The following is a 114,426-nucleotide window of genomic DNA, read 5'->3' as shown; positions in this document are numbered from 1 at the left end:
CATGCGCGGCGAATCGAGCATCGACACCCGCAGCAGCGCCGACCGGCTCGGCCGCTCGAACTTCGCGTTCGCCGCGCGGGCGGAAGCGCGCGCCAGATCGTCCAGCCAGGTGCCGCCGGGAATCGCATCGGCGATGTCCTCGAAACTCACCACGTCACCTCCGCGAATCCCTTGAACATCCCGTGGATCGGACCACGCGCCCACGTCGGCTCCCACGCCTCTTCGTCGCCGGGCCGGCACAGGAACCCGTCGAGCAGGCCGCTCATCGGGCGGACCCGGTCCAGGTACATCGCGGGCTGCTCCGCGATCACACCGTTGAGCGTGAGCATCCCGTACAGTGCCTCACGCGCGGGACCGGTGAGACGTTTCAGGCTTCCCCACTCGTCCGGGATGAGCAGCACGTCGATGTCCCGCGGAACGTTCTCGGAGCGAACGGCTATCTCCCCGGAGACCCAGGCCCTGCCCGAAGGGATGAGACCACCGACGACGCCGAGGTAGCCGGACAGTGCACTGAACAGCACCTCGCGCTCGTTGCGGTGCGGGGCGTCCCACACGAACCTCTCGTAGAGATCGGACAGGTCGGCGGGGTGTCGTCCCGGAGGCAGAACGTTGTCCGGTGTCCAGTATGGGAGCGGCATCCACGTTCCTTACATCGCCGACGAAGCGCCGAAGCGGCTCAGCGAACTTATCAGCCGCCACGGAGCGCGAGGTCAGCCGCCTGAACGGGGGATGCCGTGCTCGGTGGCCCACTCGTCGGCCTCGTCCGGCCACTCGTTGCGGGTGTGCCACGCGCGCCGCGACGGCAGCGTTCCCGACGTCCGGCCTGCGCCCGTGGTCTCGTCGAGGGTGCCGATGACGTGGTTGTCGGCCGCCTCGTCGCGGGCGCTGGGCCGTGCCTGTTCGACGTCGGGAGTGCGCGGGGCGCGCCGATGGCCGCGGTGGTGAGCGGGCCCGTTCGCATGGTGGGACTGCTGACCGGTGACGTCCGCCGCGGGTGCGGCCCGGCCGGATGCGTGCGAGCCGGACGTGGCCGCGGCGTGGCCCGCCGAGCCGGGCACCGCCGCGTCGGGCTCCAGCGGTGCGAACGTCGCAGTCCCGCCCACGGAGGGGCCGGACCTCACGGCTGCCGACGTGGCCGCCTCCGACGTCGAGGCGGGAGCGTCGGTGGCGGAGCCGGCGTCGGCGTCCCGCCTGCGACGTGCGGGCCAGGTCAGCAGTGCCCCGGCCAGTGCTCCGAGTGCGAACGCGACGAGCAGCCAGAGCCAGATCTGTCCGAACAACCACAGCATGGGCGTTTCCCTCCTCGTCGTTCCGGTCGGCGTCGCTCGTGCCGGCGTCGTCGTCGGTGATCAGCGCACGTGGATCTCCACGCGCCGGTTCGCCCGGTCCGCCTCGGGGCCGTCCCCGCCGGCGACGGGCCGGGTGTCGCCGTGGCCGACGGTCGTCAGCCGGTCGCGGGGAATACCGGCCTCGGCGAGGTCGGCCGCCACGGCGTCCGCCCGCTCGCGTGACAGCGTGCGGGCCTCGTCGTCGTCGAGATTCGGGACCGGTGCGACGTGGCCCGCGACCTCGAACCGCAGCGTGGTCGGCGCCGAACGCAGGATGTCGGCCACGTGTGCGACGGCGCTTCTGCCGCCGGCGGTGAGTTCGTCGCCGTACGGGACGAACCCGATCGGTGTCCGCCGGAGAGCGCCGTCGATCGCCCGTTGTGTCCGCACGGCGGCCGGGCCGGTCTGCGCCTCCTGCACGTCGACGGCACGGACGCCCTCGACGCCGCCGACGACGGTGCCGGCCCGCTCACCGTGTCCCCGCGGAACGTTCGACACGGTGGCGTCGCGCCCGTCGATCGTCACGGCGGGCGCGCGCATCCCGGCGTCGCGTAGCGCGGTCTGTGCCTCGTCGCGCAGGTCGTGTTCGATCCGGTCGGCCGTCGCCCACGTCGCACCGAACGCCAGAAGTCCCGACACGGCGAACGCGAGCGGAATCAGCCAGAACCGCCCATTCTTCCCGGCCATGCAACGACGATAGGCGTGAACCACCCACCCCGCGAACGCAGCGACGGGAGTGACGCGTGTGAGTGGTGAGCCTCCGGGAGGGGCGTGGTCCGTCCGGCAGCGGCGTGGTCGATGTCGTCAGCCGTGAACGCGGCGTCCGGCTGCCGCTCCGCCTCGGTTCTCCGGTTGCCGCCTCGGTTCTCCCGCTTTGGTCCTCCGGCTTCGGCCCTCCCACTTCGGTCCTCCCGCCGCGGCCGACCGGACGCAGTGGACGCCGACAGCCGACGCGGGAACGCAACACGGGCCCCGCGAAGCGCAACACAGCTCCCGGAACCCGCAACACGGGCCCCGCGGAGTGCAACACGGGTCGCGGAGTGCAACACGGGTCGCGGAGGTCAGTTCTCGGAGGGGTCGATCAGAGTGGAGCGGGTGGCGGCGGAAGGCGTCGTGGCCGTGGTGGTCGTCGCAGGAGGCGGGGCCGTTGTCGTTGCGGCCGTGATCGACGCCGAGGTCGTGGCGCCGACCTGCTGGCACAGCTGCGCCGAAGCCGCCGAGTCACGCAGCGGAGCCAGGCGAGGGCGCTTCGGGGTGATTCCGTCCCCGAGCGATTCGCCGCGCAGCTGACGGCGGATCCACGGCAGCAGGTGCGCCCTGGTCCACTCGAGGTCGCTGCGGCGGAGCGTGAGCCAGTTCGGGTCGCCGTCGGTCTCCGGCCACGGTTCCCGCCAGTCCTCTGCCGTGGGCACGTCCAGCACCTCCGCGGTGCGGAGCGCGATCCGCCGGTGTGCCTCGGGCGTGAAGTGCAGTCGGTCGTCACTCCACGCGCGTATGTCGTGCAGCGTGTCCATGGACCAGAGATCGACGAGCTTGGTGTCGTGGCGGTCGGCGATCGCGCGCAGGTGCGCGTTGTAGATCGCGACCTTCCCGCGCAGCATGTTGATCACCGACATGCTCTTCGTGTCGGGTCCGGTGAAGATCAGCACCTCGATGCCGGCGGCACGGAGGGCCTCGATGCCCGCCTCGAACTCGGCGGCCTTGGCGTCGACGTCGGCACCCGGCACGATGATGTCGTTGCCGCCCGCGCACACCGTGACGAGGTCAGGCTTGGTCTCCAGAGCCACCGGCAGTTGCTCGGTCATGATCTCGGTGAGCATCTTGCCGCGGATGGCGAGATTCGCGTACGCGAAGTCGGCGGATCCGTCGGCGAGGATCTCGGCCAGTCGGTCGGCCCAGCCGCGGTACGTGCCGTCGGGTCGCTCGTCGTTCATGCCTTCGGTGAAGCTGTCGCCGATCGCGACGAAGCTGCGGTATCCGGTCACGACGTCTCCCTCCGCCCTGTGCGCGCATTCTCCCAGTTGATCAACAACCGGCCGGAGGCGCGTTCTTCCCCGAGGGACTTGCGTCGCGGGCGCCGGTCGGACCAAGAGTGTCAGTCTCCTCCTCCAGCGGCGACCTACGCAGCCGTAATGTGGACACCGGAGGGTTGGGTGTGGTGAAGCTAACGTGGACGCAGGTCGGCGATGCGAGTGCGCTGAATCAGGCAGGGTGGAGATCGTGAGTGACACGCCGCCGCACGAGCCTCAGGGCGAGGTCCCACCACGCAGTGACGCGGTGCCACGCAGTGAATCGGCACCGCGCGGGCAACAGGCCCAGGGCGGGCAACAGCCGTCGCCCAGTGAATCGAGCGAGCGTGGCGGATCGGTCGAGCGTGGTGAACCGGTACCGCGCGGCGACTCGGCGGACCGCGGTGAACCGCCGTCGGATGGCGAACCGGGCCCGCGCCGCGAGTCGTTGGCGAGCCTGCTGGGCGGGCGCAAGGGCGCGATCGATGCGAGTCTGCCGCCGGTGGCGTTCGTCGTCGGCTGGCTCGTGTCGGGCTCGTCGATCGGATGGGGCGCCGCGGCCGCGATCGCCCTGAGCGTGGCCATCGGCTGTTTCCGGCTCGCCCGTGGCGACAAGATCAGGGCGGTGCTGATCAGCCTGGCTGCCGTCGTGCTCGCGGCCCTGATCGCGCTGCGTACCGGCCGCGCGCAGGACTTCTTCCTCATTCAGCTGTTGTCCAACATGGCCAGCGCGCTCGCGTGGGCCGTGAGCATCGCGATCCGGTGGCCGTTGCTCGGCGTCGTCGTGGGCACCGTGCTGGGGCAGAAGACGCGCTGGCGGTCCGACCCGGATCTGCTGCGGGCGTACTCGCGCGCGAGCTGGGTGTGGGTCCTGGGGCAGTACACGCTGCGCATCGCCGTGTTCGGCGTGCTGTGGTGGGCAGGGGAGGTGGTCGCGCTCGGTGTTGCGCGGACGGTGCTGTCGTGGCCGCTCGTGGCGCTGACCGTCGGGGTGAGCGGTTGGGTGCTGCACAATTCGTTGCCCGCGCAGCACCCCGGTCTGCGGCATCCCGTGCCACCGGAGGCGCGCGAGCCGGAGCGGTCCGGTGCGGGCACGTCCAGTGAGGAAGAGGCCCAGGACAGCAGCGGCTCCTCGTGGGACGCGGCTTCGGGCGACGGGGTTTCGTGGAAGAGGGTCGCGAAGGGCAGTACCCCGGGGAACACCGGAGCATCGGCGGATGCCACCCAGGGTAGAGCGGCCGGTGCGATCGATTCGGGCGCGTCCCCCGATGGCACGAACGCGCGGTCCGCGCCACCGGGGCGCGACGAGTAGGTGGCCCCCGGCGAGGGGGGAGGTCCGGGGGCCGCGGGTCACCCTACTCTGTTCGGGTGAGGTACGCGTTGGCCGAACCCCCTCAACGCGGCCAGCCACGCGGCTCCCAGTACCCCGTCCTTGCTTTCCCGCACCTCACGGTCGCGCAGGCGGTCGTGGATGCGCAGGCGCACCGGGCTGCCTGCCCCGAGGACACTGCCGACGAGCACGATCGGCGTGGTCTCCTCGCTGTCTCGGGCCGCGAGCGCGATGTCGATCAGGTGGTCCGCTGCGTCGTCGGCGATGCGTGCCGCGGCGGGATCGGACTCCGCCGCGGCGCTCACGAGTGGTGCGAACCGCGCCAGCTGAACGGGCGGCTCCCCGTTGACAGCCGTGATGAGCAGGTGGAACGCGCGCGGCTCCGCGGGGTCCACCCCGGCCTCCGCCAGCACGGACCTCGTCAGCTCATCGAGTGGATCGTTCCTGGTCAGTGCGTCGAGCGTGGCCCGGACCGCTGCTCTGCCGATCCAGAATCCCGACCCTTCGTCGCCGAGTAGCCAGCCGTAACCGCCGGAGACCGACACCATCCGCCGGTCGCGGATCCGCCCCGCGATCGATCCCGTGCCGGCGACGAGGACCGTGCCGTCCGGTGCGTCCGTGGCCGAGGCGAACGCCGTCTCGGCGTCGGAGACCACGTGCGGCGTGACGTCGAAACCCGACTCCCGCCACGTGCGTTCGAACAGCGATGCGACGGCCGGGTCGGTCAGCTTGCTGGAACCGGCCATCCCGACGACGCAGTCGCCGAGTTCGGCGCGATCGAGGTCGACGGTGGCCGCGGCGACGGCCTCGGCGATGGCGGACGCGGCCTTCTCCGGCGGATGCGAGTTCGGGTTCGCACCGCCGGCCCGGCCGGTGCCCAGCACGCGCATGCCGGCGTCGACCGCGCACGCCCTCGTGCTGGTGCCGCCCGCATCCACTCCGACGACGTACATCAGCGCGTCTTCGTCACTTTGTGCAGGCCACGCGGGTTGTCGGGGTTGCCGCCCCTGGCGAGTGACAGCTGCAGGGCCAGGCGCTGCACCGGAAGGATCTCCAGGATCGGTGCCACCTCTTCCGCGGTCTCGGGGACGTCGATGCGCAGTGCGGCCGGCATCGACGACGCCGCCGAGCCGACCGCCAGTACGTCCGCACCGCGCTCGCCGACCGCGCGCAGCACGTCGCCCATCACCTCACCGCCGCGGCCGGCGCTCGCCATCCCCAGCACGGCGGTCTCCTCGTCGACGGCCGCGACCGGGCCGTGCAACAGGTCCGCACCGCTGTAGGCATGCGTCTGCAGGTAGCTCGTCTCGGCGAGCTTGAGCGACGATTCCAGCGCGGTGGCGTACGAGTAGCCGCGGGCGGCCGAGATCACCCGGCCGGCGAACCGGAACCGGTCCACCGCGCGGGCGACCTGGCCGGCCGAGTCCCGCAACGTCGCCCCGGCGCGCTCGCCGATGTCGGCGACCGCGGCACCTTGGCCGCCGCGAATGGCGTCGACCAGCAGGTACAGCGTCAGCAGTGTCGCCGTGTACGTCTTCGTGGCCGCGACCGCGTTCTCCTCGCCTGCGCCGATGTCCACGGCGAGATCCGCGGCGGAGAACAGTTGTGACGACCGTGTGTTGCTGACCGCCACCGTGCGTGCACCTGCCTCGCTCGCCGCCTGCGTCACTTCGAGCAGGTCGGGGGAGCCGCCGCTCTGGCTCACCGAGATGACGAGGACGTCGCGCAGGTCCGGGCGCGCGCCGTAGAGCGTGGTCGTCGACGGTGACACCAGTCCGACCGGGAGGCCGAGGAGCACTTCGATCAGGTACTTCGCGTAGATGGCGGCGTGGTCGCTGGAGCCGCGGGCCGCCAGCAGTGCGAACCGCGGACGGTGCCTGGCGATGTCGGCTGCGACGGTCGCGATCTCGGCGCGGTGCTCGGCGATCGTGGCGAGCATGTCGGGCTGCTGGTCGATCTCCGCGGTCATCAGCGCGCCGGGCTGCGCATCGGTCACGATGCTCCTCTCAACTCCCATTAAGGTCTAGACCAATACTAGACAGGTTGAACATGGGCCGCGAAGGGTAGTTTGGCGGGTAAGGCGTTTCGGGGCGCTGGAGTGGAGGAGTCGCCATGTTGGAGGTTTCCGGAGCGAAGGGCGGTACGGCAACCGTCGCACGAGGAGGACGGGAGCCGAAGTACTGGGCTCTCAAGCAGCATCTGCTGGATCAGCTGGATTCGCTACCCCCGGGGGCACCGATCCCCACGGAGCGTGCGCTCGCCGGCGAGTTCCACGTCTCCCGCACGACGGTCCGGCAGGCGCTGGCGGACCTGACCGCGGAGGGCAGGCTGCACCGGGTGCAGGGCAAGGGCACGTTCGCCGCCGAGCCGAAGGTGGCTCAGCGGCTGCAGCTCTCGTCCTACACCGAGGACATGCTGGCGCAGGGGCTGGAACCCTCGTCGCAGCTTCTCGAGGTGGACGAGGTGTTCGCGGAGGGTGATCTGCCGAAACTGCTCGGTATTCGCACCGGTGCGAAGGTGTTGTTGTTGCGGAGGCTGCGGCTCGCCGACGACGAGCCGATGGCACTCGAGACGACGCACCTTCCGCTCGCGCGGTTCCGCGGGCTGAAGCGGCAGATGATCGAGGGCGGTTCGCTGTACGAGGCGCTCGCCGAGCGGTACGGCGTCGAGATGGACCGGGCGGAGGAGACGATCGAGACCTCCCTCGCCGGTCCGGAGGAGGCCGAACTGCTGGGCGCCGACGTCGGCGTCCCGGTGCTGCTGCTGAACCGGCAGACGTTCGGTTCCGACGGCAAGCCGGTGGAGTTCGTGCGGTCGATCTACCGCGGTGATCGCTACAAGTTCGTCACCACCCTCACGAGGCCGTGACCCGCCGCGTTTCACCGCCGCTTTACCGTCCTATATGGACGTCGGAGAGTGTCCGCGCTCACGCGAAGAGTTCTCGCTTTTCCGAAACGACGGAACCGCCGGATGCGATGCATTCGGTAGGGGCGAGGGATGTGAGCGCGGACCAGAGGGGCTATGACCGACGACGACAAGATTCACGAGGACGGTAGGGCGCGGAGAACCGGGCAGGGGGCTGCCGAAGGCCGTGGTGCCGCGAACCACGGGGCGGCACCCGGCAGGCCCGGCGCTGCAGACGCCGGGCCGGGCGGTCGTGCGGCGGGCCACGGCGCTGCAGCAACGGGCGGCGCAACAACCGGCGCGGCGGCAACCGGCGCGGCGGCAACCGGCGGTGCGGCAACCGGCGGTGCCGCTGACCCGGCGGACGACGAGAAGGACAAGACGGGGCTGCGGCCCGCTCCGGTCATCGCGGGCGGGGTCGCGGCCACGACGGCGGCCTTCCTGTGCTCGTTCTTCGGCGTGTACGGGACGGTCATCGGCGCGGGCGCGATCAGCGTGCTGAGCACCGTCGGCAGTGAGTTGTACCTGCGTTCGCTACGCCGGTCGCGGGAAGCGGCGCGCAAGGCGAAGGCCAAGGCGGCGGCACTCGCCGAGGCGAAGACCGGTGGCAGGGCACGGGACCGGACCGCGGTTATCCGCAGGCCCACGACCATGCCGGGCGCTGCGCACGGGCAGACGGAGCCGACGACGCGCAGGATCCTGTCGAACGCCGACCAGCCCACCGACCGGCTTCCCGTCGGCGGTTTCCCGGCTCCGCAACAGGCGCGCGGTGAGGTGGACGCGGCGAAGGACACCTCGGCCGGGATGCGTGGCCTGCTCCGCAGGCGATGGCCGGTGCTGGCGGCGACGAGCGTCGTCGTGTTCGGCATCGGAATGCTGGTACTCACCGGTTTCGAACTGGCGACGGGTGGTTCGCTGAACGGTCAGGGGCGCAGCACCGTCAGCGCGATCATCGGGGACCGGGACTCGTCCGATTCCCGTGACGACGGCCGCGACGGGCGTGACGGCGGCGATGCGCCTGCGACACCGGGTGACGATGCTCCGGCCGAGCCTGCGGATCCCACCGGGGAGGCGACGCCCACCGAGGAGGCGCCGCAGCCGTCGGAGGAACAGGGCGAGCAGCCCGGCGGGGACCAGCCCACCGAGGAGCCGGAGCCGACCGACGAGCCGACGGAGGTCGAGCAGCCGACGGTCACACCCGAGCAGCCCGCCGAACCCGAGGAGGACGCCGCGACCCCGGCACCGTGACCGCCCTGCAGTGTCCGGCTTCCGAGCGCAGGACACGCGAGTGCGGAGCGCAGGACACGCGGTGCGGCCCCGCAGGGCTGCAGCAAGGTGGCGCGAGGGCTACAGCAAGGCGGCGCGGAGCGCGGCGGCGGCCGATCGCGGGTCGTCGGCGTCGGTGACGGCACGCACCACGACGGCGCGGTCGGCGCCCGCGGTCCGCACCTCCGGCATCCGCTCGGCGTCGATACCGCCGATGGCGAACCACGGCCGCGGGGTGCCGACCGTGTCGGCGACGTCCCGCACCAGGTCGAGTCCGGGAGCGCTGCGGCCCGGTTTCGTCGGCGTCGGCCAGCACGGGCCCACGCAGAAGTAGTCGACACCCGGTTCGGACGCCGCGGCACCGGCCTGGTCGAGCGAGTGCGTCGACCGGCCGATCACCACGTCATCGCCCACGACGCGGCGGGCGTGCGGCACCGGCAGGTCGTCCTGGCCGAGGTGCAGTACGTCCGCTCCCGCGGCCAGCGCGACGTCGGCGCGGTCGTTGACGGCCAGCAGTGCGCCGCGGCGGGCGCACACCTCCGCGAGCGTGCCGAGCGCGGCGAGTTCGTCGGCCGCCTCCATCGCCGGCTTCTCGCGTAGCTGGATGATGTCGACACCGCCCGCGAGCGCCGCGTCGGCGAACTCCGCGAGGTCGGGGCGCATCGGCGTGCACAGGTACAGCCGCGCGTCGGCGAGGCGCGCGCGAATCCGATCACCGCTGAGGCCGGGCATGGCATCACGGTAGCGCGCCGCGGTAGGTTGGGGGTGTCCGCACGGGAGCCCTGCCGGGCTGAGAGGGAGTACCGGGCCGCATCGGCGCCGACTCCGACCGTGGAACCTGATCCGGATCATGCCGGCGCAGGGAGCGTGAATCGTATGTCCGAACTCGCCGTCCCGGCTTCTGCCGGTGCGACCGAGGTGGCCGTCGTGGGAGGCGGTGTCGTCGGCCTTGCCGTCGCGTGGCGGGCCGTTTCCGCCGGGCACCGTGTGACGCTGTTCGATCCGGCGCCCGAACGCGCGGCCTCGCGGGTCGCGGGCGGGATGCTCGCGCCCGTCACCGAGGCATGGCCCGGTGAGGAGGACGTGCTGGCGCTCGGCGAGGAGTCGCTGCGCCGCTGGCCCGCGTTCGCCGAGGAGTTGGCCGCCTGCGGGCACGATCCCGCGCTCTCGACGTCGGGCACCGTCGTCGCCGCCTTCGACCGCACCGACGCCGAAAACCTGCACACGCTCGCCGGCTACCTGCACGAGCTGGGCCGCGAGGCGACGTACGTGCCGGCGCGGCGGCTGCGGCGGATCGAACCGGGACTGGCGGGTGCGGTCACCGGTGGGCTCGTCGTCCCCGGCGACCTCGCGGTGGACACGCGTCGCCTGCTGGCCGCGCTGCACGACGGCGCGGCGGCCCGTGGTGCGGTCTCGGTGCCGGAGGAGGTCGTCGGCGTCGAACCGGGCGTGGTGCGCACCGTGCGCGGCGAGTATCCGGCGGAGGCGATCGTCGTGGCCGCGGGCGCCTGGAGCCGGTCGCTGTTGCCGGACGTCGGCGAGCACATCCGGCCGTTGAAAGGTGAGGTCCTGCGGCTGCGTTCGCGGCGCACGACGCTGCCGCCGCCGTCCGGAACGGTCCGCGCGGTGGTCGAAGGCGAGCCGGTGTATCTCGTACCGCGTGGTCGGGGCGGTTCCGGCGACGGTGATCTCGTGGTCGGCGCGACGCAGTACGAGGCGGGATTCGACACGGCCGTCACGGCACGCGGCGTGCGGCGGCTGCTGGACGCCGCCGAGCGTGTGTTCCCCGGCGTCGCGGAGTACGAGGTCGTCGAGACCGCGGCGGGCCTGCGCGCGGGCAGCGCCGACAACCTGCCGCTGCTGGGAGAGGTCGCCGACGGGGTGTACGCCGCGACCGGCCACCACCGCGGCGGGCTGCTGCTCGCACCCGTCACGGCTGACGCCGTCGCCGCGTGGCTCTCCGGCTGCGAACCACCGCCGGGCGTCGCGGCGGCACATCCCGATCGTGTGAAGGAGCGCGTCCGATGAGCATCCAGGTCAACGGCGAGGCTCGCGAGCTGCCCGAGGACAACACGATCACGGGTGTGCTCGCGGCGCTGGACGTACCCGAACAGGGCGTCGCCGTTGCCGTCGACGGAGTCGTGGTGCGCCGCGCGGAGTGGCAGAGCACCGTCGTCGGCGACGGGGCGCAGGTGGAGATCCTCACCGCCGTCCAGGGCGGTTGAGGGGACGGAGGCTGACATGACAGGCGAAGCCGCAGGCGAGCCGACCGGCATGCTGGCGATCGGTGAGCACAAGTTCACGTCGAGGCTGGTCATCGGCACCGGCGGGGCGGCGAGCCTCGACGTGCTGGAACGCGCGCTGACCGCGTCGGGGACGGAGCTGACGACCGTCGCGATGCGCCGTGCCGATCTCGGCTCCGGTTCCGGGGTGCTGGACCTGCTGCGCAGGCTCGGCATCGCGGTGCTGCCGAACACCGCGGGTTGCCGCACCGCGGCGGAGGCGGTGCTGACGGCGCAGCTGGCCCGCGAGGCACTCGGTACGGACCTGATCAAGCTCGAGGTCCACGCCGACGACCGCACGCTGCTGCCGGACCCCATCGAGACGGTCGACGCGGCCCAGCAGCTCGCCGACGAGGGATTCACCGTTCTCGCCTACACCAATGACGACCCGGTGACCGCGTTGCGGCTGGAGGAGGCGGGCTGCGCCGCGGTGATGCCGCTCGGTTCCCCCATCGGCACCGGGCTGGGCATCCGCAACCCGCACAACATCGAACTGATCGTCGCGCGCGCAGGTGTGCCCGTGATCCTCGACGCCGGTATCGGCACGGCGTCCGACGCGACGCTCGCGATGGAACTCGGCTGCGACGCCGTGCTGCTGTCCACCGCGGTCACCCGCGCGCAGGATCCCGAACGGATGGCTGCGGCGATGCGCGCGGGCGTCACCGCGGGCAGGCTCGCGCGCGAGGCGGGCCGGATTCCGCAACGATTCTGGGCACAGGCGTCGAGTCCGCCGCGCTGACCACGCCGAGGTGCAGGGTGCGGACGACCGGCCGGAACGCTTTGCGCGACTCGTTCTCCCCGATCGAGAGTGGGGAACGTATGGTGAACGCCCACTGGTGTGCGATCGAAGGAGCGTAGGTGACCACGCCGAACGATGTCCCGCATCGGCTGTTCCTGTCCATCGGGCGGCTGTCGCGAGCACTGCGGCAGGCCGGTGCACCCGGGCCCGGCCACGGCGCGATCTCCGCGATGGCGACGCTCGACTCGCACGGTCCGCTCCGCCTCGGCGACCTCGCGCTGAAGGAGGGCGTCGCGGCGGCCACCATGTCGCGGATCGTGGCGACCCTCGTCGAGTCCGGCTTCGTGGCCCGTGAGCCCGACCCGGTCGACCGCCGAGCCTGGCTCGCCGAACTCACCGACGAGGGCAGGAACACGCTCCACGACGTCCAGTCGGTCCGGATCCGGGAGCTGTGCGCCCGCATCGACCGCCTGTCCGACGACCGCAGGGCCGCGCTCGAGGCGGCACTCCCGGCGTTGGAAGCGCTGCTGGACGAGGAGTCCGACCCCACGTAGACGCATGTCCTGCACCCGGCACCCCGTGTTGCGGATCCGCGGGCCCGTGTTGCAGATCCCGGGGACCGTGTTGCGGATTCGCGGGACCGTGTGCACTGCCGACGAAGTGCCGAATCGCGACCTAGGCTTTGTGCAGCACCCCTGAACGGGCGGTGCCCCATATCGGGAGGTCGCGTAGTTCCGCCGGATTCACCTCGTAGGGGTCTTCTTCGAGGACGGCGAAGTCGGCGAACTTGCCGGGTTCGAGGCTGCCCGCGGTGCGTTCCATGCCCAGAACGTGCGCGGCATCCACGGTGATCGCGCGGAGCGCACGGTCGACGCCGATGCGTTCGCCGGGTGCCAGTACCGTCTCGCCGTCCGCGCTGAGCCGGTTGACCGCGACCCACGCCGCGGTCAGCGGATGCATCGGGACGGGCACCAGTGAGAAGTCCGAGTGCAGCGCGAAGGTCACGCCCTCGCGCTCCAGCGAGCCGAGACGCCCGACCGCTTCGGACCGGTCCGGGCCGTATCCCTCATGGCTGTGCACGTGGCTTCGGTAGTGCACGAAGTAGCAGTTGACACTGGCCTGTGCCCCGAGTGCCTTCACTCGCCGAGCTTGATCGGGTGTGCTGATGCAGTAGTGCTCAAGGGTGAACCGGTGGTCGAATCGCGGTTTCCTGTCCTGCAACGTCGACAGCGCGTCCAGTGCGGCGTCGATGCTCTCGTCGCCGTTGGCGTGGCAGTGAATGGGGATTCCTGCTTGCCAGAAGGGCTCCATGCGTTCGTGGAGATGTTCCCAGGGGACGTCGTTGCGCACGCCATTGCTGAGGTCGAGGTAACCGGGGAAGCGAACGCGCAGCGACATGGCCGGGAACGAACCGTCGGCGAGGAACTTGACGCCGTGGAAGAACAGCGTCTCGCTGTTCCGCGCGTGCAGCTCCGCCAGGTGCCGCGCTGCCTTGTCGCCGTGCTGGTCGTGCAGCGTCATCTCGTAGGACACCAGGCCCATCCGCAGCGGTGTGGCCGGATCGTTGAACGCGGCGTCGTGAATGCGCCACTCGTGATCGGGGTCCGTCATGCCGAACAGGAGCTCCGCGGTGGTCGTGACACCCGCTCGTACGGCGAGCGCGGCCATGTCGCGCAGGCCTTGTTCTCCGGTGTCCTCGACCAGGTCGGCGGCTGAGCGTCCGATCGCGGCCTTGTGCGCGGCGAACTCGACGAACTGGCCGTTCAGCCGTCCGTCGGGGTAGCGCCCGACCCCGTGCACCGCGCTGTCTGCGGAGACCTCCGTGGTGCCCAGCGCGGCGCTGTTGGCATAGAGGTAGTGGGGCGCGTAGGAGATGATGAACACCGGCCGTTCCCCCACGACGCTGTCCAGCTCGTCACGGTGCAGGTGGCCGCCTTGAACGGCCGGGTCGAAGCCCCATGCGACGAGCGTCTTTCCCTGGGGTAAGCGGGAGTCGAGGTCGCGCAGCTCGGCCATGACGCTGTCGCGCGTCGGGTGCCCCGGATTGGTCCCGCAGGGGCCGGGCGAGTCGATCGGGCCCACGTATGGCACCCCGAGATAGCCCGACGACAGCGCGAAATGGGTGTGCGGGTCGATGAACCCCGGCATGATCACCTTGTCGCGCAGGCGGTCGTCCACTTCGTAGTCGTGGCGGTCGAGCCACGGCTTCATCGATTCGATGCTGCCGGTGGAAAGCACACGTCCGTCCATGACAGCCACTGCGGATGCGCTCGGGCGGCCCGGATCCATGGTCCGGACCTGTTTCGCCGGAAAGACCGTGATCTTGGCACTCATGCGATGCTCCGTCCTCTCTCGTGGGATGTGGACTCGGTGGCGGACAACGAGCTACGCGAGGTCTCGGGCAGCGCCCATGCGGCGAACAGCGCGAACAACGCGGCGACCGCGAGATAGTAGGCGGGAGCCAACGGGTCACCGGTGATCTCGATCAAGAAGGTCGCGATGAACGGTGCCGTTCCGCCGAACAGTGCGTAGGCGAGGTTGTACGTGAGCGCCGAGGCCGTGTATCGGACGCGCGTCGGGAACAGTTCGACGAGCAGGACCGCGGTCACGACGTTGCACGACACGGCGCCCAGTGCCAGCACCAGTTGCCCGAGGACCGCGGACGTCAGCCCCGTGTTGCCTGCCAACAGGAAAGCCGGCAGCACACCGACGACCAACAATCCCGAGGCGGTGAACATGGTCGCGCGCCTGCCGAACCGATCGGAGAAGCGCCCGACGAATGGGCACAACGCCGCCGCGAACATCAGCGCGAGCACATTGGACAGCAACGTCATCGAGGCGCTGTGCCCGGCTGTCACCTCGAGATACGTCGTCATGTATGTGGTGAACATGTAGAACGACAGCGCGGTGGTGCAGATGAACAGGCCGAGCTTCGCCATGGTGGGCCCATGCGACCGCACGGCCTCCCGTAGCGGCGCCGACGCGACCGTGTCGTTGTCGGCGACCTGCTGGAAGTCCGGCGTTTCATCGAGCTTCTGCCGGATGTAGAAGCCGCAGATGCCCAACGGGGCGGCGACGAGGAACGGGACGCGCCAGCCCCATTCGGTCATGACATCCGCGCCGAGCCAGCTACTGAAGGCGAAGGACACCGTGGCTGCGGTGCCGAACGCCGCGAACGTGCTCACGGGCAGGAAGCTGGAGTACCACGCGCGTCTGCCCCGGTTGCAGTGCTCGAGCACGAAGGCGCAGGCACCGGCGTATTCGCCGCCGGTGGAGAATCCCTGCACACAGCGGATGAGAACGAGCAAGATCGGCGCGGCGATCCCGATCGCGCTGTAGGCGGGCAGCAGTCCGAGCGCGACCGTTGATCCGGCCATGAGCAGCACAGTGATGGCCAGCGTGCGCTTGCGGCCGATGCGGTCACCCAACGCGCCGAAGTACGCGCCTCCGATGGGCCGTAGTGCGAAAGCCACGGCGAATGCGGCGAAGGTTTTGAGCAGACCGGCGGTGGAGTCACCGCTCGGGAAGAAATTGGTGGCGATTTCGGTGGCCAGGAAGCCGTAGAGCGCGAAGTCGAACCACTCGACGAAGTTTCCGATGGATGCCGCGCGGATGACCTTGCGGATCATTCTCGCGTCAGGGACGTCGTTGATTGTCATGGCACCTTCCAGGTCCGTCGCTGGTGAAAAGGCATTCGTCAGCGTTGACGCCGCACCGGGTCTCCCGGACCGGCACGGTTCCGGATCTGCCCGAGGTGTACTGCAGCGCGCCCTCGAACCACGCCTCGAACAGGTAGCAGGCGCGGTCGACGGAACGGTCCGAGCCGTCGACGGGCAGGAGTGCGGAGTGCCGCACTCGGACGCTCAACTCGCCCCGTGACGGGTCGAGCGCGTCGATCTCGAAGCGCCCCCATCCGCGGCGGCTCAAGCGATCGAGATAGTGCCGCACGATGGCGGCACCGGACAGGCCGAGTCGCGCCGACTCGTGGGCGCACCAGTGCCAGGCCGACCGTCGACCGGCGTCCCGGAACAGCTCGGCGGATTCGTCGCGGCCCAGTCGCTGTTCGACCGCGTCCAAGTTGTTCACGAGCAGGTGCTGAGGAACCAGCACCATGGGCAGTCCGTCGACCCTCCACTGCCCGGTGTCGTGGTCGACCTCGACTGGGACCGGAAGTTCAGACGCCTGATTTTGCATGCAGAAATAATACAGAGCGTCCACTGCGGGTCAAGGGTGCGAAAACGATGTGCCAGGATGGTTACGTGGGACGGCGACAGCGGACGCAAATGGAACGGGCGTACACCGAGATCAAGGCGCGCTACATGACCCTGCGCCTCGCGCCCGGTGAATGGGTCGACGACGTACAGCTCAGTCAGGAACTAGGACTCAGCCGGACCCCGGCGCGCGAAGCGCTGTTCCGACTCGCCTCCGAGGGCCTCATTCAGGCCCACCCCGGCGGCGGATTCACCGTGCGGCCCATGGACATCTCTGGCATCAGCAACTTCTTCGAAGCCAGCATCGTCACGGCGAAGGCGATCGCGCAGCTGGTCGCCAACCGGGTGACCGCCGCCGAGATCGCCGAGTTGCGCGAAGCGGACGCGCTCGTCAACGATGCGATCCAGCGCCGATCCGCGCCGGACATCGCCGAATCGAACGCGGCCCTGCACAACCTCGAAGCGCGCATCGCCCGCAACGAGTATCTCGCCGTGCTCGCCGCGCGCATCCAGGACGAGGGGCAGCGACTGGGATACCTGGCGTTCGGCGGCGCGGAGGACTGGAACTCCAGCCGGCTCGACGACCATTTCGCGCGAGTGAGCCACGATCACTCCACACTCATCGACGCGTACGAGGATCGGGATCCCGCCACCGCCGAGGTGATCGCGGTCGGCCACATCCGGCTCTTCCGCGAACGCATCCTCACCTACATCGCCTCCAGCGGCACCGACGAACTGGATCTCACCGGCGACCTGATGACCTCGGTCCGGCTCGACGCCGCCGATGCCCGAGAGACGGTTGTCGGCGACGGTACCCCGCGCGAGGTGGACGCGTAGCCGAGGCGAACTTCCACGACCCGAGCCCTTCAGTCCCGTGTTGCAGGTCCAGGAGCCCGTGTTGCGCTTTCCGGGGGCCGTGTTGCGGATCCAGGCGATCGTGTTGCGGATTCGGGAGCCCGTGTTGCGGATTCGGGAGCGCGCCGTGCCGTCGTGACCGGTCTTCCCGCCCGCCGGACGCGGTGAGCACGGTGTCGCTGTGTCGCTGTGTGCGCGGTTGTCGGGCTCAGGAATCCGGGCCGAACTCCTCCGGTGCGAGACGCCAGAAGGCCGACACGGGGCCGATCTTCGCCCCCATCGGGTACGAATGCTCGACCGCCCTGGTGACGAAGGCCTTGGCGAACCGGGCTGCGTCCACCATGGTCATGCCGCGGGCGAGTCCCGCGGTCAACGCCGACGCCATCGCGTCGCCCGCGCCGTGCGTGTGCGGGGTGTCGTGCCGCGGGCCCGGCAGCTCGACGAACTCGGACCCGTCGTAGAGCAGGTCGACGCATTCGTCGTCCTGCACCAGGTGTCCGCTCTTGACCAGTACGTACCTGGGTCCCAGCTCGTGCAGCGCGAGTGCGGCGTCACGCATCTGTGCCCTGCCGGTGACGTCCATGCCGGTCAGCAGGCGGACCTCGTCGAGGTTCGGCGTGAGTACGGTCGCGCGGGGCAACAGGCGCTCGCGCAGTGCCGTGAGGCCGCCGTCGTCGAACAGCGGGTGGCCGGTCATCGACGCTGCCACCGGGTCGACGACGAACGGCACCCGGGCGTCCCGGCCGATCCCGGCGTCGTCGCAGGCGTCGGCGACCTCGTGGATGATGTCGGCCGAGGCCAGCATGCCCGTTTTCGCGGCGTCGACACCCATGTCGGCGGCCACGGCGGCGATCTGCCCCGACACGATGCGTGCGGGGACGTCGGCCCTGTCGTGGACGCCGAGCGTGTTCTGCACCGTCACGGCCGTCACGGCGACGAGCCCGTGGACTCCGCAGGTCAGGAACGTGCGCAGGTCGGACTGCAGTCCCGCGGCCCCGCCTGAGTCGGAGCCCGCGATCGTCAGCGCGGCAGGAGGTCGGGTGGTCATCCCTCCAGTGTCGCTTGCACCTTCCGGATCAGGCCAGCGGGCGGGGGTGTGAACACAGCGTGAACGATCGGTTCTGACAGGTAATCGGCCCCGGTGCCTGCTCGTACTCTGCGAACACCATGAAGATCGCGGAGACGCTGCAGACCATCGCCTCTGTGCTGGGGTCGGATCAGGGCATGCTGGTGATGTTGGTGCTGTCGGTGCTCGCGATCGCCGCGCCGTTCGCCGACCGTCACCTGATCCGCCGCAACCGCCTGTCGTACCGGGTGCTGTACAACTCCAAGCTCGGAGTGAGCCCCGATCTGGACGACGGGGACGTCTTCGGTGAGATCCCGCCCGATGCCGACGCGGGATGCACGAGCTCGCCGACAAGATGAGCCGGATGACGAGTGCCGTCGTCCGGCTGCGCAACGCGGGGATCGAGGACATCCGCGCGGAGGACCTGAGCAGGCATCCGCTGACGCTGGAGTTCGGTGGCAGGGTCATCTGGAATGCGCGCATCTCGGATCCCAGCGTGGAGACGCATCGCCTCGCGCACAAACGGAGCCTGACGTTCCTGCCGGAAACGAAGGCCACACCCGCACGCGGCGAGGTGTCCCCGGCGAATCTCCAGGAGGTGCGGACCACGTCGCCGCAAACTGTGGCCACGCCGGCGTGACGAGGAGGCGGATTCCGCCGAACCGAAACCGGAAGTTCCACAGTGGATACGCATCGAACTGAACGAATTCTCGCTGCAGCGAAAGGAACAACTCAAGATCGCGGTGGTTCTCAGGGAACCCGGCGACACCGGTGAGCTCACCAAGGGCTTCGACGTGCAGGGGAAGCTGGACGGTGGCCGGATCGTCGACGAGAACGAACAGGCCGGTGTGACCTGGCCGCGCGCCACCGCGATGGGCGGCCTGCTGTTGGTGGGCGTGCTGCTGGCGACGTTGCTCGCCAACGCATCCAAACCGACGGCGGACCCCACGGTGGCGTGCGGTGACGGCGAGCTGGCCGTCGTAGGCTCGAGCGCGTTCACACCCGCCGTCGAGAACATCGCCGAGTCCTACGCGTCGGCGTGTCCCGGTGCGGTGATCACGACACGGCCGACCGGCAGCAATGCAGGTGTGCGCGAACTGATGAGCGACGACGTCCGGCCAGGCTCCACCGCCGCGCTGTCCGACGGACTCGCCCGCCAGGAAAGCCGGCGGTTGCAGGCGAACCCGCTCGCGGTGATCGTCTACACGCTCGTGGTCGACGAGTCCGTGGGCGTCGACGAGTTGACCACGCAGCAGGTCCGCGGCATCTACAGCGGTAGGTATCGCGACTGGGAGCAACTTCGCCCCGGCCCGTCCGTGCCGATCCGAGTCGTTGGCCGCGGCGGTGAATCCGGGTCACGGACGACGTTCGAGCAGCGCGTGCTGGGCAGATCGGGGGGGGGGCTGACCTCCGACAGCTGCGACGGGGCCGACCGCGTGGCCGAGGCCGACATCGTGCGATGCGAACGCGGCAGCGAACGCATCGTCCTCGACGAGGTGGCCAGCACCCGCGGAGCCATCGGATACGTCGACGTCCCGTCGGCCAACGACGCCCGCTCCGAGGGTCGCACCGTCAGTGTCGTCGAACTGGACGGCGCTACCCCGATCCCGGCAACATTCCGGACGGCTATCCGTTCTGGACGATCGAATACCTCTACACGAAGGGCGAAGCCGGCGGGACACCGCTGCAGTCCGGATTCCTGGAGTACCTGCGCAGCGGCACCGCGCGCGACGAGCTGCACAGTGCGGGCTACGTGCCGTGTGTGCGCAAGGACGGCAGGCTCCACCCCCTGTGTCGGTGGTGAGCCGTGCCGGTGAGCGGGCTTCGTTCACCGGCGTTTCAACCGGCGGCCCGATGACGATCACATGCGCGGTGTTCGGCACTGCCAGCCTTCGTGCCATGACGCGATCACGGCAGGTGCCCCGCTCCCTCGTTTCCGTTTCCGCCGCGTGCGCTGTGTTGTTCGGCGGTGTCGCCGCCCCTCCGGCCGCCACGGCGTCCGGCGTCGCCACCCCGTTCGGCAGCACCGCCTTCGACAGGCCTGCGAACACGGCGCAGTCCGGCACCGTGCTCGCTCCAGGCGTGACCCACCGTCCGTTCACAATGGACACGGACGCAGGTGCCGTGCGGGGTCATGTGCTGACGGTCGACCTGCGGGAAGCGCGTATCGGCCTGCTGCACCCCGGCGTGGTCGCCGAGCGCGACGAGATCCCCGACATGGCGAACGCCCAGGGCGCGATCGCGGGCGTGAACGGCGACTTCTTCAACATCAGCGACTCGCACGAGGGCATCGAGCCGACGGGATCGTCGGTCGGCCCGGCGATCGCGGCGGGCGACGCGCTGAAGGGCGCGGTTCCCGACGGTCAGCGGTTCGGTCCCGCGTTGCCTCATGGCACGTCCACTCGGGACGTGTTCGGTATGGGCGCCGACCGCAAGGCCCGGGTGTCCACGCTCGACGTGACCGGCACGGTCCGCACCTCCGACGGTGCCTTCGGTGTCGACGGCATGAATCAGTACGCGCTGCCCGAGAACGGCATCGGCGTGTACACGGCCGACTGGGGGCCGATGAGCCGGGTGCGTCCCACGTGTGGCACCGACACGAACCGGCAGGCACCCTGCAGCGACGAGACCGAGGAGGTGGTCGTCCAGGGCGGTGTCGTCGTAGCCGAACGGGACGAGCCCGGCGAGGGGCCGATCCCGGCGGGTGCGACCGTGTTGGTGGGCCGCGAGGACGGCGCGGACAGACTCGAGGCGCTCGACGAGGGCGACCGGGTCCGAGTCCGGTCCGGTTTGGACGGGGACGAGCCGGTGCCGCCGTTCGCCTTCGCCGTCGGCGGCTACCCGATCCTGCGCGACGGCGCGCCGTTGCCCGGGCTCGACACCGGCGTGCTCGCACCGCGGACGGCAGCGGGCGTCAGCTCCGACGGGCGCACCGTGTACCTGACGGTCGTCGACGGCCGGTCGGCAGAGAGCGCCGGGACGACCGTGGCCGAGCTGGCCGACCTGCTGCGGTCGTTCGGTGCCGTCGACGGCGTCAACCTGGACGGTGGCGGCTCCTCGACGTTCGTCACCCGTGAGCCCGGCGACGAGCGGGCCCTCGTGCGCAACATGCCCTCCGACGGCAAGCCCAGGGCCGTCGCCAACGGCGTGGGGGTGTTCACGCGCTGACCCGCCACACGCCCCGAGCGCTCGCCCCGCGGCCCCGGAGTTCACAACACGGCCCCCGGGATCCGCAACACGGTCCCCGGAACCTGCAACACGGGCTCCGGGATCTGCAACACGGTGTGCTCGGTTGGCGCGGTGTTCCGGGAACTGCTCAGGTCTCGTCGGCCAGCCGCCAGAACGGGGAGACCGGACCGATACCGCCTCCCAGCGGGTAGGCCTCGGCGACGCAGCGTTCGATGAACCGTTTCCCCTCCGCGACGGCCGCAGGCACGTCGGCGCCCTTCGCCAGTGCCGCCGTCACGGCCGAGGCGAGCGTGTCACCGCCGCCGTGCGTGTGCGGGGTGTCGCGGCGCGGGCCGTCGAACTCCAGGTGCGTCGCCCCGTCGGAGAGCAGGTCGACGCATCGTGGTCCGCTGTCGTGTCCTCCCTTGACCAGCACCCACCGCGGTCCGAGCGCCAGCAGCGCTTCGGCCGCGGCGCGCCTGCTCTCGGTGTCGGTGACCTCGACGCCGGTCAGCAGGCGCACCTCGTCGAGGTTCGGCGTCACGAGGGTGGCGCGGGGCAGCAGTTCGGTGCGGATCGCCTCCAGCGCTTCCTCACGCAGCAGTGGGTCGCCGTGCATCGAGGCGGCCACCGGATCGACCACGAAGGGCACGTCCGCGTCGCGGCCGATCCCGACCTCGCCGAGGGTTTTCGCCACGGCCGTGATGATCTCCGCGGTGGCGAGCATCCCGGTCTTGGCGGCATCGGCGCCCATGTCGCCTGTCACGGCCCGGATCTGCGCGGTGACGACGTTCGACGGGATCTCGGCGAAATCCTCGACGCCGAGTGAATTCTGCACGGTCACGGCCGTAACCGCGGTCATGCCGTGCACGCCGCACGCGAAGAACGTCCGCAGGTCTGCCTGGATGCCCGCGCCGCCACCGGAGTCGGAACCGGCGATCGTGAGGGCCGTCGGCGGTGACACTCCGGCGGCTGCGTCCGGGCGATCCCCGGTGGCACTCATTCCGCCACCGGGAGGTAGACCCTGCTGCCGCGGGAGGTGAACTCGTCGGACTTCTCGCGCATCCCCTCCTCGATGGCCTCCACGGAGGACAGTCCGTGTTCCTCGGCGTAGGCCCGGATGTCCTGGGTGATCCGCATCGAGCAGAACTTCGGCCCGCACATCGAGCAGAAGTGCGCCGTCTTGGCGGGTTCGGCGGGCAGGGTCTCGTCGTGGTAAGCACGCGCGGTGTCCGGATCGAGCGACAGGTTGAACTGGTCGATCCAGCGGAACTCGAATCGTGCCTTCGACAACGCGTCGTCACGTTCCTGCGCCCGCGGATGGCCCTTGGCGACGTCCGCGGAGTGGGCGGCGATCTTGTACGTGATGACACCGGTCTTCACGTCGTCGCGGTTCGGCAGGCCCAGGTGTTCCTTCGGGGTGACGTAACACAGCATCGCCGTGCCTTGCCTGGCGATCTCGGCGGCGCCGATCGCCGACGTGATGTGGTCGTAGGCGGGGGCGATGTCCGTCGCGAGTGGACCGAGCGTGTAGAACGGCGCCTCGCCGCAGAGTTCCTCTTCGAGCTCGACGTTCTCCTTGATCTTGTCCATCGGCACGTGGCCGGGGCCTTCGATCATGACCTGCACGCCGTGGTCGCGGGCGATGTGGGTCAGTTCGCCGAGCGTTTCGAGTTCCGCGAACTGGGCCCGGTCGTTGGCGTCCGCGATCGATCCGGGGCGCAGCCCGTCACCGAGTGAGAACGTCACGTCGTAGGACCGCAGAATCTCGCACAGCTCGGAGAAACGCGTATACAGGAACGATTCGCGGTGGTGGGCAAGGCACCATGCCGCCATGATCGAACCGCCGCGGGAAACGATGCCCGTCACGCGCTGTGCCGTCAGCGGAACGTAGCGCAGCAGGACTCCCGCGTGGACGGTCATGTAGTCCACGCCCTGCTCGCACTGTTCGATGATCGTGTCCCGGTAGAGCTCCCACGTGAGCTTCTCGGGTTCGCCGTCGACCTTCTCCAGGGCCTGGTAGATCGGGACCGTACCCACCGGAACCGGCGAGTTACGCAGGATCCACTCGCGCGTCTCGTGGATTCGCTTACCCGTCGACAGGTCCATGATGGTGTCGGCACCCCAGCGGGTCGCCCACACCATCTTCTCGACCTCTTCCTCGACCGACGACGTCACGGCCGAGTTGCCCAGGTTGGCGTTGACCTTCACGAGGAAGTTCTTGCCGATGATCATCGGCTCGGACTCGGGGTGCTTGCGGCTGACCGGAATGACCGCCCTGCCGGAGGCGACTTCGGACCGGACGAACTCGGCGGTCACACCTTCCCTGACTGCGATGAACTCCATCTCGGGGGTGATCACGCCGTCCCGCGCCCATTCGAGCTGGGTGCGGTGTTCGGAGGCCCAGCCGCGCCGCAGTGGGTACAGTCCACTGTGGACGTCGATGTCGGAGTCGGTGTCGGTGTACGGGCCGGACGTGTCGTAGACGTCGAAATGCTCACCGTTGGTCAGGCTGATGCGGCGCACCGGGACCTGTAGGCCGGACTCGGTGGGCGCGTACGCCTTGGCGGAACCCTCGATCGGCCCCGTCGTGACGGCGGAAACGGTGGCGGAGTCCGCGGTGGTGGACGTGGCGGAATTGTCGGAAACAGGCGTCGGCAACGACGTTCACTCCCTACGCTGGCATTATCCAGTCAGGTTCGTGCGGTCGGCGACACCGGGATGATCCCAGTCGCCCTCTCAGCCCGCCAAGGCGCGAGCTCCCGCGTTCGATGTACTTGTTCCGACAGCGACGATGCCACCATCGGCCCCGACAAGCAACAGGCGGGCGCCCGCGAATTCCGTCGCGAACGCCCGCCCTGTCGGGTCCGGACGGGGAAATCCCCGTGACCGTGGTACCTGTGACCGGCGGTACTTCCGGAGTCAGAGTTCCTTCGGGGGAAGCCAGCTGTTGCCGGCCGCCGTCCACTCGTTCTTCTTGAGCATCTTCTTCGCCGCGCGGGCGTGCCTGCCGGTGAGGCGGTCGAGGTAGATGTAGCCGTCGAGATGGTCGGTCTCGTGCTGCAGACAGCGGGCGAAGTAGCCGGTGCCTTCGACCTCGATGGTGTTGCCCTCGGTGTCGAAGCCGGTCACCTTCGCCCAGGACGCGCGGCCCGTCGGGTACGCCTCGCCCGGCACGGACAGGCAGCCCTCCCAGTCGTCGTCCGGATCCGGCATCGTCTCCGGGATCTCGGACGTCTCGAGCTTCGGGTTCACCACGACGCCCTTGTGCCGCACACCTTCGTCGTCGGGACAGTCGTACACGAACAGCCGGAGGTCGAGGCCGATCTGGTTCGCCGCCAGTCCGACGCCCTCGGCCGCGTACATCGTCTCGAACATGTCGTCGACGAGCGTGGCCAGCTTGTCGTCGTACTCCGTCACCTCGCGGGTGCGGTTGTGCAGCACGGGGTCACCGGCGATGACGATGGGATGGATGCTCACCTCCCCATTGAAGCAGCGCCGCGGAGCGATTCCATGAGGGGTGGTGGCTCGGCGACGGGTGGGCCGGTGCCGCGCGCGGTGGCTCGACGAGGGGTGGTGGCTGTGCCCGGTGTCACGGGGCGTTTGCGTGGTGGACGGCCCCGGAGTGGCCGGTTGTGGCGCGGTTCACGTCACGTGCGGCTCGCCGCTGTCGACGCGGGACGCGCCGGGGCGGGTTACACCACTGAGGACGGCCTTGCGTGATCTAATGGCGCCTGCGGAAACCACATCCGTGTTATTCGCCGAGAACCCCTGCGAGGAGCCACATGGACGCCGCGGAGTCGACGGAGGACAAGGGCAGATCGTCTTCGTCGGCGGACGGGGTTTCGGCGGACGGATTGCCTGAGGGCGCGGTGCCTGAAGGTGCAGTGTCCCGAGGCGCCGTGTCTGAAGAGGCAGCGTCTGAAGATGCCGTGTCCGAGGGCGGGACGCGGCCGGATGAGGGGCTCACGGAGCGGGAGCGGGAAGTCCTCGCGTTCGAGCGGCAGTGGTGGAAGTACGCGGGCGCGAAGGAGCAGGGCATCCGTGAACTGTTCGCGATGTCCCCGACGCGCTACTACCAGATTCTGAACCGACTTATCGACAAACAGGAAGCCATGCGTGCCGACCCGATGCTGGTGAAGCGGTTGCGGAAGGCACGCGCGTCGCGGCAGCGGGTGCGTGCAGCGCGCCGGTTGGGGATCGAGCTGTCATGAGCATCTTCGACGGGTTGTCCAGGCCCATGCGCGCCGCCGGGCTCGGCCTGCTGGCGGTCGCGGTGATCGCCGCGGTGATCGGCGGTGTCACGTTGGTGACCGGCGGTGGTGACCAGCAGCCTGCGGCACAGGAGACGTCCGAGACGAACACGCCGGGTGACGGAGACGGTGGCCAGTCCGGCTCGCCGGACGAGCAGCGGCCCGACTCCGGCAACGGATCGGGCGACAACGGCAACGGCTCCGACGGCAACGGCAACGGCTCCGACGGCTCCGACGGCAGCGGCTCCGACGGCAGCGGCTCCGGAAACGGCGGCGGTGACGACTCGGGCGACGGCGGCAGCGCAGATGGTGGCGACGGATCGGCGGGCGGTTCGGACGGAACCGGCAACGGCACCGGCAACGGTGGCGGCAACGGCGGCGCCGCGAACGGTGGCGAGAACCAGAAGGTGAACGTCAAGTCAGTCCACGTGCGGGTGTACAACAACTCCACGATCCGCGGACTGGCACGCACGGCGGCTGATGACCTGCGCGCGCAGGGTTGGAACGTCGTCGAGGAGTCGAACTACTCCGATGGCGTCATCCCGAAGAGCACCGCGTACTTCCGTCCCGGCACCGACGAGGAGCACGCGGCCCGCGTGCTCGCCGACGGCGTCGGCATCGAGGTCGCGAAGCGGTTCAAGGGGATTCAGGATTCGAGTCCGGGTGTCATCGTGATCGTGACGAAGGACTACGCGGACAACCGCTGACGCTCGGACGCCGGCACCGCGGTCGACGCCCGGCGCGTGCCGGGGCGAGCTCGCCCCGGCCGCTCCACGGCGAGGGACGGCCTCACCGGTTCCTGGCGTACTCCTCCAGGTCGGCCAGCTGCTGCGGGTCGAGCGACGGACGGACGACCGTGCGGGCCTTGTCCAGGTGCGCCGCCGTGACCTCGGTGGCCTCCAGTGATTCGCGCATCGCCGTCAGCGCCGCCTCGCGGATCAGGGCCGCGCAGTCGGCCGCCGAGTAGCGCTCCAGGGCTGCTGCCAGCTCGGTGAGGTCGACGTCGTCGGCGAGGGGCGTGTTCTTGGCTGCCGAACGCAGGATGTCGGCGCGGGCCTCGGCCGTGGGCGGTGGCACGTAGATCTGCCGTTCCAGCCTGCCGGGCCGCAGCAGCGCCGGGTCGACGAGTTCGGGCCGGTTCGTGGCACCCAGCACGACGACGTCGCGCAGCGGTTCGACGCCGTCGAGCTCGGTCAGCAGCGCGGCGACGACGCGGTCGGCCACGCCGGAGTCGTTGCCCTGGCCACGGCGGGGTGCGAGTGCGTCGACCTCGTCGAGGAATATCAACGAGGGCGCCGCCTCGGCGGCCCGGTGGAACAGTTCCCGTACGGAGCGTTCCGATTCGCCGACGAACTTGTCCATCAGCTCGGCGCCCTTGACGGCGAACACGTTCAGCGCGCCCTCGCCCGCGAGCGCACGCACGAGGAAGGTCTTGCCGTTGCCGGGAGGGCCGTACAGCATCACGCCACGTGGTGGTGCGACGCCGAGGCGTGCGAACGAGTCCGGGTAGCGTAACGGCCACAGGACGGCCTCGGTGAGTGACTGCTTGATGTCGTCCATGCCGCCGACGTCGTCGAGCGTCAGCCCGCCGGTGGCGAGCGTGTCCGATTCGGACATCGAGATCGGACGGACGGACGAGAGGGCGTCGAGCAGGTCCTGCTGGGCGATCGCGGGTTCGGAGTCGCCGCCTGCCGGTTCGTCGTCGCGCTGGCGCAACGCTCCGCGGACGGCGGCGTCGCGGCGCAGCGCGAGCAGGTCGGCGGCGACGAAACCCGGTGTGCGCTCGGCGATCACCCCGAAATCCACATCGGATTCCACGGGGACGTCGCGCAGCAGGATCCGCAGGAGTTCGGTGCGCACGCCGGCGTCGGGCTGGGCGAGCGTGAGTTCGCGATCGAGCAGGTCGACGGCCAGCAGTCGCGGGTCGACCGATTCGGGGTGGGCCGTGGTGGCGACCAGCGCGAATCCCGGTTCGGCGAGCGCGTCCCGGATCCGGTCGAGCAGGACGGTGGCGACTGGTGGCTGCTGGTGGGCGGGCAGGAGCGCGTCGACGTCGGTGAGCAGCAGGACGCCGGAACCGTCGCCGGACGTGACGGCGTCGACGGCCTGGGTCAGCCGGTTCAGCGCGGCATCGGGTTCGAGCACGGCGAGTGTCGGCGCGGCCAGGGTCACGACCCGGACCTTCTCGGAGTGGGCGACGGACCGGGCGAGAGTGGCCTTGCCGACGCCTTCCGGACCGGCGAGCAGCACGCCGAGGCGTGCGGACGTGCCGAGCCTGGCGAGCAGGTCCGGCCGGTGGAAGGCGAGGTCGAACCACTCGGCGAGCGTGCGGGCGGCGGTGGCATGCCCCGCGAGTTCCGACACGGGCACGGTGTCGGCGGTGTCGGACGGTTCGGTGACGGCGATCTCGGCGACCTCGGGTTCGGCGGTCGCCGGTGCGGGACGCGCGGGGGCCGACGACGGTGCCGACTGGGACTGTGCCGTCGTGCCCGGGTCGGTGACGGTGTCGGCGGCAGGTGTGGTGCGGTCGCCGCGCCAGCGGACGACCGTGGACTGGCCGACCACGACAGGGCCCGTCGCCGGCTCCGTGGCCGTGACGGTGAGCAGTTCCGTCGTCCACGTCGCGCCGACGGTGCGTGACAGCGTGCCGCGGACGGCCGCGACGTCGGCTCCCGGGGGTGGGGACAGATCCTGGGGGAGGAGCGACACCGCGTCCCCGACGGTCAGCACCTTGCCCGCAAGCGCTTGCCGCAGGGTCGTGGCGGTGAGCGACATCGTGGCGAGGCGGGAGCCGGACACGGTGACGGTGCGCGCGACGGTCGCATCGCACGGTGCGACGACGACCTCCGAACCCTCTGTGACGCCCAGGTTCGACATCGTGACGTCGTCGGCGAGCACGACCCCGGGGGCGCCGTCCTCGGCGGGTGCGGCGAGCGCGGCGCTGGCCCGTGCGCCGGTGAGACGCACCGCGTCCCAGGCGCGCAGTCCGAGGGCGTCGAGCACTTCGGGGTGCATGCGGACGACGCCGCGGCGCGAGTCGAGCGCGGACGGGGTGTGCCGGACGGTGAGCGTGATCTGAGCCGAGGACGTCACAGCCGCCACTCTATGAGGTGTGAACACAGCCATGCGCGGCGTGTCCATGAGGGGCGGGCGGGCCGGCGGGCGCCCCCAGGGGCACCTTGGGGGCATTCAACGCCCCAAGACTTCCCCTCGCGCGACACCAGCGCCGGCGGCAGGGGCTGCCCGCGACACCAGCGCCCGCGACACCAGCGCCCGCGACACCAGCGCCCGCGACAGGGGCTGCCCGCGGCAGGAGCGCCCGCGGCGAGAGTGCCCGCGGCGGGTGTGCTGCACGTGGTGGCCGCCGCGGGCCGCCCGCCTGCGCTCAGCGTTCGCGTTGCCGGAGTCCGATGCGGCGCCAGCCACGCTTGCGGGACGACGTCCGCGCCGGATCGTCGGGCGGATACACCCGGGACACGTGCGGCGTGGCGGGCCCGGTCCCGGAGCTGCCGTCCGAGCGCTGGACGGCCCTGCGCGCCGCACCGGCCACCCGGCGCAGTCGCGGTTTGCGCAGTCCGAGGCGCCGCTGTCCGCGCAGTCCCCTGCGCATCGCACGGCGTTCGCGTCCCGGCACGTCCCACGCCTCGGGGTGCGCGGCGAGCCAGTGGTAGCGGCGCACCGCGTACGGGATGTGCGCCAGGTACAGCACCAGCGCAGCCGCGAGCGCGATCAGCGGGTACTGGATGACCGCGGCCGCCAGCAGCCCCACACCCACCAGCAGCGGCGCTACCGCTTTCGCCGGAGCGCGCAGCTTCTTCAGCGACAGCGTCGGGATGCGGCTGATCAGCAACGCCGCCGTGGCGACCGTCCACACCCACACGACGGGCTGCGACGACCACCAGCCGGTGCCGAATTCGAGCGTGACGATCACCGGCAGCAGCGCCGTCAACCCGCCGGCCGGAGCGGGAACGCCGACGAAGAACTCGCTCGCGAACGGCGGTTGTTCCTCGTCGAGCAGGGTGTTGAACCGGGCGAGGCGCAGCACCATGCACACGGCGAAGATCAGCGCGACGACCCAACTGAACCGGGCGTCACCCGGCAGCCACACGTACAGAACCAGGGCGGGCGCCACACCGAACGAGATCGCGTCGGACAGCGAATCGAGCTCCGCGCCCATCTTCGACGACGCGTCGAGCAGGCGGGCGATGCGCCCGTCGAGGCTGTCGAGGATCGCGGCGACCCCGATGGCGCCGATGGCCAGCACGTAGGCACCGGTGAGGGCGAACTGCACGGCGGAAAGCCCCGAGCACAACGCGAGCACGGTGATGGCGTTCGGCAGCAGCCGGACGCCGGGAGTGGTCCGGGACATCACGGGTCAGTCCCTCGCAGCGGGGGCGGTTTCGGCGATGGTGGTCTCGCCGCCGACGGTGCGCTGTCCCTCGCGGACGAGAACGCGGCTACCCGGCGGCAGGTAGGTGTCGACGCGGGAGCCGAAGCGGATCAGCCCGTAGGTCGTCCCGACGTCGTGGTGTTCGCCCTCGGCGACCTGACACACGATGCGGCGCGCGACCAGCCCGGCGATCTGCGTGACGACCACGTCGTGGCCCGCGTCGGTGCGCAGCAGCAGCGAGTTGCGCTCGTTGTCCTCGCTGGCCTTGTCGAGGTCGGCGGACAGGAACGTGCCCGGCCGGTAGGCGGCCCGTTGCACGGTGCCGGTGACCGGCAAGCGCTGCACGTGGACGTCGAGCATCGACAGGAACACGCTCACCCGGGTGAGCGGTACGCCGGGCAGGCCGAGTTCGGCGGGCGGCACGGCCTCGGAGATCAGCGACACGGTGCCGTCCGCCGCCGCGACGACGAGGTCCTGGCGTTGCGGCGGCACGCGGTGCGGTTCGCGGAAGAACGCGGCCGTGGCGAGCGTGCCCAGGCCGGCGAGCAGTCCGAGTCCCTTCGACACCTTCCGCAGTGCGAGGGTCGCGGCGAGGCCGCCGAGCACGAACGGTCTGCCGGCCGGGTGCATCGGCGGCAGCGTTTCCCTGGTGATCGCTGCGGCGTGGCCGAGTGCCGCCGAAGCCTTGGAGGCTGCGGAAGCCGTGGACGCCGGTTTGCCGTCGGAAGCCATGGTGCGGTCGTCTGTTCCGTTCGCGTAGGTGAACCTCGAACGCGCCCACGCTACTCCGCTGGGGTAACACCCCGGTGGCCGCCTCACGTCCGGTCGCCCGTCCGTCACAACAGCAGCACGTCGACCTCGGAGTCGGCAGCCACTTCCGTGGTGTCCTCGTCGAGCACGATCAGGCAGTTGGCCTGCGACAGCGCCGCGAGCAGGTGCGAGGCCGGACCGCCGCGCGGGCCGACGACACCGGTCACGTCGCCGTCGGGGTGCGAGTAGAAACCGCGGCGGAACTGCCGCTTGCCGGGCGGGGAGGTGAGCGTTTCGAGCAGCCGCGCGCGCATCCGGGTGCGTTCGGGGTCGGCGTGGCCCAGCGAGGTCAGGATCGCGGGCCGCAGGAACGCCTCGAACGACACGAGCACGCTCACCGGGTTGCCGGGCAGCGTGACCACGGGAACGCCGTCCCAGGTGCCGCTGCCCTGCGGGCCGCCCGGCTGCATGGCGACCTTCGTGAACGTCACGCCCGCTCCGGTCAGCGTGTCCTTGACGACCTCGTAGGCGCCCGCGCTCACGCCGCCCGAGGTGACGACGAGGTCGACGTCGGCGAGTCGCGGTTCGATGGCAGCGCGGAAGCTGTCGATGTCGTCGGCGACGCTGCGCACCGTGCTCACCTCGCACCCCAGCGCCCGCAGCGCCGCGCCGAGCATGACGCTGTTGGATTCGTAGATCCGGCCGTGGGTGAGCGGTTCCGGGGGCAGCACCAGCTCGGTGCCGGTCGACACCACGAGCACGCGCGGCGGTACGTACACGGCGAGGGTGTCCCTGCCGACGGCCGAGGCCAGGCCGAGCTGGGCGGGTCCGCACACGGTGCCCGCGCTGAGCGCGACGGTGCCCGCGGTGACGTCCTCACCGGTGCGGCGCACGTGGGTGCCCGGTGCGGACTCGGCGTGCACCCGGACACGGGTGGTGCCGCCGTCGGTGCGCTCGACCATCACCACGGTGTCGGCGCCCTCGGGCATGGGGGCGCCGGTCATGATGCGGTGGGCTGTTCCCGGGGGCAGCGCGGGCACGTCGACGCGGCCGGCCGGGATGTCGGTCCCGACGGCCAGCTCGACGGGTGCGTCCTCGCTCGCGCCCGCGACGTCGGCGGAGCGCACCGCGTAGCCGTCCATCGCGGAGTTGTCGAACGGCGGCAGCGACACGGTCGCCGCGACGTCCTCGGCCAGTACCAGTCCTGCACATTCGGTGACGGGTTTGCTCACCGCGGGCCGCCTGCCCAGCAGTTCGGTCACCTGTGCGCGGTGTTCGTCGACGGAGATCACGCGGTCATCCTCCTCGCCGGGAGCGGTTGTGTCAGACTCTCCCCGCTCGGAGCCCCCGGGGAGGCGGGGATCCGAGTCACACAGGGGAGGTTTCGTGCAGGTACAGCTGCGGCACCAGCCGTCGTTCGCGGTCGGGCGCATCATGCTCGCCCCGGGCGAGCCCGTCCAGGTGGAAGCGGGTGCGATGGTCGCGACGAGTTACGGCATGCAGGTGCAGGCGTCCACGCAGGGCGGTGTGATGAAGGGGCTCGGGCGGGCCGTGTTCGGCGGCGAGTCGATGTTCATCAGCACCTACACCGCGCCGCAGAACGGGGGCTGGGTCGACGTCGCGGCGTGCCTGCCCGGCGACCTGCAGCTGATCAACCTCGACGGCCGGATGGGCTGGTGCGTCACCCGCGGGTCGTGGATCGCCTCGGCTCACACCGTCAACCTGCAGACCCAGTGGGGCGGGTTCAAGAACCTGTTCGGCGGGGAGGGCGGCTTCCTGACCTACGCGGCGGGCCAGGGGCCGGTGCTCGTGTCCTGCTACGGCGCGCTCGAGGTCGTCAACCTGCAGCCGGGCGAGATGGTCACGATCGATTCCGGTCACGTGGTGGCCTACGCGGAGACGGTCCAGTCGCAGCTGCGCAAGATCTCCGGCGGCATGGTGCAGAGCGCCAAGAGCGGCGAGGGGCTGGTGTTCGACTTCGCGGGCCCCGGCCAGATCATGACCCAGACCCGCAATCCGTCGGCCCTGGCGGCGTGGGTCGTGCAGCAGGTGCCCGGACGGTAGGGCATGGAGGTCCACACCCGGCACACGCCGACGTTCGGCGTCGCCCGCATCGTGCTCGCCGACGGCGAGGCGGTGCAGGCACCCGCGAAGGCGATCATGGCGAGCAGTTTCGGCGTCTCGGTGTCCCGGCCCGCGCGCGGCGAGCCGACCGTGCTGACCGCGCCCGCTGGCGGCGGCTGGGTCGACCTCGCCCCCGAGACGGCGGGGGACGTCTACCCGCTCGGCTTCGACGGGCGCAGCGGGTGGTGCGTGTCGACGGTGCCGGAGTCGCGGGTGCTGGCGCGTCCCGCGTCGATCCGGCGTGACGCGTCGTGGTCGGGGCTGCAGCACCTGTTCGGCGGCGATCACGGGTTCCTCGAGCACTACAGCGGTGCGGGTTCGCTCGTGCTGAGTGCGAGGGGCCCCGTCGACCTGCTCAACCTCGATGCGGGCGAGATGATCACGGTGCGGCCCGCGTTCCTCGTCGCCTATCCGGACACGATCCAGGTCCGGCTGCGCGCGATCGATCCGGCGGGGCCACAGTCCGTGCGCACCGGGCAGGGGCTGGCGCTCGATTTCGCGGGCCCCGGTACGGTTCTGGTCCAGGCCAGGCGCTGATTCTCCCGCGTTTCGGCGAGTTCCGGGGAACTTCTTCTTCCAGCCACCGCACGTGCGTTGTGGGCTATGTGGGTGAATGGGATTTTCCCGCTGTCACTCAGCGCGTCCGACGGGCGGCGATATGTCGGCGAACCCGTTACCGCAAATTGACCATTGCCGAGCCGTGTGATTCCGGTAGCGTGATCGACGCTTGGAGCGCAGACAGGCTGTGCTCGGAGCGTTTTTCGGTTTGCTACAAGGAGGACACCGTGGCAGTCGGCACGGTCAAATGGTTCAACGCGGAAAAGGGCTACGGCTTCATCGAGTCCCCGGAGGGGCCCGACGTTTTCGTGCATTACTCCGCGATTCAGGCAGAGGGATTCCGCACTCTCGACGAGGGTGATCGGGTGGAGTTCGAGATCGCCGCGGGGCGGGACGGCCGCAGTCAGGCTGCCGACGTCAAGAAGGTCTCGTAGCTTTCGGTTTTCTTCACGACCGGGGCTCCTCCGGCACATCGCGTGCGCGGTCCGCACCCGGTTCGCCGGTTCCCTGCCGCGGGAAACGGTAGCCGGGGCTTTCCGACACTTCGCGTCCGACCAGCGGTCCGACCGCTAGGCTGCGCGCTGTGTCAGGCGATGTGTCGGGGGACCTCACCGGTCGGCAGCTGGGCAACTACCGCATCGACGGTGCGCTCGGCCGCGGCGGCATGAGCGTGCTCTACGAGGCCACGGACGTGCGTCTCGGCCGCAGGGTCGCCCTGAAGATCATCGGTGAACACGCCGGCGCCGATCCGGAGTTCCGCGACCGGTTCGTCGACGAGGCACGCAACACCTCCGCCGTCGACCACGCCAACATCGTGCCGCTCTACGACTTCGGCGAGCTCGACGGGCTGCTCTACATCGCCATGCGCTACGTCGACGGTGCCGACCTCGCCGGCCTCTGCGGTGGCGGTCCGATGGATCCGGCACGCGTGGTCGGCCTGCTCGACCAGGTCGCCGACGCCCTCGACTCGCTGCACCGCGACGGGCTGGTCCACCTCGACGTCAAACCGGCCAACGTGCTCGTCGCGAGTCGCCAGCGGGCGCGGGACCAGCTCGAACACGTCTACCTCGCCGACTTCGGCCTCACCGAACGCGGCGCAGCGACGCGGTCGTCCCGCGGCGGCGACTTCCTCGGTTCGCCCACCTACGCGGCGCCCGAACACCTCCGCGGCGAACCCCTCGACGGCCGCACCGACCAGTACGCGCTCGCGTGCATGCTCTACTCCTGCCTTGCGGGAAGGCCGCCGTTCACCGGCGACGTGCAGACCGTCATCGCGGGTCATCTCAACCGTGAACCGCCGTCGCTCTCGCGTGCCTTGCCGGGCCTCGGCGAACACATCGACGACGTCGTGCGCAAGGGGATGGCGAAGCGCCCCGGGGAGCGCTACGCGGGCTGTGTCGAGCTGATCGCCGCCGCTCGCGAGGCTCTGACCCGCGGCGGGTCCGCAGGTGCGGGCGCGGGTGCCGCTGACTCGGCTGCGGCGGGTGGTGCTGCGGCGGGCGGTGCCGGTGGCGCTGTTTCCCGAGCTGCTGGTGCCGGAGGTGCTGCTGCCGGAGGTGCGGCCGCGGCGAGCGGCGGTTCGGCAGGTGACGGCGCGGCGACGGGGACGCCGATCACGGAACAGGTCACCGCGGGGCAGGCCGCGACCCCGCCGTCCGGGACGGAGCTCGGCGGCATCCGGCGCCTGACCTCGGAGCACGACGACACGGCGCGGCACGGCGACACGGCGCGGCACGGCGACACGGCGCGGCAGAATGCGGCGTCACGACCGGATACGGCGTCGCGACAGGGAGAGGGAGGCCTCGTGCATCCTCAGCAGCCGGGACAACCGGGTCCGTACGGACCTCAGGGAGGCCCGCCGGGTCCGGGCGGACCGGGACAGCAGGGTGGCCCGGGCGGTCCGGGACCACAGGGGCCGCCCGGTGGTCCGCGGCCGCAGGGGCCCGGGCAGCCGCCGTACGGGACGCCGCCGCCGGGGAATCCCGCCCAGACCCCGCCGCCGGGGCTTGGCAGGCCGCCGCAGGGAGGTCAGCCCGGGTTCGGGACTCCGCAGCCCGGAATGCCGGCGGGCGGTCCCCCTCCCGGAGGCTTCCCGCCACCGGGAGGTCCACCCGGCCCCGGCGGGCCGGGTGGACCCGGTGGTCCCGGCGGGCAGCGCGATGGCAACGGCGGCGGCAAGTGGTGGCTCTGGGCGGGGCTGGCCGTCGTCTTGGCAGCCGCTGTCGTCGTGACGATCCTGCTGCTCACCGGCGGGGACGAGGAGCCGGCGGGTGGCGGCGACCCTGGCGGCGAGCCGGGCACGTCGAGTTCGGTCCCGGAGATCCCGGTCGGCCCCGGTGGCTCGCAGTCCGCGCCGACCGGTGACTCGTCGCAGGGCCGGACGCTGCCCAAGTCGATCCCGGTGCAGCCGGAGAACTGAGCCCGCGGCCCGCCCGGTTCCGGGCCGGTACGTCGCGGCCGGATGCGGTTCAGAGCGTGTACACGCCGGTCGGTTCCGCGTGGTACCCCTTCGCGCCGACCGCCTGTGCCATCGGGCTGCGTGCCGTACCGGTGGTGCGGGCCAGTTCGGCGGCGGCGCGGATGTCGTAGCGCGGCCGCCAGCCGAGCGTCGTGAGCGCGCGTTCGTTGGAGTAGACACGGTCGAGCGCGGGCAGCATGCGCCAGCCCCACTCCTCGTACCTGGCGGCCAGTTCCGGCAGCACACGGGCGAACACGGCAGGGGCGTCGGTGGCGAGTTCGGCGGCGTCGTCGCGGGTGAACGGCGTCGTGGCGCTGATGACGAACCGGTCGAACCATGTTTCCGAGTCGTGGTGGGCTTGTGGGGTGTGGTGGGCGGCGATCAGGTGGGCGTCGACGACGTCTTCGAGGTCGACGCGCCGGTAGGCGTACTCGTTGACCTTCAGGTTCGTGTCGTCGAAGGCGCTGCGCACGTCGTCCCGGTCGTCGCTTTCGGGGAAGAACCGCGATGTGCGCAGGACGACCACGGGCAGGCGCAGATCTCGGGCCAGCAGTTCGCACAGGTCCTCTGCGGCGATCTTCGTGGCGCCGTAGATGTTGCGTACCACCGGGCGGACGTCCTCGGTGATCCACGCGGCCGGCTCGCCGGGTGCGGGCGTGAGTGCGCGGCCGAACGCACTCGTGCTGCTGGTGAAGACCACGTTCCGCACCCCGGCCGCGGCCGACTCCTCGAGGACCGCCAGGGTCCCGGTGACGTTGACGTCGACGAAGTCCTGCCGCGCGTGCGACCCGACGTGCGGCTTGTGGAGCGTCGCGGTGTGCACGACGCGGGTTACGCCGTCGAGCGCGCGCCGCACGACGGTGCGGTCGGTGATCGACCCGGTGACCGTCGTGAAGGGGGATTCGAGAATGTCCAGGCCGACGACGTCGTCGCCCCGTTCGCGCAGCGTGCGCACCACTGCTTCGCCGAGGTGGCCTGCGCTGCCGGTGACCAGGTATCGCTCCATGCTCGCGATCGAAGCGTTTCTGGTACGCCCGTGTCAATCTGTTTCGATTTCGGAGGCTGTCGCCCCCAGGGGCACTTTGGTTGCGTTGAGTGCCACCAAAGTGCCCCTGGGGGCACTGTGGCACGGCCGTGTCGGGGGACCCCTTTCTTGCACTCTCACCCGGAGAGTGCTAAACACGAGATTGGCACTCGGCACCGTCGAGTGCTAGGTACCCGGTCGCCGACCGGTGCCTGAAGGTCGGGACGGTGAGGCCACGTCCGGGAGATCCCGGGCTGGTCGTCCGTCGCGGGCACCGAGCCTGGCCTGTGACGTGTCCGATTACCGGAGGACCACACCCCAATGGCCAAACTGATTGCGTTCGACGAGGACGCCCGCCGCGGACTCGAGCGCGGGCTCAACACCCTCGCCGAGGCCGTCAAGGTGACTCTCGGCCCGCGTGGCCGCAACGTCGTGCTCGAAAAGAAGTGGGGCGCGCCGACGATCACCAACGACGGTGTCTCGATCGCGAAGGAGATCGAGCTCGAGGACCCGTGGGAGAAGATCGGGGCCGAACTCGTCAAGGAAGTCGCCAAGAAGACCGACGACGTCGCGGGTGACGGCACCACGACCGCCACCGTGCTCGCCCAGTCCCTCGTCAAGGAGGGCCTGCGCAACGTCGCCGCCGGCGCCGACCCGATCGCCCTCAAGAAGGGCATCGAGCAGGCCGTCGAGGCCGTGACCGAGCAGCTGCACAAGGCCGCTCACGAGGTCGAGACCAAGGAGCAGATCGCTGCCACCGCCTCGATCTCGGCCGCCGACCGCACGATCGGTGAGCTGATCGCCGAGGCGCTCGACAAGGTCGGCAAGGAAGGCGTCGTCACCGTCGAGGAGTCGAACACCTTCGGCCTCGAGCTCGAGCTCACCGAGGGCATGCGCTTCGACAAGGGCTACGTCTCGGGCTACATGGCCACCGACGCCGAGCGTCAGGAAGCCGTGCTCGAGGACCCGTACATCCTGCTGTTCGGATCGAAGATCTCGAACATCAAGGACATGGTCCAGCTGCTCGAGAAGGTCATGCAGACCAACAAGCCGCTGCTGATCATCGCCGAGGACGTCGAGGGCGAGGCCCTGGCCACGCTGGTCGTCAACAAGATCCGCGGCACCTTCAAGTCCGTCGCCGTCAAGGCCCCGGGCTTCGGTGACCGCCGCAAGGCGATGCTGCAGGACATGGCCGTCCTCACCGGCGGCCAGGTCATCAGCGAGGACGTCGGCCTCACGCTCGAGAACGCCGACATCTCGCTGCTGGGCCAGGCCCGCAAGGTCGTCGTCACCAAGGACGAGACCACGATCGTCGACGGTGTCGGCGACGCGGAGCAGATCCAGGGCCGGGTCAACCAGATCCGCGCCGAGATCGAGAACAGCGACTCCGACTACGACCGCGAGAAGCTGCAGGAGCGCCTGGCGAAGCTGGCCGGCGGCGTTGCCGTCATCAAGGCCGGTGCCGCCACGGAGGTCGAGCTCAAGGAGCGCAAGCACCGCATCGAGGACGCGGTGCGCAACGCCAAGGCCGCCGTCGAGGAGGGCATCGTCGCCGGTGGTGGCGTCGCTCTGCTGCAGGCGTCCAAGGCTGCGTTCGACGGCCTCAAGCTCACGGGCGACGAGGCGACCGGTGCGAACATCGTCAAGGTCGCCGTCGAGGGCCCGCTCAAGCAGATCGCCGTCAACAGCGGTCTCGAGGGCGGCGTCGTGGTGGAGAAGGTCAAGAGCCTGCCGCAGGGCCAGGGCCTCAACGCCGCCACGGGCGAGTACGAGGACCTGATCGGCGCCGGCGTTCTCGACCCGGCGAAGGTCACGCGTTCCGCGCTGCAGAACGCCGCTTCGATCGCCGGCCTGTTCCTGACCACGGAGGCCGTGGTCGCGGACAAGCCCGAGAAGAACGGCGGCGGCGCTGCCGACCCCACGGGCGGCATGGGCGGCATGGAAGGCATGATGTGATTCAGGCCTGAAGCCGAAGCGAGCCCCGGGAGCACCCAGTGCCCCGGGGCTCGCTTTTTTTTGTGCGAACCCACCTCGCCCGCATGTCCTGCGCCCGCCCGTCGCCCGACCACCACCCCCAACGTCCCGCTGCCGCGCGGCTGCACCTTCGCGCGTGTTCTGCACGCAGACGTGCGTGTTCTGCGCTCGTGTCACGCTCCGGTGGTCGAATCGCGGCCGTTCTCGTCGTGACGTGGGCCGAGGCGGAGTGCGCTGCGCAGCGTGCCGGCGAATCACGCGGTGCGGCCGGTGGGGCGCCGTGTCCGGCGGCTTCCGCTGTTCGGGGGACGGGTGCGCCTCCGGGGCGTGATCCCTAGGCATGATCAACGCCACGGGTTAGTGTCGGTCACATGCCTGGATCTGTGCTCGGAACCGAGGTGCGGCGGGTCGAGGACCCCGAACTGCTGCGCGGCGAAGCCACCTACGTCGACAATCTGCCGATCCCGGGTGCCGCGCATGCCGTGTTCGTGCGCTCGCCGTTCGCCCACGCCGAGATCACGGGCATCGACAAGACCGAGGCCGAACAGGCCGACGGCGTGCTGGCCGTGTACACGGCGGCCGACCTCGACCTGTCACCGGTGCGCCAGTTGATGGTCGTCAATCCCGACTGCGTGCGCATGCCGTTGGCGAGCGAGCGGGTGCGGTTCGTCGGCGACGCCGTCGCCGTCGTCGTGGCACAGACACCCACGGCCGCGGCCGATGCCGTGGAACTGGTCGACGTCGACTACGAGCCGCTGCCCGTCGTCGCCGATCCGGAGGAGGCGCTCGCCGAGGACGCGCCGCTGCAGTTCCCGGACCTGGGGTCGAACATCGCGGCAGGCGAACGGGACGAGGTCGGCGCGGAGGCCCTCGGCGACGCCGACGTCGTGGCGCGCGCCAGGATCGAGAACCAGCGTGTGGCGGTCGTGCCCATGGAGGGCAACGCGATCGCCGTCGAACCGGGTGGCGGTTACCTCGGCGGCGACTACGACATGACGATCCACGTGTCGACGCAGATGCCGCACGTGCCGTGGAAACTCGCGGCCATACAGCTCGGCGTCGACGCCGAACGGGTTCACCTGGTCACCCCGCACGTCGGAGGCGCATTCGGCGGCAAGATCGGCATGATCGCCGAACACCAGGTGGTCATCGCCGCGGTGCAGCGCCTCGGCAGGCCGATCAAGTGGGTCGAGACGCGTTCGGAGAACCTGCAGGCGATGCCGCAGAGCCGCGCCCAGGTGCAGTACGCCGAGTTGGGCCTGAAGTCGGACGGCACGATCACCGGGTTGCACTGCAACGTCGTCGGCGACTGCGGCGCCTACGCCGGCTTCGGCGGCGGGTTCCCGCTCGGTCCGACGCGGCTGATGGCGCAGGGCGTGTACCGGATCCCGAAGATCAGTTTCGGTGCGATCGCCGCGCTGACGAACACGACGCCGACCGGTGCGTTCCGGGGCGCGGGCAGGCCCGAGGCTGCGGCCATGCTGGAGCGGATCATCGACGTCGGCGCCGCCGAGCTGGGGATGGATCCGGTCGAGTTGCGGCGCAAGAACTTCCTGCAGCCCGACCAGTTCCCGTACCAGACGCTCGTCGGGGCCACGTACGACTCGGGCGACTACGACCTGCCGCTGCGCGAGGCGCTGCGGGCCGCCGACTACGAGGAGCTGCGCAAGGAGCAGCAGCGCCGTATCGATGCGGGTGAGACGACGCTGCTCGGGATCGGGGTGAGCACGTACGTCGAGATCACAGGCGGCGGCACCAGCGAGTTCGCCGCGGTGGAGATGAATGACGACGGCCGCGCGACGATCAAGGTCGGCACCTCGGGGCACGGCCAGGGGCACCCGACGTCGTTCTCGATGCTCGCCTCGGACGCACTGGGCATTCCGTTGGAGCGGATCGACTTCGTGCAGTCGGACACGGCGCAGGTTCCGCGCGGCGGCGGTACCGGCGGTTCGCGGTCGCTGCAGATCGGTGGCAGCGCGGTCCGCGAGGCCAGCGAACTGCTGGTGGCGAAGGCCAAGGAGCTGGCGGCGACGAAGCTCGAGGCGGCCGTCGAGGACATCGAGGTCACGGGAGATGGTGGACTCGGCGTGCTCGGCGTGCCGAGCGCGACCGTCAGCTGGGCCCAGCTCGCCTCCTACGCAGCCGAGAACGGCACCACCCTCGCCGCCGACACCGATTTCACGCCGGACGGCGCGACGTTCCCGTTCGGGGCGCACGTGTCCGTGGTCGAGGTCGACACCGAGACCGGCAAGGTCACGCCGACCCGGCACATCGCGGTCGACGACTGCGGCCGGGTGCTGAATCCGCTGCTCGTGCGTGGTCAGCAGCACGGCGGTGCGGTGCAGGGCATTTCGCAGGCGTTGTGGGAGCACTACACCTACGACGAGGACGGCAACCCGTCCACCGGCACGCTCGCCGACTATCTGGTGCCGTCGGCGATGGAGGTGCCGACGCTGGAGGTGTCGAACACGGAGACCGACTCGCCCCTGAACCCGCTGGGTGCCAAGGGAATCGGCGAATCGGCGACGATCGGGTCGACTCCGGCCGTGCAGAACGCCGTGGTCGACGCCGTGAAACACCTCGGCGTACGGCACATCGACATGCCGCTCACCCCGCAACGGGTATGGCAGGCGGTCCGTGCGGCACAGGCGGGTACGCCCGCCGATCCGTGGCGCGACCCGCCCGCGGCATTCGCCACGTTGCCCGTCCGCGACGCCGGCCCCAACCCGCACGCCGACGAGGCGGCCGTCTGACGGACTGCCCCGCACCCGGACGAGTAGGTGTCCTCAGCGGGCGGCTTCGACGCGACGGAGCCGCTCGTCCCACCACCGTGTGGTGTCCGGATCGGCCGCGTGGTCGGCGAACAGGTCCGGCTCCGGCGCCGTGCGCGGCACCGGGATGCGGCCCTCCACGGGCGACAGCGGTGCGCTCGTCACGTCGGCGGTGAGCAGACTCGCGGTGCCGAGCCCGCAGGCGAAGTCGAGTTCGGGCAGCGCTCCGGCGAGCGCGAGCCCCGCGGCGAGGCCGACGCTGCTTTCGACGGCCGACGACACCACGCACGGCAGCCCGCACGCTTCCGCGACGTCGAGTGCCCGGCGCACGCCACCCAGCGGGGCGGCCTTCAGCACCGCCACGTCGGCGGCACCGGCCACGGCGACCCGCAGCGGATCCTCGGCCCTCCGGATCGACTCGTCCGCCGCGATCAGCACGCCGACCTTGCGCCGCACCTCGGCCAGTTCGGCCACCGAGGGGCACGGCTGTTCGGCGTACTCCAGCCCACCGGCCGCACCGTCCAGCTCCCGGAGCGCGGTGACCGCGGTGTCGACGTCCCACGCCGCGTTCGCGTCGACGCGGACCGCGCCGCCGGTTCCCAGCGCGTCGCGGACCGCTTCCACGCGGGCGCAGTCGTCGGCGAGCGACGAGCGCGGATCGGCGACCTTCACCTTCGCTGTGCGGCAGCCCGACGCGGACACCAGCGCGTGCGCTCGCTCCGGCGACACCACGGGCACCGTGGTGTTGACCTCGACCGCATCGCGCACCGGTTCCGGCCAGCCGTCGCGGCTCGCCTCGACCGCCGCCGTGAACCACGGCACCGCTTCGGCGTCGCCGTAGTCGCGGAACGGGCTGAACTCGCCCCAGCCCGCTGGCCCGCGTAGCAGCACGCCCTCGCGCACGGTGATCCCGCGGAACCGGTTCCGCATGGGGAGCGAGAACACACCTGACACGTCGACGCCGGTCGCCTTGTCGTTCACGAGCGCCATTGTCCGCGTGCGTTTCGCAGGGCAGCCACGCCGGGTACGCGCGAATCGAACCGACATGAGAGGAGTGGTGACTGTGACCGGCAGGCTCAGTGGCCGTCGAGTGGCCTTCCTGGTGGCGCCCGAAGGTGTCGAGCAGGTCGAGTTGACCAGGCCGTGGAAGGCGGTGCAGGACGCCGAGGGTCTGCCCGAGCTGATCTCGTTCGAGTACGGCGACGTGCAGGCTTTCAACCATCTCGACAAGGCCGACGTGTTCCGGGCCGACAAGCCGGTCTCGGAGGCGTCTGTGGACGATTATCTCGGCCTCGTGCTGCCCGGCGGCGTCGCGAACCCGGACCTGCTTCGCACCGACCCGGCTTCGGTGCGGTTCGTCGGGGCGTTCGTCGATGCGGGCAAACCCGTCGCGGCGATCTGCCACGCGCCGTGGACCCTCATCGAGGCCGGAGTGCTCCGGGGCAGGCGGTTGACGTCGTATCCCAGCCTGCAGACGGACCTGCGCAACGCCGGTGCCGACTGGGTGGACGAACAGGTCGTGGTCGACGGCGGGCTCGTGACGAGCCGCAACCCGGACGACCTGCCGGCGTTCTGCGAGCAACTGGTCGAGCAGCTGGCGCAACAGACGGAGCATCCGCACGCCGCACCGGCCTGACCGCGATCCGCCCGGGTGCCGAAGGGACGAGCAACGGCGGACGTCGCCTATCCGGCGTCGCGAGTTCCGGATGACCCGGTGTCGTCGGCGTCCGGCGGTGTGACCTCGACGCCTGTTCTGCGGGCCAGCTCCATCGCGTCGCCGGGCGCCTTCACCTTCTCGTCGTTGTCGAAGTAGACGAACACGTCGCGGACCTTCCGCGGCGCCGCCCGCGCGACGGTACGGTCCGTGCGCGGCGACTTCCCCGAGCGCCACGCCAGCACCTTGTCGGACCACGCGGCCAGTTCCCCGTCGGGGTAGCCACCTGCGTACAGCTGCTGCCAACCGTGCAGCCGCACGTAGACGAAGTCGGCGGTGACGTCGTCGAGCTGTGGCCATTCGCCCGCTGCGTCGGCGACGACCAGCCCGATCCCGTACTGCCGCAGCAGCTCCACGGCCTCGGCGGTCGCGAAGCTCGGATGGCGCACCTCCAGTGCGTGCCGGAGGGGCCGGTCCTTCTGCACGGTCGTGTGCGGCTCGAAGCGGACCGTGTTGTGGTCGCTCGCCAACCGCGCCGCCTCGTTCGTGCTGCGTGGGAGGCGATCGAAGAAGTCGGCGAGCAGGTCCGCATCGAACTGCAGTGTCGGCGGAAGCTGCCACAGCACCGGGCCCAGCTTGTGCTCGAGCGCCGTCACCCCCGATGCGAAGAAGTTCGCGAGTGGTTCGGTGACCTCGCGCAACCGCTTCATGTGTGTGATGAACCGCCCGCCCTTGACCGCGAACACGAAGTCGTCCGGCACCTGCTCGAACCACGCGCGATACCGCTCGGGTCGCTGGAGTGAGTAGAACGATCCGTTGATCTCGACGGTACGCAGCCGGTTCGCCAGGTACTCGAGTTCGCGGCGCTGCGGCAGCCCCCGCGGGTAGAACGTGCCTCGCCATGGCGGGTAGACCCAGCCCGACGTGCCGATCCGTATCGCCGTCGTGCCGGCCCGGCCGGTCTTGCCGTGAGCAGCGGCGCACATGTCCCCAGGCTGCCATCGCGGGCCTCATTGCCACCAGAACGACCACAGCCGTTCACCGACGAGGCCGCCCGCCACGGCGCGCAGCGTGTCCGGTTGGGCGGTGAACTGGTCGAGGCAGAAGGCGCGGTGTTCGGCCGCGAGCAGCTCCGCGCGGTGGCGCGTCTTCGGTGGCGCGGCGACCGACAGTGTCATCTCGTCGTAGCCGAGCCGGATCAGCGTCGCGCCGAACCGGTCCTCCCAGCTGCGCAGCACCGCCGACAGCAGCTCGGCACGGTCGGTGGTGCGCAGCATGCCCTGCCAGCCGAGCGCGGCCGGGACGTCCGCCGGCCGCTGTGCCTCGGCGATGCCGAGCCGGTAGCTCCCGGACGCGACGAGGCGGGAGCCGGTGTTGCCGGCCTCGGCGAGCGGGTCCGACTTGCGGGGTGACCGCCGCGCCAGCCCGGGGAACTCGGCGCCGAACGGTTCCAGGCAGGTGCCGTCGCAGCACGGCCCGCGCCACCAGGAGCGCAGTACGTCGCCCGCCTCGTCGAGGCCGATGAGGTCGTCGGTGGGCGGGTTCCAGGGGCGGTCGTCGATCCAGTCCTGCCCCGCCAGTTCGAATCGCAGATCACGGGGGATCAGCACGGGCCAGCGGCCGGTACGCGGGAAGGCAGCCACGCAGGCCAGGTACAGCGAGGGGTCGGTGATCGGGTCGTCGGACACCCACAGCGCCTGGTGCATGCGCCCGGGCGGGAGGGTGAGAGAGGTGGCGGTCGTCGTCGGTGTGCTCATGCCTCGAACGCTAGTTCGATCCACCGACAGTTCCGGGCTCGTCGCCGAAGTCCTCCCCGATACTCACTCGAACGGGTCAGGACCCCGTGGCCGTATCCGCCGCGGGGTCCTCGGGTTCTCCGGGCGCTACAGCGGGCGCAGCAGGTCGTCGGCGTCGATGATCCGGTAGGCGTAGCCCTGCTCGGCCAGGAACCGCTGCCGGTGAGCGGCGTAATCGGTATCGACCGTGTCCCGTGCGACGACCGAGTAGAAGTGGGCCTGCCTGCCGTCCTCCTTCGGCCGCAGCAACCGGCCGAGCCGCTGCGCCTCCTCCTGCCTCGACCCGAACGTGCCCGACACCTGGATCGCCACGGACGCCTCGGGCAGGTCGATCGAGAAGTTGGCGACCTTCGACACCACGAGCTTGGTGATCTCGCCGCGCCGGAACCGGTCGAACAGCGCCTCGCGCTCCTTGTTCTTCGTCGAACCCTGGATGACCGGGGCGTCGATCGCCTCGCCGAGTTCCTCGAGCTGGTCCAGGTAGGCGCCGATCACCAGCGTCGGCTGATCCTCGTGGGCGTCGACGATGTTCTTGATGACGGCCGTCTTCGTGTGCGCCGTCGAGGCGAGCCGGTAGCGTTCCTCCGCGTCGGCCGTGGCGTACGCCAGCCGTTCGCCCTCGGTGAGCGTCACGCGGACCTCGATGCAGTCGGCAGGCGCGATCCATCCCTGGGCCTCGATGTCACGCCACGGCACGTCGAAGCGCTTCGGCCCGATCAGCGAGAACACATCGCCTTCTCGGCCGTCCTCGCGCACCAGCGTCGCGGTCAGCCCGAGGCGGCGGCGGGACTGCAGGTCGGCGGTCATCCGGAACACGGGCGCGGGCAGCAGGTGCACCTCGTCGTAGACGACGAGCCCCCAGTCGCGGGAGTCGAACAGTTCGAGGTGCTTGTACTCGCCCTTCGACTTGCGTGTGATGACCTGGTAAGTGGCGATCGTGACCGGGCGGATCTCCTTCTTCTCGCCCGAGTACTCGCCGATCTCCTCCTCGGTCAGCGACGTCCGCGCGACGAGCTCACGTTTCCACTGCCTGCCCGCGACGGTGTTGGTGACCAGGATCAGCGTCGTGGCCTGTGCCTGGGCCATCGCAGCCGCGCCGACCAGCGTCTTTCCGGCACCGCACGGCAGGACGACCACGCCGGAGCCACCCGCCCAGAACGAGTCGCGCGCCTGCCGCTGGTACTCGCGCAGCGACCAGTCGTCCTCCTCGAGCGACATCGGATGCGCCTCGCCGTCGACGTAGCCCGCGAGGTCCTCTGCGGGCCAGCCCACCTTCAGCAGCGCCTGTTTGAGGCGGCCGCGTTCGGACGGGTGGACGGCGACGGTGTCCTCGTCGACGGTCACGCCCAGCATCGGCTTGATCTTCTTGCTGCGCTGGACCTCGGCGAGCACGGCGCGGTCGGTGGTGGTCATCACCAGGCCGTGTGCGGGGTGGTTGTGGATCTGCAACCTGCCGAACCGGCCCATCGTGTCGACGATGTCGATCAGCAGCGGCTGCGGCACCGGGAAGCGGGAGTAGGTGGTGAGCGCGTCCACCACCTGCTCGGCATCGTGTCCCGCCGCGCGCGCGTTCCACAGCGCGAGCGGGGTGATGCGGTAGGTGTGCACGTGTTCGGGCGCGCGTTCCAGCTCGGCGAACGGTGCGATCGCGATCCGCGCGTCCTCTGCCTGCTCGTGGTCGACCTCGAGCAGCACGGTCTTGTCGGACTGGACGATCAGGGGGCCATCACTCACGCCTCCCTTTATACGTTCCCTTCGGCGGCGGTTGGGCCGTCCGGTGGGCAGGGCGGCCTCATACTGGAGCTTGACCGGTCGTCGCAATACCATCGCCGGACGTAATGTCGGCCACTGCCGGTGTGGATCAAGATCTGCTGCAGTGGCTACGATCCGATGTGTCTTTCGCGTTGACATGAAGGAAGTCCGTTGCCCCGTCGCAGCCAGGCCCCCAGGGACGAAGCGGCGGACATCCAGCGGTCGGGTGGACGCTGGCGGCTGCGCAACTGGCGGCTGCGGACCCGGCTGCTCGCCGCCCTCCTCGTTCCCGTACTGGCGATGCTGGGTTTCGCGGGGCTGCGGGTCGAGTCGAATCTCGCCGAGGCGGGTGACTACGCGGCGGCCACCGAGCGGGTTCGGGTCGACGACACGGTCGCGAATCTGGTCCACGAGCTGCAGCGCGAACGCGATCTGACCGTGCGTTACGTCGCGGGCGGGCGGCAGGGCAGGCCCGTCGAGGTGCTCCGGCAGCGCGAACGGGTCGACACGGCGCGGGGCGAGTTCGAGAAGACGCTCACCGCCGCCCGGCCCGATCTTCCCGACGAGGCGGTCGAGGACTTCCGGCAGTGGGAGCGCGGGCTGGAGGGCCTGGCCGCGGCGCGCTACGCGGGACAGCATTCGGCACAGCCCGCGGGGCAGGTGCTGGCCGCCTACAACGACCGCGTCGCGGGCCTGCTCGACATGGGTGGCCAGGCCGCGGTCGACACGTCGGATCGCGAACTCGCGAGCACGTACCTCGCCGCGGGCTCGTTGGCGCGGGTGAAGGACGCGTTGTCGATCCGCAGGGCGCTCGTCGGTGAGGCGCTCGCGTCGGGGACTGCCTCGCCCGCCCTGCGGCGCGCTCTCTCCGGTGCGGATGTGCAGGTCGCCGATGCCAGGAACAACCACGCCAAGTTCGCGACGCCCGCCCAGCGACGGTTGCTGGACGAGGAGCTGAACCCGCGGGTCGAGGCGACGTCGGGAACCGTCACCGCCGTACTGAACGGCGACCTTTCGGCCGACCCCGCCACGTGGGACCGGCAGGCCACCCACGCCGTCGACGCGGCGAAACGCGCCGAGGACGCACTGCGGGACGACGTGCGCGACCGGTCGGCTGCGCTCGCGTCGGAAGCCCGCTCGGACGCACTGATCGACGGCACCGTGATCCTCGGGGTGCTGCTGCTGGCGGGGCTGCTGGCGATGGCCATCACGCGGTCGCTGCTGCGCCCGCTGCGCACACTGCGCAACAGCGCCCTCGACGTGGCCCACTACCGGCTGCCCGAAGCGGTCAAGGGCATCCTGGCCGATCCGGATCCGCGGCCGGAGGACGCACACCGCCGGTCCGTCGAACCCGTCCGCGTGTACAGCAGGGAGGAGCTCGGCCAGGTCGCCAGGGCCTTCGACGCCGTGCACGGCCAGGCCGTGCGGCTCGCGGGCGAGCAGGCCATGCTGCGGGAGAACGTCAGCTCGATGTTCGTCAACCTCTCGCGCCGCAGTCAGGATCTCGTCGAGCGGCAGCTCACGGTGCTCGACCGGATGGAGGAGCACGAACAGGACCCCGACGTCCTCGGCGGGCTGTTCGAGCTCGACCACCTCGCCACGCGCATGCGCCGCAACAGCGAGAACCTGCTCGTGCTCGCCGGACAGGACGTCGGCAGGCCGCTCCCAGGCGCCGTCGCGGCCGAGGAGATCATCGGCGCCGCACTGTCGGAGGTCGAGCACTACCAGCGCATCAACGTCGCGACGACGCCGCAGATCGGTGTCAGGGGCGAGATCGTCGGCGACCTGGTGCACGTGATCTCGGAGCTGTTCGAGAACGCCACCGACTATTCGCCCGGCGACTCGCCCGTGTCGGTCGTCAGCGCGGTCACCCAGGACGGCGAGTGGCGGATCGACATCACCGACCGCGGCGCGGGCATGCCCGAGACGGAGATCCACCGGGCGAACATGCGGCTGGCCGAGGTCCCGGACGTCGACGTCGAGGTGTCCAGGCGGATGGGGCTGTACGTCGTCGCGCGGCTGGCCAGGCAGCACGACATCCGGGTGTGGTTGTCGGCCGCGGACCTGATGGGGCTCACCGCGACGGTCGTGGTGCCCGCTGCGCTCGTGCGGCAGGCCGACTCGTCGCCCCAGGAATCGCCGGTCGCGCTGGAGGAGGCGACGACGACCGGGCAGCAGTCGGGGCAGGAACGGCCGTCGTCGGTCGTGTTCCGGCCGGAGCCGCAGCGCCGCCCGGCGACCGCGTTGCCCGCCGAACCCGAACCCTCCGAACCCCTGGCCGCGGCGGACGAGCCCGAGGACGGCCCGGCGAGTGCGCCGGTCGGCAGGCCGGTGCCGGACGGCGGGCCCCGACGGGAGGCCGTCGCCGAGTTGTTCACCGACCCGTATGCCGAGGCCGGCACGTTCGGAGTGCCGGCCCGCATGCCGGAGCAGGCGCCGTTCGCCGAGCCGGACGCCGTGGGGCACCCGGAAGCGGTGGCCTCGGACGACGCGGTGGAGCCGGAAGACGCTCCGGAGCCGGAAGACACGGTGGTCCCGGAAGACATGGCGGAGCCGGAAGATGCGGTGGAGCCGGAGGTCACGGCGCAGGCCCATGCCACGGCACGAGGAGGGGAGGCTGAGCCGAGCGGGTCGGCGAACCTCGGGCCGGTGTTGCCACGGCGCATGCCCGCGGTGTCGGAGGTTCTCGCCGACGAGAGCGGGGACACCGGCGACGCCGGAGCGACGGACTTCGCCGATCACCCGGTGCAGGCCGACGGCGTGGAGCAGGTGGCAGGCCCGGCTGCGCCCACCGGGAACCAGGACCCCCGATTCCAGGACGTCGGATCCCAGGACGCCGGATCCCAGGAGACCCGATCTCAGGAGACCCGGCACCAGGAGACGCGCTCCCGGGATGCTCAGTCCCCGGATGCCGCATCCCCGGACGCCCAGTACGGGGACTCACGGTACGGGGACCTGCAGCAGGATCAGCCGCGGTACGAGGCCCCGCAGCACGAACCGGCGTTCGGCGAGGGCGTACGGGGAGCGGAGCCGGAACATGGCCGGGCCGGTCGTGGCGGGAGCGCCGAGCAGCCCGCGTCACTGCGGCGGCCGGTGCGGCGGCCGGGTGCGGTGCCGGCTGCCGACGAGTCGCTCACCGAGGAGATCCCGCTCGTTCCGGGCGGCGCCGAGACCGGAAGGGCAGCGGCGTTCGGTACTCGTGAGGCGGATTGGGAGGACGACAGGGACGTCGCTTCGGCGGCCCGGCCGCCCGTGCCGGAATCGGCTGCCGAGGTCACGGACGGACTGACCGCCCCCGTACCCGTGATCGAGGACCCCGACGCCGACCGGGATGGCGAACGTGCCGCGGCCGTGGACGATGTCGCCGCCGACGGTGCCCAGGACGTCCCCGCACTCGGCCGTGCCCCGGCCGCGACCGGGACCGACGCGCCCGCCACCTCCGGAGCGGACCGCGAGACGGCCGTGGGCCCCACCGCCGAACCGGCCCCGGGGCGCGGGGCACGACGGCGCCGCGAACCCGACCTCGAACCCGCCGAGCAGACCGACGTCTCGGCGTGGGGACCGGGGCCCACGTGGCCCATGCGCGATGACGACGAACCCGGTGCGACGCCGCAGCCGCAGCCGACGTCCGGGTCCGTGCCCGCGCCGGGCGACTCGGCGGAGGCGGCACTGGGTGACGACGCGCCCACCGACCGGATGGCGGCCTACCGGCGGCTCATGACGCGGTGGTTCGAACCGGGTGGCGATCCGCAGGACTGGCTGCTCGACTCGGCCGAGCAGGGCGGGGCCGTACCGGACCGGGCCGAGTACGTCGGTGCCGAGTACGACAACGCCCAGTACACCGGTGCCGAATACGCCCGTGCCGATCGCGGCGGTTCCACCACCGGACCGGCAGGCGCTCGGCCCAACGGTTCCGATCACGGCGAGTGGCATCGGCGCGGCGGCACACCCGAAGCGGTCCGGAACGGAGACGTGCGATCGCAGCCGCCGGGGCCCGGGGGCGGTTCCGCCGTCACCGGCTCCAGCGGCACTGTTCCGGAGAGCACTGTTCCGGACGGCCCTGTTCAGCAAGGCGCCGGCTCGGAGGATGCTCTGCCCGGCCACAGCGACCCCGACCCTGCCCTCGAACCCGAACGTGGTGACCTCGCCCCCGAGGTTCCTGGCCATGACGGTCGGGCGGACCGCAACGGCGCGGCGTCCACCGGCTCGGAGCCCGTGGGGTCGGCCGACGACGACGTCGAGGCGGGTGTCCGGAACGGGTACGGCACCGACGGCGGCAGGCGGCGACGGCAACCGGCCTTCATCGACCGGTCGCCCGAGGCGATTCGCGAGCGGATGTCGGGACTGCAGCGCGCCACCGCCCTGGCGAGGCACGGCCGCAGCCGCTGAGTGGCGCGGCGGCGCTCAGCGGCTGGTCAGCTCCGCGAGGCGGCCGTCGGGTCGGGCGACCCGGCAGCATCCGCCGCTTCCGCCGTATCCGCACCGTCGGACAACGCGGCACCCGTCGCCTCAGCAGGCGCGGTCGTTTCGCTCGCAGCCGTCGCGTCGCTTGCGGTCGTGTCATCGGTCCCGGTCGTGGCCGCCGGGGTCTCGGCGGGTGCGTTCTCGCCGGTGCGCTGCACCTGCGGGCTCTGCAGCAGCCGCGCCACCTCGCCGCGCAGCGAGACGAACTGTTCGGACTCGCGGGTGGCGATCTGATCGCGTTCGGTGGGCAGGTCGATGGCCAGATCCGCCACGATCGCCGCGGGGGACTTCGACAGCACCAGCACGCGGTCGGCGAGGTAGACGCTCTCGTCGATGTCGTGCGTGACCAGCAGGATCGTACTGCCGAGATCGCGCTGGACCCGGCGCGTCAGGTCTTCGAGCTCGCCGCGGGTCTGCGCGTCCACCGAGGCGAACGGTTCGTCCATCAGCAGCAGTGCGGGCCTGCTCACCAGCGCCCGTGCGATCGACACGCGCTGCTGCATGCCGCCGGAGAGCTGCCACGGGTACTTCTTGCCCACTCCGGCGAGGCCGACCGATTCGAGGACCTCGGCGGCGCGGCGCTGCCGCTCGGCCTTCGACACCTTCTGCCACCGCAGCGGGAACTCGACGTTCTTCGCCACGGTCAGCCACGGGAACAGCGAACGGCCGTAGTCCTGGAACACGACGGCGAGGTCGTCGGGCACGCCCGACACCTCGTCGCCGTGCAGCCGGACCGAACCGCCGGTCGCGGGGATGAGCCCGGAGATGCAGCGCAGCAGGGTCGACTTGCCGCAGCCGGACGGGCCGACGATGCACGCCAGCTGCCCTGCCTCGATGGTGAACGTCAAGTCCTGCACGGCGACGTGCGCGCGCTCACCCTGACCGTACTGGTGGGTGAGGCCGGAAACCTCGAGCATGGTCGACACGGTCAGCCTCCTACGGGCGCGTCACAGGTCGGTGTCACGGGGCCGGCGTCGCGGGCGCTCACGCGTCGTCCCCACGGGCCGGTTGCCAGCCGAGCACGAGGCGTTCGACGGCCAGCAGTGCGGTGTTGAGCGCGTAGCCGAGCACGCCGAGCAGCAGCACCCAGAACCACATCTCGGTGTACTGGACCGTCGACTGCGTCGTGGAGATGCGCAGGCCGATGCCGCTGCCGCCGACGATCTCGGCGACCACCATCAGCAGGATGGCGATCGACAGGCTCAGCCGCAGCCCGGCGAAGATCTTCGGCATCGCCGCGGGCAGCACGATCATGCCGATCCAGTACCGCCGCGGAGTGCCGAGCGAGCGCGCGGTGTCGATCTTGACCTGGTCGACCGAGCGCACGCCGTCGACGGTGTTCAGCACGATCGGCCACAGCGTGGAGAACACGATCGCCGCGATCTCCATCTGCACGCCGATCCCGAACATCACCATGAACGCGGGCATCAGCGTCACCGGCGGCACGGAACGCAGGAACGAGATCAGCGTGCCGCAGTAGTCCATCGCCCAGCTCGAGCGGCCGAGTGCCGTGCCGAGTGCGACGCCGAGCGCGGCCGAGAGGGCCCACGCGCCGAGGGCGGTCGCCAGGCTGGGCAGCACGATCTCGAACACGGCGTCGCCGAGCATCAGCCGCCACGCGGGTCCGGACAGCAGCACGTCGGCCCCGGTGGCGATGATGTCCGTCATCCGGGGGAAGTAGACGCTGTCGGCCCCGATGGCGACGAGTTCCCACAGCAACAGGGCTGCGGCGAGCACGAGCCAGGTCACGGCGGCCGAGCCGAGGACGCGACCGCGGTTGGCTGCGGCGGTCGTGGTGCTCATCGGGTCGCCCTTTCCTCGGTGTCGGCCCAGCGGAAGAGCCGCCTGCCGCTGCCGACGAGAGCGGAGTTGATCGCCCAGCCGGCCAGGCCCGCCAGCACCGTGCCGGCCATGACCTGGTCGAGGTGGCCGTTGTTCATGCCGCCTTCGAGGATGTAGCGGCCGAGGCCGATCTCCGACGCGGCGATGTACTCGACACTGATGACGGCGATGAGCGCGATGGACGCGGCGACGCGGACGCCGGTGAAGATGAACGGCGCGGCGTGGGGCAGCGCGACCCAGGTGAGGGCCTGTCGCCGGTTGGCGCCGGTCGCGCGGGCCGAGTCGAGCAGGACGGGGTCGATCTCGCCGAAGGCGTAGATCGTGTTGAACAGGATCGGCCACACCGCGGCGTAGACGGCGAGGGTGATCTTGGCGTCGGGGCCGCTGCCGATGGTCACCATGACCAGCGGGATCAGTGCGACGGCCGGGATGGGGCGCAGGAACTCGATGAGCGCCCGGCTGGCCGATTGCAGTGCGGGCACGCTGCCGAGCAGTAGGCCGGCGGGCACGCCGATGCCGACGGCGACGCCGAGTGCGATCAGCCAGGCCAGCAGGGTGGCGATGACTCCGAGGAGGAATTCCCGGTCACCGAGCAGCTCGACGAAAGTGGTGGCGACCTCGCTGGCCGGTGGGACCCAGTAGTCCGGCAGCACACCGGCCTGCACGGTGATCTCCCACAGCAGGAAGAAACCGAGCAGGCCGGTGAGACCTTTGGCGAATGTGCGCACGCCGGTTACTTGGCCGAGTCGTCCTCGCCGGTGTCCGGCGGGATGATCATGTCCTTGACGTCGAGGTTGTTCTCGAGGGCGCCGCGGTCGACCATCAGGTCCGGCACGCGCTGGATGCGCTCCGGGTCGAGGCTGCTCTCGAAGGTGAGCAGGGTCGTCATCGGTGCGAGGTCCTCCGGCAGGCCGACGTGCTCGACGAGCAGCGGGTCGATGACCTCGGTGCGGTCGGCGGTCTCGGCCTCGTTGCTGGCCTTGACCATGGCGCGCTGGAACGCGGCGACCGTCTTCGGGTTCTCCTTCGCGAAATCGGCGGTCGTGCCGTAGCCGGCCATCGGCAGGTTCTTCAGCGGGCCGGTCATCGGGTCCCACCTCGACTCGGCGCCGAGCTGCTTCTGGTTCATGGCGATGAACGGGTCGGGGAAGAACGCCGCGTCGAGGTCCTTGCCGAGGCCCTTCTGGGAGGTGCTGAACCCGCCGGGCTTCCAGTTGACCTTGTCGAGGTCGACGTCGTTGGCTTCGGCCCACGCCTTGGTGAGGATGTCGGCCAGGGTGTCCGGCGGGGTCACGCCGACCGTCTTGCCCTCGAGGTCCTTCGGCTCTTCGAGCGGCGAGTTCTTCGGCACCATGATCGCGTTGGACTTCGGCGCCGCCGACGAGGCGTCGGCGATCAGCTTGAGATCCATCGTCCCGGCGGCCTGCTGCGCGAAGAAGCCGGTGTAACCCGAGTAGATGATGTCGACCTCACCCGAGTTGAGCTTGTTGAAGCCCTTGTCGGCGCTGTCGACCTTGATCGGGTTGACTTTGAGACCTTCGTCGGAGAAGTAGCCCCGCTCACGGGCGAGGTGGAAGGCGGCGAGGTCGATCGTGCCCTGGATCGACACGTTGACCTTCGACTTCTCGACCTGGGCGTTGCCGCTGTCACCTTCGTCCGAACCGCCGAGCAGGCCGCAACCGCTGATGGAGGCGAACACGGCGAGGCCGGCGGTGAGCGCGGCGAAGCGCCGACCGCCGGCGCGGCGTTGTGATGGACGCAAGGCAACTCCTCGTGGGACTGGATGATGGCGTGGGGTGACCACAATGGCGCAGACCTGCGTGGATCGCTGGTCCGAACCGGGCGCACCGAAGATGCGGCCCCACTCTATTAAGCAGGCAAAGCGATCACAACGGGTACTCAACACGAATGACTGGGTGTTGGACGTCACCCTCCCGGCATCGAGTTGGATTATGAAACACTACTGAACGTGTTCCCGGATCCTGGGTGATCGGACAGAGAAGTGAACGCTGAGTAACGGGACGAAGGGTTTCACCCTCTTCTGACCTAAGAGGGTTACGTGCTAACAGGTCGTTCGCTACTCTCTGCCTCTGCCTACTCGGGAATCGGGTTGCACGCTCACTGAAATGAGTGTCGGTCGGCGACGAGGGATCGAGGATTCCGCAACGGGGAGGCCGTTGACGGGTGTGCGGTGCTTCGCGTCGGGCTGCGACGCTGATGCGGGAGGCGTACTGAGCGGGTGCACCCGCGAGGTGCCGGGGCCGGGCGCCCCGGCAGGGCGGGCGGTCGCCACCGCCGTTGCTGGTGCCTCGGGTCCCCGGGCCGGCAGGTCCCGGTCGGGACGGCAAATCGGCAGGAGCCGTAGGGCTCGAACTTTGGGAGTGTGCTCGTAGTGCTCGACGAGAAGGCGGAGGAAGGGCAGTCCGGCGGCGACGGCCCGGACGGCCCGACCGCCGAGGCGACTGCCTCCCCGTCGGCCGCCGGCGGTGCCGGCAGCGGCGGTTCCGGACGCGGTCTGCGTAACTGGCGGCTCCGGTCCAAGCTCGCTCTGATCCTGATCATTCCCACGATCACCGCGCTCGTGCTCGCGGGCCTCCGGGTGTACGAGTCCCTCGACCGGGCGGACCAGCTGCAGCAGACCGCCGACCAGGTCCAGCTCGCCGACCAGATCAGTGACGTCGTCCACCAGCTTCAGATCGAACGCGAACTCGCAGTCCTCAAGCTCGGCGCACCCCCCGGCAACGCGGAACGGGCCAACCTGTTCAACGCCCAGGTCGAGCAGGTCGACACGGCGGTCGGGCGGCTGAACGACCTGGCGGGCGACCTCACCGTCGACGACCCGGCGATGCAGGCGCGCTACGACGCGGGCGTGAACCGGCTCGGCGTGCTCGACTCCATGCGGCAGGCCGTCACCGAAGGCGCGATGACCCCGCGCACGCTGCTCGACCAGTACACGCTGCTCATCACCGGCCTGGTCCAGCTGGACCGGGAAGTCACGACCGCGATCAACGACCGGGAACTGCTCCGCGACAGCAACGCGATCCACGCGCTGTCGGAAGCCAAGGAGTACATCTCCCTCGAAGGTGCGATCGTCGCGCTCGCCGCGCAGCAGAACGACTTCCCGCAGTACATGCTCGACGACGCCAGGGACGCCATGGCCAGTGGCGAGTCGGCGTCCGAGGACTTCAACGCCTTCGCCTCGTTGCAACAGCGGCAGTACTTCACCGACACCGTCTCCGCCCCGGAGCTCGACCGCAGGCAGATGCAGCGGGACCAGGCGTTCGCCCGTGTCTCGAACGGCGAGCCGCCACAGATCAACCAGCAGGAGTTCGTCGGCGACCTCGCCGTCACCCGCGACAACTACCGGGAGGCCGAGTCCGGCCTGCTGAGCGACCTGGAACAGCAGTCGGCCGGCCTCGCCGAGGACACCACGTTCGCCGCGTGGCGTGACGCCGCCATCGTCGCCGTCGCCCTGATCGCCGCGCTGGCCCTGATGCTGTACGTGTCGCGGTCGATGCTCGCGCCGCTGCGGACGCTGCGGGAGAACGCGCTGGAGGTCGCCTACGTCCGGCTGCCGGAGACCGTGCGCCGCATCCTGGCCGATCCGAACCCGATGGAGGCTTCCCGCAAGGGCATCAGCCCGGTGCCGGTGGAGACCAAGGAGGAGATCGGCGAAGTCGCTCGGTCGTTCGACGTGGTGCACGAACGGGCCGTCCGGATGGCCGCCGAACAGGCGCTGCTGCGCGAGAACGTCAACGGCATCTTCGTCAACCTCTCGCGGCGCAGCCAGCGCCTCGTGGAACGCCAGCTCGGCGTGATCGACAGTCTGGAGTCCGACGAGCAGGACCCGGACCAGCTCTCGCACCTGTTCGAACTCGACCACCTCGCGACGCGGCTCCGCCGCAACGGCGAGAGCCTGCTGGTGCTCTCCGGCGCCGGTCTGTCGAAGTCCATGGCCAAGCCGGTGCCCGCCGCCGACGTCGTCGGCGCCTCCGTGTCGGAGATCGAGCAGTACGCCCGCGTCGAGGTCGGCAGTGTGCCGGACATCGCCGTGCACGGCCGTGCCGTCAACGACCTGGTGCACCTGCTGGCCGAACTGCTCGACAACGCGACCTACTTCTCCGAGCCCGACACCAGGATCAGCGTGCGGGCCGCGGTGACGCGCAAGCGTTCGCTCGCCATCCAGATCACCGACCGCGGCGTCGGCATGACCGAGGAGCAGTTCGCCGAGGCGAACGAGCGGCTGGCCGATCCGCCGGACCTGGACGTGTCCGTGACCCGACGGATGGGGCTGTACGTGGTGGCGCGCCTGGCGCAGCGGCACGGCATCGACGTCCGGCTTCGCGAGAACGAGGACATCGAGGGCGGTGTCGTCGCCCGCGTCGTGGTGCCGCGGGAACTGCTCACCGACGCGCCCGGCGGCCCGGCAGGCATGACGCCCGCGATGGGCGGCCAGCACAACGGTTCGTACGCGGGGGTGCCCGCCGCGGCGGAGCTGCCGATGCGGCGGCTCGACGACGCCGACGGGGTCGGCGAGCCCATGCCGGATGCGACGGCTGCGCAGCCGACCAGTGCGTTCGAACCGGCACAGGCCTTCGACGGCTCGCGATGGCCGAGTGCCGAGGACGTCCCGGAGGATGCGTCCGAGCTCGACTACCTGTCGGGCGCCCAGGGCGGCGCCGACCCGGCCACGACCGTGATGCCCGCCGCCTCCGGCCAGACCGGTGGCGGCCCCGAGGACGACCAGCCCGGGCTGACCCCACTCGACCAGCCGATCAGCCTCGACGACCTGGTGGGCGGTCCGAACAAGGCCGCGGGCCCGTTCGTGAGCCCCGCCGAGCAGGAACCGGACGCGCTGCCGAAACGCACCCCGGGTCAGACGACCGGTTCGGCGCAGCCCTCCTGGCCGTCGCAGCAGCCGGCCGGCGGCAACGGCAACGGCCATGGCTACGGCAACGGCTGGGCGGACACGACGGGCGACGGTGGGCCCGGTGCCGGTACGGTGCCGGAGGACAACCCGCTCGCGTTGCCGAAGCGTGAACCGCGCTACGTGTCGCCGGAAGCGGCGGCGGGCCCCGGAACGTCGCAGGGGGCGGCCGGCAACGGGACCGCGGGTGCCGCTGCCGCGGCAGGTGCGGCACAGGCTGGGACCGAAGGTGCGGCGCTGGAGGAAGAGGCGCCGACGAAGCGGCTGCCGATATACCAGTCGGTGCTGTCACGCTGGTTCAGCGAGGAAGAAGAAGACGTGCCGGAGGCAGGGGCCGGCGACCAGACCAGCGACGTCGCGGACGTAGGCACCGCGAGCGCCGGCGCTTCTTCCGGTGGCGCCTCCGCCGGAGGAGTACAGGAGGACTGGCGGAGCGTGTCGGACACCGGTTGGGAAGCGGCGCAGTCGCTGCTCGAGCCGAAGGGCGAGGAGATCACGACGGCGGGCCTGCCGAAGCGGGTGCCGAACGCGTATCTCGTGCCGGGCTCGGTCACCGAAGCGAGCGACCCCACCCCTGCCAGCAACGCGGGTGCGGACGCCGACCCGCCGGCTGCGGCCGCCCCCGCGGCGACGGCGAAGCCCGCCGTGTCGCGTTCGGCCGAGGCCGCCCGCAACCGCATGGCCTCGTTCCAGCGCGGATTCACCAGCGGTAGGCACGCACTGCAAGAACAACCGGATCAAACAGGCACACAGTCCGAGGCCGAGTCGAACGGTTCGACCGACAACGGCGTTCACGGGGCGAAGGAGTAAGAGTTGACACGCGCTGGTTCGATGCAGCCGGGTACGCCCCGGCAGGGCAACTCCGGCCAGGCCGGAAGCTTCGCCTGGCTCATCACCGACTTCGTGCACCGGGTCCCCGGGGTCGCACATTCCGTGGTCGTGTCGGCGGACGGACTGCTGCTGGCCTCCTCCAAGGGTCTGCCCAAGGACCGTGCCGACCAGCTCGCCGCGGTGGCGTCGGGACTGACGTCGCTGGCTCGCGGTGCGGCGCAGGTCTTCGAAGGCGGACCGGTGGCGCAGACCGTCGTCGAGATGGCCAACGGCTTCCTGTTCCTCATGTCGGTCTCCGACGGTTCCTGCCTCGCCGTGCTGGGTGCCCCGGACAGTGACATCGGTCTGGTCGTGTACGAGATGACCCTGCTGGTCGACCGCGTCGGCCAGCAGATGACCCCGGAACTGCGTGCCCAGCTGCAGGGCAGTACCCGCCGGTGAGCTCACCGTCACCAGGACTTGGCGCAAGGTTGCCGATGATGTATCCACCGACAGTGAGCACACACTGAGGAGACCGCCGTGGATTCCGGGCACTCACGAGGTGATCGACGGTGGGACTGGGGGCAACAACCCGGTCCGCCGGACGAGCAGGACGGTCGCGCCGACGAGGCGTGGCGGCCGATCAGACCCAGCAAACGGGTGGACCGCGGCAGCGACTGGCTGTACCAGTCCGAGGAGGATTCCGGCGACCCCGCCGACTTCAGCGTGTCCGAGTATCGCGAGCGGCTCCTCGGCGGCCCTGGCTCCGAGCTGTACGGCTCACACGACGTGCCGCACCGCAGCGGCTCACCCGAACGTGAGCACCCGGATTTCAGCAGCGGCTATCACGTGCCGTACGCGGAGAACTCGCTCAGCGGGCGAGACGAGTTCGCGCGTGATTTCGACCGCTACGATGACGAATTCGGCCGCGACGGCTACGACACGGGCGAGTGGCGCACCGGTGACTTCGGCACCGGCCGGTTCCCGCCCGTCGACGACGGGTTCCGCCCGTCGCCCGTACCCCGTCAGCCGTCGGGTGACACGTTCGGACCGCAGCGGATCGACCTGGGAGGTTCCGGACCGGTGCCAGAGGAAACACCGTCCGAGAGTTCCGGGCTGGTCCGGCCGTACTTTCGTACAAAAGGCCGTACCCGGCCGAGCCAGGACCTCGCGATCGAGACCCTGATCTCGACGTCGGAGCGGGGCAGGCGGCTCGACGGGGTGCGAGTACCGGAGCACAAGCACATCTGCGGGCTCTGCCTCGACACCAGGTCGGTCGCGGAGGTGGCCGCCCTGCTGAAGATGCCGCTCGGCGTGGTGCGGGTTCTGGTTGGTGACGTTGCCGGTCTGGGGCTGGTGCTGGTGCACTCCCCGAACACGAACACCATGGTGGGCGACCGGCCCAGTATCGAATTCATGGAAAGGGTTCTCAGTGGCCTTCGGCGAATTTGATTCCGAGACACCCGCGCCTGCCGCTGGGGGACCCACGTCCTCGACGAAGATCGTGGTCGCGGGTGGTTTCGGTGTCGGGAAGACGACCCTGGTCGGTGCGGTGTCGGAGATCGACCCGCTGACGACCGAGGCGTCGATGACCGAGGCGAGCGTGTCCGTGGACGACCTGTCCGCGACGCCGCAGAAGGCGACCACGACGGTCGCCATGGACTTCGGCCGGATCTCGCTCGACTCCGACCTGGTGCTCTACGTCTTCGGCACGCCGGGACAGCACCGGTTCTGGTTCATGTGGGACGACCTGGCCAAGGGTGCCATCGGCGCGGTCGTGCTCGTCGACACGCGGCGGTTGGCCGATGCGTTCCCCTCGATCGACTTCTTCGAGAACCGCAAGCTGCCGTACATCGTGGCCATCAACTGCTTCGACCGGCTGCTGCATCACTCGATCGAGGACGTCCGGCACGCGCTGACGATCTCACCCTCCGTGCCGATCATGGCCTGCGACGCACGGCAGCGGGACTCCGCCAAACAGGTGCTGATCTCGGTCGTGCAGCACGCCATCGCCCACGACTCCGCCCTCCAGGCCGGCTGACGGGGAAGTAACCGTCTGTGGTCGGCCTTGTAGCGGTGCGGGTGGCAGGACCTGTGGCGGTGCACGCTGACGGCCGATTGAAGTGACTTCGTCACGTTCGGGTACGGGGGCGGTCAATGGAAGTGGCCTCGTCATCGGCGTGCGCCGCGTCGAGTTCGCTGGGGCGCGGGGTGCCGCCGCTCAGGTGAAACCGCGGGGGATGGTGGGCCTCGAGGTCGAACCCGCTCGGGGCGCCTAATACTCTGACGCCCGAGCCGATGTGCGCGTGCGAAGGAGGGACAGTGACCGATCCCGGGACCCGCGGCGACGTCGGCGGTCTCCTCACCGACTTCGTGCGCCGGGTCTCAGGTGCCGCCCACGCGGTCGTCGTGTCGGCAGACGGGTTGCTGTTGTCGGCCTCCGACGGGCTGCCGCGCGACCGTGCCGACCAGCTCTCGGCGGTCGCGTCGGGCTTGGTGTCGCTCACCCACGGCGCGGCGGAGTCGTTCAACGGCGGCCGTGTCAATCAGACTGTGGTCGAAATGGATCGCGGTTACCTGTTCCTCATGTCGGTCGGCGAGGGGTCCTGCCTGGCGGCGCTGGCGGCCCCGTCGACCGATATCGGCGCGCTCGCCTACGAGATGGCGGTGCTGGCCGGCCGGCTCGGCGGCGACGGCCGACTGTTGCGCAGCGGTGGTGGCGCCCGGTGACGCCGACGCACGAATGGGACCCGTCCGACTGGGACGCGCTGCACCAGGGCGGTCAACGGGAGTACGACTCCCCGGACCGATTCGACCTCGGCAGCCTGCCACGACAGCTCCCGCAGGGCCGGCCCCCGTCGGGCCGCCATTCGACGGGGCGGTTTCCGTCTCCGCAACCGCCCCCGGGCCCATCGGCGGCCGATCGGTTTCCGGACGGAGGATTCCAGCCGGGGCAGCCGCCGGGCGCTTTTCCCGGAGGCCAGGTCCCGGAAGGGCAGTTCCCGCCGGAGCAGTTCCCGTCGGAGTCGCGGCCTCCCTCGCCGCGGCGGAGTTCGTCGTCGCCGTCCTTCCCGCCCGCCTCGCGAGCGGACGCGGACGCGCAGGGGGGAAGTGGCCGCGGCGGGCCGCAACCCGCGGGGCCGCGGCGGATGCACCGGTCGCTGGTGCGTCCGTACGCGCGCACGGGCGGCCGGGTCGCGCCCGCCACCGATCTGCAGCTCGAATCCCTGGTGTCGGCCTACGACATCGCCGGTGCGATCGCGTCGGGAGCGGTGGCCTCGACGGTGCAGCGCTTCATCTGCGACCTGTGCGCGGAGGAGGTCAAGTCGATCGCCGAGATCGCCGCGTACGCGCGCCTGCCGCTCGGTGTGGTGAAGGTGATCGTGTCCGATCTGGCCGACGCAGGCGCGGTGTCGATCCAGCGGCCCGGCATGGTGACGGGTGACCGTTCCTCGCAGGCCTTCATGGAGCGCATCCTGGAAGGCCTCAAAGCGCTCTGACCCGCGGTTCTGCGCTCAAGCCTCGACGAGTGCGGCCGAGGTGATCCGGTGCAGCGGGTAGCGCTCGTTGTCGGAACCCTCCAGGATGCCGCCGCCGACCCGCACGGGCGTGACGATGCGCTGGGTGGCCGTGCCGTGGGAGTCGACGAACCCGATCCACACCTCGCGCTGCTCGCGCGTGGCCTGTGCGAGCAGCGCCATCGTCGCCGACGTGTCCGCCCCGCCGCCCGCGGGCAGGCGCACGGTGGCGCCCCTTCGCGTCGTCGCCGCACGATCACCGGCGCGGATGTGCGCGAGCACGGCCGAGACCTGGTCCTCGCTGATCGGCGCGGGTGCGTGCGCGGTGCGCTGGGTGGGCCGGTTCCTGGCCGGTATCCGCCGCCCGCTGGGGCGCAGGTCGAGGATGCGCCCGTCGGGACCCTCCGCCGCCGGTGTGAATCCGGCGCCGCGCAGCGCATCGAGCAGTTCGGCCAGCGGATACGGGCTGACGAGCACGGTCGGTGCGATCTTGCGCAACTCGTGGTCGGCCGCCACGGAGTGCGCCATCACCTCGGCGATGAGCACCTCGTCGTCGCAGCGGAGGAACGACGCCGCCGCGCCGCCGCGGAGCCGGCCGTGGCGCCGGGCGACGTCGTCGATCAGGTAGGTCAGTCCCTGCGGTACGGGCGTCGCCGAACGGCTGCGGAAGAGTTCGTGCAGGTCGTCGGCGGTGCGGCCGGTGTCGAGCGCTCGCCGCACGGACGCCTCGGTGACCCGGTAGACGGTCGCGTGACCCGCTGATTCGACGTCGGCGACGGCGTTGACCTCCGTGGCCAGGTCGGCCTCGAGCGGGCCGGGCGCCACCACCGTGAGGTCCGCCTGGACGAGGACATGGTCGACCGGTGTCGGCATCGCGTCGGCCATGGCGCTCGCCGCGGTGTGCGGGTCGTCCTCGAGTAGGGCCGACGCGGCGGAGGTGATCGCGCCGAGCGCGACCATGCCGAGCGCTGCGCCTTCGGACATCGCCGAGCGCGCGATCTCGTCGCGCAGCCGGCCGCCCTTGCGCGGTGCGTGCCACGCCAGGTGGGCGACGAGTTCGTCGATGCTCTTCACACCCGCACCGCCCGGCAACTCCGACAGCGTGGCCAGGACCCGCTTGCGCAGCATCGGCGCGTTGGGCCTGCGCAGTTCCTCGGACAACGCCGCCAGCACCTTGTCCTTCTCGTCCCGCTGTCCGGCGAGTCCCGGGAGCCGGGGCAGGTCGAGCCATGCCTGCGCGAGCGTCATCCACCTGATCGCAGGCGGCGAGGACAACCACGAATCCGTCAGCGTCGTCGGCACCCACTCGGGCGTGGCCTCGTCACTCGCCGCGACGAGGCCGGCTCCTGCGACGAGCTCGGCGAGCAGCGCGAGGCGGGTCTCGTCGACGTCGATCTCGCGCGCCAGCCGCTTGACCTCGCGCACTCCGAGCCCGCCCGACTTCAGCACCGGTGACGGCGTGTCCGACCAGGCGCGCAACAGCGATTCGGCGTGCCGCAGCAACTCCATCGCCTCACCGGCGCCCGCTTCATCCACAGTGGACTGGCCGTGCGGGTGGACGGGCAGTTCCGGCTCGGCGAGCTCGCCCTCCCGGTGGATCGTCCCGCCGCGTAGCGCCAGTCCGAGTTCCCGTGGCAGCTCGACGGTCGACGAGTCCCTGCGGACCAGCAGCCCACGCGCGAGCAGCTTCTGCACCGGTGTCTCCGCGAGTTCCAGCGGCACGTCGGCCGCCGCATCGCGAGTGCGGCCGATCGGCGGGCCTGCGGACAGCTTCCGCAGCAGTGCGCGCTCGTCGTCGCCGAGGTCGAACCCGTCTAGGTCGGTACCGGCGAGGGCGGGTACCGAATCCCCGAGACCGGCCGGGAACGGGCCGAACGTCTCCCTGGCGCCGGGCGGGATCTGGATCTCGCCGGAATCGGGGTCGTCCCACGCCAGTGCCAGCTCGAACAGGCCCGCGGGCGCGGGCTCGTCCCCCAGCAACTCGGCCAGTCGCTCCGGCGTGACCGGTTCCGTGTCGGCGCCTGCGACGACGAGCCCCTCGTAGGTGGCCAGCGTCGCCGAGTCGAGCTGCTCGCAGGCCCTGGCGATCGAGCCCGGTGTGCCGGCTCGGGTCGCGAGGACGGTCGAATCGGACGGCGGGGGCGTCGCCAGGTCCCGGCGAGCGCGCAGCAGTGCGGCCATTCGGTCGTCCGGCAGCGAGCGCAACCAGTCCGCGAGAGCGAGGGCGGGCATCGTGACCAGGATATCTCCCGGGTTCCGGCATCGGGCACACTGTGCTGGAGTCGAAGCACAGGCAGCGCGGGTGATCGCCCACATCCGCGGACCGAGGCGATGGAGGACGACGTGGCCAAGGCCAGCGAGCGGAAGAACGACCGGATCGACCCGGAGTGGCCGGAGGTCGACGACGGCCACCCTGTTTCGGAACTCGCCGCCGACAGGCAGGGTGCGCTCTCGCCGTTCGGGGACGTGTCGTTCCCGCTCGACTCGGTGCCGTACGACCACCCGCAGACCGAGATCAACAAGCGGTCCTGACCGAATCGCCGCACTGCCGCTGAGCAGTGCGAAGTTACCGACCAGTCACCCGGTCGGGGGCCGGTGACGCCCGCCACGCGGCTAGTGTTGTCAGGCGAATCCTGCAGTTCCCTGACGACACACGGGGGTAGTGACAATGCCGGTTCCCGGCCCGGGTTATTCGATCACCGTTCGAGTCGACGCACCGCCGTCGGCCAGCGCGGCCGGTGATCTGACGACCGCGGTGGGAAAGGTCGGCGGGGTGCTGACGGCGTTCGACGTCGTCGGATCGGACGCCGAGTCCATCGTCGTCGACATCACGGCCAACGTCGCCTCGGCCGACCACGCCGAGGACATCACGAGCGCCCTGAACGCGCTGCCCGGTGTCAAGGTGCGGAAGGTCTCCGACCGTACGTTCCTCATGCACCTCGGCGGCAAGCTGGAGGTCAGCCCCAAGGTCGCACTGAAGAACCGTGACGATCTCTCGCGTGCCTACACCCCGGGCGTCGCCCGTGTCTGCCAGGCGATCGCCGCCAATCCCGAGGACGCGCGCAGGCTGACGATCAAGCGCAACACCGTCGCCGTCGTCACCGACGGCTCGGCCGTGCTCGGCCTGGGCAACATCGGCCCCGGTGCCGCACTTCCCGTCATGGAGGGGAAGGCGGCGCTGTTCAAGAAGTTCGCCGACGTCGACGCCTGGCCCGTGTGCCTCGACACCCAGGACACCGAGGAGATCATCCGCACCGTGCGCGCCCTCGCGCCGGTCTACGCGGGTATCAACCTCGAGGACATCGCGGCGCCGCGCTGTTTCGAGATCGAGGCTCGCCTGCGGGAACAGCTCGACATCCCCGTGTTCCACGACGATCAGCACGGCACCGCCATCGTCGTCATGGCCGCGCTGCGCAACGCCCTCCGAGTGGTCGAGAAGAACATCGAGAACTGCCGGGTCGTGGTGAGCGGCGTCGGGGCGGCAGGATCGGCGATCATCCGCCTGCTGCTGCGCCGCAGCCCGGCCGACGTGATCGCGGTCGACATCGACGGCATCGTCCACACCGGACGCGAGAACATGGACCCCAACCTGCGGTGGGTCGCCGAGCACACCAACGTCGACGGCATGACCGGAACCCTGCACGAGGCCCTCGTCGGGGCCGACGTGTTCATCGGGGTGTCGGCCCCGAACCTGTTCGGCGCCGAGCAGGTCGCCACGATGAACGACGACCCCGTGGTGTTCGCGCTCGCCAACCCCGACCCGGAGATCGACCCGCTCGAGGCGCAGCAGCACGCCGCCGTCGTCGCCACCGGCCGCAGCGACTACCCGAACCAGATCAACAACGTGCTGGCCTTCCCCGGAGTGTTCCGGGGTCTGCTCGACGCCCATGCACGCGACATCGACGACGACATGCTGCTCGCGGCGGCCAACGCGGTCGCCGACGTCGTCGACGACCGGCTCAACGCGTCGTTCATCGTGCCGAGCGTGTTCGACAACGCCGTCGCTCCCGCGGTGGCGGAAGCCGTCAAGTCCGCGGCGGTGCAGGCGACGGGGGACAAGCAGGCGAAGTAGCCTCGACGGTGTGAGCCAGCACGCGAAGGAACTCAGCCACGTCGACGAGTCGGGCAACGCCCGGATGGTCGACGTGTCCGCCAAGGACGTCACCGCGCGCACGGCCGTCGCCAGCGGCCGGATGCGCACGACCGCGGAGGTCATCGGCCTGATCTCGGGAGGTGGCCTGCCGAAAGGCGATGCACTGGCCACCGCCCGGATCGCGGGGGTCATGGGGGCGAAGAAGACCCCCGAACTGATCCCGCTGTGCCACCAGATCGCGTTGACGAAGGTGGACGTGAGCTTCGAACTCGAGGACACGGCGGTGCGGATCGAGGGAATGGCCCGCACCAGCGACCGGACGGGCGTCGAGATGGAGGCGCTCACGGCGGTGACGGTCGCGGGGCTGGCGTTGCACGACATGATCAAGGCCGTCGATCCGGAGGCGACCCTCGACGACGTCCGCGTCGAAGCGAAGGACGGCGGTAAGACCGGCAGTTGGCGGCGCGGCGGGGTCCGCGGCGATCAGGCGGCCGAGGAACGGGCCGATGACCAGGGGCCCGGTGCGCAGTCCGGTGGTGAGCGATGAGCGGAGAGGCCAGGGTCGTCGTCGCGTCGAACCGTGCGTCGACGGGGGTGTACGAGGACAGGACCGGTCCGCTGATCGCGGAGTGGCTGACCTCGCGCGGCTATGCGACGCCCGATCCGATCGTGGTCGGCGACGGCGATCCGGTGGAACGGGCGCTGCGCGACTGTGTCGCCGACGGGCCGGACGTCGTCCTCACGACCGGGGGCACCGGTATCTCCCCGACCGACCGCACGCCCGAGGCGACGGCCGCGCTGCTGGACCGCGAGGTACCGGGGCTGGCCGACGCGGTGCGGGCTGCAGGCGGCGACGCCGTGCCCACGGCGATGCTGTCGCGCGGGCTGGCCGGTGTGGCGGGCCGGACGCTGATCGTGAATCTGCCGGGATCGACGGGCGGGGTGAAGGACGGGCTCGGTGTGCTCGAGCCGGTGCTGGACCACGCGGTCGACCAGCTTCGGGGCGCAGACCACGTGCGGGGCGGTGCCCACGTGCACGGTGGCGAACACCCGCGGGGCGACTCTGCGGTGGGAGCGGGAACCGGTGCCGGGGTTCGGATTCTCCGGGCCGACGTCACCGAGGAGTCGTTGTCGGTCGACGAACACGCCGAGCTCGTGGGCGACGACGCGGCCGGTGCGGTCGTGACCTTCAGCGGCGTGGTGCGTGATCACGACGGCGGGCGCACCGTGTCGTCGCTCTACTACGAGGGGCATCCGTCGGCCCCTTCGGTTGTCGCGGACGTCGTCGCCGACGTGGCGAATCGTCGCGGCGGGGTGCGCGCGGTCGCGGTCAGTCACCGCATCGGATCCCTGGAGATCGGTGATGTGGCGCTGGCGTGCGCCGTCGCGGCCGAACATCGCGGTGAGGCCTTCGCGACCTGCTCGGATCTGGTCGACGAGGTCAAGGCGCGCCTGCCGGTGTGGAAGCACCAGTGGTTCACCGACGGTACCGACGAGTGGGTCAACAGCCCCTGATCTCGTTCCCGTCGCCGGGTGTCGCCTGCGATCGCCGCGCACGTCAGCGATGGATGGCCGCCGTCACGGTGGTTGTCACGCGCGTATGCCACGCGCGATTGCCGCGCGCGGTTGCTCCGTCCGTGGGAGTGCGCTCGCTGACATTCGCATCAGCCGCGTTGCTCGATAAGGTCTCGGACATGCGTAGGGCCCCACCGTCCGGGGGACACGGTGGGGCCCTACGTTGCTGAGCGGGGCCGGTGGCCGACTCCGCCCCGCAACCGCGCCTTGCGGCAACGCGGCCGGAGTCAGTCGATCACTTGGTGGCGATCTTCTGGTCGACCACGATGAAGTCCGGGTTGTTGATGTAGCCCTCGTTGAGCTCGACGAGCTTCTGGTAACCGCCCTTGACGTCCTGCTTCTTGGCGATCTTGCTGAGCGTGTCGCCCTTCTTGACCTTGTAGTCGCCGTCCGGGTTGGACTTGGCGACCGGGGCCGGAGCGGGCTCCGGGGCCGGGGCGGGCTCCTCGACGGGGGCCTCGGCGGTCTCCTCTGCCGGAGCCGGGGCGGAGCCCTCGGTGTTGGAGCTCTCGTAGCTGGCGGTGGAGCCGGCCTGAGCGCCGCACACCGGCCACGCGCCGATGCCCTGGCCCTCGAGCGTGCGCTCGGCGACGGCGATCTGCTCCGCACGCGAAGCGTCCGCCGGGTTGCCGCTGCCGCCGTAGGCCTCCCAGGTGCTCTGGGAGAACTGCAGGCCGCCGTAGTAGCCGTTGCCGGTGTTGATGCTCCAGTCGCCGCCGCTCTCGCACTCGGCGATGGCGTCCCAGTTCACGCTCTGGGCCTGCGCGGGGGTCGCAGCCAGTGCCAGCGGGGCGCCCACGGCCAGGCCCGCGACAGCGACCCGGGCCATGGTGCGCGAAGCGGTGGAGGACTTACGGTGCTTGCCTCGATAAGCCATTTTCGACTCGGTCTCGCCTTCCGCGCCGTACGTGGAGCAGGGCAGGCCGTAACAGCCTGGCCGGCTTTCGGGATGCCGGCACGTGCCGCGGGTTCGGCTCCGTTCCCTCTCGTCCCAGTCCAGAAGTTCTTTCGCTCGGGGTCGGGTCCGGGACTCCGCGGACTGGGTTCGGCGCGTCGGAATCCCGGTCTTGCTCGTGGTCGGTCGGGGCCAACCGAGATGCGACGGTACGTAACGAGAACGCCGATCGGAAATTTTCGAGTATGTGTGCTAGGTCACAGTAACGACGTGCAACCTTCTGCGATGACGGTGTCATTGCAGGTCAGCGGGCCGTTATGGCGCCGTTTCCGTTCCGAGATCTTTCACTCTTCGTGAGGCTTGTGTCACGTCATTTCGGCGCGAATGGACCGTTCGTGCAGGCCACTTCGCGGTGGTTCAAACCGGCGAACCGGACGATCGAGGCGGTTGCGAACGAGTGCTGACAGGTCCGTGTTGCCGTGACCGATCGGCCGGGTGGCCGCCGGGCGAACTCGTCGGTAACGCCGATGTGGCGAAGGTCCGGACCGATGGGGGCCCGTCACCTGCGGTGAGGCGGGGTGAGGTGCAGCTGTCGTCCGGACCTGAGTCGTGAGCCCGCGCGGAGGCGGCGCGGTCCGGACAAATCACACGAAAGGGTCGGTTCGTCAGGTTCGACGGAAAGGTCCGGACGACCGGTGGTCGTTCGTTCCCCGGCCGGACCACCGGCGGTAAAGGTGGGACCACTCCACCCGGCGGAGCCGAACGGGTCGGATGGACGGCGAGGCGTCCACTGTGCGGCGGTGTGAGCCGTGCTCGCCCAGGGCCGGTGGGAAGGCGCCTGCCGGTGGCATCGGCCCGTCTCAGCGTTACTCAGCGACGCTGAGTCGTGCCTGTGGCCTCGAGGAGGTTCGGCCTCCGTCGCCACGGCCGTTCCCCGGTCGCTTCAGCCGCCGGCGAACGGTGGCAGCACGTCGAGTTCGCCCTCCGACGGAAGCGGTCGCGTGGTGTCGCGTACCGCGACGCCGTCGACGAGGAAGCTCGCGGCGTCGAGGATCCGTGGCAGTGAGCCGGGGTGCCGGGTGCGCAACGCGACGACCGCGTCGGCGACCGTGGCACCGGCCGGAAGCTCCAGGGCTTCGGACTCGACCCCTGCTGCTGCGCGCGCGGACGCGAAGTACCGCACGCGCACTGTCGTCACGGCAACCGGCACGCGGTCAGCCTCCGATCGAACTCATCGGCCGGAGCGGTTGTGCGAACCCGGCCTCGTTGATCTCGTGCCCGGCGAGTTTGCCCCACATCGTGTCGCGCCAGACGTTCGCCACGTCCTCGTCGCTCGCCCCGCCGCGCAGCAGCATGCGCAGGTCGGTCTCGTCGTTGCTGAACAGGCACGAGCGGACCGCGCCGTCGGCGGTCAGCCGAGTGCGCTCACAGGCGGCGCAGAACGGCCTCGTCACCGACGGGATGACGCCCACCTCGGCCGGTCCCCCGTCGACCAGCCAGCGTTCGGCCGGTGCGCCCCCGCGTTCCACGGGACTCGGGGTCAGCGTGAACTCGGTGGAGAGCAGGTCGAGGATCTCGGTCGCGGTGATCATGTTCGTCCGGTTCCAGCCGTGCTGTGCATCGAGCGGCATCTGCTCGATGAACCGCAGGTGGTAGCCGTTCTCCAGTGCGAACCGCAGCAGCGACGTCGCCTCGTGGTCGTTCTCGCCGCGGATGAGCACGGAGTTGATCTTGACGGGTTCGAGGCCCGCGTCGCGCGCGGCGGCGAGTCCGTCGAGCACGTGCCGCAGCCGGTCGCGGCGGGTGATGCGCTCGAACGTCTCCGGGTCGACGGAGTCGAGCGAGACGTTGATCCGGTCGAGGCCGGCCTCGGCGAACGCCTTCGCGCGCTTGGCGAAGCCGATGCCGTTCGTCGTCATGGACAGCCGCGGGCGCGGTTCGAGCGAGGTGATCCGCGCGACCAGGTCTTCGAGGTGCGGGCGCAGCAGTGGTTCGCCGCCGGTGAGGCGGATGTCGGTGACGCCGAGCCTGCTCACGGCGATGTCCATGAGCCGGACGAGCTCGTCGTCGCTGAGGACCTGTTCGCCGGGCATCCATTCGAGGCCTTCGGCCGGCATGCAGTAGCTGCACCGCAGGTTGCACTTGTCGGTCAGTGACACGCGCAGGTCGGTGGCGACCCTGCCGAAGGTGTCGATCAGAGCCGGATTGTCAGGGCGCGGGGTCGTCGCAGCCTGGCCGGACGAGCGCGCGCCGGGGACCGCCGGCGTGCCGAGGTTCACCGCGTTCCCCGCGCCACCGGTGCTGTGGGCTTGGCCTGTTGCGTGGCCTGCCGCCGATTCCGCTGCCATCACCACTCACCCTAGTGCCGGGGACCGACAGTGCGTGAGATCGCGAGGGCACCGAATCTGCGCCGGTTTTCCGCTTGGCCATGGCCAATCCGCAGATGCGGATATAACGTTCGATTCATGACGCATTTTCGGTTCTCCGAGGTGGCGAGATTGTTGGGCGTCAGCGACGACACGGTTCGCCGGTGGGTGCGGGCGGGACAGCTCGAGGCGGGCGAGGACACCGCGGGCCGCAAAGTGGTCGACGGCGCGGAGTTGGCGGCGTTCGCCAGACGGCAGGCGGTGAAGTCGTCGGAGGAGGACCGGACGGCCGAGTCGGCCGATCCGACGGAGATCGGCAGGTCGGCGCGGAACCGGTTCGTCGGCCTCGTCACCGACGTCGTGGCCGACGGCGTCATGGCCCAGGTCGAGGTGCAGTGCGGGCCACACCGCGTGGTGTCGCTGATGAGTGCCGAGGCGGTCAGGGAACTGGGGCTGAAGCCGGGCGAGCTCGCGGTGACCGTCGTGAAGGCGACGCAGGTGATCGTCGAAACGCCGCGGGGCGACCGATGAGGCCCGCGAACCTCCGGCGGCCGGGCACGCAGGTGCGCCGCGCGCGGCGCGTCTGCGCAGCGACGGTCGCCGTGCTGCTGACCGTCGCCGCGACCGCGTGCGGTCCGGAGGGGCGCACGCTGAACGTCTTCGCGGCGGCCTCGCTCACCGAACCGTTCGGCGAGTTGGAGCGGACGTTCGAACAGCGGCACTCCGACGTCGACGTCCGGCTCAACCTGGCGGGCTCGTCCACACTCGGCAGCCAGATCGCGGAGGGTGCACCGGCCGACGTGTTCGCCTCGGCCAACGAATCGGTGATGGCCGACGTCGCGGCGGACATGGCGGGCGAGCCGGCGTCGTTCGCGACCAACCGGCTGACGATCGCCGTGCCGCGGGGAAACCCGGCCGGTGTCGAGGGCTTCGGCGACCTGGCCGACGGCGGCGTGACGGTGGTGGTGTGCCAGCCGCAGGTGCCGTGCGGGGCCGCGGCACGACGGCTCGCCGAGCTGACCGGTACGACGCTGCGTCCCGCCAGCGAGGAGCAGGACGTCAAGGACGTGCTCAACAAGATCGTCACCGGGGAGGCCGATGCCGGACTCGTGTACACCACGGACGTCCGGGCCGCCGGCGGGAAGGTCGAGGAGGTGCCCGTGCCCGAGGCGTCCCGTGCGGTGAACCGGTACCCGATCGCCGTGTCGGCCCGCGCTGCCGAACCCGAGCTCGCCGCCGAGTTCCGCGACCTGGTCCGCGGCGAGGAAGGCCGTCGGGTGCTGAAGAAGGCCGGTTTTGGCGCCCCGTGACGGCGCGGACCGGCCCCGCGCGGGTGGCCCGGACACGGCACGGGCCGACCCGGCCGCGGGCGGGGCTTCGACAGGCGCGGCTTCGACCGGCGGCGTGAGGTCCGGTGGTGTGGCCTCGCGCGTCGTGCCGCTGGGGTTCGGCAGCCGCAGGACCCGGGGCCGGAATCCCGGGTTGCCGTGGGTGCTGTGGATTCCGGCGTGCCTCGCACTCGCGCTGGTCGTGCTGCCGGTCGTGGGCCTGCTCGTCCGGACCGACTACACGCGCCTGCCGCAACTGCTCACGTCGGACGCCGCCCTCAGCGCGCTGCGGCTCTCGCTGGTCACGGCGCTGCTGTCGACGATCGTGTGCGTCGTGCTCGGGGTGCCGCTCGCCGTGGTGCTTGCCAGGGCGCGCGGCCGCGGCGTGCGGCTCGTGCGGGCCGTGGTGCTGCTGCCGCTCGTGCTGCCGCCCGTCGTCGGCGGCCTTGCGTTGCTGTTCCTGCTCGGCCGTAACGGTTTCCTCGGTTACCTGCTCGACGTCGTGGCGGGGGTGAGCGTGCCGTTCACGACGACGGCGGTGGTGATCGCGCAGACGTTCGTGGCCATGCCCTTCCTCGTCGTCAGCCTCGAAGGTGCGCTGCGCGGGGGCGGGCAGCGGTACGAGCTCGTCGCCGCGACGCTCGGCGCGCGCCCGTGGACCGTGTTCCGCCGGGTGACGGTGCCGCTGCTGTTGCCCGCGCTCGGTTCCGGTGTGGTGCTGAGTTTCGCGCGAGCGCTCGGGGAGTTCGGGGCCACGATCACGTTCGCAGGCAGTCTGGAAGGGGTGACGCGGACGTTGCCGCTCGAGGTGTACGCGCAGGCGCAGGCCGACGTCGACAGTGCCGTCGCGCTGGCGCTGCTGTTGATCGTCGTCGCCGTCGTGGTCATCGCGGTGGCCAGGCCGAAGGCGTTCGACCGATGAGCCTGCACGTGGACGTGGCGGTGACGCGGGGCCGGTTCACTCTCGACGTGGCGTTCGACGTACCCGGTGGTGGCGTGCTGGCGGTGCTCGGGCCGAACGGATCCGGCAAGTCGACGCTGTTGCAGTGCCTCGCGGGGCTGCTGGTGCCGGACCGCGGGACGGTGACGCTCGGCGGCCGCACGCTGACCGGCGTCCCCGGTGTCCAGGTGCCGGTGCACGACCGAGGGATCGGCCTGCTCGCCCAGGACCCACTGCTGCTGCCGCACCTGTCGGTGGCGGAGAACGTGGCATTCGGGCCGCGGTCCCAGGGTGCCTCGCGCACGCGCGCACGCGCGCAGGCGCGCGCATGGGTTAGAGAGGTGGACGCGGCCGAGCTCGCCGGGCGCAAACCCGCCCAGCTCTCCGGGGGACAGGCCCAGCGGGTGGCGATCGCCCGCGCACTGGCGGGCGGGCCACGGGCACTGCTGCTCGACGAACCGCTGTCGGCACTGGACGTCGATGCCGCACCCGCCGTACGCGGTCTGCTGCGGCGGGTGCTGCGGCGGACACACGTCGGCGAGAGCGGGGCCGATCCGGACGGCCGGCGCTGTGCCGTGCTCGTCACGCACGACCCGCTCGACGCGCTGGCGTTGGCCGACGACGTCGTGGTTCTCGACGCGGGGCGGGTCGTGGAGCGTGGTCCGGCCAAGGAGGTGCTGGCCGCGCCGCGCACCCCGTTCACCGCGCGGATCGCCGGTCTGAACCTCGTTCCCGGCGTGGCCGCCGAGGATGGGCTGCATACCTCGGACGGCCGGTTCGTCGCGGGCGTCCGCTCCGACGACTGCGCAGCGGGGGAACCGGCCGTGGCGGTGTTCGCCCCCGGCGCGGTGGCTGTGCATCCGGCAGCCGCCCCGCACACGGGCAGCCCGCGCAACGTCGTCGCCGCGCGGGTCGCCTCGCTCGAACCGCACGGCGCGGTGATCCGCCTCCGCACCGTGGGGGACGGGGGCGTGGCCGCGGGGATCGCCGCCGATCTGACGCCCGCCTCCGTCGCCGACCTCGGCCTGGAGCCGGGATCGGCGGTGCGGCTGGAGGTCAAGGCCGCGTCGGTCGCGGTGCACGCCGCAGTGGAGTCACCGTCCCCGTTTCCGGCCGCCGAGCCCTAAGGTGGGCGCATGGCCTCGTCGAACGCTCCCTGGACGTACCTCACCGACATGGACGGCGTGCTCGTCCACGAGGAACATCTCGTGGACGGCGCCGACGATTTCCTCGCCGAGCTGCGCTCGGCCGGCGCGGATTTCCTGGTGCTGACCAACAACTCCATCTACACCCCGCGTGACCTGCGCGCGCGGCTGCTGCACAGCGGTCTGGACGTGCCCGAGTCGGCGATCTGGACCTCGGCGCTCGCGACGGCGAAGTTCCTGCAGGAGCAGCGGCCCGGCGGGTCGGCGTTCGTCATCGGCGAGGCCGGGCTGACCACGGCACTGCACGAGGCGGGTTACATCCTCACCGAGACCGACCCCGACTACGTCGTGCTGGGGGAGACGCGGACCTACAGCTTCACCGCGATCACCCGCGCCATCCGGCTGATCGAACAGGGCGCCCGCTTCATCGCCACCAACCCGGATCCGACCGGGCCGAGCCGCGAAGGGCTGCTGCCCGCCACCGGTTCGATCGCGGCGCTGATCGAACGTGCCACCGGCAAGTCGCCGTACTACGTGGGCAAGCCGAACCCGTTGATGATGCGGTCCGCGCTGCGCTCGCTCGGGGCCCACTCCGAGCACACGATCATGATCGGCGACCGGATGGACACCGACGTGCACTCGGGCATCGAGGCCGGGTTGAAGACGGTGCTGGTGCTGTCCGGGATCTCGACCCGCGAATCCGCAGACCGGTACCCGTTCAAGCCGACACTGGTGGTCGACACGATCGCCGACCTGGTGGGCCGCACGGCCGATCCGTTCGGCGCCGGCTGATCCACTCGGGTACCCGGCCGCCGCGAGGACGGAGCCACAGCCCACGTGGGCGGAGGGCGTAAAGTCGAGGGGTGATGGACGGGGACATGTTCGTCGTCGGTGACGTGCACGGACACCGCGACGAGCTGGCCGACGCGCTGCGCGGGCGAGGCCTCATCGACGACGCCGACAACTGGTCGGGTGGCGCCGCGACGCTGTGGTTCCTGGGAGACTTCGTCGACCGCGGGCCCGACGGGATCGGTGCGATCAAGCTGGTCCGCGAGCTGCAACGACAGGCGGCCGATGCGGGCGGGCGGGTCGAGACGCTGCTCGGCAACCACGAGATCCTGCTGCTCGGTGTCCACCGGTTCGGCGACGAGGACGTGCCGTCCGATTTCGGTCCGCGGAGTTTCGCCCGCAGTTGGGAGATCAACGGCGGGTGCCTGGCCGACCAGGAAGGGCTGACCGACGAGCTCGTCGAATGGCTGGTCACCCGGCCGATGCTGGCCTGCGACGGCGATCACCTGCTGATGCACTCGGACACCCTCGAGTACCTCGAATGGGGCTCGTCGATCGACAAGATCAACGAGACGGTCCGCGACGTGCTGGCGGGCGACGACCTGTCCCGGTGGTGGGACGTGTGGCGACGCATGACCACCCGGTACGCGTTCCGCGGCCCGCACGGTCGGGATGCGGCGCTGGCGTTGCTCGACGAGCTCGGCGGGGAGCGGATCGTGCACGGGCACAGCGTGATCGCGGACCAGCTCGGCATTCACCCCGTCGACATCGAGCAGCCGTATCTGTACGCGGGCGGCCGGGTGCTGGGGATCGACGCAGGCCTGTTCGCGGGCGGCCCCTGCCTCGTCGTCCCGTTGCCCTACGTACCCGAGGACTGAGTACCCGAAGACTGACAGCTGGGCCGATCGGGTGTAGGCGGTCGATGCCCCCAGGGGCACCTTGGGTGCACTCAGTGCCCCTAAGGTGCCCTTGGGGGCACATCCGGTGTTACGGGACGTGGTCGGGGTGTTCACGCGTTCGTGGTTGGCGGCGTGAGCGGGGCGGCATACGCTCCCGGGCGGATGATCGCCCGAGCCCAGGAGTTCCCGATGAAGCGGATCGCCACCGCCGCCGCACTGCTCACCGCAGCGCTCGCAGCCCCCGCAGCGCTCACCGGTCCGGCAGCAACCGCAGGTCCGGTGGCGTCGGCGGGTCCGCCGCCCGTCGCGCTCACCGTCGCGTCGTACAACATCCACGCCGGAATCGGCACCGACGGGAACTTCGACCTCGACCGCACCGCGAGCGCAATCGCGGCGACGGGCGCCGACGTCGTCGCGCTGCAGGAGGTCGACCGGCATTGGAGCGATCGCAGTGAGTATCGCTCCGTGGTGGACGAGCTCGCTCGCAAGCTCCACATGCACGCGCGCTTCGCACCCATCTATTCGCTCGATCCGTCCGGGCCGGGGCAGCCGCGCCGGGAGTACGGCACCGCCGTGCTGTCCCGCTTCCCGATCGCGGAGTTCACCAACCACGAGCTGACCCGGTTGTCCACACAGGACTCCGACGCGGGGCCGCAGCCGATGCCGGGGTTCGCCGAGGCCGTGATCCGCGCTCGCGGTGCGCTGGTGCACGTCTACTCGACCCACCTCGACTACCGCGGCGACCCGTCGATCCGCCGGCGTCAGGTGACCGAAACGCTCGACGTCCTCGCCGCCGACGCCGATGCGCCGCGAGTGCTCCTCGGCGACTTCAACGCCGAACCCGGCGCTCCGGAACTCGATCCACTATGGACGGATATGGACGACGCGTTCGCCGAGGCGGGCGCCGGTGAAGGGCTCACGTATCCCGCGGAGTCCCCGGAGAAGCGCATTGACTACGCCGCCGTGTCCGGGCAGATCGAGATCCGTGGTGCGCGCGTGGGCGCGACGGAGCTCGCGGCGACGGCGTCGGATCACCGGGCCGTCGTCGCCGAGGTCGTCACGGCGCGCTGACCGACCGATCCAGCCAGCCGGCCCAACCAGTCGACCCAGACCAGTCGACCCAGACCAGTCGACCCAGACCAGTCGACCCAGACCGATCGGCACAGACCGGCCGGCACAGACCGATCGGCACAGACCGGCCGTCATGGAAGCAGCCACGCCGAGCGGGCGCGGACGACCGCTTCGTGGCGGGTGTGCGCGCCGAGTTTGCGCATCGCAGAACGCAGATATGCCTTGACGGTCTCGGGCGCCAGCGACAGCCGTGCCGCCGTGTCGGCGTTGGTGCAGCCGAGTGCGACCTGTGCCAGCACGTCGGTCTCGCGCCGCGACAGCTGTACGTCGGCGGGAAGTCGTGTGGTGCCGGATCGCAGGTCGGCGAGTCGTTTCGCCGCGGTGTACATCCGGTGTTGCAGCCCGGGGTCCTGCGTCGAACCGGCGATCGCGCAGAGTTCGGAATGCACCGAGCGCAGCTCTTCGAGGCTGGCCACATCGGACACGTCGGCACCGCGGGTGGCCGTGATGGTCTCGGCCATCGCCATGCGCCGGTCCACTTCGTCCCTGACGGCCAGTTCGCCCGCCAGCCGTCTGCCGGCGCTGACGAGTTTGTCCCTCGCCCTGTCCCCGACGGGTGCCCGCTGTCGGACGGCGCCGTAGAGCACCGCGCGACAGGTTCCGCCGACCCGCACCGGAACGGCGAGTACCGCGGACAGCCCTTCGGCCTGCACCGGGCCGTCGTAGTCGTGGGTGATCGAGCGGTCGGAGGTGTAGTCGACGACACCGATCGGCTTGCCCGACGCAACGACCCGCCCGCCGACGCCTCTTCCCGCTCGTACGTCCAGGTTGTTCATGCTGGTGGTCAGGGTGCCGACGAAGTCGGTCAGCCGGAGGTGGCCGTCGGTCACCTCCCCGCCGAACGCGACCGGGAAACCACTGTCGCCTGCCACCACTCGGAGCTGCGCACGTAATGCGTCGCGGTCGTCGGGCCGTAAGGGAACACCCGGGACTGCCTGAAGGTGGGCCATAGTGTCCGTCCTCCGTTGGCTGATCGGCGCGGTTGGTCCACACCGAAGACACTTGCCACGCCATTGGGCGTCAGTCGGAGGAGTGTAACGGCCAATCGGACACTGTGCTGATACCCGAACGGGGGAACCAGGCCATTACACCCGTCCGGGGGCACCTGTCCGGGGTCTATGTGAATGCGCAGCGTGACCGAATGCGCGGCGGTGGCTGCGCGTGGCCCCGATCACCACGGCGTATCCGCCGCCGGGAGGTGCCGGCGGTCACGGCCACCCCAACTCGGGGGTATTGCCAGGCGCGGGAGGGGGCGCAACATGTCAGCCCAACTGACGGAGATCACCCCACCACGTACCGTCGAGGAGATTTCATGGCAGGCCACCGCGCGGATCCGGCAGAGCCGGACGCCGTCTCCCCTGACACCTCGTTCAGCAAGGAACCCACCAGCCGGCGGCGCTTCCTCGGCTATCTGCTGGCCGCACCGACGCTGGTAGCGGCGGCCGAGCTCGGCGGGCCGACCGTGTTCGGCGCACCCGCAGCGAACGCGGCGGGCGACACGGGTGGGGGCATCCCACCCAGTCCGCAGCTCGCCGACAGTTACGACCTGACCGACGCACTCGTGCATGCGGCGAGGCCGACGGCGAACCTGATCACGATCACGCTCGACGAGAACGGCCACGCGCACTTCGAACTGCATCGCACCGAGGTGGGCCAGGGGATCAGCACGACGGTGGCCATGCTCATCGCCGAGGAGATGGACCTGCCGCTGGAACACGTGCACGTCACTCTCGCCGACGCGCGGCCCGAGCTGATGACGAACCAGCTCACCGGCGGTTCGTCGTCGGTGAGCTCCATCTACTACCCGGTGCGGACGGCGGCTGCGGTCGCGAAGGGCAAGCTCCTCGAGGCCGCGAGTCTGGTCCTCGGCGAACAGGCGAACTTCCTGAGCTCGAAGCTCGGTGTGATCACGTCGTCGGCAGGCCGGTCCGTCTCCTACGGCGACCTGGCCACCAAGGCGGCGAGCGACTCGACGAAACAGGTCGAGGCGGATCTCAAATCCGAATCCGACTTCACGATCGTCGGCAAACCCACCCGGCGGATCGACGCGCTGGACGCGGTGACCGGGCGCAAGCAGTTCACGACCGACCTCGACGTCCCCGGGGCTAAGCCGACCATGGTGTGCCGGCCGCCGACGATCAACGGCACGGTCGGCTCCGTCAACAACGCCGAGCAGGTCCGCCGGATGCCCGGCATCACCGACGTCGTGACGATCAGCAGCGGGGTCGCCGTACGGGGCGAGACCTACGGGCAGTGCATCGACGCGGTCAACGCCCTGGACGTGAACTGGGGGCCCGGGCCGGTCGACGGCGAGTCAGACGCCACGGTCGAGCAGAAGCTCAAGGACGCGACGCCGCCTGCGGTCATCCCGCCGACACCCGCGACCAAAACGCTGGAGCGGCAGTACACGTTCGCGTTCGTCAACGGCAGTGCGCTCGGCGTCAACGCCGCGATCGCCGACGTGAAGTCCGACAGCGCGGAGATCTGGTCGACGTTGAAGATCCCGATCGCCGCGCAGGAGGCGATCGCGGAGCTGCTGGGCATGGCGATCACCCAGGTCACGTGTCACGTGATTCCCGGCGGTGGCTCGTTCGGCCGCACGTTGTTCCACGATGCGGCGCTCGAAGCCGCCGAGATCTCGCACAAGATCGGCAAACCCGTTCGGCTGATGTGGCACCGCGCTGACGACTGCAGGCAGGGCCGTGTCCACCCGATGTCCGTCGGAACGATGCGGGCCTCGTTCGCGAACGACGTGGTGAGCTTCGAACAACACCATGCGAGCGTGCGCACCGACTTCGGTCACGGCCTCGGTGACGCGGTCAGCTCGTCGGTCGCCACGCACGTGCCAGGGGTGAGCTACACGGTCTCCGAGGCCATCTTCCTGCTCACCACGCCGTCGTTCTACAACTTCGGCATCACCAAGACGCTGCTGACCGAGACGCATCAGTCGCCGGAGAACAATCAGCCACGCGGCGGCTTCAACACCAGCAGCGTGCGCAACGTGTACTCGCCGAACACGGCCACGACGCGTGAGCTGTTCGTCGACGAACTCGCCGAGAAGATGGGCATGGACCCGTACAACTTCCGGCGCAAGTACGTGAAGAACGAGAAGTTGCTCAAGGTGCTGGACAAGGCTGCCGAGGTCGGCGGATACGGGCAGCCGACTCCGAACGGCGTTGGGCACGGGATCGCGCTGCACCACGAGTACAAGCAGACGATGGCGTGCTTCGTCGAACTCGACTGCAGGCCGGAGACCGTCAACCGGAAGGTGCGGGACGGCGTCACCGGGCCACGCGTGACCCGCGGCGTGCTCGTCACCATTCCCGGTCACGTCGTGGTCAACCCGCTCGGTATGGAGGCGATGATGCAGGGCGGATTCATCGACGGCTTCGCACAGGCGCTGACGGCGAGCGTGCACCTCGACCGCGGCAGCATCGCCGAGGCCAGCTGGGACAACTTCTTCTACTGCAGGCAGTGGAACCTGCCGTTCGAGTTCACCCCGGTGATCCTGCCTGCCGAGGAAAGCGAGACCCCGGCAGGCGCGGGCGAGATGGGTGTGGCGCCGGCGTTCGCCGCGACGGCGTGTGCCTACCGCGCGGCCACCGGAACGACCCCGACGCACTTCCCGATCAACCACAACGACCCGCTGCCGTTCGAGCCCTACCCGCACGAGCCGCCGCTGCCGCCGTCGCCGACCAACGGCCTCGACTACGCCTACTGAGGAGGCAACGTTGCCCGAACACACCTTCACGCTCAACGGGAAGCAAGTGACCGTCGACACCGAGGACAATGTCCGCCTGCTCTGGGTGATCCGCGATCTGCTCGGCGTCACCGGGCCCAAGTACGGCTGCGGCATCAACGTCTGCAAGGCATGTACCAGCCACATCAACGGCAAGGCGTTCAACCCGTGCTCGGTACAGGTCGCCGACGTCGAGCCCGACGACGAGATCACCACGATCGAGGGGCTGGCCGACACGGTCGAATCGGACCTGCACCCCATGCAGGAGGCGTGGCTGGATCACGACGTCGTGCAGTGCGGTTACTGTCAGCCCGGCCAGATCATGGCCGCGGTCGCCACGGTCAGAAAGGCCCGCGACGAGGGGCGTGAGCTCAGCGACGCGGACATCGAGGGCATCCGGAACGTGTGCCGCTGTGGCACGTACTTCAGGATCCGCGAGGCCATCAAGGACGGTGCCACGCGGATGTGAGGTGGGCCGCCCGTTAGGTCGGCACGATCTCCCTGCCCAGCGGGACCAGCGCCACGGGAACGAGTTTGATGTTCGCGACACCCAGCGGGATGCCGATGATCGTGATGCACAACAGCAGCCCGGTCACGAGGTGGCAGAGCGCGATCCACCAGCCGGCGAGCAGCAGCCACAACACGTTGCCGAGCAGCGAGGGCAGGCCCGCGTCCCGGCGTTCGGTGACGGTGCGGCCGAACGGCCACAGCGCGTACCGGGCGATGCGCAGCGACGCGAGCCCGAAGGGGATCGTCACGACCAGGATGCAGCACACGATTCCCGCGACCAGATAGCCGAGCGCGAGCCAGAAACCCGCGAGGACGAACCAGATCACGTTGAGCAGTACGGTCACGCCGCCAGTCTTCCGGAACCGCCCCGCTCGTGGCCACCGGGTGGGGAGGCTGTCCTCGCCGCGGTGCGGCGCCGTGGCGAGGACAGCCGTCGTGCCGTGGGCGTCCGCGGTCAGACGGCCAGCGTGCCGCAGGCGATCGTGACGGCCGTGCCGGACAGCACGACCTCGTGGCCGTCGAGCCGGGTGCGCACGAGACCGCCGCGTGCGGAGGCCTGCTCGCCGGTGAGGTCGCCGCGGCCGAGGTGCTCCGCCCAGTACGGGGCGAGCACGCAGTGGGCCGATCCCGTCACCGGGTCCTCCGGGATGCCGATGGCCGGAGCGAACATGCGGCTGACGAAGTCGACGCCGTCGGTGTCGGAGGGTGCGGTGACGATCACCGAGTGCGGATGCAGCCGGGTCAGCGCGTCGAGGTCGGGTTCGCAGGCGCGCACTGCGGCGGTGTCGTCGCTGACGACCAGCAGGAACCCGGCGCTGCGGCGGACGTCGGTCACGGGCACCGACGGCAGTGCGCGTGAGACGTCGAGGTCGGGGTGTTCGAAGGGAGGGTCGGCGGGAAACCGCATGTCGATGCCCGAGTCGGACCGAGTGCACCGCAACTCGCCGGAGGCGGTGGTGAACGTCTGCGAGTCGCCGAGGACGTGGGCCGCGGCGAGGGTGGCGTGGCCGCACAACGGCACCTCGGTCGTCGGCGTGAACCAGCGCAGCGGTTTCGGCTCGCGGGTGGTGACGACGAACGCCGTCTCCGCGTGCTTCATCTCCGCCGCGACGTCCTGCATCCAGCGTTCGCCTGCGGGCTCGTCGAGTAGCACGACGGCGGCGGGGTTCCCGCGGAAGGGAGTGTCGGTGAACGCGTCGACGACGTAGAGCTGCATGGCCTCACCCTAGAACCGGATGCGCGGAGCCGGTCCCGCAGCGTCCCGGTGAGTTGTGGCCGCCCGAGGTCGAGTCACGGCCCTGCTGAGCTGTGGCCCGCCGTCTGCGCGGTCCCTAGACTGACCGGCGGAAACGTCAATGCTGACGCCCGAGGAGCACACCATGACTTCGCCAGCCGTCTCCAGCCCCGCTCTGCCCAGCTACGCGTCCGGGACCTCGGACGTGCCGTTGCTCGGTGACACGATCGGCGACAACTTCGACCGGACGGTGGCGGCCTTCGGCGACCGCGACGCCCTGGTGGACCTGCCGTCCGGGCGCCGGTGGAGCTATCGCGAGCTGCAGGCCGACGTCGATGCGCTGGCGTCGGGGTTGCTCGTGCGTGGAGTGTCGAAGGGCGACCGGGTCGGCATCTGGGCACCGAACTGTCCGGAATGGACGTTGACGCAGTACGCGACGGCCAAGATCGGTGCGATCCTGGTCAACATCAATCCGGCCTACCGTGCGCACGAACTGGAGTACGTGCTGAACCAGTCGGGCATCCGGATGCTCGTCGCGGCGGCGAGTTTCAAGACCTCCGACTACGCCGCGATGATCGACGAGGTGCGCCCCCGTTGTGAATCGCTGTCCGACGTCGTGCTGCTCGGCAGTCCGGAGTGGACAGATCTGTTCGAATCGGACGGAGATGCCGAGAAGCTGGCGGCGGCCTCGCGGAACCTGTCCGCCGATGACCCGATCAACATCCAGTACACCTCGGGCACGACGGGATTCCCGAAGGGAGCGACGCTGTCGCATCACAACATCCTCAACAACGGATTCTTCGTCGGTGAACTGTGCAACTACACGGAGCGGGATCGGATCTGTATTCCGGTGCCGTTCTACCACTGCTTCGGCATGGTGATGGGAAATCTGGCGGCCACGAGTCACGGGGCGTGCATGGTGATCCCGGCGCCGGGGTTCGACCCGAAGTCGGCGCTCCAGGCCGTGCAGACCGAGCGGTGCACCTCGCTCTACGGCGTACCGACGATGTTCATCGCCGAACTCGCCGAGGACGGTTTCGACGACTACGACCTCGGCACGCTGCGCACCGGCATCATGGCGGGCTCGCCGTGTCCGGTCGAGGTCATGAAGCAGGTCATCGAGCGGATGGGCATGGCAGAGGTGTCGATCTGCTACGGCATGACCGAGACCTCGCCGGTCTCCACGCAGACGCGCGCCGACGACACGATCGAACGCCGGGTGTCCACTGTGGGCAGAGTCGGTCCGCACCTGGAGGTGAAGGTGATCGACCCGGCCACCGGGCTGACCGCGGCGCGCGGCGAACCGGGCGAGCTGTGCACCCGTGGCTACTCGGTGATGCTCGGCTACTGGAACCAGCCGGACAAGACCGCTGAGGCCATCGATGCGGCGCGCTGGATGCACACCGGCGACCTGGCCGTGATGGACGAGTCCGGCTACGTCAACATCACCGGGCGCATCAAGGACATGGTCATCCGGGGCGGCGAGAACATCTACCCGCGCGAGATCGAGGAGTTCCTCTACACCCACCCGGACGTGCTCGACGCACAGGTGATCGGAGTGCCGGACGCCAAGTACGGTGAGGAGCTCATGGCGTGGGTGCGCATGCGTGAAGGCACCGAACCGTTGACGGCCGAGACGTTGCGGGAGTTCTGCCAGGGCAAGCTGGCGCACTACAAGATCCCCCGCTACGTCCAGGTGGTGGACGACTTCCCGATGACCGTCACCGGCAAGGTGCGCAAGGTCGAGATGCGGCAGCAGGCGGTCGAGTTGCTGGGGCTGAAGGACCTCGCGGGGTCCGAGCACGCCTGATCGCCGCAGGCCCGGGTCGCTGCGGGCCCGGGCCGGCTCCGGGGTGGAGCCGCGCCTCGGAGCGGGGCTGGCAACGCGGCACCGGGACCTGCAACACGGTTCCCCGGACCTGCAACACGCGCCCCGGGAACTGCGACACGGGCCCCGGAATCCGCACCACGGGCCCTGGGACCTGCAACACGGCGCGTGGCGGCGGTGCGAGGGCGATTACCGTGGTCCGGGTGCTGACATGCGTGGGATTCGACCTGGACATGACGTTGATCGATCCGCGGCCGGGGATGGTCGCGGCGATGAACCGGCTCGGTGAGGACAACGACCTGCCGCTGGACGGGGAACATTTCGCGGCTCACCTCGGGCCGCCGCTCGACCAGTCGTTGCGCGGGTTCGGTGCGCCCGAGGACCGGATCCCGGACCTGATCACGCAGTTCCGCACCAACTACCCCGACATCGTGATCCCGCGCACGGTGGCGCTGCCCGGCGCGACGGAATCGCTCAGGGCGGTCCGCGAGCTGGGGGCGACGACCCTGGTGGTCACGGGCAAGTACGGGCCGAACGCCGACCTGCACGTCAAGTCGCTGGACCTGCCGGTCGACCGGCTCGTCGGGGACCTGTGGTCCACGGGCAAGGCCGAGGCGCTGATCGAACACGGCGCGACGGTCTACGTCGGGGACCACATCGGCGACATGCACGGTGCGAGGGCGGCCGGTGCGGTCGCGGTGGGCGTGCTGACCGGGCCCTGCTCCCGTGACGAACTCGTCGAGGCGGGGGCCGAGGTGGTCCTCGGTTCGCTGACGGAGCTGCCCGGCTGGCTGCACGGCACGTTCGCCTGACCGGCTTCGCGCCGGCCGCCGGAGTCGGGTGTCAGGATCCCTTGTGTTCGCGGACGAGGGCGATCAGGCCGAGTCCGAGGCCGAGCGGCGTGACGACGCCGGCGGCGACCGACAGCCACACCGGAAGGTCCTCCATCCCGGCTGCGAACAGGACGAACACGACGATCACGGCAAGCATGCCGACGGCGAACAGGCCGACGCCGAGACGCATCAGCAGGGGCTTGCCGGGGTGGGTCGCCTGCTCGTCCGAGGTGCTGGTCGTCATGAGTGCTCATAGTAGAGCCTGCAATGTCCTGGAACGCACCGTGTGTGGCGAGATAAGCTTGACGACACGCGCGTCCTGGGTACGCAGACCTGGGGCGCGTTCGTCATGCGGGACGGGCGCAGCGGTCCGCACCGCGGTCAGAGCAGCGAAGGAACGGTGAGGGAAGTGCCGACCGGCAAGGTCAAGTGGTACGACGCGGATAAGGGGTTCGGCTTCGTCACGCAGGACGGTGGCGAGGACGTCTTTATTCGGAAGGCCGCGTTGCCGCAGGGTGTGGAATCCCTCAAATCCGGTCAGCGGCTGGAGTTCGGGGTGGCCGACGGCCGCCGCGGTCCGCAGGCGCTGTCGATCCGGCTGCTGGACGCGCCGCCCTCGGTCGCCGAGGCGCGCCGCCGGCCCGCCGAGGAGCTGCACGGCATGGTCGACGACATGATCAAGCTCCTGGAGGCCACGGTGCAGCCGGAGCTGCGCCGCGGCAGGTATCCGGAGCGGAAGAAGACCAAGAAGATCGCCGAGGTCATGCGGGCCGTCGCCCGCGACCTCGACCCCTGATGACCGACCCCTGACGGCGCTCGCCTCGTGAGGGCAGCGACCCCGGTGACGCGGAGCCGTCGCCGGGGTCGTGTCGTCGGCGGGGCCGGTCGTGGGCGCACGGTCCTCCGGTGGGCCCGCCCGTCAGGAGCCGGCGGAGGCGGAGTTCTGCAGCGACCAGATGCCGCGGGTGACGAGCTGCGGCTGGCCGTTCTCGTCGACGATGGGGTTGCCCTGCGCGTCGACACCGTAGGCGGCACCGATCTGCTGCACCTCGACGACCGCCACCCGGTCCTGCGGGGTCGGCGGGGTGGCGGTGTAGGCGTGCCGCGAGCCGTCCGTGAACGCCTGCTGCCGAACGGTCTCCTTGCCGGTCTCGGCGTTGAGGTACTGGACGATGATCACCCACGGGGTGTCGGCGACGCTGCCGGGCACCGACACCTGAACGGGCATGCCGGGCCGGACGTCGAGGTCGACCGGGGTGTTCTCGTCGCCGCACTCCTTGAGGACCTCGTCGCAGTAGATGAGGGGAGCGGCGACGGTCGTGTCACCGTCGGCGTAGAAGGTGACCTCCGGGTCGGGTGCCGCCGAGCAGCCCGTCACGAACAACGCCGCGCAGCCCAGCAAGGCTCCTACCGCTCGTCGCATGCTGCTCAGGTTACGGCTCGCGGGCGGGCTCGGCGGCCGAGGGTCCTCCGGCGGGGTCGCCCGCGCCGCCGGGCGGGCCGCCGCCCGCGGGACCGCCCCGGGATCCGCTCGCGGGACCGTGCGGCCTGGCCCGGCCCCGTGAGGTGCCGTACGACGACGTGGCCGATCCGGCCGCCGGTTTGCGCGAGGACCTGCTGGCCACGGCTTGCAGCTTCCCGCCGAGGTTCGGCAGCATCGACTTGCCCGCGCGGGCGAGCCACGTCTGCGTCAGGCCCAGCGCGAGCAGCAGCGACACGACGAGGAAGCCGATCCAGTACGTCGGCGGCAGCAGCAGGCCGACGGCGCCGCCGAAGACCCACGCGAGCTGCAGCACGGTCTCCGACCGGCCGAACGCCGACGCCCGCGACTCCTCGGGCATGTCCTGCTGGATGACCGCGTCGAGGGAGTTCTTCGCCAGGGCACTGGCGGTGGCGCCCGCGAGTCCGACGATCGCTGCGGTGGTAAGGCCGGAGACGACGGCGGCGATGACCGTGGAGGCCAGCGCCGAGGCCACGCACACGAGGATGACCTGGTCGGGCTTGCCGAAGTGCATCCGCGAGCCGATGGCGTTGCCGATGAACCCGCCCGCGCCCGCCGCGGCGCCGATCACTCCGAGCATGATCAGCTGCGTGAACGGGCTGTAGTCGCCGGCCTCGGTCTGTTCCTTGACCGCGAAGGCCGCGAACATCATGAGGAACCCGGTGAGCAGGCGGATGGAGCCGTTGCCCCAGAGAGCCACCGTGGTGTGGTGGCTCATGGGGGTGCGTTTCGGCCTGGCCTGTCTGGCGTCGGCGCCGGTCTGGTGGTGGTCGGTCAGTGAGGCGGGGACCTCACCCTCGGTGACCTCGACCCACGACGGGATCCGCATCGCCTGGAACGCGCCGAGCCCGCAGATGACGGCCGTGTACCAGAGCGCGGCCGACGAACCGAACAGCGAGTTCAGTCCGGCGGCCACCGCGCCGAACGCGCCGCCAGCGGCGAGGCCGAAGACGGTCAACCGCGCGTTGGTTTTGGACAGAGTGATCTCCGGTGGCAGCACGCGTGGCGTCACCGCCGCCTTGAGCACCATGAACGATTTCGACAGCACCATCTTCCCCAGCGCCGCGGGGTAGAGGATCCAGCTGTCGAAGTTCAGCGCCATCAGCACGCACATGAGCAGCTGGCCCGCGCTGGCGAGGCACATGGCGAGTCTGCGACCGCGCTGGATGCGGTCGAGCGCAGGGCCGATCACGGGCGCGACCAGCGCGAACGGTGCGATCGTGATCAGCAGGTAGAGCGCGACCTTGCCTCGGCTCTCACCGCTGCTCGCCGCGAAGAAGAGCGTGTTGGCCAGCGCGACCGCCATCGCCGCGTCACTGGCGTAGTTCAGCATCACCGCGTACGTCAGCGAGGTCAGCCCGGACTTCTCCGCGCCGTCGGCCTTCGCCGCCCGCTGGAACGCTCCGACGGCCTTGCCGGACAGCTCCCTGCTGCGCAGGGCCGCCACGCGGGTGACGGTCAGTTTCCGCGGCGTCTTCTGGCCGGCGTCGAACCCGTGCTCGGCGTCCTCAGGGGGACGCTGCGGTCCCTGCGGCCCTCCGGCCTGCTCCGGGTGGCCGCCGGGGCGCTCCGGTGCGGGGCCGTCGCCCGGACCAGGCGGGTAGCCGCCGGTGTCGTAGTAGTCGCCGAAGTCGTTGCGGCCGCTCGGCGGCTGCGGCGGGTGATCCCACGGCCGCGGTGGATACGGCCGTGAGCCGCGCGGCGGAGTGGGGATCGCGCCGGTCGGGGCGTTGTCGGCCGTCACGTCGGGTGGCTCCGGCGGCCGCCGGGGCGGCTGCGGGCCCGGGTGCGGCGAGTGCGGGGGAGCCGGGTGGGTCCCGTCCCGCCGTTCCTGCGGAGCGGCAGCCGGCCGGTCGGGACCTCGCCGCTCGGGACCCCGCTGGTCAGGACCCTGCGGGAGGGGCGGCTGACCGGGCCGGGTCGGATTCTTCGGAGGGGTGTTGTCGGCGGGCGGTTGCTGTGCACCCGGTTCGGGTGTCCACCTCCGCTTGCCCCGCTTGTTCGACCCCATGCGCTCAATCCTGCCGTACTCGTCGCCGACCCGTCCGGGTGATGGTTGACTCGGCTCGTTCCGTTCACGGGCAGCTTGCCCGTCGGCGGTTCAGTTCGCCGGAACGAACGTCACCCTGAACATTTTCGGCCACAGCTTGCCGGTGATCAAAAAGCGGTCCGACCCCGGATAGGCGGCGATGCCGTTGAGCACCGCCTCGGGGGAGGTGACCTCGCCCTCTTCGAGCAGTCCGGAGGCGTCGATGCGGGCGGTCACGCGCCCGTCGCCGGGGTCGATGCGGACGATGTCCTCGGTTTGCCACACGTTGGCGTAGACGTCACCGCCTGCGCACTCGAGCTCGTTGAGGCCCTCGACCGGGCTGCCCGCCTCGGTGACCTCGACCGAGCCCTGCGCTGCGAACGTCTCGGGATCGCGGAACGTCAACGTCGCCGAACCGTCGCTCATGACGAGCCGGTCCTCCTGGTCGCACAGGCCCCAGCCTTCGCCGTCGTAGGACACGCGGCGTCGTTCGGCCAGCGTGTCCGCGTCACGTTCGATCGCGACGCCGCTGGTCCACGTGAGCTGCCACACCCTGGAGCCGGTGACGGTGATGCCTTCGCCGAAGAACTCGTCGGGCAGGTCCACGCTGCGCTCCGGCGGCCGGCCCGCCGGGCCCGCCGTCAGCTTCGACTCACCGTTGCGCCCGGTGCCCTCGTAGAGCGTCTCGCCCGCGAACTCGAGGCCCTGGGTGAAGGCCGTCTCGTCGTGCGGCAGTTCCCGCTCGACCTGCACACGCAGTTGCTCGACGCCCTGCCCCGAGCTCGCCTGCGCGCCGTCTCCGGCCCGGTCGGCGGTGCCGGGGGCGCACGCGGCGACGGCGGCCGCGGCGGCGAGAAGGGTCGACGCGCGTTTCACGTCGTCGAGCCTCGCACAGGTGCGCCGGCAGGGTCCGGGCGCGTGGCCGGGCTCGCCGTTTCGGCGGCCGCCCCAGCGGGGGACGGCCGGTGCGGCACAATGGCGACCATGACGTTGCCTGTCACCCTCGACGACGGTGCGAACCGGCAGAAGCTGGTCGACGCGGTGGAGACGGCGCGCGAGGCGGCCGTCCTCGACGCGGGCGAGGAGCACGTGGGCGCGCACGCCGGTGTCGAGCACGAGGACGCCGTGTCCGTCAGCCACCTCTTCGACGCGATCGTGGCCGGGTATCGCGGCTGGCGCTGGTCGGTGACGGTCGCGGCGACGGGCGCCGACTCGCCCGTGACGATCAGCGAGGTGGTGCTGCGGCCGGGACCGGACGCGCTGGTCGCGCCGAGCTGGGTGCCGTGGGAACGCCGGGTGCGGCCCGGCGACCTCGGAGTGGGCGATCTCTTCCCGCCGGAACCCGGAGACGACCGGCTCGTGCCCGCCTACCTGGACGTCGACGACCCCGAGGTGACCGAGACCGCTCACGAGCTGGGTCTCGGCAGGGCGCGCGTGATGTCGCGCGAGGGCCGCGAGGACTCGGCGAGGCGCTGGAAGGGCGGCGAGTACGGACCGCGCGCGGACATGGCGCGCAGTGCACCCGCGACGTGCGGCACCTGCGGGTTCTATCTGCAACTGGGCGGGTCGCTGAAGGCGGCGTTCGGAGTGTGCGGCAACGAGTACGCGCCCGCCGACGGGCACGTCGTGCACGCCGAGTACGGCTGCGGCGCGCACTCGGAGGTCAAGGTCGAGACGACGCCGTCGGTGCCGGTCGCCGAGCTGGTCTACGACGATTCGCTGCTCGACTCCGAGCCTGCGAGCGGGTGAGTGGCCTGCCTGACGCGTTCGGTCTGGACGGGCTCCGTGCCGCCGTCCTGCGCGCGTGGCGGGACTCGCCGACCAGGCTGACGGAGGACACCAACGCCGAACGGGACCTGCGCGCCGGCGGGTATCGCGACCGGCTGCTGGTCGAACTCGCCCAGAACGCCGCGGACGCCGCCGCGCTGGCGGGGCGGCAGGGCCACCTGCGCGTGACGGTGACAGGCGGCGAACTGCGCGTGGCCAACACCGGCGCCCCGCTCGACGAGGCGGGCGTGGCCGCGCTGGCGTCGCTGCGGGCCTCGGCCAAACCGGAGGGCACGGTCGGCCGGTTCGGAGTCGGTTTCGCCGCGGTGCTGGCGGTGACGTCGGAACCGCGCATCGTGTCGCGTACCGGTGGCGTGGTGTTCTCCGAGCGGCGCACGAAAGCCGAGGCGGGTGCCGGTGATGTGCCGGTGCTGCGGCTGCCGTGGCCACCCGGTGACGAGGAACCTCCCGTCCCCGACGGATTCGACACCGAGGTGCGGTTGCCGCTGACCGTGCCCGCAGGCGACCTGCTGGCCACGATCGCCGCCGAGGTGCCGGATCTGCTGCTGGCGTTGCCGTGGCTGGCGCGCGTGGACGTCGACGGCCGCACGTGGACGCGATCGGCGGCCGGGGCGGACTCGGGAGGCGGCGTCGTCACGCTGTCGACCCCGGAGACGACGGCCCGGTGGTTGACGCACGCGGCGGACGGCGTGGTGTGGGCGCTGCCGGTCGACGGCAGCGACGGGGAGACGCCGATGCCGCGCACCGAGGACGTGCTGCACACGCCGACGCCGACGGACGAGCGGCTGTCGCTGCCCGCGCGGTTGTTCGCGCCGGTGCCGGTCGAGCCGTCGCGCAGGCGCGTGCTGACCGCTGAGCAGGCCCGGCCGGTGCTGGCCGTGGCGGCTCGGATCTATCCGGGATTGGCACGCCGCCTGGTGGCCGTGCACCGGCCGGCGGCCGTGCCCGCCGTGCGCTTCCCGCTGTCCGAAGTGGACGCCGAGCTTCGCGACCTCGTGCTCTCGGAACTGTCCGAACAGGATTGGTTACCGGCCGCGGCCGGTGGTGACGTCGCGGGCGGGCGGGCGCGGGTGCTGCCGGTGGACGCGCCGGAACTGGTCGCGCTGCTCGCCGACGTGGTTCCGGGTCTGGCCGCCGCGTGCGGGCCCGGCGCGGCCCGGCTGCTCGAAACGGTGGGTGCGCGCGCGATCGGCGTCGCGGAGACCGTCGAGGCACTGACCGGGGTCGAGCGGACTCCTGCCTGGTGGCACGGGCTCTACGACGCGTTGCTGGCCGCCGTCGAGCGGCGCGAGGTCGACCCCGCCGAGCTGGGCGCACTGCCGGTCCCGCTCGCCGACGGCCGTACCGTCCCCGGGCCGCGCGGCGCGCTGTTGCCGGATCCCGCGCTGACGGAGTCCGGTCTGCCGCGGCTCGGCGAACTCGACGTCGTCGGGCTGCACCTGGTGCACCCCGACGCGGCGCATCCGCTGCTCGAACGCCTCGGCTCCGACCGAGCGGGCCCTGCGGAGTTGCTCGCTGCCCCGGCGTTGCGGGAGGCGGTGGAACGCAGCGTCGAGGACGCCGTGTCCGGTGTGGACGTCCGCCCGCTCGTCGATGTGGTGCTGCGGCTCTCCGGTCACGGCGACGCGGCCGGACTGGCAGCCCTCGCGCTGCCCGCCCGGTCCGGCTGGCGCAGGGCCGACGAACTGGTGCTGCCGGGCGCTCCGGTGCTCGACGTGTTCGACCGGGAAGCCGTGGGTGTGGACGGCGCGCTCGACGTGCTCGACGAGACCTTCGCCGAGTCGAACGACCGGACCGCGCTCACCGCACTCGGCGTGCTCGACTCGTTCGCGCTCGTCGTCGACGACGAACCGGCAGGCGCCGACCACGAACTGCCCGACGAGGCCGCCTGGTGGGACGCGGAGACGCCGGCGCGGGTGTACGCGGTGCGGGACCTCGACCTCGTCGCCGACGACGCGTGGCCCGCGGCGGTCCGGCTGCTGGCGCAGCGGCCGGAGACCTGGCGTGCACTGACCGAGCGCGGCGGGCACGCGCCGTGGTGGCTGGCGCGGTTCGCGCTGCTCGGCGGGCGCGCCCCGATGGAATGGCGGATGCCAGCCGCCCACGATCTCACCGGACTGTTCGACCCGGTGCCGGACGTCGGCCTGTCTCCGGACCAGCTCGCCGCCGTCGGCGTCCGCGGCGGGCTCCCGGATGTCTCCACTGTGGACTCCGACGACGTCGAGGACCTGTGCGACCGGCTGGCCGATCCCGAGCGGTCCGTCCCGCTGGGGCTGACGCTGCGCGTGCACCGCCTGGTGGGCGAGTACCGGCGGACGGCAACGGCAACGGGTGCGCCCGATCCTCCCGACCGGGTCCGCACGCTCGACGGCACGGTCACCGATGCCGACGACGTCGCGGTCCTCGACGGCCCCTGGCTGCTCGGTGCGGTTCCACCCACCCGGTTCGCGGCGTGCGCGGCCGCCGGAACCGACCCGGCCTGCCGTCCCGGCACCGGCGGCGGCTCCGACGTGGGCACGCCCGGCGGCGCCCCGGTGTCCGAGCTCGCCGACGCCTTCGACCTGCCGCTCGCCACCGAGGTGATCGACGCCGACGTGAGCAGTGCGGGTGAGTTCGCGGCGTGGCCGGACCTGCCCGCGGTCGTCGAGGTCGCCGAGCTGCTGGGCGCCGCGCTGCCCGACGGCGGCGTCGTCGTGCACGACCACCTCACGGTCGCCGGTGCCGACGTCGGCGAGCACGACGTCGCCGTTCCGTGGTGGTGCCGTCCCGGCCCGCACGACACCGAGGTGCTGCACGCGACGGACACGTCCGACGGGCTGGCCAGGGCTTTCGCCTGGGCAGCCGGGCTGTGGCCACGCCGGTGGGAGATCGCCGCCCTGCTCGACGACCCGGATCCGCGGACACTGCTCGGCTGAGGGCCGCCGCAAGGGCAGTTGACCCCGCGGGCAGTCGCACCGCGGGCACGGGAACCGAGGGTCGTACTGCGGCACGGGGCACTGCGAGGCGGGCCGCACGGCGAGGCGGGCCGCACTGAGGGGTGGCCGCACTGAGGGGTGGCCGCACTGAGGGGCGGGCCCCGAACGAGGGGGAGGTGTGCGGGGCCCGCCGTTGTCCAGCGTACGGAGTGGGCAGTGGTTCTGTCCCGTGGTCTAGATCAGGTGTTGCCGACTCGTGTTCTACCGCTCGACCGGCGGATCCGTGCGCCCTGGGAGGCGGTCCACCCGGTGGTCGGGGGCGGGGTGCGCGTCGCGGTGGCCGCCGGCGTCAGAGGTCGCGCTGAGCGCCGCGGGAGCCGTGCCGCGAGGCGGTCGTCTGCCATGCAATGATGCCGAAGCCGACGCACCCGAGTCCCACACCGGCCAGCGCTGTCCAGGTCCACGTGCTGTCGGCGCCGGTGACGAGCAGGATGACCAGGGCGACGAGCCATGCCGTCGTTCCCACGATCGCCGGTGCCCACAGTCCGACAAGGGGTTTGGGCAGGGCGGGAACCGGGCGAAACGGTCCCGTAACTCCTCGGGTCTTGCCGGGTGTGTCCACGTGGGACAGGCTACCGCTGCCGTTTTCGATGCGAGGTGGGTGACGAATGGCTCAGGAGAGCACCGAGCAGGACCGGGAGAGGCCGAAGGGCGGGCTCGACCGGTTCTTCAAGGTCAGCGAACGGGGCTCGTCGGTGTCCCGCGAGGTGCGCGGTGGCCTCGTCACCTTTGTCGCGATGGCCTACATCATCGTGCTGAACCCGCTGATCCTCGGCAGTTTCTCGCCGGACGATCCGGCGGCGAAGACCGACGCGACGGGCGCCATCCTGGGCGTACCGCAGGTCGCGGCGGTCACCGCGCTCGTCGCGGGTGTGATGACCATCGTGATGGGCCTGGTCGCGAACTTCCCGTTCGCGCTCGCCGCGGGCCTCGGCATCAACGCTCTCGTCGCCTACACGATCGCGCCGCAGATGAGCTGGGGCGCCGCGATGGGCCTCGTGCTGGTCAACGGCCTCATCGTGCTCGTCCTCGTGCTCACGGGGGTCCGCACGATCATCTTCAAGGCCGTTCCCGCGGCGCTGAAAGCGGCGATCGCCGTCGGCATCGGCCTGTTCATCTCCCTGATCGGACTGGTCGACGCCGGGTTCGTCACGCAAGGCGACGGCACGCCGGTGCAGCTCGGGTCGGGCGGTTCGATCGCGACGTGGCCGACCGTGGTGTTCGTCGTGACGCTGCTGGTCATGGCTGTCCTCGTGGCGCGCGGCATCAAGGGCGGCATCCTGATCGGCGTCGTGCTCGGCACCGTCCTGGCCTTGGTGGTCGAGGCGATCGTCAACGCCGGACCCTCGGGTCCCGACAACCCGTCGGGCTGGGCGTACGGCTATCCGGCGGTGCCGGACAGTGTGTTCGGTGTGCCCGACCTGTCGCTGCTGGGCAACGTCAACTTCGACGCGTGGGTGCAGATCCCCGCCATCTCGGCGGCGCTGCTGGTGTTCAGCCTCGTGCTGACGGACTTCTTCGACACGATCGGCACCATGACCGGACTCGGCAGGCAGGCGGGGCTCGAGAAGGACGGCAAGCTGCCGAACACGAGCAGGGCGCTGTTCGTGGACTCGCTCGGCGCGATCGCCGGTGGCGCCGGTTCGGCCAGCTCGAACACGGTGTATGTCGAGTCGGCGGCCGGTATCGCGGAGGGTGCGCGCACGGGCCTGGCGAACCTCGTCACGGGCGGACTGTTCCTCGTCGCGATGTTCTTCACCCCGCTCTACGAGATCGTCCCCATCGAGGCGGCTGCGCCGGCGCTGGTCATCGTGGGTGCGTTGATGATCAGGCAGGTCGCCGACATCGACTTCTCCGACCTGACGGTTGCGCTGCCCGCGTTCCTGACGATCGTGGTCATGCCGTTCACGTATTCGATCACCAACGGCATCGGCGCAGGCTTCGTCAGCTACGCCGTACTGCAGGCCGCCACGGGCAAGGCCCGCAACGTGCACCCGCTGATGTGGGTCGTGGCCGTGGCGTTCGTCGTCTACTTCGGGATCGGGCCGCTCCAGGCGTTGTTCTCCTGATCGCTCAGCCGCCCAGGCGGTCGTCGTGCTGTGGGTGTCACCGATTCGGGTGTCGCCCACAGCACCATCTGTGCAGGTCGAAGAGGTCGTAAGCTAAACTAAGCAAGTGTCCGAGCCTGTAGACGGTCTGACCGCCCCCGTTCCAGCGGATCCCGGCGGCCGGTCCGAGAACCCTTCACTGGCGAGCCGGCTGCGGCTCGCGGTGGTGCGGCTCAACCGCAGGCTCCGGGCGCAGCGGACCGACACCGACCTGTCGCTGACCCAGGTGGCCGCGCTGTCGACGCTCCACAAGCACGGCGCGATGACACCGGGGCGGCTCGCGGCGCACGAGGGCGTGCGACCGCCGTCGATGACGCGAGTCATCGCCGCGCTGGAACTGGTCGGCTATGTCGAACGGGCTCCGCATCCGACCGATGGCAGGCAGGCCATCGTCGCGATCACGGAGTCGGGAACGGCCTACGTCCACGAGAGCATCTCGGTTCGTGAGGCGTGGCTGGACGAACGGTTGCAGGAACTGAGCGGCGAGGAGCGCGAAGTGCTCTCCAGAGCCGCCTCGATCATCGAACGCATGGCGAGCCACAGCTGAGGAGGCGTGCGGCCCGCCTGCCAGGAGGCGACAACCCGGCGTGACACTCACGGATAGCGACACCCAGTCCCGACCGACCGCTGACGCTATTCCGCGATCCCGCCGAAAGTCGCCACCGGGCATGTTCGCGTCACTGCGCGTGCGCAACTACCGCCTGTTCTTCTCGGGCCAGGTCGTGTCCAACATCGGCACCTGGATGCAGCGCACCGCCCAGGACTGGCTGGTGTTCACGCTCAGCGGCAACGACCCGGTGGCGCTGGGTGTGGCCGTGGCCCTGCAGTTCCTGCCGACGTTGCTGCTGTCGCTGTGGGCCGGTGTGCTGGCCGACCGGGTGGACAAGCGCAAGCTGCTGTTCCTGATCCAGACGGGCACGTTGGTGCAGGCGGCGGTGCTCGGCGGGCTCGCGCTGAGCGGGGTCGTCGAGCTGTGGCACGTCTACCTGCTGTGCTTCGTCCTCGGCACGTTGTCGGCCCTCGAAGTGCCGACGCGGCAGTCGTTCGTCGCGGAGATGGTCGGCAAGGACCAGGTGGCGAATGCCGTCGCACTCAACTCGTCGATCTTCAACATGGCCCGCATCGTCGGCCCGGCGATCGCGGGACTGGCGATCGTCGCCGTCGGCGAGGGCTGGCTGTTCATCGGCAACGCGGTCTCGACCGTCGCCGTGCTCGCGGGCATCGCGGCGATGCGCCCCGGTGAGCTGTATCGCGAGGACGCCGTCGACCGGGCGAAGGGCCAGCTGCGGGAGGGGCTGCGGTACGTGCGCAGCAGGCCGGACCTGACGGCGATCATGCTGCTGATGCTGTTCGTCAGCACGTTCGGCATCACGTTCTTCACGTCGCTGGCCGTGGTGGCGGGCAACGTGTTCGGCACGGCGGCCGACGGCTACGGCATGCTGTCGACGCTGCTGGCCGTGGGAACGTTCGCGGGTGCTCTGCTGTCCGCGCGGCGAGGGAGCAGGCGGAAACCGACGATGCGGCTCCTGCTGGGGGCGGCGATGGCGCTCGGCGTGCTGGAGTTCGCGACGGCGTTCATGCCGACCTACCTGGCGTTCGGTCTGGCGCTGGTGCCGCTGGGGCTCGCGACGATCACGTTCCTCAACACCGCCAACACGTTGGTGCAGACGTCGGTCAGCCCGCAGATGCGTGGACGGGTGATGGGCCTGTACGTGCTGATGGTGATGGGCGGCAACCCGATCGGCGGGCTGCTGACCGGGTGGATGGCCGAGACGTTCGGCGGGCGTTCGCCGTTCTACATCGGTGGCGCGGTCGCGATGCTGGCCACGACGGTCTGTGCGCTGGTGCTGACGAAGGCGCGCGGCGGCGACTTGCGCGAGTCGCTGAGGTTAGGCTAACCTCAGACTTGTCGCTTCGTGGTGGGAGCGGCAGTCAGTTCGGGAACGGACGGGGCCCTGGCCGCTGGAATCGGCCAGGGCCCCGTTCCCGTATGCGGCACTGTACCGGCGAACGCTCGCCCGCACTTGCGCACCTTCCCGCGCCCTCCCGGCCGCTCCGTGACCAAGATGCCCCCAGGGGCACTTTGGTTGCGCTCAATGCAACCAAAGTGCCCCCGGGGGCGACAGGGGCCTGCCGACGACGAAGGCCCCGCACCGGAACGGATCCGATGCGGGGCCTCCGCGCAGCTTCTCGAACTGAGCTCGTCAGGTTCGGCGCCTCACGCCTGGAGCAGGCCGTTGCGGCCGGCCTTGGCGTCCTCGAAACGCTTGCCGATCTCCGCCCAGTCGAAGACGTTCCACAGGGCGTTGACGTAGTCCGGCTTGACGTTCTTGTACTGCAGGTAGAACGCGTGCTCCCACACGTCGACCAGCAGGATCGGGACCGTCGGCAGGACCAGGTTGTTGTGGTGGTCGCGCAGCTGCTGCGTGATCAGCGTCTTGCCGATCGGGTCCCAGGAGAGCGCGCCCCAGCCGTTGCCCTGGATCGTGGTGCAGACCGCGGTGAACTGAGCCTTGAACTTGTCGAACGAGCCGAACGCGTCGTCGATCGCGGCCGCCAGTTCACCGGTCGGCTTGTCGCCACCGTTCGGGGACAGGATCTTCCACCACACGACGTGGTTGGCGTGGCCCGCGAGGTTGAACGCGAGCGTGGTCTCGAGGCCGACGATCGAGCCGAAGTCGTTCGCGTCCCGCGCGGCGGCGAGCTTCTCCAACGTCTGGTTCGCACCGTTGACGTAGGTCTGGTGGTGCTTGCTGTGGTGCAGCTCGTTGATCTCGCCCGAGATGTGCGGCTCGAGTGCGCCGTAGTCGTAGTCGAGGTCGGGAAGCTCGTACGTGGGCATGAGCCCTCCTTCGTCCTTGAGGTCGCTTGCGCAGTTCGTCTCGTGTGCCAACCTAGTCGTCGCCGTGGCGGCTTGCTAACCGGGTGGGCGCGAGTTGACCTTGCTCCCTCGACCTCACTGGAGGTCAACGACGTGTCAGATGGGTCACGCCGGGTGCGTGTCCCTCGAACCGGTGAGCGACGTCCGCGGGAGGCGGTCCAGACCCGTGCCATCCCTGCGGAAACCGCGGCCCGCCGCTCACGCCGCGCGGTGGGTCTCCACGGCCTCGGCCAGGTCGTCGAGCACGGCGATGTTCAGCTCGAACGCCCGTTGCGTCTCGGCCATGATCCGCTCGTGCTCGGCCCCGTCCCACGGCGCCGCGTCCAGCAGGGCCCGGTACCGGGTGCGGAACGCCGAAGGGCTGCCGAGCGCCGCGAAGTCGTAGAACCGGGCGCCGGGGCCGGTGACGCCGTAGGTGCGCTCCAGCAGCTTGCCGACCACCTGGCCGCCCGCCAGATCGCCCAGGTACCGCGTGTAGTGGTGCGCGACGAACCCGCCCGGCCAGTCGTAGGCGACCTCGCGCAGCCGTTCGACGTAGGCGCGGGTGGCCGGCGTGGGCTCGATGCGATCGCGCCAGCCGGGGCCCGCGAGCCGTTCCAGGTCGACCACGAGGGCCTGCGTGCGGTGCAGTTCCGGGACGACGAACGGCGCGCCGACCTCGTCGGCGGTCATCGCGTCGGCGGCGTCCTCGAGGGTCGAGTAGATGAAGTAGTACTGCTCGGCCAGCCGCGTGTAGCCCTCGAGCGTCAACTGCCCGTCCAGCAGGGCGCTCATGTAGCGGGAGTGGTGCGCGCGGTCGTGTACCTGGCGGGTCGAATGCCGCAGGGCTTGCGAGAACGGCACCTGCGCCTGCGACTCGGTCTCCGGCTGGCCGGGGTGCACTGCCTGGTCGGTCACGACGCCTCCCGCGCTTTCTGACAACGTGTCAGAAACGACCCTAGCCCGGAGCGGGCGCCTCGGGCGATGCTTCGCGCGGAATTACTCCGACCGCGCGTGACACGAAGGCCACCGCGAGCTCGATCGCCTGTGGCAGTTCCTCGGGCGGCACGTCGACGACCTGCCTGGCACCGAGCGCCGCGCTGACCATCGGTGCGAGCATCGCGACGTCCTGCTCGGGCCACCGGCCCCGGCGCATGCCCTCCTCCAGGATCCCGCTGAGCATCCGGCCGATCGGGTCGGCGTGCGCGGCGATGCGCCGGTACGACGACGGTTCGAGCGCCGAGGCGAGCGTCGCGCCGGGCGGCAGGTGGTAGTCGGCGAGGGTCTCCAGTTGCAGACGCGCGAACACGGCGAGCTTGTCGGCCGGGTCGTCGACCGCGTCGACGGCGTCGGTCAGCCGCGTGACGTAACGGGACACCTCGTCCTCGACGAACGCCACCAGCAGGTGCTCGCGATCGGGGAAGTGGTTGTAGATCGCGGTGCGGCCCACGCCGGCCTCGGCGGCGACGCCGGACAGCGTGATCGCCTCGAACCCGCGCTCGTACAGCTGGTTCCGGAGGGCGTCGAACACCTTCTCGCGCACCTGCCTGCGGTGCTCGTCCAGCGAGCTTCCGATGATCTTCGGCATCGCCGCGCCTTTCGTCGCCGGGCCACGGTTCAGCGTACCGGCCAGTCGTGCACCGGCTCGCCTGCGCGCGCGAGTTCCAGGTAGTCGCCGAGCATCACGGCGAGCGCCGAATCGCGGGTCAGCCCGCGATCCTGCGCCGCGGCGACCGCCTCGCGCTGCCAGACGCTGCCGTTGCGCTTGGTGACACACCGCCGCTCGATGATCCCGAGGTAGCGGTCGATCACGGTTCCGGAGACCCCGGAGCTGCGGAGCCCCTCGTGGGCCAGCGGCAGCAGGACCCGGAGTGCGAGCTCGTCCGGCGGGACGTACCCGATGCCGGGCCAGTAGAACTGCGCGTCGAAACCGTGCCGCGCGCCCGAGTGCAGGTTCTGTTCGGCGGCCTGGAACGACATGCGCGTCCACACGGGCCGGTCCTCTTCCGCGAGCGCGCGCTGCGCGCCGTAGAACAGCGCCGCGTTCGCCATCATGTCCACCACCGTCGGGCCTGCCGGCAGCACCCGGTTCTCGACCCGCAGGTGCGGCGCCCCGTCCACGACGTCGTACACCGGCCGGTTCCACCGCCACACGGTCCCGTTGTGCAGCCGCAACTCGGTCAGCCGCGGGACCCGGCCCGCCGCGAGCGCGTCCATCGGGTCCTCGTCGTCGGTCTCCGGGAGCAGTCCCGGGAAGTAGTGCAGGTTCTCCTCGAACAGGTCGAAGATCGAGGTGATCCACCGCTCGCCGAACCAGACACGGGGGCGGACACCCTGGTTCTTCAGCTCGTCGGGACGGGTGTCGGTGGCCTGCAGGAACAGCGGGATGCGGGTCTCGGCCCACAGCGATTTGCCGAGCAGGAACGGCGAGTTCGCGCCGAGCGCGACCTGCGGTCCGGCCAGGCATTGCGCTGCGTTCCAGTGCGGGGCGAAGTCGTCGGGTGCCACCTGCACGTGCAGCTGCACCGAGGTGCACGCCGCCTCCGGCAGGATCGACTCGGCGTAGGTGAACAGCTCCTCGGCCTGCCCGCCGGGCAGGCCGGTGCCCTCGAGTGACAGCAGCGGGCACTCGCCTCGGGTGGCGAGGATGCGGTCGTTCAGCAGGGCGTAGCGCGGATTGTCGGTGATCCACTTCTGGTCGAAGTGCTCGTCGCCGAGGGTCGGCAGAATGCCGATCACGGCCACCTGCGCGCCCTTGCCTGCCGCCTTGACCTCCGCGCGCCCGAGGTGGGCGTTCAGATCACCTTCGAGCTGCAACGCCGATTCGCCGTCGAGCGGGCGCGGCGGGACGTTGAGCTCGATGTTGTGCTGGGACAGTTCGGTGGTGAACAGCTCGTCGTCGATGGAGGCCAGCACGGCCGCGTTCGACATCGACGGGCGCATGGCCCTGTCGACGAGGTTCAGTTCCACTTCGAGACCGATGTGCTTGCGTGGGAACGTGAAGTGTTCCTCGGCGAGCATGAGCGCGAAGGTGTCGAGGCAGCGTTGCATCTTGTCGCGGTACCGGCCTCGTTCGTGTGGGGGACGGCTTCTCGGAGCGACGTCCTGACCCATCGGCACTTTCCTCCCGAGCAACCGCGACGCCTCCTGCCACGGCAATCTCCGTGGCAGAAGGCGACGTTGGCATATCGCACACGTGGCCGACCAGCGGCCAAACCGGTGCTCTGCGGGGCGTTGGACTCACACTCTGCGAGGAGCCCTCGTTCGCACGAACGAGGTACCCGGCGTTCGGAGCACCGATACCTGCGCCGGCAGGTGCAATGGGACACTCTGCGGGTGGCCGCCTCACCGCAGTTGATCTACACCGAGGACATCGGGGACGAACGTCTCGACGAGTTCCGCGACCTCACGACCGCCGACCGCAGGCCCGACCGGCCGGGCGGGCGCGGCCTCGTCATCGCGGAGGGCACCGTCGTCGTGCGCAGGCTCGCGGAATCCCCGTACCCGGTGCGCGCGCTGCTCGGCGTGCGGCGGCGGTTCGACGAGTTGGAGGCCGATCTGGCAGGCCTCGACGTACCGGCCTACGTCACCTCGGCCGACGTGATGGCGGGCGTCGTCGGCTTCCACCTCAATCGCGGCGTGCTCGCCACGGCGGACCGCGCTCCGCAGCCGCCGGTGGCCGATCTCGTCGCAGGAGCCAGGGTGATCGCCGTGCTCGAAGGTGTCGGCGACCACGAGAACCTCGGTGCGCTGTTCCGCAACGCCGCCGCGCTCGGCGTCGACGGCGTGCTGCTCGGGCCGGGCTGCTCCGATCCGCTGTACCGCCGCAGCGTGCGGGTGGCCATGGGCCATGTGCTGCGCGTGCCGTTCGCCGTGGCGAGCGGACCCGCCGAGTGGAAGGCTGCGCTGGAGACCGTGCGGGACGCGGGGTTCCGGCTGGCCGCCTTGACGCCCCGGCCGGGGTCCGTCCCGCTGTGGCGGGCCGCAGCGGACGAGAAGGTGGCGCTCATGCTCGGTTCGGAGGGGCACGGCCTCTCCGACGAGGCCCTCGCCGCCGCCGACGTGGCCGTGTCGGTCCCCATGGCGGACGGGGTCGACTCGCTCAACGTCGCGACGACCGGCGCGGTGGCGTTCTACGAGCTCACCGTGCGCAGAGAGGGGACTGCCGCCGATGTACGGCGCTGAGCTCGAACTCGACGTGGACGGCGACCGTGCCGTGCTCACCGGCGCCGGTGGCCGGACGGTCGATCCCGCGGCCTTCTCGCTCGGCGACGAACTGACCGACGCGCTGCACGAGTGGGCACGGGTCTCGGCAGTGGTGGGTGCCGGTGCCACGCGTGCCGTCGGCCCCGGAGGAGCGGACGGGGAAGCCCGCGAGGGGGAGACGGTCGTCGCGCACCGGGGCAGGCAGCTCGCCGGCCGGGTCGCCGCGGCGCTCGGCGTCACGGTGAGCTACCGCGACCCCGTCGCGGGCCGGACGTTCGTGGCCGTGCCCCCCGCGGAGGAAGCGGGCGATGATGCCGGACCGCCTCCCGCCGGGGAGAGCAGCGCGCGCCGCGGACAGGGCAGGTTCGACGCCCTCGCCGAGTGGTGGCGGGTGCAGGCGGAGCGCAACCCCGGCCCGGTGCCGTGGGGCACCGGACTGGTGGTCGGTGCGTTCTTCGCCGCCGTGATGATCGTGGCGATGCTCGCGCTGGCCGGCGCGCTGGCGTCGGCCACCCACGGGCTGGTGGCGATCGTGGCCGCCCTGGTGGTGAGTGCGGGACTCGCGCCGTCGCTGTGGCTCGGCAGGCGGGTGCCGGTGGTGCGCTGGGTCGTCGGCGGAGTCGCGGCCGGGATCGCACTCTCGTGGATCGGCGTTCTCGTCATCGTGCTGTGATGCCGGACACGCCGAGCTCCGCGGAGAACGGACATTCGCACCAGTGTGGACAGTACGCAGCCGCAGGTCAGTGGCCCGCAGTGTCGCCGCGGGGCGGTTCACGAGTCGATAACGACCAGGTCGGAGTGTTGCCGAGGGGGTCGAGCGCGGGTATGGCGACGGTCGGCGCAAGCAGCCGTTCGGGGGACCGGTACTTTACGGCCCATGGCTTCGTCGAATCCCCAAGACGTGTGCAACGTCGTCGTCACCGGTGGTAGTGGCTTCATCGGACGCGCGGTCGTCGCGAAGTTCCGCGAGCGCGGCGCGCGGGTCACGGTCATCGACAGGGAACCCTCGCCGTACCCCGACGACGAGGGCGTCGTGCACGTCCAGGGCGACCTGAAGGACGCCGAGGTGCGCGAACAGGCGATCAAGCCCGGTGTCGACGGCATCATCCACCTGGCCGCGATCACGTCGGTGCTGAAGTCGGTCGAGATGCCGGCCGAGACGTACGCCGAGAACGTCGCGATCACCCACGAGCTGCTCGAGCTCGCCCGGATCCACGAGGTGCCGCGGTTCATCCTCGCCTCGACGAACGCCGTCGTCGGCGACGTCGGCACGGCCACGATCAACCCGGACCTGCCGCTCGCTCCGCTCACACCGTACGGCGCGACGAAGGCCGCCTGCGAGATGCTCATGTCGGGCTACGCGGGTGCCTACGGCGTCAAGACAACGGCGCTGCGGTTCACGAATGTCTACGGACCCGGCATGTCGCACAAGGACAGCTTCATCCCGCGCCTGATGCGCGCCGCGCTCGTGGGCGAGGGCGTGAAGATCTACGGCGACGGCCAGCAGAAGCGCGACCTCGTCTTCCTCGACGACATCGTCTCCGGCATCACCGGTGCGTGGGACGCGCAGTACGTCGGACGTGCGATCCTCGGTGGCGGCAAGTCGGTGTCGGTGCTCGACATGATCGACGGCGTGCGTGCGGTGACGGGCGCAGAGCTGCCGGTCGAGCACGTGCCGGCTCCGGGCGGCGAGATGCCGGCCGTGATCGTCGACATCTCGGGTAGCGCCGACACGATCGGGTACACCCCGTCGTACGACCTCAAGGCCGGGCTCGCCGCGACCTGGGAGTACTTCCAGAAGGCCGCCGCAGCCACCGGCTGAGCCGCCGCCGCTGAGCCGACCGACGAGAGAGTTCGCCGAGTGTCCACCTTTCTCCGCCGTCACTGGCTGCTGCTGTTGCTGCTGGCAGGCGGCGTTGCCCTGCGGGTCGTGACGTGGCTGGCGTATCAGCCGGCACTGCTGTACATCGACACGTTCCGTTACCTGGGCAACCTGGAAGAGCTGCGGCCGACGGATCTCAACCCGCTCGGCTACACGGTCGTACTCAAGTTCCTGCTGGAGTTCGGCGGGTTCGCGTGGGTGCAGGCCGCGCAGCACACCATCGGCATCCTGCTGGCACTCGTGCTGTACCGGCTGGCCATGCGCTACACCGAGCGGGGCTGGCTGTCGGCGATCGTGGCCGCGCCGGTGCTGCTGGACGCCTACCAGCTGCAGATCGAAGCGAATCTCATGTCGGAGATCGTCTTCCAGACGCTGCTGGTGGGCATGCTGTGGGCGCTGCTCTCACGTGGGGAACTGACGTGGAAGCGCGCCGCGGTGGCAGGCGCGCTGCTCGCGGGCGCGGTGCTCACCCGGACGATCGGCCTGGTCGTCGCGGTGCCGTTCGTGCTGTTCCTGCTGCTGGCGTTCGGCGGACTGAAGGTGTGGAAGACGCGTGCCGGCCGCAGGCACGTCGCGGGCAGGACGGTCGCGGGCCTGGCCGGTGTGGCGATCGTGCTGCTCGGCTACATGTCGTACTACGCGGCCTTCGCAGGCCACTTCGGATTGACCGGGGCGACGAACAACGTGCTGTACGGCCGCACGGCCACGTTCGCCGACTGCAGCCAGCTGCCCGACGACGAGGGCCTGCGGCTGATGTGTCCCGAGGAGCCGCTCGGCCAGCGCGAATCGGTCGACTTCTACACGCACTTCCAGTACGGCTCGCCGGACTGGCCGGAAGAACCGTTGCCGGACGAGCGGGACAAGGCGACCCTGGCGAAGCAGTTCTCCTACTGGGTCATCCTGAACCAGCCGTTCGACCTTCTCGGCGAAGTGCTCTACGACTTCGGCAAGAACTTCGTCCCGGTGAAGGAGACGTTCCACAACGACGTCCCCGCCGAGCGATGGCACTTCCAATCGCACTATCCGTACCACGATGTGGGGACGGAGACGCCTCAGGTGTACCAGGCGTGGACGCTCGCTTATGATGACGAGTTGCCCCACGCCGATCGGGCGCTCGCGTCCTTTATGCGTGATTATCAACAGAACGGCGGTTACACCTGGGGGCCACTGCTCGCGGTGTTTCTGCTGTTGGGCATCCTTGGTGTGGTCGGAGTAGGAAAGGCACGCAGATCACCACTTCGGTCTGGTGCTTTTCTCGCCACCGGCAGCGCGTTCGTCATCCTGGCGGGTTCAGCCGCGTTCGAGTTCTCCTGGAGGTATCAGTTGCCTGCGCTCGTCCTGCTGCCGATCGGCGGCGTGTTGGGTCTGGCCGCGATGTTCGGACTGGGGAAGAAGCCCGCTGGGGGCGGTCGTCGCCCCAAGATGGACGACTATCCCGATGACGTCGACACCGCGGCCGTGTCCGAGTTCCGCAGCCGCTACGGCGAAGCACCGCTGAGCCCGCTCGTGGTGGTCATCGCGGCCTTCAACGAGGCCAAGGGCATCGCCCCGGTGCTGCAGAACATGCCCACCCACTGCGGGGACATCCCGGTCTCGACGCTCGTCGTCGTCGACGGCTCGACCGACGGCACGGCCGAGATCGCGCGGGATGCCGGTGCGTACGTCTGCGAGGCACCGAAGAACCGCGGTCAGGGTGGTGCACTGCGGCTGGGCTACCACCTCGCCAACGAGTGCGGGGCCGACTGGGTCGTCACGACCGACGCCGATGGCCAGTACGACAACAACGAGCTGCCGATGCTGATGAAGCCGCTGCTCGACGGCACCGCCGACTTCGTGACCGGCTCGCGCCGCCTCGGCTCCGGCAAGTACGACAGCAGCGTGCGCTGGCTGGGCGTGCGCGTGTTCGCGTGGCTGGCGTCGCTGCTGACGATGCAGAAGATCACCGACACGTCGTTCGGCTTCCGCGCGATGCCCGCGGACCTCGCCGCGTCGGTGACCCTCCGCGAGCCGCAGTACCAGGCGTCCGAGCTGCTGCTCGGCGTCATGGCGAAGGGTGCGCGGGTGCTCGAGGTGCCGATGACCATGGAGCTGCGCAACAACGGCGCCAGCAAGAAGGGCGGCAGCATCAAGTACGGCGCGAACTACTCGCGGGTGATGCTCGGGACGTGGCTGCGCGAGTACGTCCTCCGCGGCGGCAAGCGCCGGCCCTACGCGGGCAGGTCGCCCGTCGCAGGCGAACGGGCGTAGTACGGGCCTTCAGTGGCCTTCTGAGACGACGAGAACGACGAACGGCCTCCGGACCCCGGCGATGGGGTCCGGAGGCCGCTCACTGTCTTCTGGGCGGTGGCGTTCTCGCGTGGCGGTCTGAGGCCATCGCACCGCCGGCTTCCGCGGCCCCGGACGGCGGCATCCGGGAGTGCGGCCGGCTTCCGCCGCCGGGGAAAGCGGCACGGCGACAGTGCGGCACGGCGACAGTGCGGCCGGAGGCTGTGGCGGGCGTGGCCTGAGGTTGTGGCGCAGGGAGGCACCTGCACGCGATGAGGCACCGGCGTCGGTACGGGCCGGTTGCGACTTCCCGGCCCGGGAACACGGCACGGGGACGGCCGGGAATCGCCCCGATCACAGCGCGAATCCGCTGAGATACACAACGTCATCCGGCCAAGGTCGAAAACGGCGCATTATGCAGAAAATCGGATAAATGCATTGTCTGCGCCTGGAAGTATGCATCCGCCGGGGTTCGGACGGTCACTGTGAAGTGGACGGCCGATGGTGAATTGTCCACATTTTCCCGTGGGGTCCCGAGCGCGTGAAATCACGGCGCTGATCATTTTTCGTTACCCGAAAACGACCCGTTCGGGTGAGGCGACAACACGAGGGCCCGGCCACCGGGTGCGGTGACCGGGCCCTCGGTGTTTGCGGCTCCGGTGGAGGTTCTGCCGCCGGCGAGGAGCGCGTGGGGGCGACCCCGGGCGCTCGCGGGCGGTTCAGGCGGTCTGCGCCTGCACCTCGGCCGGTGCGGCCTTGCCCGCCGGCTTCGGAGCGTCGAGCTTGCTGTAGACGAAGCGGTCGAGCAGCGTGAACTTGATGAGAAAAACCAGCGCATAGCTGCTCAGGAACGCCACGTCGAGCACGATGATGCGCACGAAGCCTTCGATCCGGAGCGGCTCGGTGATCCAGCCGGCGATGGTCGTGAGCGTCATCGAGGCGATGCCGCCCAGGCCGATCACGAACAGGTAGGGCAGCAGCTCACGCTTGAAGTCCGGCTTGCCCCTGCGGTTCCACGCCCAGCGACGTGCGACGAAGTAGTTGGGGATCGCCCCCGCCACGAACGCTGCGGCGCTCGCGACCGTCGGGTTCACGCTCATCGTGAGCAGCACGATCAGCGTCACCTGGCTCATACCGGTGGCCAGGCCCGAGCTCATCAGCGCGCGGACCAGTCGCGCAAAAAACTTCGGCTGGCCCGGGCGATGATCCGGGTCGTCAGCCGGTTCTTGCTGGTCGGCGGCGTGTTGCCCTGCGGAAACGGTCGTCACATCCCCCATTGTGCCAACCGCCTTTCTCCTCCGTGCGGCGACATCCCTATTCTTTGCCTGTGGGTTGAGATCAGCCCGTTACTAAGACAGTGTGAACCGGCTAGTTCGGGTGCAGAGCCGGGCCGTGCGGCCCAGGCGACAGGAGGAACGAAAACACATGCGAGTACTGGTTCTTGGCGGCGACGGCTTCTGCGGATGGCCGACCTCCCTGCACCTGTCTGCGCAGGGGCACGAGGTCGCCATTGTCGACAACCTCTCGCGGAGGAAGATCGACATCGAGCTCGAGGCCGAGTCGCTGACGCCGATCCGCCCGATGGGCGAGCGCCTGACGGCCTGGAAAGAGGCGACGGGCAAGGACATCGCGTTCCACAACCTCGATGTCTCGCAGAACTACCAGCGCTTCCTCGATCTGCTCCTCGAGTTCCGCCCGGACGCGATCGTGCACTTCGCCGAGCAGCGCGCCGCGCCTTACTCGATGAAGAGCAGCTGGCACAAGCGGTACACGGTGGACAACAACCTGGGTGCCACGAACAACGTGCTGGCCGCGGTGGTCGAGAGTGGTCTGGACATCCACGTCGCGCACCTCGGCACGATGGGTGTCTACGGCTACGGCACGGCCGGCATGAAGATCCCGGAGGGCTACCTCAAGGTCAAGGTCGAGGTCGGCGACGGCGACCTGGTCGACCAGGAGATCCTGTACCCGGCCAACCCGGGCAGCATCTACCACATGACGAAGACGCAGGACCAGCTGCTCTTCCACTTCTACAACAAGAACGACAAGATCCGGGTCACGGACCTGCACCAGGGCATCGTGTGGGGCACGCAGACCAAGGACACGCAGCTGGACGAGCGTCTGATTAACCGCTTCGACTACGACGGCGACTACGGCACGGTGCTCAACCGGTTCCTGATGCAGGCCGGCGTCGACTACCCGCTGACCGTCCACGGCACGGGCGGCCAGACGCGCGCGTTCATCCACATCCAGGACACGGTCAAGTGCATCGAGCTGGCCATCTCCAACCCGCCCGAGAAGGGTGAGCGGGTGCAGATCCTGAACCAGATGACCGAGACCCACCGGGTCCGGGACCTGGCGCAGATGATCGCCGAGAAGACCGGCGCGACGATCGAGAACGTCGAGAACCCGCGTAACGAGGCCGACGAGAACGACCTCCACGTGGCCAACGACCGCTTCCTGCACCTCGGCCTCAACCCGATCACCCTCAACGAGGGCCTGATGGAAGAGGTCACCGAGATCACCAAGAAGTACGCCGAGCGCTGCGACACCTCGCGCATTCCGTGCGTGTCGACGTGGACCGGCGACAAGTCCGACCACGTCGGTACGCCGAAGAACGCCTGACGCGTTCAGCAGGCTCCGACACGACGAGGGCGGCCCACCTGGTCCGGTGGGCCGCCCTTCGCGTGTCGAGGTGAGTGTCGATTCGCAAACGCCCCCCAGGGGCACTTTGGTTGCACTCAACGCAACCAAAGTGCCCCTGGGGGCAGTGTGTGGTGGTTTCGGCGGAAGCTCAGCCGCGTTGGCTGCGGACGCCCAACAGCACGTCCTCCCATGCGGGCACCGGCGTGTGACCGCCCCTGCGCTTCGGCCTCGGCTTTCCGGGGCCGGCACCCGGATCGGTGTCCGAGCCCGCTGCCGCTCGGCCGGCCGCAGGGGCAGCGTGATCCGGCTCGCCCGACCCGCGGCCTTCGGACCCGGCTCGTTCGCCCTCCGGGTCGGATTGCCCCGCGGGTGCTTCCTCGACGGGCAGTGGCGCCTCGATGACGTTGCTCGCGGTGTCGGGCTCCTCGTCGGGTTCGTCGAACTCCGGGCAGTCGAACAGGACGGGTTCGAGTTCCTCCGCGGTGACCTCGGAGTGCTCCTGTGCCGCGTACTCCTGCGCCGCGGCCCGTTCGGTGAGGTCGGTGACGGCGCGTGGGGTGCGGAACGACGTCGGGTCGAGCAGTGAGGTGGCCAGGTCGTCGATCGCGGTCACGGTGCCGCCGTGCATACCGGGGGTGAACGTCCAGTGGGCGCGGTTGGACGAACGGCCCGCCGACCAGCGCAGGCAGACGACCCACTTGCCGTCGTCGCCGCGCCAGGCATCCCATTCGGCCTGCGAGAAGTCGTGTCCGCGCACGCCGAAGGCGTGGGCCACGACCTCCGCGAGCGTCTGCACGTCCGGGCCGTCGTCGCGCACGGGGTGCGCCTGCTGGGCGAGTTCGGCGTGGCGGGAGCGTTCGAGCAGTACGGGGTAGGCGAACCGCTCGACGCGGTCGGTGGGCACGCCCGAGGCGGTCACGACCTGCTCGACCGTCTCGCCCGCGCGGATCCGGGCTTGGATTTCGCGGGGTCGCATCTGGGCCTCCAGCTCGATCTCGATCTGGCCGAGGCGGGTGATGTCACCGCGGGCAGCGGCACGCAGCCGCTCGTCCGCGGGCAGGACGAACCGCTCACGGTGCTCGGGGTCCTCGCACACGATGGACTCGCCGTCCTCGTGCAACCCGACCACTCGTAGCGTTCGCATTCCCGCCTCCCGTGCGCGTTCACGTTCCTCGCCGGTCACGTTAGAGCGGCGCGTCGCCTTGACGACGCAGGCGCGCCGAGTCACGACGAGATCACGCCGAAGCCGGACCGGTGCCCGGCGAAAAGTCGACATGTGCGATCGTCGCCCGGTTGGACGAACGGAATCGGGACGACAAGCGCAACCAGGACAACTGAGGGCGAACGAGACGGCCGAGGACAACCGGTCGAGGACAACCGGTCAAGGACAACGAGAAAACGGGGGGCCGGCGCTGTCGACCCGAGCCGGCCACTGGGGGAAGAAACGGATACGCGATATGAGTGAGACAGGATTCAGTCGGCGCCGGTTCTTCAGGGGCGCGGGCGTCGCGGGCACCGTCGCGGTGGTTCCGCTGGTCAGCGGGTACGTCGGCTACCGGATTCCGCAGTCGAAACCCGAGCCGCAGGTGCTGCCCCCGCCGAAGGCGGAGGAGGTGCACAGCTTCTACTCCCGGCCCGATCTGCGCCCGCCGAAGGTCAAGATGTCGGATGCCGACCCGGACACCGCGCCTCCGGCGAGTCCTCGACACCTGCTGCTCGGGGTGAAGGACTACCAGGGTGAAGGTGCCGGTCAGGCGGGCATGCTGATCGTCAACCGCCGTGGTGAGCCCGTGTGGTTCAACGTGCGCGACGGTGACGACGAGAAGCCCATGGACTTCCGGATGCAGACCTATCGGGGCGAGCCGGTCCTGACGACCTGGCAGGGCGCCGCCCCGAGCGGGTTCGGGATCGGCAAGGGCATCGTCTTCGACCAGGCGTACCGGCAGATCGCCGAGGTCAACACGGGAAACGGGGTCGCGGATGCGGACCTGCACGAGTTCCTGATCACCGACCGCGACACGGCGCTGATCATGGCCTACAACCCGGTGCGGGCCGACCTGCGGCCGGTCGGCGGACCCGCGGACGGTTGGGTCTCGGACGGTGTGATCCAGGAGATCGACATCGAGTCGGGTGAGGTGCTGTTCGACTGGCGAAGCCTCGACCACGTCGACCTGGCCGAGTCCCAGCACCCGGTGGAGGGACAGGGCACCGAGGATCAGCCGTACGACTACATCCACCTGAACTCGATCGGGCTGGACGACGACGGCGATCTGCTGGTGTCGGCGCGCAACACGTGGGCCGTGTACAAGATCGCCAAGTCCGACGGCGCGTTGCGGTGGACGCTCGGCGGGAAGAACAGCGACTTCCGCCTCGGCGACGGCGTCGAGTTCGCCTGGCAGCACGACGCGCGCAGGCAGCCCGACGGCACGCTGTCGCTGTTCGACAACGCCGCCTCCCCGCCGCAGGCCAACCGGTCGCGTGGGCTGGTCCTCGCGCTGAACGAGGACGCGATGACCGCGGCCGTCGACCGGGAGTACACCCACCCTGCGGGCCTGCTCTGCGACAACCAGGGCAACCTGCAGCTCCTCGACGACGGCCGCGCGATCGTCGGCTGGGGGTGTCAGCCCTTCACCTCGGAGTTCGACGCCGACGGCGAATGGCTCACCGACTGGCGGACGCCGGAGTTCGTGCAGAGCTACCGGGCCTACATGGGCGACTGGGTCGGCAGGCCGGACGACGAACCCGCCGTGGCGGTGCGGCGGAACGCGGCTCGCGGCGTGCTGGTCTACGCCAGCTGGAACGGTGCGACCGAGGTGAAGCGCTGGCGGGTCCTGGCGGGCAAGCGCGCGGACGAGCTGTCCGCGGTGGTCACCGTGCCGCGCGGCGGCTTCGAGACGGCGATCTCGTGTGACGCCGACGGCCCGTTCTTCGCGGTGGCGGCCCTGGACAAGCAGGGCAACGAACTGGGCAGATCCGAACCGGTCCGCGGGCGCTGACCCGGGACGGAAAGCGCCCCCAGGGGCACCTTGGTCGCGTTCAGTGCGACCAAGGTGCCCCTGGGGGCGTGTGGCGGGGGCGGCCTACTTGCCCAGCTGCTCCACGACGTACTCGATGCACTTGGTCAGCGCGGTGACGTCGTCCGGCTCGATCGCGGGGAACATGCCGACCCGCAGCTGGTTGCGGCCCAGCTTGCGGTACGGCTCGGTGTCGACGATGCCGTTGGCGCGCAGCGCCTTCGCGATGGCGGCCGCGTCGATGTCGTCGTCGAAGTCGACCGTGCCGACGACCTGCGAACGCAGCGACGGCTCCGACACGTACGGCCGGGTGTAGGAGGTCTGCTCGGCCCACTCGTAGAGGCGGCCGGAGGAGTCCTTCGTCCGCGCGGTCGTCCAGTCGAGGCCGCCGCCCGCGTTCATCCAGTCGATCTGGTCGGCCAGCGTCAGCAGCGTCGCGACGGCGGGCGTGTTGTACGTCTGGTCCTTGCGGGAGTTGTCCAGCGCCGTCTGCAGCGACAGGAACTCCGGGACCCAGCGGTCGCCCGCACCGATCTCCTCGACGCGCTGCACCGCCTTGGGCGACATGAGCGCGATCCACAGCCCGCCGTCGGAGGCGAAGCACTTCTGCGGCGCGAAGTAGTAGACGTCGAAGTCCTCGGCCTTCACCGGCAGGCCGCCCGCACCCGAGGTGGCGTCGATGGCAACCAGCGCGTCGTCACTGCCCGCGGGGCGCTTCACGGGCACGGCCACACCGGTCGAGGTCTCGTTGTGTGCCCAGCCCACCAGGTCGCAGCCCGCCTGGTAGGAGATCTCGGGGGCGCTGCCCGGCTCACCTTCCACGATGACGGACTTGTCCAGGAACGGCGCCTTGTCCGTGACCTTCGCGAACTTCGAGGAGAACTCGCCGTAGGTGAAGTGCTGAGCCCGCTCCCGTACCAGGCCGAACGCGGCAGCGTCCCAGAAGGCCGTCGTCCCGCCGTTGCCGAGCACGACCTCGTACCCGTCGGGGAGGCCGAACAGCTCGGTCAGGCCGGAACGGACCCGGCCGACGAGGGACTTCACCGGCTTCTGGCGGTGCGACGTGCCGAGCACGTTCGCCCCCTCCTTGGCGAGGTTGGCCAGCTGCTCCGGCCGGACCTTGGAGGGGCCGCACCCGAAGCGGCCGTCGGAGGGCTTGAGTTCTGCAGGGATCGTCAAGTCAGCGGCTTCGGTCATGTCGGCAGTGTTTCACGCTCGCCAACCCTCGGGGTCCACTCCGCCGGGTACCGGGGCCTTCGGATCGTAGGGAGTCCGGGTGAAAACAAAGGTCGCAAGGTCGAGGTACGCCGGTGTGCCATCGCTCACTCGACCCACGGTGAGGGTCTCTCCGGCGTAGTACCCGTCCAGTCCGAGCCACCGGTCGTCGCCGAGCGGGCGGAAGCGCGAGGCCCGTCCCGAGCCGTCGGCGGGCGTCAGGTTCAGCCAACCGTCCGGCATGGCGTACAGGTGGTACGGCTTGGGCCCCCAGTGCCACAGCCCGGTGAGCTCCAGCAGGCCCGGTTCGACCGGCGACGGTGCCCACTCGGCCGGCAGCGGGGGCTCGGCGTCGTCGGCGATGGCGATCAGGTCGGCGGTCAGGCCGGCGATCCCGACGCCCGACGTC

General features: G+C 70.4%; 102 protein-coding genes, 1 pseudogene and 2 riboswitches (2 of these 105 only partly in view). Of the genes and pseudogenes, 55 read left to right on the top strand and 48 right to left on the bottom strand.

Going from position 1 to position 114,426, the window contains the following annotated elements:
• The 5 genes from LY12_RS14150 to LY12_RS14130 all read right to left on the bottom strand — a co-directional run.
• Positions 1-153 carry the 5' portion of a hypothetical protein gene (locus tag LY12_RS14150; RefSeq protein WP_253856776.1) on the bottom strand. Its footprint begins 726 nt before the window's first position, so only the first 153 of its 879 coding nucleotides appear in the window; it begins with the start codon at positions 151-153; its stop codon lies off the left edge, out of view.
• Positions 147-638, bottom strand: coding sequence for a DUF6932 family protein (locus LY12_RS14145; protein WP_253856774.1), 492 nt, complete (start codon positions 636-638; stop codon positions 147-149). Before LY12_RS14145 ends, LY12_RS14150 begins: the two co-directional genes overlap by 7 nt.
• 72 nt (positions 639-710) lie before the next feature.
• A complete protein-coding gene (locus LY12_RS14140) occupies positions 711-1,289 on the bottom strand; it encodes a hypothetical protein (protein WP_253856772.1) in 579 nt (192 codons plus the stop codon).
• A gap of 60 nt (positions 1,290-1,349) precedes the next feature.
• On the bottom strand, positions 1,350-2,015 hold the full coding sequence (locus tag LY12_RS14135) for an OmpA family protein (RefSeq protein ID WP_253856770.1): 666 nt from the start codon (positions 2,013-2,015) through the stop codon (positions 1,350-1,352).
• Positions 2,016-2,389: 374 nt separating this feature from the next.
• Positions 2,390-3,262, bottom strand: a complete 873-nt coding sequence (locus LY12_RS14130; protein ID WP_372493527.1) for an SGNH/GDSL hydrolase family protein — start codon at positions 3,260-3,262, stop codon at positions 2,390-2,392.
• A gap of 523 nt (positions 3,263-3,785) precedes the next feature.
• Between LY12_RS14130 and LY12_RS14125 the strand changes: the two are divergent.
• Positions 3,786-4,427 (top strand): annotated as a pseudogene (locus LY12_RS14125) (DUF3159 domain-containing protein); the annotation flags it as partial.
• A 260-nt stretch (positions 4,428-4,687) separates the two neighbouring features.
• Here LY12_RS14125 and LY12_RS14120 read toward each other — a convergent pair.
• Both LY12_RS14120 and LY12_RS14115 read right to left on the bottom strand, forming a co-directional pair.
• Entirely contained in the window at positions 4,688-5,623 is a 936-nt protein-coding gene (locus LY12_RS14120) for an N-acetylglucosamine kinase (RefSeq protein ID WP_253857395.1), read from the bottom strand.
• Positions 5,620-6,684 carry an SIS domain-containing protein gene (locus LY12_RS14115; protein WP_253856766.1) on the bottom strand — a complete coding sequence of 355 codons (1,065 nt, stop codon included), beginning with the start codon at positions 6,682-6,684 and terminating at the stop codon, positions 5,620-5,622. Before LY12_RS14115 ends, LY12_RS14120 begins: the two co-directional genes overlap by 4 nt.
• Positions 6,685-6,779: 95 nt before the next feature.
• On the opposite strand from LY12_RS14115, the gene LY12_RS14110 reads away from it, so the two are divergent.
• Entirely contained in the window at positions 6,780-7,535 is a 756-nt protein-coding gene (locus LY12_RS14110; RefSeq protein ID WP_183782568.1) for a GntR family transcriptional regulator, read from the top strand.
• A gap of 153 nt (positions 7,536-7,688) precedes the next feature.
• Entirely contained in the window at positions 7,689-8,819 is a 1,131-nt protein-coding gene (locus LY12_RS14105; protein WP_253856764.1) for a hypothetical protein, read from the top strand.
• 99 nt (positions 8,820-8,918) lie between these two features.
• Here LY12_RS14105 and thiE read toward each other — a convergent pair whose 3' ends face one another.
• Positions 8,919-9,569: a thiamine phosphate synthase gene (gene thiE, locus LY12_RS14100; RefSeq protein WP_253856762.1), complete on the bottom strand. Its 651-nt coding sequence runs from the start codon at positions 9,567-9,569 to the stop codon at positions 8,919-8,921.
• A 31-nt stretch (positions 9,570-9,600) separates the two neighbouring features.
• A riboswitch (TPP riboswitch) is annotated at positions 9,601-9,719 on the top strand.
• Between thiE and thiO the strand changes: the two genes are divergently transcribed.
• The 4 genes from thiO (at position 9,714) to LY12_RS14080 (ending at position 12,412) form a co-directional block, all read left to right on the top strand.
• Entirely contained in the window at positions 9,714-10,865 is a 1,152-nt protein-coding gene (gene thiO / locus LY12_RS14095; RefSeq protein ID WP_253856760.1) for a glycine oxidase ThiO, read from the top strand. It overlaps the preceding riboswitch by 6 nt.
• Complete coding sequence (gene thiS, locus LY12_RS14090) at positions 10,862-11,062, top strand: sulfur carrier protein ThiS (protein ID WP_253856758.1); 201 nt, start codon at positions 10,862-10,864, stop codon at positions 11,060-11,062. The genes thiO and thiS overlap by 4 nt, the downstream gene beginning before the upstream one ends.
• 16 nt (positions 11,063-11,078) lie before the next feature.
• Positions 11,079-11,858 (top strand): thiazole synthase, encoded by a 780-nt coding sequence (locus LY12_RS14085; protein ID WP_301302503.1) that lies wholly within the window; start codon positions 11,079-11,081, stop codon positions 11,856-11,858.
• A gap of 119 nt (positions 11,859-11,977) precedes the next feature.
• The gene (locus LY12_RS14080; RefSeq protein WP_253856757.1) at positions 11,978-12,412 is read left to right on the top strand and encodes a MarR family winged helix-turn-helix transcriptional regulator; all 435 of its coding nucleotides are present in this window, start codon (positions 11,978-11,980) and stop codon (positions 12,410-12,412) included.
• 121 nt (positions 12,413-12,533) lie between these two features.
• Here the strand turns inward: LY12_RS14080 and LY12_RS14075 are convergent, their stop codons facing one another.
• The 3 genes from LY12_RS14075 to LY12_RS14065 are packed head-to-tail and all read right to left on the bottom strand — an operon-like array spanning position 12,534 to position 16,052.
• A complete protein-coding gene (locus LY12_RS14075) occupies positions 12,534-14,192 on the bottom strand; it encodes an amidohydrolase (RefSeq protein WP_253856747.1) in 1,659 nt (552 codons plus the stop codon).
• A complete protein-coding gene (locus LY12_RS14070) occupies positions 14,189-15,517 on the bottom strand; it encodes an MFS transporter (RefSeq protein ID WP_253856745.1) in 1,329 nt (442 codons plus the stop codon). Before LY12_RS14070 ends, LY12_RS14075 begins: the two co-directional genes overlap by 4 nt.
• The gene (locus LY12_RS14065) at positions 15,495-16,052 is read right to left on the bottom strand and encodes a DUF5943 domain-containing protein (RefSeq protein ID WP_301302502.1); all 558 of its coding nucleotides are present in this window, start codon (positions 16,050-16,052) and stop codon (positions 15,495-15,497) included. The genes LY12_RS14070 and LY12_RS14065 overlap by 23 nt, the downstream gene beginning before the upstream one ends.
• A gap of 89 nt (positions 16,053-16,141) precedes the next feature.
• Between LY12_RS14065 and LY12_RS14060 the strand changes: the two genes are divergently transcribed.
• Entirely contained in the window at positions 16,142-16,906 is a 765-nt protein-coding gene (locus tag LY12_RS14060; protein WP_253856741.1) for a GntR family transcriptional regulator, read from the top strand.
• Between the two features lie 226 nt (positions 16,907-17,132).
• On the opposite strand, the gene thiD (LY12_RS14055) is transcribed toward LY12_RS14060, so the two are convergent.
• Entirely contained in the window at positions 17,133-17,972 is an 840-nt protein-coding gene (gene thiD / locus LY12_RS14055) for a bifunctional hydroxymethylpyrimidine kinase/phosphomethylpyrimidine kinase (protein WP_253856739.1), read from the bottom strand.
• A gap of 119 nt (positions 17,973-18,091) precedes the next feature.
• Between thiD (LY12_RS14055) and LY12_RS14050 the strand changes: the two genes are divergently transcribed.
• The 4 genes from LY12_RS14050 (at position 18,092) to LY12_RS14035 (ending at position 21,158) form a co-directional block, all read left to right on the top strand.
• Positions 18,092-18,349 carry a hypothetical protein gene (locus LY12_RS14050; protein ID WP_253856731.1) on the top strand — a complete coding sequence of 86 codons (258 nt, stop codon included), beginning with the start codon at positions 18,092-18,094 and terminating at the stop codon, positions 18,347-18,349.
• Between the two features lie 5 nt (positions 18,350-18,354).
• Positions 18,355-18,630 (top strand): hypothetical protein, encoded by a 276-nt coding sequence (locus LY12_RS14045; RefSeq protein ID WP_253856729.1) that lies wholly within the window; start codon positions 18,355-18,357, stop codon positions 18,628-18,630.
• Between the two features lie 103 nt (positions 18,631-18,733).
• Complete coding sequence (locus tag LY12_RS14040) at positions 18,734-19,807, top strand: PstS family phosphate ABC transporter substrate-binding protein (RefSeq protein WP_253856727.1); 1,074 nt, start codon at positions 18,734-18,736, stop codon at positions 19,805-19,807.
• Positions 19,808-19,889: 82 nt separating this feature from the next.
• Positions 19,890-21,158, top strand: a complete 1,269-nt coding sequence (locus LY12_RS14035; protein WP_253856725.1) for a phosphodiester glycosidase family protein — start codon at positions 19,890-19,892, stop codon at positions 21,156-21,158.
• Positions 21,159-21,306: 148 nt separating this feature from the next.
• On the opposite strand, the gene thiD (LY12_RS14030) is transcribed toward LY12_RS14035, so the two are convergent.
• The 3 genes from thiD (LY12_RS14030) to LY12_RS14020 form a co-directional block, all read right to left on the bottom strand.
• Positions 21,307-22,161, bottom strand: coding sequence for a bifunctional hydroxymethylpyrimidine kinase/phosphomethylpyrimidine kinase (gene thiD, locus LY12_RS14030; protein ID WP_253856723.1), 855 nt, complete (start codon positions 22,159-22,161; stop codon positions 21,307-21,309).
• Entirely contained in the window at positions 22,158-23,738 is a 1,581-nt protein-coding gene (gene thiC, locus LY12_RS14025) for a phosphomethylpyrimidine synthase ThiC (RefSeq protein WP_253857393.1), read from the bottom strand. The genes thiD (LY12_RS14030) and thiC overlap by 4 nt, the downstream gene beginning before the upstream one ends.
• Before the next feature lie 74 nt (positions 23,739-23,812).
• Positions 23,813-23,934: riboswitch (TPP riboswitch) on the bottom strand.
• Between the two features lie 146 nt (positions 23,935-24,080).
• Positions 24,081-24,638 carry a peptide deformylase gene (locus tag LY12_RS14020; protein ID WP_253856721.1) on the bottom strand — a complete coding sequence of 186 codons (558 nt, stop codon included), beginning with the start codon at positions 24,636-24,638 and terminating at the stop codon, positions 24,081-24,083.
• 422 nt (positions 24,639-25,060) lie between these two features.
• Between LY12_RS14020 and LY12_RS14015 the strand changes: the two genes are divergently transcribed.
• Together LY12_RS14015 and LY12_RS14010 are read left to right on the top strand one after the other, a co-directional pair.
• Positions 25,061-25,372, top strand: a complete 312-nt coding sequence (locus LY12_RS14015; RefSeq protein ID WP_372493526.1) for a DUF3263 domain-containing protein — start codon at positions 25,061-25,063, stop codon at positions 25,370-25,372.
• Positions 25,369-26,118: a LytR C-terminal domain-containing protein gene (locus tag LY12_RS14010; RefSeq protein WP_253856719.1), complete on the top strand. Its 750-nt coding sequence runs from the start codon at positions 25,369-25,371 to the stop codon at positions 26,116-26,118. Before LY12_RS14015 ends, LY12_RS14010 begins: the two co-directional genes overlap by 4 nt.
• A gap of 82 nt (positions 26,119-26,200) precedes the next feature.
• On the opposite strand, the gene LY12_RS14005 is transcribed toward LY12_RS14010, so the two are convergent.
• From LY12_RS14005 to moeA, 4 genes are all read right to left on the bottom strand, one after another.
• Positions 26,201-28,504 carry an AAA family ATPase gene (locus tag LY12_RS14005; RefSeq protein WP_253856717.1) on the bottom strand — a complete coding sequence of 768 codons (2,304 nt, stop codon included), beginning with the start codon at positions 28,502-28,504 and terminating at the stop codon, positions 26,201-26,203.
• Between the two features lie 292 nt (positions 28,505-28,796).
• A complete protein-coding gene (pssA, locus tag LY12_RS14000; protein ID WP_253856708.1) occupies positions 28,797-29,780 on the bottom strand; it encodes a CDP-diacylglycerol--serine O-phosphatidyltransferase in 984 nt (327 codons plus the stop codon).
• 6 nt (positions 29,781-29,786) lie between these two features.
• Complete coding sequence (locus LY12_RS13995; RefSeq protein WP_253856705.1) at positions 29,787-30,533, bottom strand: phosphatidylserine decarboxylase; 747 nt, start codon at positions 30,531-30,533, stop codon at positions 29,787-29,789.
• 104 nt (positions 30,534-30,637) lie between these two features.
• A complete protein-coding gene (gene moeA / locus LY12_RS13990; protein ID WP_253856703.1) occupies positions 30,638-31,843 on the bottom strand; it encodes a molybdopterin molybdotransferase MoeA in 1,206 nt (401 codons plus the stop codon).
• A gap of 94 nt (positions 31,844-31,937) precedes the next feature.
• Here moeA and LY12_RS13985 point away from each other — a divergent pair, with 94 nt between their 5' ends.
• From LY12_RS13985 to LY12_RS13970, 4 genes are all read left to right on the top strand, one after another.
• Complete coding sequence (locus tag LY12_RS13985) at positions 31,938-32,615, top strand: TIGR00266 family protein (protein WP_253856701.1); 678 nt, start codon at positions 31,938-31,940, stop codon at positions 32,613-32,615.
• A 3-nt stretch (positions 32,616-32,618) separates the two neighbouring features.
• Positions 32,619-33,212, top strand: coding sequence for an AIM24 family protein (locus tag LY12_RS13980; RefSeq protein WP_253856699.1), 594 nt, complete (start codon positions 32,619-32,621; stop codon positions 33,210-33,212).
• Between the two features lie 248 nt (positions 33,213-33,460).
• The gene (locus LY12_RS13975; RefSeq protein WP_253856698.1) at positions 33,461-33,667 is read left to right on the top strand and encodes a cold-shock protein; all 207 of its coding nucleotides are present in this window, start codon (positions 33,461-33,463) and stop codon (positions 33,665-33,667) included.
• A gap of 149 nt (positions 33,668-33,816) precedes the next feature.
• Positions 33,817-35,652, top strand: coding sequence for a serine/threonine-protein kinase (locus LY12_RS13970; protein WP_253856696.1), 1,836 nt, complete (start codon positions 33,817-33,819; stop codon positions 35,650-35,652).
• Positions 35,653-35,701: 49 nt separating this feature from the next.
• Here the strand turns inward: LY12_RS13970 and LY12_RS13965 are convergent, their stop codons facing one another.
• The gene (locus LY12_RS13965; RefSeq protein WP_253856694.1) at positions 35,702-36,697 is read right to left on the bottom strand and encodes an NAD-dependent epimerase/dehydratase family protein; all 996 of its coding nucleotides are present in this window, start codon (positions 36,695-36,697) and stop codon (positions 35,702-35,704) included.
• A gap of 339 nt (positions 36,698-37,036) precedes the next feature.
• Here LY12_RS13965 and groL point away from each other — a divergent pair, with 339 nt between their 5' ends.
• Together groL and LY12_RS13955 are read left to right on the top strand one after the other, a co-directional pair.
• Positions 37,037-38,671, top strand: a complete 1,635-nt coding sequence (groL, locus tag LY12_RS13960) for a chaperonin GroEL (protein ID WP_253856692.1) — start codon at positions 37,037-37,039, stop codon at positions 38,669-38,671.
• A gap of 389 nt (positions 38,672-39,060) precedes the next feature.
• Entirely contained in the window at positions 39,061-41,442 is a 2,382-nt protein-coding gene (locus LY12_RS13955; RefSeq protein WP_253856690.1) for a xanthine dehydrogenase family protein molybdopterin-binding subunit, read from the top strand.
• 33 nt (positions 41,443-41,475) lie between these two features.
• Here LY12_RS13955 and LY12_RS13950 read toward each other — a convergent pair whose 3' ends face one another.
• Positions 41,476-42,441, bottom strand: a complete 966-nt coding sequence (locus tag LY12_RS13950) for an o-succinylbenzoate synthase (RefSeq protein ID WP_308292114.1) — start codon at positions 42,439-42,441, stop codon at positions 41,476-41,478.
• Between the two features lie 76 nt (positions 42,442-42,517).
• On the opposite strand from LY12_RS13950, the gene LY12_RS13945 reads away from it, so the two are divergent.
• Positions 42,518-43,096 (top strand): type 1 glutamine amidotransferase domain-containing protein, encoded by a 579-nt coding sequence (locus tag LY12_RS13945; protein ID WP_253856688.1) that lies wholly within the window; start codon positions 42,518-42,520, stop codon positions 43,094-43,096.
• A 47-nt stretch (positions 43,097-43,143) separates the two neighbouring features.
• Here LY12_RS13945 and LY12_RS13940 read toward each other — a convergent pair whose 3' ends face one another.
• The 3 genes from LY12_RS13940 to LY12_RS13930 all read right to left on the bottom strand — a co-directional run bounded on the left by LY12_RS13940 (position 43,144) and on the right by LY12_RS13930 (position 46,644).
• Entirely contained in the window at positions 43,144-44,100 is a 957-nt protein-coding gene (locus LY12_RS13940; RefSeq protein ID WP_253856686.1) for a DUF72 domain-containing protein, read from the bottom strand.
• 24 nt (positions 44,101-44,124) lie between these two features.
• Positions 44,125-44,871 carry a DUF4253 domain-containing protein gene (locus LY12_RS13935; RefSeq protein WP_253856684.1) on the bottom strand — a complete coding sequence of 249 codons (747 nt, stop codon included), beginning with the start codon at positions 44,869-44,871 and terminating at the stop codon, positions 44,125-44,127.
• Between the two features lie 126 nt (positions 44,872-44,997).
• A complete protein-coding gene (locus tag LY12_RS13930) occupies positions 44,998-46,644 on the bottom strand; it encodes a DNA repair helicase XPB (RefSeq protein WP_253856682.1) in 1,647 nt (548 codons plus the stop codon).
• Positions 46,645-46,833: 189 nt separating this feature from the next.
• Between LY12_RS13930 and LY12_RS13925 the strand changes: the two genes are divergently transcribed.
• Positions 46,834-51,051, top strand: coding sequence for a sensor histidine kinase (locus LY12_RS13925; RefSeq protein WP_253856680.1), 4,218 nt, complete (start codon positions 46,834-46,836; stop codon positions 51,049-51,051).
• 26 nt (positions 51,052-51,077) lie between these two features.
• Here LY12_RS13925 and LY12_RS13920 read toward each other — a convergent pair whose 3' ends face one another.
• The 4 genes from LY12_RS13920 to LY12_RS13905 are packed head-to-tail and all read right to left on the bottom strand — an operon-like array spanning position 51,078 to position 54,730.
• Positions 51,078-52,052, bottom strand: a complete 975-nt coding sequence (locus LY12_RS13920; RefSeq protein ID WP_253856678.1) for an ABC transporter ATP-binding protein — start codon at positions 52,050-52,052, stop codon at positions 51,078-51,080.
• A gap of 58 nt (positions 52,053-52,110) precedes the next feature.
• A complete protein-coding gene (locus tag LY12_RS13915; protein WP_253856668.1) occupies positions 52,111-52,929 on the bottom strand; it encodes an ABC transporter permease in 819 nt (272 codons plus the stop codon).
• Entirely contained in the window at positions 52,926-53,696 is a 771-nt protein-coding gene (locus tag LY12_RS13910; protein ID WP_253856666.1) for an ABC transporter permease, read from the bottom strand. The genes LY12_RS13915 and LY12_RS13910 overlap by 4 nt, the downstream gene beginning before the upstream one ends.
• Positions 53,697-53,701: 5 nt before the next feature.
• On the bottom strand, positions 53,702-54,730 hold the full coding sequence (locus LY12_RS13905) for an ABC transporter substrate-binding protein (protein WP_253856664.1): 1,029 nt from the start codon (positions 54,728-54,730) through the stop codon (positions 53,702-53,704).
• A 621-nt stretch (positions 54,731-55,351) separates the two neighbouring features.
• Between LY12_RS13905 and LY12_RS13900 the strand changes: the two genes are divergently transcribed.
• The 6 genes from LY12_RS13900 (at position 55,352) to LY12_RS13875 (ending at position 62,205) form a co-directional block, all read left to right on the top strand.
• Positions 55,352-58,705 (top strand): sensor histidine kinase, encoded by a 3,354-nt coding sequence (locus LY12_RS13900; RefSeq protein ID WP_253856662.1) that lies wholly within the window; start codon positions 55,352-55,354, stop codon positions 58,703-58,705.
• Between the two features lie 3 nt (positions 58,706-58,708).
• Positions 58,709-59,167 carry a roadblock/LC7 domain-containing protein gene (locus tag LY12_RS13895; RefSeq protein WP_183649300.1) on the top strand — a complete coding sequence of 153 codons (459 nt, stop codon included), beginning with the start codon at positions 58,709-58,711 and terminating at the stop codon, positions 59,165-59,167.
• Between the two features lie 78 nt (positions 59,168-59,245).
• Complete coding sequence (locus LY12_RS13890) at positions 59,246-60,157, top strand: DUF742 domain-containing protein (RefSeq protein ID WP_253856660.1); 912 nt, start codon at positions 59,246-59,248, stop codon at positions 60,155-60,157.
• Entirely contained in the window at positions 60,138-60,746 is a 609-nt protein-coding gene (locus tag LY12_RS13885) for a GTP-binding protein (protein ID WP_253856658.1), read from the top strand. Before LY12_RS13890 ends, LY12_RS13885 begins: the two co-directional genes overlap by 20 nt.
• A 281-nt stretch (positions 60,747-61,027) precedes the next feature.
• A complete protein-coding gene (locus tag LY12_RS13880; RefSeq protein WP_253856656.1) occupies positions 61,028-61,435 on the top strand; it encodes a roadblock/LC7 domain-containing protein in 408 nt (135 codons plus the stop codon).
• 419 nt (positions 61,436-61,854) lie between these two features.
• Positions 61,855-62,205 (top strand): DUF742 domain-containing protein, encoded by a 351-nt coding sequence (locus tag LY12_RS13875; RefSeq protein WP_253856655.1) that lies wholly within the window; start codon positions 61,855-61,857, stop codon positions 62,203-62,205.
• 15 nt (positions 62,206-62,220) lie between these two features.
• On the opposite strand, the gene LY12_RS13870 is transcribed toward LY12_RS13875, so the two are convergent.
• Positions 62,221-64,455, bottom strand: a complete 2,235-nt coding sequence (locus LY12_RS13870) for a helicase-associated domain-containing protein (protein ID WP_253856653.1) — start codon at positions 64,453-64,455, stop codon at positions 62,221-62,223.
• 99 nt (positions 64,456-64,554) lie between these two features.
• Between LY12_RS13870 and LY12_RS13865 the strand changes: the two genes are divergently transcribed.
• The 4 genes from LY12_RS13865 (at position 64,555) to LY12_RS13850 (ending at position 67,831) form a co-directional block, all read left to right on the top strand.
• Positions 64,555-64,755 (top strand): hypothetical protein, encoded by a 201-nt coding sequence (locus tag LY12_RS13865; protein ID WP_253856651.1) that lies wholly within the window; start codon positions 64,555-64,557, stop codon positions 64,753-64,755.
• A 136-nt stretch (positions 64,756-64,891) separates the two neighbouring features.
• Positions 64,892-66,295: an NAD-dependent malic enzyme gene (locus tag LY12_RS13860; RefSeq protein WP_253856650.1), complete on the top strand. Its 1,404-nt coding sequence runs from the start codon at positions 64,892-64,894 to the stop codon at positions 66,293-66,295.
• A gap of 10 nt (positions 66,296-66,305) precedes the next feature.
• Positions 66,306-66,863 (top strand): cyclic pyranopterin monophosphate synthase MoaC, encoded by a 558-nt coding sequence (gene moaC / locus LY12_RS13855; protein WP_308292113.1) that lies wholly within the window; start codon positions 66,306-66,308, stop codon positions 66,861-66,863.
• On the top strand, positions 66,860-67,831 hold the full coding sequence (locus tag LY12_RS13850; RefSeq protein ID WP_253856648.1) for a molybdenum cofactor biosynthesis protein MoaE: 972 nt from the start codon (positions 66,860-66,862) through the stop codon (positions 67,829-67,831). Before moaC ends, LY12_RS13850 begins: the two co-directional genes overlap by 4 nt.
• 295 nt (positions 67,832-68,126) lie before the next feature.
• Here the strand turns inward: LY12_RS13850 and LY12_RS13845 are convergent, their stop codons facing one another.
• The 3 genes from LY12_RS13845 to moaA all read right to left on the bottom strand — a co-directional run bounded on the left by LY12_RS13845 (position 68,127) and on the right by moaA (position 71,134).
• Positions 68,127-68,768, bottom strand: coding sequence for a transglycosylase family protein (locus LY12_RS13845; protein ID WP_253856646.1), 642 nt, complete (start codon positions 68,766-68,768; stop codon positions 68,127-68,129).
• Positions 68,769-69,729: 961 nt separating this feature from the next.
• A complete protein-coding gene (locus LY12_RS13840) occupies positions 69,730-69,984 on the bottom strand; it encodes a MoaD/ThiS family protein (protein ID WP_253856644.1) in 255 nt (84 codons plus the stop codon).
• 16 nt (positions 69,985-70,000) lie between these two features.
• On the bottom strand, positions 70,001-71,134 hold the full coding sequence (gene moaA, locus LY12_RS13835; protein WP_253856643.1) for a GTP 3',8-cyclase MoaA: 1,134 nt from the start codon (positions 71,132-71,134) through the stop codon (positions 70,001-70,003).
• 117 nt (positions 71,135-71,251) lie between these two features.
• Here moaA and LY12_RS13830 point away from each other — a divergent pair, with 117 nt between their 5' ends.
• From LY12_RS13830 to LY12_RS13800, 7 genes are all read left to right on the top strand, one after another.
• Entirely contained in the window at positions 71,252-71,683 is a 432-nt protein-coding gene (locus LY12_RS13830) for a TOBE domain-containing protein (RefSeq protein WP_253856641.1), read from the top strand.
• Complete coding sequence (gene modA, locus LY12_RS13825) at positions 71,680-72,462, top strand: molybdate ABC transporter substrate-binding protein (protein WP_253856640.1); 783 nt, start codon at positions 71,680-71,682, stop codon at positions 72,460-72,462. Before LY12_RS13830 ends, modA begins: the two co-directional genes overlap by 4 nt.
• Before the next feature lie 172 nt (positions 72,463-72,634).
• Complete coding sequence (locus tag LY12_RS13820; protein ID WP_253857379.1) at positions 72,635-73,402, top strand: ABC transporter permease; 768 nt, start codon at positions 72,635-72,637, stop codon at positions 73,400-73,402.
• Positions 73,399-74,547, top strand: coding sequence for a sulfate/molybdate ABC transporter ATP-binding protein (locus tag LY12_RS13815; protein WP_253856638.1), 1,149 nt, complete (start codon positions 73,399-73,401; stop codon positions 74,545-74,547). Before LY12_RS13820 ends, LY12_RS13815 begins: the two co-directional genes overlap by 4 nt.
• Before the next feature lie 9 nt (positions 74,548-74,556).
• Positions 74,557-75,357: an HAD-IIA family hydrolase gene (locus LY12_RS13810; protein WP_253856637.1), complete on the top strand. Its 801-nt coding sequence runs from the start codon at positions 74,557-74,559 to the stop codon at positions 75,355-75,357.
• Between the two features lie 74 nt (positions 75,358-75,431).
• Complete coding sequence (locus LY12_RS13805; protein WP_253857377.1) at positions 75,432-76,232, top strand: metallophosphoesterase; 801 nt, start codon at positions 75,432-75,434, stop codon at positions 76,230-76,232.
• Between the two features lie 183 nt (positions 76,233-76,415).
• On the top strand, positions 76,416-77,324 hold the full coding sequence (locus LY12_RS13800) for an endonuclease/exonuclease/phosphatase family protein (protein WP_253856635.1): 909 nt from the start codon (positions 76,416-76,418) through the stop codon (positions 77,322-77,324).
• Between the two features lie 131 nt (positions 77,325-77,455).
• On the opposite strand, the gene LY12_RS13795 is transcribed toward LY12_RS13800, so the two are convergent.
• Positions 77,456-78,256 (bottom strand): helix-turn-helix transcriptional regulator, encoded by an 801-nt coding sequence (locus LY12_RS13795; RefSeq protein WP_253856633.1) that lies wholly within the window; start codon positions 78,254-78,256, stop codon positions 77,456-77,458.
• Between the two features lie 440 nt (positions 78,257-78,696).
• Between LY12_RS13795 and LY12_RS13790 the strand changes: the two genes are divergently transcribed.
• Both LY12_RS13790 and LY12_RS13785 read left to right on the top strand, forming a co-directional pair.
• Positions 78,697-81,105, top strand: a complete 2,409-nt coding sequence (locus LY12_RS13790) for a molybdopterin cofactor-binding domain-containing protein (protein ID WP_253856631.1) — start codon at positions 78,697-78,699, stop codon at positions 81,103-81,105.
• 10 nt (positions 81,106-81,115) lie between these two features.
• Positions 81,116-81,592, top strand: a complete 477-nt coding sequence (locus LY12_RS13785; RefSeq protein ID WP_253856629.1) for a (2Fe-2S)-binding protein — start codon at positions 81,116-81,118, stop codon at positions 81,590-81,592.
• A gap of 13 nt (positions 81,593-81,605) precedes the next feature.
• Here the strand turns inward: LY12_RS13785 and LY12_RS13780 are convergent, their stop codons facing one another.
• Positions 81,606-81,977 carry a YccF domain-containing protein gene (locus LY12_RS13780; protein ID WP_253856627.1) on the bottom strand — a complete coding sequence of 124 codons (372 nt, stop codon included), beginning with the start codon at positions 81,975-81,977 and terminating at the stop codon, positions 81,606-81,608.
• A 110-nt stretch (positions 81,978-82,087) separates the two neighbouring features.
• Positions 82,088-82,849 (bottom strand): PhzF family phenazine biosynthesis protein, encoded by a 762-nt coding sequence (locus LY12_RS13775; RefSeq protein WP_253856625.1) that lies wholly within the window; start codon positions 82,847-82,849, stop codon positions 82,088-82,090.
• Positions 82,850-83,012: 163 nt separating this feature from the next.
• On the opposite strand from LY12_RS13775, the gene LY12_RS13770 reads away from it, so the two are divergent.
• Positions 83,013-84,677, top strand: a complete 1,665-nt coding sequence (locus LY12_RS13770) for an AMP-binding protein (RefSeq protein WP_253856623.1) — start codon at positions 83,013-83,015, stop codon at positions 84,675-84,677.
• Between the two features lie 221 nt (positions 84,678-84,898).
• Positions 84,899-85,507, top strand: coding sequence for an HAD family hydrolase (locus LY12_RS13765; RefSeq protein WP_253856621.1), 609 nt, complete (start codon positions 84,899-84,901; stop codon positions 85,505-85,507).
• 31 nt (positions 85,508-85,538) lie between these two features.
• Here the strand turns inward: LY12_RS13765 and LY12_RS13760 are convergent, their stop codons facing one another.
• Entirely contained in the window at positions 85,539-85,772 is a 234-nt protein-coding gene (locus LY12_RS13760; protein WP_253856613.1) for a hypothetical protein, read from the bottom strand.
• A gap of 165 nt (positions 85,773-85,937) precedes the next feature.
• Here LY12_RS13760 and LY12_RS13755 point away from each other — a divergent pair, with 165 nt between their 5' ends.
• Complete coding sequence (locus tag LY12_RS13755; RefSeq protein ID WP_183785390.1) at positions 85,938-86,324, top strand: cold-shock protein; 387 nt, start codon at positions 85,938-85,940, stop codon at positions 86,322-86,324.
• Between the two features lie 123 nt (positions 86,325-86,447).
• On the opposite strand, the gene LY12_RS13750 is transcribed toward LY12_RS13755, so the two are convergent.
• The 3 genes from LY12_RS13750 to LY12_RS13740 form a co-directional block, all read right to left on the bottom strand.
• Entirely contained in the window at positions 86,448-86,951 is a 504-nt protein-coding gene (locus LY12_RS13750; protein ID WP_253856610.1) for a DUF2771 family protein, read from the bottom strand.
• A gap of 10 nt (positions 86,952-86,961) precedes the next feature.
• Positions 86,962-88,773: an MFS transporter gene (locus LY12_RS13745; protein ID WP_253856608.1), complete on the bottom strand. Its 1,812-nt coding sequence runs from the start codon at positions 88,771-88,773 to the stop codon at positions 86,962-86,964.
• A 357-nt stretch (positions 88,774-89,130) separates the two neighbouring features.
• Positions 89,131-89,934 (bottom strand): glutaminyl-peptide cyclotransferase, encoded by an 804-nt coding sequence (locus tag LY12_RS13740; protein ID WP_253856606.1) that lies wholly within the window; start codon positions 89,932-89,934, stop codon positions 89,131-89,133.
• Between the two features lie 108 nt (positions 89,935-90,042).
• On the opposite strand from LY12_RS13740, the gene LY12_RS13735 reads away from it, so the two are divergent.
• Positions 90,043-90,807 carry a DUF3027 domain-containing protein gene (locus LY12_RS13735; protein WP_253856604.1) on the top strand — a complete coding sequence of 255 codons (765 nt, stop codon included), beginning with the start codon at positions 90,043-90,045 and terminating at the stop codon, positions 90,805-90,807.
• Positions 90,804-93,761, top strand: a complete 2,958-nt coding sequence (locus LY12_RS13730) for a sacsin N-terminal ATP-binding-like domain-containing protein (RefSeq protein WP_253856602.1) — start codon at positions 90,804-90,806, stop codon at positions 93,759-93,761. The genes LY12_RS13735 and LY12_RS13730 overlap by 4 nt, the downstream gene beginning before the upstream one ends.
• A 349-nt stretch (positions 93,762-94,110) precedes the next feature.
• Here LY12_RS13730 and LY12_RS13725 read toward each other — a convergent pair whose 3' ends face one another.
• Positions 94,111-94,383, bottom strand: coding sequence for a DUF2530 domain-containing protein (locus LY12_RS13725; RefSeq protein ID WP_253856599.1), 273 nt, complete (start codon positions 94,381-94,383; stop codon positions 94,111-94,113).
• 46 nt (positions 94,384-94,429) lie between these two features.
• On the opposite strand from LY12_RS13725, the gene LY12_RS13720 reads away from it, so the two are divergent.
• From LY12_RS13720 to LY12_RS13710, 3 genes are all read left to right on the top strand, one after another.
• Positions 94,430-95,890 (top strand): NCS2 family permease, encoded by a 1,461-nt coding sequence (locus tag LY12_RS13720; RefSeq protein WP_253856596.1) that lies wholly within the window; start codon positions 94,430-94,432, stop codon positions 95,888-95,890.
• A gap of 127 nt (positions 95,891-96,017) precedes the next feature.
• On the top strand, positions 96,018-96,476 hold the full coding sequence (locus tag LY12_RS13715; protein WP_253857375.1) for a MarR family winged helix-turn-helix transcriptional regulator: 459 nt from the start codon (positions 96,018-96,020) through the stop codon (positions 96,474-96,476).
• 88 nt (positions 96,477-96,564) lie between these two features.
• Complete coding sequence (locus LY12_RS13710; protein WP_372493525.1) at positions 96,565-97,827, top strand: MFS transporter; 1,263 nt, start codon at positions 96,565-96,567, stop codon at positions 97,825-97,827.
• 320 nt (positions 97,828-98,147) lie between these two features.
• Here LY12_RS13710 and LY12_RS13705 read toward each other — a convergent pair whose 3' ends face one another.
• The 4 genes from LY12_RS13705 to LY12_RS13690 all read right to left on the bottom strand — a co-directional run bounded on the left by LY12_RS13705 (position 98,148) and on the right by LY12_RS13690 (position 101,903).
• Complete coding sequence (locus tag LY12_RS13705) at positions 98,148-98,771, bottom strand: superoxide dismutase (RefSeq protein WP_253826702.1); 624 nt, start codon at positions 98,769-98,771, stop codon at positions 98,148-98,150.
• Between the two features lie 237 nt (positions 98,772-99,008).
• Positions 99,009-99,707 carry a biliverdin-producing heme oxygenase gene (locus LY12_RS13700; protein WP_253856592.1) on the bottom strand — a complete coding sequence of 233 codons (699 nt, stop codon included), beginning with the start codon at positions 99,705-99,707 and terminating at the stop codon, positions 99,009-99,011.
• 40 nt (positions 99,708-99,747) lie between these two features.
• On the bottom strand, positions 99,748-100,377 hold the full coding sequence (locus LY12_RS13695; protein WP_253856590.1) for a TetR/AcrR family transcriptional regulator: 630 nt from the start codon (positions 100,375-100,377) through the stop codon (positions 99,748-99,750).
• Positions 100,378-100,406: 29 nt separating this feature from the next.
• Positions 100,407-101,903, bottom strand: coding sequence for a glutamate-cysteine ligase family protein (locus LY12_RS13690; protein WP_253856588.1), 1,497 nt, complete (start codon positions 101,901-101,903; stop codon positions 100,407-100,409).
• Between the two features lie 222 nt (positions 101,904-102,125).
• On the opposite strand from LY12_RS13690, the gene LY12_RS13685 reads away from it, so the two are divergent.
• The 4 genes from LY12_RS13685 to LY12_RS13670 all read left to right on the top strand — a co-directional run bounded on the left by LY12_RS13685 (position 102,126) and on the right by LY12_RS13670 (position 107,124).
• Positions 102,126-102,974: a TrmH family RNA methyltransferase gene (locus LY12_RS13685; RefSeq protein WP_253856587.1), complete on the top strand. Its 849-nt coding sequence runs from the start codon at positions 102,126-102,128 to the stop codon at positions 102,972-102,974.
• Positions 102,961-103,668, top strand: a complete 708-nt coding sequence (locus LY12_RS13680) for a DUF2537 domain-containing protein (RefSeq protein ID WP_253856585.1) — start codon at positions 102,961-102,963, stop codon at positions 103,666-103,668. The genes LY12_RS13685 and LY12_RS13680 overlap by 14 nt, the downstream gene beginning before the upstream one ends.
• A 204-nt stretch (positions 103,669-103,872) precedes the next feature.
• A complete protein-coding gene (locus LY12_RS13675; RefSeq protein WP_253856583.1) occupies positions 103,873-104,817 on the top strand; it encodes an NAD-dependent epimerase/dehydratase family protein in 945 nt (314 codons plus the stop codon).
• Between the two features lie 39 nt (positions 104,818-104,856).
• Positions 104,857-107,124: a glycosyltransferase family 2 protein gene (locus tag LY12_RS13670; protein ID WP_253856581.1), complete on the top strand. Its 2,268-nt coding sequence runs from the start codon at positions 104,857-104,859 to the stop codon at positions 107,122-107,124.
• 737 nt (positions 107,125-107,861) lie between these two features.
• Here the strand turns inward: LY12_RS13670 and LY12_RS13665 are convergent.
• Positions 107,862-108,410, bottom strand: coding sequence for a GtrA family protein (locus LY12_RS13665; RefSeq protein ID WP_308292112.1), 549 nt, complete (start codon positions 108,408-108,410; stop codon positions 107,862-107,864).
• Between the two features lie 157 nt (positions 108,411-108,567).
• On the opposite strand from LY12_RS13665, the gene LY12_RS13660 reads away from it, so the two are divergent.
• Complete coding sequence (locus LY12_RS13660; RefSeq protein WP_253856580.1) at positions 108,568-109,767, top strand: NAD-dependent epimerase/dehydratase family protein; 1,200 nt, start codon at positions 108,568-108,570, stop codon at positions 109,765-109,767.
• A 169-nt stretch (positions 109,768-109,936) separates the two neighbouring features.
• Here the strand turns inward: LY12_RS13660 and sepH are convergent, their stop codons facing one another.
• A complete protein-coding gene (sepH, locus tag LY12_RS13655) occupies positions 109,937-110,932 on the bottom strand; it encodes a septation protein SepH (RefSeq protein ID WP_253856578.1) in 996 nt (331 codons plus the stop codon).
• A 313-nt stretch (positions 110,933-111,245) separates the two neighbouring features.
• Between sepH and LY12_RS13650 the strand changes: the two genes are divergently transcribed.
• Positions 111,246-112,784 carry an arylsulfotransferase family protein gene (locus LY12_RS13650; RefSeq protein WP_253856576.1) on the top strand — a complete coding sequence of 513 codons (1,539 nt, stop codon included), beginning with the start codon at positions 111,246-111,248 and terminating at the stop codon, positions 112,782-112,784.
• 84 nt (positions 112,785-112,868) lie between these two features.
• Here LY12_RS13650 and serC read toward each other — a convergent pair whose 3' ends face one another.
• Together serC and LY12_RS13640 are read right to left on the bottom strand one after the other, a co-directional pair.
• Positions 112,869-113,999, bottom strand: a complete 1,131-nt coding sequence (serC, locus tag LY12_RS13645; protein ID WP_253856575.1) for a phosphoserine transaminase — start codon at positions 113,997-113,999, stop codon at positions 112,869-112,871.
• A gap of 12 nt (positions 114,000-114,011) precedes the next feature.
• On the bottom strand, positions 114,012-114,426 hold the final stretch of the coding sequence (locus tag LY12_RS13640) for a serine hydrolase domain-containing protein (protein ID WP_253856574.1). It continues 947 nt past the right edge of the window; the window shows 415 of its 1,362 coding nt (coding positions 948-1,362); the start codon falls outside the window, past its right edge — the gene reads right to left on this strand; it ends in the stop codon at positions 114,012-114,014.

This window comes from Prauserella alba, from assembly GCF_024171735.1.
In the GTDB taxonomy this organism is placed as follows: Bacteria; Actinomycetota; Actinomycetes; order Mycobacteriales; family Pseudonocardiaceae; genus Prauserella; species Prauserella alba.
This window is presented reverse-complemented; position numbering and strand designations above follow the sequence as displayed.

Excerpts from the sequence above, each read along its gene's own strand:
- LY12_RS14145 (WP_253856774.1), bottom strand. The coding sequence starts at position 638 with ATGCCGCTCCCATACTGGACACCGGACAACGTTCTGCCTCCGGGACGA.
- LY12_RS14140 (WP_253856772.1), bottom strand. The coding sequence starts at position 1,289 with ATGCTGTGGTTGTTCGGACAGATCTGGCTCTGGCTGCTCGTCGCGTTC.
- LY12_RS14135 (WP_253856770.1), bottom strand. The coding sequence starts at position 2,015 with ATGGCCGGGAAGAATGGGCGGTTCTGGCTGATTCCGCTCGCGTTCGCC.
- LY12_RS14130 (WP_372493527.1), bottom strand. The coding sequence starts at position 3,262 with ATGAACGACGAGCGACCCGACGGCACGTACCGCGGCTGGGCCGACCGA.
- LY12_RS14115 (WP_253856766.1), bottom strand. The coding sequence starts at position 6,684 with ATGGGAGTTGAGAGGAGCATCGTGACCGATGCGCAGCCCGGCGCGCTG.
- LY12_RS14110 (WP_183782568.1), top strand. The coding sequence starts at position 6,780 with ATGTTGGAGGTTTCCGGAGCGAAGGGCGGTACGGCAACCGTCGCACGA.
- LY12_RS14105 (WP_253856764.1), top strand. The coding sequence starts at position 7,689 with ATGACCGACGACGACAAGATTCACGAGGACGGTAGGGCGCGGAGAACC.
- thiE (WP_253856762.1), bottom strand. The coding sequence starts at position 9,569 with ATGCCCGGCCTCAGCGGTGATCGGATTCGCGCGCGCCTCGCCGACGCG.
- thiO (WP_253856760.1), top strand. The coding sequence starts at position 9,714 with ATGTCCGAACTCGCCGTCCCGGCTTCTGCCGGTGCGACCGAGGTGGCC.
- thiS (WP_253856758.1), top strand. The coding sequence starts at position 10,862 with ATGAGCATCCAGGTCAACGGCGAGGCTCGCGAGCTGCCCGAGGACAAC.
- LY12_RS14085 (WP_301302503.1), top strand. The coding sequence starts at position 11,079 with ATGACAGGCGAAGCCGCAGGCGAGCCGACCGGCATGCTGGCGATCGGT.
- LY12_RS14075 (WP_253856747.1), bottom strand. The coding sequence starts at position 14,192 with ATGAGTGCCAAGATCACGGTCTTTCCGGCGAAACAGGTCCGGACCATG.
- LY12_RS14070 (WP_253856745.1), bottom strand. The coding sequence starts at position 15,517 with ATGACAATCAACGACGTCCCTGACGCGAGAATGATCCGCAAGGTCATC.
- LY12_RS14065 (WP_301302502.1), bottom strand. The coding sequence starts at position 16,052 with ATGCAAAATCAGGCGTCTGAACTTCCGGTCCCAGTCGAGGTCGACCAC.
- LY12_RS14060 (WP_253856741.1), top strand. The coding sequence starts at position 16,142 with ATGGAACGGGCGTACACCGAGATCAAGGCGCGCTACATGACCCTGCGC.
- thiD (WP_253856739.1), bottom strand. The coding sequence starts at position 17,972 with ATGACCACCCGACCTCCTGCCGCGCTGACGATCGCGGGCTCCGACTCA.
- LY12_RS14050 (WP_253856731.1), top strand. The coding sequence starts at position 18,092 with ATGAAGATCGCGGAGACGCTGCAGACCATCGCCTCTGTGCTGGGGTCG.
- LY12_RS14045 (WP_253856729.1), top strand. The coding sequence starts at position 18,355 with ATGACGAGTGCCGTCGTCCGGCTGCGCAACGCGGGGATCGAGGACATC.
- LY12_RS14035 (WP_253856725.1), top strand. The coding sequence starts at position 19,890 with ATGACGCGATCACGGCAGGTGCCCCGCTCCCTCGTTTCCGTTTCCGCC.
- thiD (WP_253856723.1), bottom strand. The coding sequence starts at position 22,161 with ATGAGTGCCACCGGGGATCGCCCGGACGCAGCCGCCGGAGTGTCACCG.
- LY12_RS14010 (WP_253856719.1), top strand. The coding sequence starts at position 25,369 with ATGAGCATCTTCGACGGGTTGTCCAGGCCCATGCGCGCCGCCGGGCTC.
- pssA (WP_253856708.1), bottom strand. The coding sequence starts at position 29,780 with ATGTCCCGGACCACTCCCGGCGTCCGGCTGCTGCCGAACGCCATCACC.
- LY12_RS13995 (WP_253856705.1), bottom strand. The coding sequence starts at position 30,533 with ATGGCTTCCGACGGCAAACCGGCGTCCACGGCTTCCGCAGCCTCCAAG.
- LY12_RS13980 (WP_253856699.1), top strand. The coding sequence starts at position 32,619 with ATGGAGGTCCACACCCGGCACACGCCGACGTTCGGCGTCGCCCGCATC.
- LY12_RS13965 (WP_253856694.1), bottom strand. The coding sequence starts at position 36,697 with ATGGAGCGATACCTGGTCACCGGCAGCGCAGGCCACCTCGGCGAAGCA.
- groL (WP_253856692.1), top strand. The coding sequence starts at position 37,037 with ATGGCCAAACTGATTGCGTTCGACGAGGACGCCCGCCGCGGACTCGAG.
- LY12_RS13955 (WP_253856690.1), top strand. The coding sequence starts at position 39,061 with ATGCCTGGATCTGTGCTCGGAACCGAGGTGCGGCGGGTCGAGGACCCC.
- LY12_RS13940 (WP_253856686.1), bottom strand. The coding sequence starts at position 44,100 with ATGTGCGCCGCTGCTCACGGCAAGACCGGCCGGGCCGGCACGACGGCG.
- LY12_RS13935 (WP_253856684.1), bottom strand. The coding sequence starts at position 44,871 with ATGAGCACACCGACGACGACCGCCACCTCTCTCACCCTCCCGCCCGGG.
- LY12_RS13915 (WP_253856668.1), bottom strand. The coding sequence starts at position 52,929 with ATGAGCACCACGACCGCCGCAGCCAACCGCGGTCGCGTCCTCGGCTCG.
- LY12_RS13875 (WP_253856655.1), top strand. The coding sequence starts at position 61,855 with ATGCACCGGTCGCTGGTGCGTCCGTACGCGCGCACGGGCGGCCGGGTC.
- LY12_RS13870 (WP_253856653.1), bottom strand. The coding sequence starts at position 64,455 with ATGCCCGCCCTCGCTCTCGCGGACTGGTTGCGCTCGCTGCCGGACGAC.
- LY12_RS13865 (WP_253856651.1), top strand. The coding sequence starts at position 64,555 with ATGGAGGACGACGTGGCCAAGGCCAGCGAGCGGAAGAACGACCGGATC.
- LY12_RS13860 (WP_253856650.1), top strand. The coding sequence starts at position 64,892 with ATGCCGGTTCCCGGCCCGGGTTATTCGATCACCGTTCGAGTCGACGCA.
- LY12_RS13850 (WP_253856648.1), top strand. The coding sequence starts at position 66,860 with ATGAGCGGAGAGGCCAGGGTCGTCGTCGCGTCGAACCGTGCGTCGACG.
- LY12_RS13845 (WP_253856646.1), bottom strand. The coding sequence starts at position 68,768 with ATGGCTTATCGAGGCAAGCACCGTAAGTCCTCCACCGCTTCGCGCACC.
- moaA (WP_253856643.1), bottom strand. The coding sequence starts at position 71,134 with ATGGCAGCGGAATCGGCGGCAGGCCACGCAACAGGCCAAGCCCACAGC.
- LY12_RS13830 (WP_253856641.1), top strand. The coding sequence starts at position 71,252 with ATGACGCATTTTCGGTTCTCCGAGGTGGCGAGATTGTTGGGCGTCAGC.
- modA (WP_253856640.1), top strand. The coding sequence starts at position 71,680 with ATGAGGCCCGCGAACCTCCGGCGGCCGGGCACGCAGGTGCGCCGCGCG.
- LY12_RS13815 (WP_253856638.1), top strand. The coding sequence starts at position 73,399 with ATGAGCCTGCACGTGGACGTGGCGGTGACGCGGGGCCGGTTCACTCTC.
- LY12_RS13810 (WP_253856637.1), top strand. The coding sequence starts at position 74,557 with ATGGCCTCGTCGAACGCTCCCTGGACGTACCTCACCGACATGGACGGC.
- LY12_RS13805 (WP_253857377.1), top strand. The coding sequence starts at position 75,432 with ATGGACGGGGACATGTTCGTCGTCGGTGACGTGCACGGACACCGCGAC.
- LY12_RS13800 (WP_253856635.1), top strand. The coding sequence starts at position 76,416 with ATGATCGCCCGAGCCCAGGAGTTCCCGATGAAGCGGATCGCCACCGCC.
- LY12_RS13790 (WP_253856631.1), top strand. The coding sequence starts at position 78,697 with ATGGCAGGCCACCGCGCGGATCCGGCAGAGCCGGACGCCGTCTCCCCT.
- LY12_RS13775 (WP_253856625.1), bottom strand. The coding sequence starts at position 82,849 with ATGCAGCTCTACGTCGTCGACGCGTTCACCGACACTCCCTTCCGCGGG.
- LY12_RS13770 (WP_253856623.1), top strand. The coding sequence starts at position 83,013 with ATGACTTCGCCAGCCGTCTCCAGCCCCGCTCTGCCCAGCTACGCGTCC.
- LY12_RS13760 (WP_253856613.1), bottom strand. The coding sequence starts at position 85,772 with ATGACGACCAGCACCTCGGACGAGCAGGCGACCCACCCCGGCAAGCCC.
- LY12_RS13750 (WP_253856610.1), bottom strand. The coding sequence starts at position 86,951 with ATGCGACGAGCGGTAGGAGCCTTGCTGGGCTGCGCGGCGTTGTTCGTG.
- LY12_RS13735 (WP_253856604.1), top strand. The coding sequence starts at position 90,043 with ATGACGTTGCCTGTCACCCTCGACGACGGTGCGAACCGGCAGAAGCTG.
- LY12_RS13720 (WP_253856596.1), top strand. The coding sequence starts at position 94,430 with ATGGCTCAGGAGAGCACCGAGCAGGACCGGGAGAGGCCGAAGGGCGGG.
- LY12_RS13705 (WP_253826702.1), bottom strand. The coding sequence starts at position 98,771 with ATGCCCACGTACGAGCTTCCCGACCTCGACTACGACTACGGCGCACTC.
- LY12_RS13695 (WP_253856590.1), bottom strand. The coding sequence starts at position 100,377 with ATGCCGAAGATCATCGGAAGCTCGCTGGACGAGCACCGCAGGCAGGTG.
- LY12_RS13690 (WP_253856588.1), bottom strand. The coding sequence starts at position 101,903 with ATGGGTCAGGACGTCGCTCCGAGAAGCCGTCCCCCACACGAACGAGGC.
- LY12_RS13680 (WP_253856585.1), top strand. The coding sequence starts at position 102,961 with ATGTACGGCGCTGAGCTCGAACTCGACGTGGACGGCGACCGTGCCGTG.
- LY12_RS13675 (WP_253856583.1), top strand. The coding sequence starts at position 103,873 with ATGGCTTCGTCGAATCCCCAAGACGTGTGCAACGTCGTCGTCACCGGT.
- LY12_RS13660 (WP_253856580.1), top strand. The coding sequence starts at position 108,568 with ATGCGAGTACTGGTTCTTGGCGGCGACGGCTTCTGCGGATGGCCGACC.
- sepH (WP_253856578.1), bottom strand. The coding sequence starts at position 110,932 with ATGCGAACGCTACGAGTGGTCGGGTTGCACGAGGACGGCGAGTCCATC.
- LY12_RS13650 (WP_253856576.1), top strand. The coding sequence starts at position 111,246 with ATGAGTGAGACAGGATTCAGTCGGCGCCGGTTCTTCAGGGGCGCGGGC.
- serC (WP_253856575.1), bottom strand. The coding sequence starts at position 113,999 with ATGACCGAAGCCGCTGACTTGACGATCCCTGCAGAACTCAAGCCCTCC.